This is a genomic window from Nonlabens ulvanivorans (genome assembly GCF_000732625.1).
GTDB lineage: Bacteria > Bacteroidota > Bacteroidia > Flavobacteriales > Flavobacteriaceae > Nonlabens > Nonlabens ulvanivorans.
In genome coordinates this window covers 1,159,864-1,275,206 of sequence record NZ_JPJI01000032.1, presented here as the reverse complement: position 1 = coordinate 1,275,206, position 115,343 = coordinate 1,159,864, and the positions used below count along the sequence as shown (strand labels likewise).

The window sequence follows — 115,343 nt, the reverse complement described above, 5'->3', positions numbered from 1 at the left end:
GTCGTTTATGAAATAATAGAAGACCAACTAAACATCACATATCCTAATGGTGGTGAATCTTTAACACCAGGTAGTACAGAGTTTATTCAATGGGATGCTACTAATACTAGCGGTAATCTCTCATTAGAATATAGCTCTGATAACGGTACGAGTTGGAATGCAATCGCAACTGTAAGTAATACAAGTTTATTATATGAATGGACCGTACCTAATGATGTCTCTGGTCAATGTCTCGTAAGAATAACTGATAGTAATGGTAATACAGACACTAGTGACGCTGCATTTTCTATTGCTCAACGAGTGACAGGTTTAAGCATTACACAAGTATGCCCGACATATATTAATGTATCATGGAACGCGATGCCAGGTGCCACTTCATATGATATTTATACTTTAGGACAACAATTTATGGAAGTAAATGGTAGCAGTACAACTTTAAGCTACAGTATACCTATTACAAACATTAACGATGTACAATGGATAGCCATCAGCGCTTCTGGCGGCAATGGATGGACTAGTCTGCGTAACAATGCTATAGAATATGACGGCAGTGGATTATTAAATTGCTCACTAAGCAACGATTTAACGGTTGTAAGTATTTTGAATACCACAGCAGATTTTCAATTCATTTGTAATCCTGGACCTATCATTGTATCGGCCAGTATAGAGAACCTAGGATCACAAGACCAGTCTAACTTTACAGTATCATATCAAATCGATAATAATGCTATGATACAAGAGACTTATAATGGAACTCTTAATGCAGGTTCTTCCATTTTATATAACTTCAACACACCAGCAACTGTGAACGCAAATGGTGCAGGCACATTACGTGTTTGGGTAAGCACAACTAATGATGAACAATTAGTAAACGATGAAAAAACACTTGATTATTTTGCTACAGCAACAAGTGAATCATTAGACATTGTAGAACCTTTTGATGTAAATGGTGTACTACCTACAGGATGGATACTTGATAATCCAGATGGAAATACGACATGGACTGAAGAGATGAATGTTATAGGAGTTAATGGAAATCCGACAACAGCTGCATTCATTGACGGTGCAAACTATACCTCACGTGGACAAACAGATTCTTTTACTACAAATTATTATGATTTAAATTTTAATGGTACCGCTACACTTACTTTTGATTTAGCAAAAGCACAATGGTCTGCAACCTACAATGATGGACTAAGAGTAGAATTATCTACAGATTGCGGTAGTACATACAATCAAATTTATTTTAAAGATGGCTTAACACTTGCCACGGTACCCTATACTAATAGTACTTGGACACCTAGCAGTGCTTCAGACTGGCGACAAGAAAGTATAGACTTAAGCTCGTTTGTAGGTAATGATATAGTATTAAGGTTTGTTAACCTTAATGATTACAGTAACAGTACATATATTGATAACATATCTCTAAATAGCACATTATCAAATAAAGAAAACAAATTAGCAAGTGCTGTAAATTTATATCCTAACCCAGCAAATACAATAGCATTTATAGAAATAGATAAACTTACCGCAGAAACTGTAGAAATTCAAATTATGAATAGTTTAGGTCAGGTGATTCTACAAGCTGATAAAGTCAAAAGTTCAATGACTACAAAGCTAGATGTGAGTAATTATAAATCAGGATTATATTTTGTTAGAGTTAGCACTGGAGAATTACAAACAACAAAAAAGCTGATTATAAAATAATCAGCTTTCAAATATTATTATAAACAAGTATCTAATTAATGGTCGTTTTTAATAGCGGCCATTTTTATTGCAGCTATAGCCGCCTCAGACCCTTTATTTCCATGTTGTCCACCGCTACGAGCAGCAGATTGCGCATGGGTATCGTCTGTTAAAACACAAAAGATAACAGGAATACGAGTTTTATTTAAATTAAGATCTTTAATTCCTTGAGTAACACCTTGACATACAAAGTCAAAATGAGCGGTTTCTCCTCTAATCACATTACCTATAGCAATTATCGCGTCTAATGGTTTTTTAGTTCTTCTATTAACCACTGGATAAGATCTGTGCTGCATCGTTTTACATCCATAGATCAACTCAAAAGAACCAGGAACGTTCATTCTATGAATATTAAACTGGTCAACACCACAGTCCATTAAAGCCTCTACAGCACCTTTATAAAGGTTTTCTGTAATATCATCATTCCATTCAGAAACAACAATCCCGATACGCATTGCTGCGGCATCGGGTAAATTGTTTTTATCGTAATGTGATAAATCTTTTCCTTGTGTTGCCATGTAACTAGTTACCTGATGCTTGTGCCTGACCTAAAAGTACTTTTGCTGTACTAGCCTCATCTGCATCAGCATACATCGATTCTATTTTTTCTAGAGCCTCGATCGCTGTTGATTTATCACCAGTAGCAAGAGCAGCATTAGCAGCTTTTAATAAATACTTAGGAGAAGTAAAATCGTTAGGATTGGTCTCAGCAGCTTGCATGTAATAAGAAACAGCATCTGCAGTTTGATTAACTTGTACTAGTGCATCACCTATTCCAGCAAGAGAAATAGATTCTAATACAGAATCTCCACCTTTATAAGCAGTTAAATGATCAATTGCTTTTTGATAATTATTTCCACCTAAATTTAGATATGCCATTCCAGCTTGATAATTTGCAAGGTTAGCTGCATCAGTACCAGAGTACTCATCGATGATTCTAGTAAGACCAAATTTACCATTTCCACCTTCTAAAGCTAGAGTGTATAGTGAATCTTGAACATCACCTGTAGCAACGATAGCGTCATTGTAATAAATGTTTGCTTGGGTCATCTCTGCCACAGCCTCTTCAGACTTAGGGCCTAATATGAATTGTGTGTAAGCCCACCATAGTAAAGCTATTACAGCAAGTCCACCTATAATATATAAGATTGTATTTTGATTTCTACTTACCCATTCTTCCGTCTTATTTGCTCCTTCATCTAAGGTGCTAAAAACTTCTGCTGTAGTAGATTCAGATTCTAGAACTTCTTCTACAACTTCTTTCTCTTTCTTAGTTTTAGGTTTGTATCCTCGTTTATTATAGGTTGCCATAGTTTATTTATTGAACGCGCAAAAATATAATATTTATCCATAATTAAAAATGTGTTTAAAGCTTTATTCTTCTTAGTTTCAAACCATACCTTTGCGAGAGGTTGAAAAGTGAGCTTTAAATTACGCTTTCGCGAAAGCGAAACAACCTCAACACACTGCAATTCAAAACATTATCAATCATATATGCATCTCGATTTTTTGAGCTTAGTAAATTATAAAAGTTTCGCATCTGCAGAATTTGAGCTGGATGAGAAGATTAATTGTTTTGTAGGCAACAATGGTGTAGGAAAAACCAACGTTCTAGATGCTATTTACCATCTTGCATTTGCAAAAAGTTACTTTAATCCCATTACAGTTCAAAACATTAAACATGACGAGGACTTTTTTGTCATTAATGGAAATTTTAATAAAAATGACCATGAAGAGAAAGTGGTCGTAAGTGCAAAAAGAGGTCATAAACGTGTCGTAAAGCGCAATGGTAAAGCTTATGAAAAATTAAGTGAACATATAGGACTGATTCCACTGGTCATTATATCACCTGCAGATCGTGATTTAATCATTGAAGGTAGTGATACTAGGCGCCGTTTTATGGACAGCGTTATATCTTTAGATAATCAAAATTACTTAAATCAACTGGTTACTTATAATAAGTTGATTCAACAGCGCAATGCGTTGTTAAAATATTTTCAAGCCAACCGTACTTTTGATAGAGACGGATTAGAAGTATATGATGAACAGCTCATCGTACTTGCTACCTTTATACATAAAACTAGAGTAGACTTTCTAGAATCCTTCACTCCTATTTTTAAGAAATATTATGCCTATATTTCACAGAGTGAAGAAGATGTAAATATTTATTATAAATCTGATCTTAATGAAATCGCTGCCAAAGAAGTGTTTGAAAAAGCACTCCAAAAAGACATGCAATTACAATATAGTAGCGCTGGAACACATAAAGATGATTTATACTTTTTACTTAATGGGCATGCCGTTAAGAAATACGGTAGTCAAGGACAACAAAAAAGTTTTTTAACGGCTTTAAAGCTAGCCCAGTTTGAGTTTATTAAATCTCAAAGTGGTACAGTTCCTATTCTATTGCTCGATGACATTTTTGACAAATTAGATGAAAATCGTGTTTCTCAAATTATCAATATGGTGAATGATGAACAATTCGGTCAATTATTCATAAGTGATACGCATCCTGAACGTACAGAACAAGTCGTAAAAGAGATACACCAATCGTATAAGATTTTTAAATTATGAGAAATTTAATTTTATTATTGATATTAATCAGCGTTACTGCTTGCAGTAATAATAGTAAAGAAATGGTAAATGCCATGGAAGGTTATTGGAATATAGAAACGGTCACCTTACCTGACGGTAGCGAGAGAGAATTTCCTTTTTCAAATCATATGGATCATTTTGAAATTGAAGGATATAATGGTGTTAAAAATAGAGTAAGTCCTACTTATGATGGAGGCTTTATTAATTATGGAAGTCCTGTTTCCTTTACATGGGAAGTTGTTGACCAAGATGTTGTATTAACATTTAAAGATGGAGATAGTCGATACCAACAGACCTTAAAAAAGTGTAATGGATCAACACTTATCTTATTGCATGATAACGGAACAGAATACATTTATAAAGCACACGAGAATGCGCAAGAATAAAAAAGACGACTTCTTAAATATGAGCGAGGCTTTAAATGATTTTAAAGCTCAAAATAAACTTCAAAAAGGGTTTGCTCGTGTTGATGTAGAAACGGCATGGAAAGAAGTTATGGGTAATGGTATCATGACTTACACAACACAGATTAAATATAGTGGCACTACTCTATTTATAAGCCTGTCATCATCTGTTTTAAGAGAAGAGTTACTTTATGGACGTACTAAAATCATGGAAAACCTCAACAAGCATTTAGGTAGTAATATGATTGAAAAGCTAGTATTGAGATAAAGGTTTATAACTATGCTTTTGCGAAAGCGTAACTCAACTGAACCTTAGAATTTTACAGGTCCATTATTTAAAGTTGTTGATGCAGATTGTTTAGGCTGTTGTTTTTCAATTTCTAATTTCTTATTAAAGATTTTTTGATATAACTCTTTTAAAGTATCAAAGTCTACTGACCATGATAAACCTATTCCTTGAGCATATCCACTTATATCACCTATTTGCTGCAGGTTATCTTCACGATTGAATATTTTAAGTCTTAATGATCCATCTTTATTAAGTAAAAATTCAATTTCTACATTACCTATGACAGCACGCTCTGTGGCACTAGTACTACCTACTGGAACTCCTAGTTTACCATTTATCAAAACACGATCTGTGATTTGAGTAGTCACAGTTACACCGAAACGATCTGATCGCTGTAAATCACTATTAGGATTACGCTCTGAAGCTTCATAATTAACACCAAATTGAATATCGCCATCACGATTACCTACCAGATCATTCACTATACCAGATAAGCTTTCTACTAGGTTACCAGTTACAGCATTTTGACCTATACTGTTAGGATTATAAAATGTTCCTCCAGTAATGAGAGACATAGCTTGTAAATAACGTTGTGCTTTATCTTCTAAACGATATTGAAGCTCTGAGCTTACTACAGAGTTGGCATTCGGGAATTTGATTTCAAACTCTGGATCAAAGTAGGATAAATTCCCTTCTAACTTTGTAATAACCTCTACCGGAATTTGTGAATTTATATTAGGATTATCTAATAGAATCGCAGGATTTGCTTGTGTTTTATAAGTTGCACTTACATCTATGTTAGCTTCTGTTGGACTACCATTCCAGTCCACGGTACCACCTGGTTGAATGGTAAATTCTTTATTAACTATACCGGCATATTTAAAATTATAAATACCATCATAGACTATAAAGTCACCATACATATTAAACTTACCTAAGGTGTTAATTTCAAGTAATAAATTACCAGCGCCACTTCCTCTTAAGTAACTTCCATTTTCTTGATCTACGGTAATTTCTACCTCGGCAGCAGGAGTTACTTTAAGATTAAACCTTAATTCTAAACCTGAAATATCTTTTATTTGAATGTCTTCACCTGATACACGAGCTTCTTTCTCTTCTGGACTTAAGAAGTAAATGACCGAATTATCACCTATACTTTCGGCATCATTTAAGGGTACTTTAAATATGGTGTCTTCTCCGGTAGTAGCATTTACGTCGATAAACAATTTATCTGTAGGTCCACTTATACTTGCTGTACCGTCTATAAATGCGGTCCCATAATATAAAGATTCTGGCGTTAATCCTGTGTCTAAAACTAGTAATCTATCAGAGCTAAGGTTGAGCCCTAATTCCCAGAAGCCAAAATTCTTATGCTTTATAACTCCAGATAACGTTCCTTTAGTACCATACTTAGTATCTGTTAGTTCAATAGTATTGAAGTCAAATAAATCAGTACTTACAGTAATTTCACTATTTTGAGCTAAGTCAAAATCTGTATTAAGATATGGTATATTCAATCCACCATCTTTTATCACTAATCCACCACTAAGATTAGGTTCTACTAATAAACCTGTAAGACCTATCTCTCCTGTCGCAAATCCTCTCATATTATCGAGCACCTCACCACCTAATGGACTTAAAGCGACTAAATTGAATTCATTAAAATTAAAATCGACGTTAATCTTAGATTGATCACCGGCAGTATTAACCGTACCATTTGCCCAAAGTGTGCGCTGTACGTCATCTTTCAATTGAGCATTTACTTTATACTGGGTTAAATTCTCATTTCCAGCAATAACTAATTCAAAATCTCCTAATGGAGTATCATTTACTTCAAAATCAGATACCGTAAAATCACTGGTAGGTGCATATTTACCATTACTTTGATTTAGTTCTAAAGATCCATTTATGAGGCCTTTCATTTTTAAACTATCTATAGGCGATGTTAAACTAGAAATACGCACATCTTTAAAATCTAAATGAAGTGCTTTATTATCCTTACCACTTACATCACCTGCTAGAGTAATAAACTCTTTTGAGTGTTTAAATACTAAAGTATCTAGGCTAATTTTTTTAAAATCATGATCAAAGGTGAGTTGTACCTCTTTATCATCATTATTTAAAAACCATTTCTTGCCTTGAAATTTGATATCGCTCTTCCTTATTCCTACCACAGATTGACTACTATCGTTTACCGTGTGATAAAAACTAAGGTTGTATTTATCTGATTCCCTTTTTTCACTGGCAAATTCGGTTCTAAAGAATAAGGTATCCTTATTAGTTACATTAATTAGTTTAAAATCATTAACGTCATAAACACCATTCTTTACGTTATCAATCTTAATATAGGTATTAAATAAAGGGTTTTGATTATTGATTTGCACATTAACCTTGTCTAACTTAATATCGTCAAAAAGCTTAATCTCTGGTGTTCTAAAAGTCATTTTAAACTGAGCTTCATTTGATGCTACTTGACCTTTTAATGTTGTGTTTTCGCCTAGAGCGATATCTGGAAAAACAAGATCTACTATTTTATCATATATCTGAAATTCATAATCTAGATATTGATCTTTAGTCACGGTTTCTGATCTATAATTGGTATATACATTACCAATAGCATTTTTAAAAAGCTCAGGTATTTCTTCTAATTTAAATTTACCAGACAATTCTCCTTCTATGATGTCAGGACTATTAATTGTGATCTTGCGCACGTCTTCATCAAATGAGGATACTACTTTAAAATCTTCAAATACATATTCTTTATTATCGTTTTTATAGCTGGCATCTTTAAACTCAACAAAACCATACGCATCATTGATTGTAGTTCCTTGCATCGCCATTACAATATCACCTTTCAATATAGCCGTAGAATCTCTTTTAAAAATATTTATAGCATTTAGGTCTGCATATTCTATGCTAGCCTTAAAGTCATATTTATTAGTTTCTTGTGAAAGATCTGCTAACCCATCAAAGGTCATTTTAATATTGGGATCGTTAATAGATAAGCTTCCATCAAACAATGGCTTTTTAAGTGTTCCATTTACTTTAATGTTACGATAAACATAACCGTTATACTCTAGGTTAATGACACCACCGTTTATATTCGTATTCAATTGATCTGGATTAAAACCTTTTCCATCCACAATTAAATTAAGGGTTGTTTTACCTAAAGAGGATACTCCGAGTAGAGAACCAATGTCTAGATCTGTTACTTGAACCTTTCCTTTATATCCTGGTTGAGTACTTTGAATATTAGTAAGCACTAAATCGGTATCAAAAGCCCCTTTACGAGAAGTACCTTTTAAACGTGACACTACAGTATTTGCATTTACAGATGCATATCCTTGTGCATTAACGGTACCTAATGCGTCAACTTCTACTGGCAAAGATTTTCCTAATATGTTTGGCAAAAAGGCTTTTAAATCTTTATTACTAACTCTTAATTGATTAAAGTCTCCTTCAATATAAAATTCATCGAGATTATCTACCACATTTACAAAATGCATATCTCCATCAATAGAGATATCATTAAGTGCTCTGGCCTTCATCTGATCTACATTAAAATCATTGAGAATTCCAGTCATATGACCACTAAGTTCTACTGTTTCATTTTTAACAATCTCATTATAAAATAATCGCAACTCATTAGTCGCTATAATAGATTCATCAATTTGAAAGTCCCAATCCACTTTATTTGTAAAATCAGAGAAATTATTATTCTGGTAATTCAGTTTTAAATCTCCTTCTAACTTTGATCCTGCGGTCTCTATATATAAATCGGCAATGTGAATTTGAGAACTTGTATAAGTGAAATTAGATTTTAGGTTTTTGACTATTAAATCAGTCACACCATTTTCTTCTTTCATAACACCTGTATGCATTAAGAAATCAGAGTTTTCAATACTTGCAGTAATCACACCACCATCAATCTTAAAATCACTAGCAACCATGTTCAGATTTCTTGCATTAAAAGATTCTGGATATTTGATAGTTTCATCAAATACTATAATATGAGAATTAGTAACATTCAGTTCACTTGCTTCTAAAATAAATGGAGCGTTACTTGAACTTTCGCTACTTCCAAATTTATCTATGAACAGACTTAAGTTATCTCTTGCATCTTCTTTATATCTATGAATGTTTAAATACAACCCATCTAATTCTACAGACCCCAAATCTGGTTGTCCATTAAATAAATCGCTAAAACTTACAATAGAGGTTTCTAAATTTCTTACAAATATTACTGTGTCTTTTCTGTGATCCAGCGCTAATGCGTTTTCTAAGGAGACATTACCAGAATAACTGACATGGATTTTATCAATAGAGATGTCAGTATCATAACTATCATTAAGATATGTAGTTGTCCATTGTGCTGCTTTAGTTTGCACTGATGGAAAGCTGAATGCGATTACTAGAATAATAAATAGCACCAGTAGCACTAGTAGTATCCTTAGTAATATTTTTAAAATCCTTTTAATAGTAGTAGATGATTTACTTTTGCAAATGTCACCAATTTTTATGCCTTAGTATCATAATGCCCACACAAAATACATACATTCTTGCAATTGAGTCTTCATGTGATGACACTGCTTGTGCAATTCTAGAAAATGACCGCGTTTTATCTAATGTCGTCGCTAACCAAAAAATACACGAACAATATGGTGGTGTAGTGCCAGAGCTCGCTTCTAGAGCACATCAATCTAATATTATTCCTGTTGTTGAGGAAGCTCTTAAACTGGCAAAAATTGACAAAAAACAATTAAGCGCCATTGCATTTACTAAAGGTCCAGGTTTAATGGGCAGTCTATTAGTAGGTACCAGTTTTGCAAAATCATTAGCATTATCGTTAAATATACCATTACTAGATGTACATCACATGCATGGTCATATTCTAGCGCATTTTATAGATGATGGTCAGGAAAAACCTAGTTATCCCTTTTTAGCACTTACTATAAGTGGTGGACACACTCAAATAGTTCAAGTCAATAGCTCTAGTAATCTCGTTGTACTAGGTACAACTCAAGATGATGCGGTTGGTGAAGCTTTTGATAAATCAGGTAAAATTCTGGGACTAGGTTACCCAGCAGGACCACAAATTGATCGATTAGCTAAATTAGGAAATCCAAGAAAATTTGAGTTTCCAGTCCCTAAAGCACCAGATCTTAATTACAGCTTTAGTGGTTTTAAAACTGCCGTTTTATATTTTCTTCAAAGAGAGACTAAAAAAAACGAAGACTTTATAAAAGAAAATCTAGAAGATATTTGTGCCAGTATTCAATATACCTTAATTAAAATTTTATTTAAAAAATTAGAAAAAGCAGTTATTCAAACAGGTATAAAACAAGTTGCTATAGGTGGTGGTGTAAGTGCAAACTCTGGTATCAGAGAACATCTTAAATCTATGGAATCAAAAGGATGGAAAACCTTTATCCCGCCATTTGAGTATACCACAGATAACGCAGCCATGATAGGGATTGCAGGTTATTTCAAATATTTAGAAAATGATTTTGCAGGATTAGACACGACTGCTTCACCTAGAATACATATGTAATGCAATTATTTTATAATTCTCAGTTAGATACAGAATCCACATCTTTCACATTAGATCGAGAAGAAAGCAGACATGTATTTAAAGTTTTACGCAAGAAAATCGGTGATAAAATTAATCTTACTGACGGTAAGGGCAATCTGTATCATGGAACTATAAATCACATCACTAGTAATAGATGTGATTTAGATATCGCTTTCGCGGAAGCGTATCCACCATTACCATATCAATTACACATCGCCATTGCTCCTACTAAAATGAATGATCGCATGGAATGGTTTCTTGAAAAAGCAACAGAAATGGGAATCACTAGAATTACACCTATCTTATGTAAACATAGCGAACGACAAAAAATTAATCTAGATCGTTTTAATCGTATTATCATTAGTGCGATGAAACAATCACTACAATTCCATAAGCCAAAACTAGATGAGCTTACCACTTTTGAAGATTTTATAAACTCAGACCTATCAGGTTCCAAGTTTATAGCACACTGTGAGGATGGTGATAAAAACCACCTCATCAATATGATAAGTAAAGGTAACTCGGCAACAGTACTTATAGGACCAGAAGGTGATTTTACGCCACTAGAAATTGAACTAGCATTAAATAATAATTTTAAGCCAGTAAGTTTGGGTGCAACTAGATTGCGCACAGAAACAGCAGGTGTTTACACCGCAGCAACATTGAATATTATAAACAATTAAGGTCTATTTAAACCTATTGTTCATTTTCAATGAGCAAAACACCATCAAGATCAACTTGTTGTTGAACTTCTATTTGATGAATATTTTCTTTTTGTTCTTTCTTTGAATAATCCTCAATGCTTTGAAAAGCAACAGTTCCTAATGCGAGTAACATAGAACAAGTGGGAATAATGATTCTTAGCGAAGTGTTAATTTGCATGATAATTGATTTAAGGGGATTTAAATATATATAATTAATCGTAACGACTTAACCTTAATTTCACTTTTATCTAACAATTATTTGTTAATAATGTATCCTTGCTTATTAAGATTGTTAGATATTTGAACATATGAAGAATTTTATACTACTCTTTTTTTGCTCTACATACCTTGTTATGGCACAAGATGTCGCTGTACTTAAGTATAATGGTGGTGGTGATTGGTATTCTAACCCTACAGCACTTCCTAACCTAGTTGCCTATTGTAATCAAGAAATAGGAACTACACTTTCTGAAGACATCGCTACTGTTGAAGCAAACAGCATTGATATTTTTCAATATCCCTTCATACACATGACTGGTCACGGTAATGTGGTTTTTAGTGAAGATGATTTATCTAATCTTAAAAATTACTTGTTAAGCGGCGGTTTTCTGCATATTGATGATAATTATGGAATGAAACCATATCTAGAAAAAGAACTACTTAAATTATTTCCAGATAAAGAACTTATTGAATTACCGGCTAGTCACGAGATATTTAATAATCATACTCAATTCCCACAGGGCTTACCTAAAATTCACGAACATGATGGTGAACGTCCACAAGCTTTAGGTATTTTTCATGAGGGAAGATTAGTCCTATTATTTACCTTTGAATCAGATCTAGGAGATGGCTGGGAAAGCCCAGAAGTACATAATGACCCACCAGCTGTGCGCAAGAAAGCGCTAGACATGGGAGCTAATATTATAAAATACGTTTTCACAAACTAATCTATGTCTACACCATTACTTAATTCCAAATCCATAGCATATGGTATTTTAAGAGCCCTACTTATTATAGGTGGTGTCTTTGTATTATTATGGTTTATTTGGAAAATTCAATCGGTATTATTATACATAGGGATTGCAGCTGTTATTTCATTAATCGGTAGACCAATTGTAGTCTTCTTGAGAGATCGATTAAAATTTCATAATACCCTAGCAGTCATAATCACTATATTTTTCATCCTACTTATTCTTGCCGGAGTTACTTATATGATTATACCGATCATGCTAGAACAAGGTGAGAATCTAAGCCGCATTGATATTGAAGAAGTAAAAGGTAACCTCGAGGTTCTTAATATTGAAATAAGTGAATACTTTGGGATTAAACGTGTTAATATTTTTGAGCGCATTCAAGGATTAGAATATGTACAAAACTTTGATGTAGAGTTAATTCCTCAGTTTGTAAATGGAATTTTTGGAACGTTAGGTAATATCATGATTGGACTATTTTCAGTTATTTTTATCGCTTTCTTTTTACTTAAAGATAGTAGACTACTGGTTGAAGGAGTACTCGTTTTCTCAAAAAAAGGAACCGAAGGACAATTCCTAAGAGCGTTCAACAAAATAAAAAAACTGCTTTCTAGATACTTTATAGGGTTGGTTCTTCAAGTATTTGTTCTATTTATTCTCTATAGTATCATTTTACTTATTGTAGGAGTAGAAAATGCTTTAATCATAGCTTTTTTCTGTGCCCTATTAAATCTGATTCCTTACTTGGGTCCAGCAATAGGTTCTATTTTAATGATGGGATTTGTCATTAGTGATAATCTAGGAGCAGATTTTACACATACCATATTACCTAAGCTGGTCATAGTAGCCATAGGATACTCTATTGTTCAATTAATAGATAACTTTATTAATCAACCACTTATATTTGGTAAAAGTGTAAAGTCACATCCTTTAGAGATTTTCATAATTATATTAATCGCTGGATTATTGTTTGGCATTATAGGACTAGTACTTGCTATTCCCACATATACCGCTTTAAAAGTGATTTCTAAAGAATTCTTGAGCGAGTACAAGATTGTTCAAAAATTGACACGCAATCTATAGATGAATTTAAAGCTGTTACAGCCTATAGTGCGAGAATATTTATTGGAACATCTCCATGTAAACGCTGCTTCATTTCTTTTAAAGTCACATCCCTTTGATAGTATTAGTCCGCAAGAACTTACACAACAGCTTGTCGGGTTGCAAAAAGCACGTTTAAAGTTTGAATCACTTTTCAATAATGATCAAGTAATTTTCCCTCCTAAGGTAAACTTAGAGCAAACCAGTTCTTGGTCTACCGCTACTTATAAGGCAAACCTTTTTCAAGGTGAGAAAATGATAGATCTTACCGGTGGATTTGGAATTGATACTTCCGCTTTCGCGAAAGCGTATACCAACACCACACATATAGAACTTAATAAAGACTTACAAAGACTAGCTAAACAATTATTTACTGCACAAGAATTAACCACCAAAAGTTATGCTGGTGACGGACTGCAATATCTTATTGAAAGCACATCTATATATGATTTAATCTATATAGATCCTAGTCGCAAAACCGACACAAAAAGCAAAGCGATACAGTTAGAAGATTATGAGCCTAATGTTATTAAGAATCTAGATCTACTACTTTCTAAAGGAAAGAAAGTGATGATCAAAACATCACCCATGCTAGATATAACAGCTGGATTAAAGCAACTTAAAAACGTTTGTGCAATACATATCATCGCTGTAAAGAATGATGTAAAAGAACTTTTATGGATTCTAGAAAAAGACGTAAATGAGGTGATTATTCATTGCGTGAACTTAGAAAGCCAACAACCTGACCTGATATTAAATCATGGCGATATCGCTAGTATTGAACTCAGTGAACCACTGGATTATCTTTATGAACCTAATGCCGCTATAATGAAATCACAAGCATTCGGTCACCTGTGTGAAACGTATGGAGTTTCAAAAATCGATCAAGACGCACATCTTTTTACTGGTAAAAAAAGCACCGATTTCCCTGGCAGAACCTTTATCATAGAAGAGGTAAAAGCATATAAACCCAAAGATATCAAGCGCACATATGCCAAAAGTCATCGCGCTGTCGTCACCAGAAACTTTCGCGAAAGCGTGCACCAACTACGCACAAAATATCAACTCAAAGAACACGAGACCGATTATCTTTTCTTTACCAGTTCTATGGGAAAACCTATTGTAATACAAGCAAAGAAATTATAACTTGTATGCATGAAAAACTTAGTTGTATTAACAGGCGCTGGAGTAAGTGCAGAAAGTGGTATTTCCACCTTTAGAGATTCTGGTGGATTATGGGAAGGACACGATGTGATGAAAGTAGCGTCACCACAAGGTTTTGCCGCAAATCCTGAGCTTGTTTTAAATTTTTATAACCTGCGTAGAGCACAATTGAAAGAGGTCGAACCCAATCTAGCACACCATTGTATTGCCGGAATGGAACGTAATTTTAATGTGCACGTGATTACACAAAACGTAGATGATTTGCATGAACGCGCAGGATCTAGTAATATAATACACTTGCATGGTGAGTTACGTAAAGTGCGCAGTAGCAAGAATTATCATGACCAGCTACACTGGAAAGATGATTTACATTTAGGCGATCTTTGCGATGCTGGATCACAATTGCGACCACATATCGTTTGGTTTGGTGAGGAAGTTCCTGCTATGGAACAAGCGATAGAAATTACCGCAAAAGCAGACGTGTTACTCATTGTCGGTACATCATTACAAGTTTATCCAGCTGCTGGATTAAAAGATTATGCTCCTGACCACTGCCCTATTTATTTTGTAGATCCACATCCATCTTTAGAGAGTAATGGTAGACTTAAAGTGTTTGCTGAGAATGCGAGTACTGGTGTTCAAAAGGTGGCTGATTTGTTGAATATGGAGTTTTGATTTAAGATTATTTTTATATATTTTCATCAAAATCTTGATTATGAAAAAGTTACCTCTTTTATTATTAACATGCTTATTATTTTTCTCTTGCTCTGAAAATAACTCCATAGATGATTTAACTTCTCAAAAAGTAGAAGATCTTGTGTTTTACAACTATGACGGTGAACCAATAGAACAAAAGGATTTGGTTAGCTCATGGAACAACATGATTAATAATTCAGAAACGCCTTATCTTTTTCAAGCTGGAACTTTTAGCATTAAAAAAATTAAAACTCTTAATAATGATGACTTTGAATATGCACTTATAGCAACCAACACGACAAATAAAATTCAAACTGCAGCATTAATCACAGCATTTAAAGAAGGCTATAAAATTAGTAATCGTTCTGTCTCCTGTTATTATTGTGATGTAAATCTTGAATTACAGAGTAAAGATGGATATTGGTCCTGTAGTGGAACTAATGAAAATTGTGTTAAAACATCCCGACAATTTGAAGTAGATTCGGTTAATGAAACTCCAGATATAAAAATACTCTATAGCGTCCAGTTTACAGATGAACCTTTAGGTGATGTTAAAACCTTAAACAGAACCATATATACTGTTTATTCAAATGCATCTACTAAGGATGAGCTGTGCGATACCAAAAGTATATTAAGCGATAAAGCTTATAAAGAAATATGGGTGATTGATGATAAAAATGATCCTAAACAAAATAGAAGTAGAATTGGTCTTCAAGAGATCGACGCTAAAGACGCTCTTCATTTTATATGCAGTGATATAGAAAATGCTATTTATACTAAAGCGGATATGGAAAAATTCGGTAAATACAAACCAGAATACAAGGCTTTTTTAGATTAATGACCGTTAACCAATTCAAAACAGAACTCCAAAACCTCAAAGCTTATAAAGACGAGCGCGTGAGAATAGGTGTCGCAGCAGTAGAAAGTAATTTACTATCAGAACTAATCGACTTATGTAAACCTGAAAGCGGCGTTTCTCATCAAGCCTGCTGGTCGCTGGAGCAATCATTTTTACTTCACGAAAAATCTTGTTATCCCTATCTCAAAGAAATAGGAGCATTATATGAAATGCCCATCAACTCTTCGGGTATGCGAGCGCTTTGTAAAATATCAAGCATCCTTTCTAAAAAGTACTACTGCAAAAAAGAAAGCATTGTAAAATCCTTATTGACTCAAACTATACGTGAGCAAATGGTAGAAGGTTGTTTTCAGGTATTAATCACTACGGACAAGACCGCAAATATGGCCTATGCCGTGTATTCACTATTTGAATTTGGGAAAGAATTTGACTGGATTTATCCAGAGCTTAAACCTATTTTACTTCAAAAACTAGACGAAAATTACGGCAATGGTTTCAAGTCTAGCGCCAGACGCATCATTGCAAAATTAGATTCCTAATTAGAGATAAATCAGCTTTTAAAATTGTAATTTAGCACGCTTTAAAGATAGAACTTATGCCTACTGCTTTACAAGCTATTTCTCCTATAGACGGTCGTTACCGTTCAAAAGTCGACACACTTGCTCCTTTCTTTTCAGAATCTGCTTTGATACGTTATCGTGTCTTGGTTGAGATTGAATATTTTATCGCTTTAAGCGAAAGCGGAATCCAACAACTCCAACCATTTCCTGAAGATACTCAAGAGCAGTTAAGAAACTTGTACCGCAACTTTACAGATGAAGATGCCCAAGCCATTAAAGACATCGAGAAAGTCACCAACCACGATGTAAAAGCCGTAGAGTATTTTATTAAAGAACAGTTCGACAAACTAGGTTTACAAGCTCATAAAGAATTCATCCATTTTGGACTGACTTCACAAGATATTAATAATACAGCCATACCACTTTCCATAAAAGATGCTGTAGAAGAAATTTACCGACCAGAAATAGAAGCACTAAAAGAAACCTTAGAAAAGCTTTCTGCAGATTGGGCAAATATTCCTATGCTAGCTCGCACACACGGGCAGCCAGCTTCTCCTACTCGATTAGGAAAAGAATTCTATGTATTTGCAGTACGACTAGATGAGCAATTAAACATGCTCGATAAAGTACAACATGCAGCAAAATTTGGCGGTGCGACAGGAAACTACAATGCACATCATGTTGCTTTTCCACAAGTAGATTGGAGAAATTTTGGTGAAGATTTTGTAGAAAGTAGACTTGGTTTAACGCACAGTTTTCCAACTACTCAAATAGAGCACTATGATCACATGGCTTCTCTATTCGATACTTTAAAACGCATCAACACCATTTTAATAGACTTAGACAGAGATATATGGACTTATATCTCCATGGACTACTTCAAGCAAAAAATTAAGAAAGGTGAAGTCGGTTCTAGCGCCATGCCTCACAAAGTAAACCCTATCGACTTTGAAAATAGTGAAGGAAACCTAGGTCTCGCAAATGCTATTTTTGAGCATCTTGCTGCAAAGTTACCTATCTCTAGATTGCAACGTGATTTAACAGATTCAACTGTATTACGTAACGTAGGTGTACCATTTGCACATACCATTATTGCTATTAAGGCAACAATGAAAGGTTTAGGAAAATTACTTCTTAATGAAGCTAAGATTGCTCAAGATTTAGAGAATAATTGGTCAGTAGTTGCAGAAGCGATTCAGACGATATTGAGACGTGAGGCTTATCCAAATCCTTATGAAGCCTTAAAAGAATTAACACGTACTAATGAGAAAATCACAGGTGATAGTATTGCTAGATTTATCGATGGCCTAGACGTAAGTGAAACTATTAAAAGTGAAATGAAAGCCATAACACCAGCTACCTTTACTGGTATATAATTTCAAAAATATCAATCTATAATAAGCACTTCTATATGAGGTGCTTTTTTATTTATAAAGCTTTTGAGTTGCTCTAATTGATCATCATTCCAATTATATTGATAAAGTCGATCTACCTTACCATGTATTGATTTCATACTAATCATTTCTTTACTCAATCGTATTTCTTGAAAATCAGTTTTAGACTCATAGTAAATGACTGAATTCATCACAAATTTTAAATGAGCCCCTTGAAAATATATTTGTATTGATGGTATAGGTGGTGTAAAAACATTGACCGCTATTACTATAAATGGTAATAGATAATAAAGACCTTCAAAAGGGTTAAAATCTTCACTTATCCAGGCTTGAATTGCATTATAAACAAAAAAACCAATAATACATGTTGAAACTGCAATCCAGAAAATATTTTTCGATTTATCATACCAACTCAAAGACACATTATTTATGGGTATAAAGGCATCGATATCACGAGGTTCTTCATAATTCAATTTTTGATAAATCATGAATGAGGATTGAATACCTACCCAAATCAATATGATTTTAAAGAAATCTATAGATTCCCAATCCCAATAAATGAGAATAACTAAACCAATCATTATAATCACACTAGCTAAAAAAAAGTAGCCAGACGATTGCTGTTTCTCTTTCAATAAGAAATAACGTTCCTCAGCAAATAGGTCAAAACTTTTTAAATATTTCAACATGAAATAAGGAGTAAACTATTAATAAAGGGTATGTCAACGCACATAAAAAACTTCTAAAGATAAAATCCTACATTAAAATGCACTATTAAGCGAGTTAATCATACCTCTCAACTTAATAAATTTATTTTATATCAATTTTAACACGTAAGGAAACATGTTCACTATACTTTTGTAGGAAAAAGCAATGAGTACTTTAACCATAATTCTTAACGTTCTAGCTCCACCTGTAAGTGTATTTATGAAAAGAGGAGTTCATAACGATTTTGCAATTAGTATTTTATTGACTTTATTATTCTTTATACCAGGTATTATTCATGCCTTTTATATTACTAGACAAAAAAACCGAGTTTTATAAAAAGTAATGTTTAAATACTTGCTGACCTTGTAATCCACTAATTTTAATAATATAAAATGTTTTAGGTTGCATCGTTAAAATCTCGAGATAGTCTTCTTCCATTCTTCTATTGATTTTCAACACTAAACGACCAGTAAGGTCATACAATTCAATCTCATAAAACTCTTTCTTACTAAAAAGCAATACGTTTTTTACAGCTTTAACACCTAAATCCTTATTGGCAATCTTATTACTTAATGTAGCCGCTTGCCATCCATAATCAGATCCTTTTAAATCTGCGCTTTGTCTAGACAGATCAGTCGTGGCGATAATAAAGTACCAATCATTTACGACAATATTGGCTGGTAAGTTCACCACGTTTAAACTAGGTTCTTCTTGATACATTCTACCAGCCACATCAATTTGTGCAACATATGCATTTAAGGTAGTGTCAAAATTAAAAACCACAAATGTATTGGTATCACTAAAGTCATCGTGATAATCCCATGTTAACGGATCAGCATCTGTTTGAAGTCCTGTATAAAGAAGTAAATTAGGATCTCCCATAGGATCAAATAAGGAATAATCACCTTGTGATCCATAAGTAATGGTAAGAATCCCAGAATTAATATCAACTGGATTGGGATTTATAACTATTTGAGCACTTAAGAATAAGCTTGCATTGAAAAAACAAAAAAGTATAAAATGTTTCATATGTGTAGTTTACAGCAACTAAAATAGAAAAATACAGATATAATCGTTCTATAAAACAACGATAATACATTCAACAAGTCTTATTACGTAAACACATCAAACAAGTTAATATATTATCAATTCAATAATTTTTAAGAAAAAAAGTTAAAAATTGATATAACTTTGAGTAAATCAAAAACATCAATCATGAGTATTCTAACCATTATTTTAAACATTTTTATTCCACCAGTAGGTGTCGCAATGAATAAAGGAATAGGTAAAGATTTTATAATAAATTTAATTCTTACCCTAATATTTTTTGTTCCAGGAGTTATACATGCCTTCTATGTAACTGCCAAATAATGCCACAAAACATATATATATTTAAAAAGCCAACTTATCAAAAGTTGGCTTTTTTTATATTATATCTTCTTAGCTTCATTCCAGTACACATCCATCTCTGCCAGTGTCATATCATTTAGTTGCTTCCCTATTTCTTTGGCCTTGGTTTCTAAATACTGAAAGCGTTTTATAAATTTCTTATTAGTTCTCTCTAAGGCATCTTCGGGATTCACTCCTAGATGTTTTCCGTAATTGACTAAAGAAAATAGTACGTCACCAAATTCGGCTTCAATCTTATCTTGATCTCCTTTATCAACCTCAACTTGCAATTCATCTAGTTCTTCTTCTAGCTTTTCTTTTACCTGTTCTGGTTTTTCCCAGTCAAAACCTACACCTGCTACTTTATCTTGGATACGAGAGCTTTTAACCAGTGCTGGCAAGGATTTAGGCACACCTTCTAGAACACTGCTTTTTCCTTCTTTAAGTTTAAGAGCTTCCCAGTTTTTCTTTACCTCTTCTTCATCTGCTACCTCAACATCTGCATAGATGTGTGGATGTCTAGAAATTAATTTATCACAAATACCATTTGCCACAGTACCTATATCCCACTCATCAGTCTCTGATCCTATTTTAGAGTAAAAGACAATATGCAACAACAAATCGCCCAACTCTTTAGGAATCTCTGCTCTATCATTATCTAAAATTGCATCACCTAACTCATAGGTTTCTTCAATGGTTAAATGACGTAAAGATTCTAGCGTTTGCTTACGGTCCCATGGACAACCTTCTCTCAGTTCATCCATTATAGTTAATAACCTATCCAGTGCTGCGAGTTGCTCTTTTCTATTATTCATGTTTTCTATAACTATGTAAATGGTTTTTCTATTATTAAATTGTGAGGTATAGCAGTTATATTTGTTACGCTTTCGCGAAAGCGTAATTCAATCAATCCTATCGCCACAATAAAGATGGCATAAAATTAGTTCCTATTATATCAAACAATCCGATATGCGACAGATACTTTTAAGCTTTTTTGCACTTGTTATAACCATTCCAACTCTAGCCCAAAACTGGGTCACTGATGAAAGTATGGAAGAAACTGTAATGTTAGAGGACAACCAGCTTAAGGTTTTATACTTTACAGCGTCTTGGTGTGGTCCATGTCGTTATATGAAACCCATCATGCAAGACATTGATGAGGATGAAACCGTGGATACCACAGTATACTTTATGGATACCGACAGTAATATTGCCGACGATATTTTAAAAGTGAATTCGATTCCTGCCTACTTTTTTATTAAAAACGGGCGTGTGCTAGGTCGTACAGGTAGCGCCGTTAAACGTGAAGATATGGTTGATATGATAGAAAGACATGACGACATGACTATTGTAGGAAACCTACTTGCCTACCGTGGCAAACCTTCAAAACATGAACTAATTGCAGGTGCTAACCCTAAACTGACAGTAGAAAATCTAGAGACCATCTGGTATGATGCGCACCAACTCAATGCATTATCTTGGAAAATTTATCAAAAACTTACTGATCCACAAGATATAGCTTGCGCACTTATTTTAATTCAACGCTCAATTGAGCTTGAAGAGTTTACTTCTAACCTAGAAACCTATGCGCACTTACTCGCTAAAAATGGTGAAAATAGAAAAGCTCTTAAAATGGCTAAAAAAGCAAAAAGAAAAGCCGAAAAGAATAATGAGTTTACTGGAATTATTGAGGAGTTGATTACAAAATTAGAAGCTTAAGTTTCAAAAAGCAGGTTTTCTAGTTCAATAAAACATTCTATATATCGTTCTTCATCTTCATTATCCAATCCATCAATAATACATTGATATAATAGTTTACTTTGTCGATTAGGTGAAATGGATTGCATATTTTGAAGCTCTTTCTTATAAGTATCATTATCAACATACTCAGACAATCTTAACCTAGAGGCGGCATATTTTTGAACATTCTTATGTTTATCATCGATGGAGTCCAATAATTGATATGCTTTTTTGAAATCACCTTGATTCATGTACGACTCTGCTTCTAAATAGATATTATTCGCCTCCATTAGGCCATTTAAAAAAATCATAGAATTAGATCCATATCTACTGGCAAATTGATTTACGTTTTGACCTAGACTTAATCCATCATAAACGCTATATATGTTTGCTATTTCAAATTCCTTTTGACTATTAGGAGAAATATAGAAAACTAAATAATTATAGAAAGATTCTTCATTCTCCAGAATGTAAGTAAGCCTTATAACATCATCTTTTTTATGAATGTGTAACAAATTTAATTTTGAAGCATTTACAGCAAGATGTTCAAATAAATTATTATTAAATGTTTCAAACATCTGGTGAATAATGTTCAATACAATTTGAGGTGGTTTTTCACCTGGTCGCAATTCAGGTATTCTTACCCTTTTTGAGAATTCAATAGCATCAAAATAATCAGATAAAACAGCTGCCTTGTCATGGTTATAAGCATCTTGAATAATATTAGCTAGTTCTTCTGCCTTAAGTCGCTCTTTTTCTGTCATTTCTTGAAGTTGCACTTTATCAGCACAACTCCACAGAAATAACGGTATAATGAATAATAGTAATCTTTTCAAAAGTTATTATTTTAAATCCCTTTGATAAAACTACTGTATAAATCATTAAATTGATATCCTTCAGTAAATCGTTTTTTACTTAATTTATCAAACTCTACTAAAGACCATAAAATAAATTCTTTCAAGAAATAACGATCTTCCATAGGGAATTCTGGCTGGTATTTTTCAACTAGGTCTGTTAATGGCGTTACCTGATCTAATAATGCTTTATAATCTGCATCATTGAGTTCATCAAGTAATTCTAAGCCATCATTATTAAAGAACCATTCTAGTAGCTTGTCATAAGGCGTTTCTTCATCCGGTTTTTGAAGTTTCTTAATTTCAGGAAAATATTCTGGGAACAATTTCTTTGTCGCATCTCCTATTAATTCATTTGCAACAAAGGCAGCACCTTCTTGCTCTCCTTCATAGACCAACTCTATTTTACCAGTAATAGAAGGAATGACACCAGTGAAGTCTGAGAAGCGTAATGTGGTGGAATCGTCTCCATTCATCAGTGCACGACGCTCTGCAGTACTCAATAAGTTTTCATAAGCAGTGATGCTCATACGTGCACTTACACCACTCTTTTCATCTACATATTCACTATCACGTGCACAAAAACTAATTTGTTCTAACAAGTCTTTTGCTAATTCTGGAACAATTACGGTGTTTTCAGTACGTTCATCCTTACGAGCTTCTTGTTGTGTAATCGTTTTGGCGATTTCTATGGTTTCTGGATAGTGCGTTAAAATTTGTGAACCTATACGATCTTTAAGCGGTGTAACGATACTACCTCGATTGGTATAATCCTCAGGATTTGCCGTGAATAGAAATTGCATATCAAGCTCTAACCTCAACTTAAAACCGCGTATTTGAATATCGCCTTCTTGCAGAATATTGAATAATGCTACTTGAATACGTGCTTGTAGATCTGGTAATTCATTGATAACAAAAATGCATCGATTGGCACGTGGTATCATTCCATAGTGGATCACTCGGTCGTCTGCATAGCTTAGTTTAAGGTTTGCCGCTTTTATAGGATCTATATCACCTATTAAATCTGCCACGGTAACATCTGGTGTGGCAAGTTTTTCATAGAAACGTTCATCTCTATGCAACCACGAGATGGGTGTTTTGTCACCATGTTTTTCTATCAACTCAATGGCAGTCCTGGATAATGGTGCTAATGGATCGTCATGTATCTCACTATCTGATATATATGGAATATACTCATCCAGCAAACCTGTCATTAATCGTGCGAGTCGGGTTTTTGCCTGACCACGCAATCCAAGTAAGTTGATATTATGCCTGGATAAAATAGCACGTTCTAATTCTGGAATTACGGTATTTTCATAACCATGAATCCCTGTAAAAGAATCGACTCCTTTTTTTATATTTTCTCTTAGGTTATCTCTTAGTTCATCTTTTATAGATCTCGATTTCCATCCTGACTTTTTAAGTTGACCTAAGGTATTTATTTTTTCTATGTTCATGTTTTTGTCTCCGTTTACAGTAGGCAGTTTACAGTTTGTATTAACATTTATGGTTAGTTAAAACATAGCCTTCGACAAGCTCTGACTGACATTGTATATTATTTTATGATACTTCTGTTTAATTTTACTTCAATCTCTTCTTTCTATTTGCTTCATAGTCTGTAAAGATCATTTCACCTAGACCTTGCAGTCCGGTAAAAAAGGCTTTTCCTTGATTAGCTTCGGTGAATTCATCTACAAATCGTTGTAGATAAGGATCGTTGGCTATCATAAATGTGGTTATAGGAATATGTAATCTACGTGCTTGTGCCGCCATGGTATAACACTTCTCTACGATGTACTCATCGAGTCCATTACTGTTTTTATAATATCGACCATCTTTTAATCGCAAACAACTCGGTTTCCCATCTGTGATCATAAAGATTTGCTTATTGGTATTACGCTTGCGACGCAGTATATCCATGGCTAATTGTAATCCAGCTACCGTGTTGGTATGATAAGGACCTACTTTGAGGTAAGGCAAATCGGCAATTTTTATGGGCCACGCATCATTCCCAAAAACGATAATATCTAAAGTGTCTTTAGGATAACGAGTCGTTATTAACTCTGCCAGTGCCATCGCTACTTTTTTTGCAGGTGTGATGCGATCTTCTCCATACAAAATCATGGAGTGTGAGATATCGATCATCAAAACGGTAGACATTTGCGCTTTAAACTGTGTGTCTTCTACCACTAGATCATCTTCAGTCAGGTTAAAGTTTCCCATACCATGATTGATATGCGCATTGCGCAAACTCTCAGTCATAGAAATACGGTCCAATCCATCACCAAAACGATAAGCTCTATAATCTCCACTGTGTTCATCACCTTGGCCTAGTTTACCTGTTTTATGATTCCCGCTATTCCCTTTACGCATGTTACCAAAGATTTGTTCTAGGGCATGCTTGCGTAATAGTTGTTCTGTCTTTGCAGTGATTGTAAAACCGGCTGGGTTTTCATCATCACCACTTCCATCACCGCCGGCGTTGGGATCAATTTCTTGCTTTATAAATCCACGTTCTAATAGATCATTAATAAAATCATCAACAGTGTAATCTGGTGTGGTAAGTTTATATTCTTTATCAAGCTCACGCAGCCAGTCAATGGCCTCATCAAAATCACCTGAAGTGTGTGTAATAAGTTCTTTAAAAATCCCAAATAGTTTATCAAAAGGATCAACATCTTTAGGGTTAAAAAGTTCAAATTTAAATCCTGCTCTTTCTTGCATCATAGGTTAAAGATAGTCGTGAAAAATGGCATTTCCTTCCTTGAAGATTCAATTTAACATGGGTTTAAAGTTTAGAAATGGGTAAAAAAATCTGTTTTAGGTGTAAACTGACCACTTTTATCGATAAGTTAATCAGAAAATGCTTTCGCGAAAGCGTAAACCATACTACTTTTGCTGCCTTGAAAAACAGAGAACTATGAGACAACATCCATGGCATGATGTAAGTTATGGCGAAGATGCGCCAGAAAAAGTAATGGGAATTATTGAAATCCCTAAGAATACAAGAGCAAAATATGAATTAGATAAAGATTCTGGTATGTTGATACTGGATAGAGTTATCTATTCTTCTATGTATTATCCAACCAACTATGGTTTTATCCCACAAACCTATTGTGATGATGAAGATCCACTAGATATTCTAGTACTTTCTCAAATAGAGATTGTACCTATGTGTTTGGTAGAGGCTAAAGTAATAGGTGTCATGCAAATGTTAGATGGTGGCGAGATGGACGATAAAATTATCGCTGTTGCTGCAAACGACATGTCTGTTGCTCACTTTAATGATGTAAGTGAATTACCAGAATTCTGGAAAAAAGAAATGCGTAATTTCTTCCAAGATTATAAAAAATTAGAAAATAAAACTGTAGAGGTTGAAGAGTTTCAAGGTCGTGATAAGGCGATGGAAATCGTTAAACAATCTATTGAAGATTATAAAAAGAAGTTTCCTAACAATCAATAGGCCTTCTACTTACCTACTTTAAGTAGTGATGTAAAAAAAATCCAGCTCTAAGAGCTGGATTTTTTTTTGAAAATATTTTACCGCAGTATTCATCAGCTCAAAGTTGAAGATGCCATTCCTTAAACTACTTACCACTACCTTTAAACTGCTGTTCTTTACTAGCAAATAATACGTTAAATGTCGTTAAGCTACCATATATCCTTGTAATGTACTGTTGTAAATCAACTTTAGCCTGATCATCTAGATCTGAGCTATTGATCTTTTGCTCCATAACACGTAGTCTATCTCGCAGCATGACAATTTTATGCCAGAAAGTGTTAATAGGTATTTCTTTTACAGACAGGTTAGAATCTGCTGGTTTGAGCACCATAGTACCATTCTTATACTTATCTGCAAGAGGAACGATTTGCGTCACATCAGAGAATCGTTCTAATATCTCTCTTAAGCTTTTCTCTACTTCATAAAAACTTACCGTATCCACGTCATCCTCACAGGCCTCTATAACCTCAAATTCTTCATCCAGATCTAATGTCTCTAATCCGTCTTTTTGAAAAGTAACCCAATAATGTTTTGCAGTAACATTAGTAACAACACCAAAACCATATGTGTCATGATTAATTCTTGAGCCTATTCCTAGTAATTTCATTTGTTATATTATTATGTCCATTATCTTTGACCCGAAATTGCACAAAAACATTCAGCTTTGAAAAAAATCGGAAGAATTTTATTAAAAATCGTTCTAGGGATACTTGCGTTACTTTTAGTCGTTTTTATCGTTTTAAAAATAGTTTTTAATGACGATGTACCGCAAGGAGAAAAAGGTGCTGCGGCAGATGAGCTAGGATATGCTATCCTTGAGTCGATTAACAATAAAGAATTTACGCAAGTAAAAGAAATTCATTGGACTTTTAGAGGTGTCAATAAATATGTATGGAAAGTCCAGCAAAACGCGGTGGATGTTTACTGGGAAGACTATAAAGTTGCTTACGCAACTCAATATCCACAAATAAGTTTTGCATGGAAAGGTGATCAAAAACTGAGTGGTAAAGAATTAGAAGATGCCATTGCCTATGCTTCAAAAAACTTTAATAATGATAGTTTTTGGGTTGTTGCGCCTTATAAAATTTTTGATATTGGCACAGAGCGCGAGCTCATTGAAGAGGATGGGAAAAGAAAACTACTAGTACGTTATAAATCTGGCGGCACTACTCCAGGTGATGTTTATGTATGGGAAGTTGATGAAGATAATAAACCTGTTGCTTTTAAAATGTGGGTAAGTATTATTCCTTTTGATGGTATCGAGGCAAAATGGAGCGATTGGAAAATGACGGATGGTGGTTTTCCTTTACCAACTACACGTAGCCTGTATGGTATAGAAATTCCCGTTACTGATGTGAAAGTGATGAAATAATCACTCATCACTTTCTTCAAGAATAAAAATATCTTCAACAGGTACTTTAAAAAGTCTAGCCATTTTGAGAGCTAGTACGGTTGATGGTACATATCTATTTTTCTCAATAGAACTTATCGTTTGTCTAGATACACCAATAGCTTGAGCTAATTCTGTTTGATTCATCTGATGGATCGCACGTTGTACATGAACTGTATTCTTCATTACAACTGCTTTTTAAAAATCTGAAAGTACATTAGATAATAAAACAGATATGAAGAGATAATAAAGAAAAAACTCTGATTATATTCCCATTCCTGTGGTAACTCATCTTTGATACTATTAATTGTAACGACTACTATTCTCATCATCAATAGTGTAAATGTCCCTAATACAAATGCAAATGCAAACGCTCGATACCTTAATCTTTTAATGCGTTCATCTTCATTTTTATCTTTAGCTAGTGTCATCATAAAAAGACCAACTAAAATAAAATGCATACACAATTCCTTAAAAAAAAGAACATGATCACCTGCCTGTAAGGCTACTATTGTCATTGTAAGAATAGAAAGAACACATACTCCTATACCTATCCATAAAAATGAAGCTGGTAATAATGGAAATGCACCACCTTTTTTTTCTAACTCGCAAAATCTTTTTAAAACAGAATTTTTCATATTGTAAAGTTATTTTATAATAATGACAAATATACTTTACATTATGGAAAGAATACTATATTTTACAAATTATTATTTTTTATTTACTCAATAGTCTCATATTTGATGTACTCTTCTACATCTTCAGATTCTGTCTCATTATATATTTGCCAAAGTTGATAATAGTCTACAGATAATCTATTGTAATATAGATTACTGACTAATATAACTTTAGCGACAATTAAGTAGGTATGCCATAGCGCCGCTTGATAATCTCCACTTATATGAAGAAAAATAGTTACTAGAATCCCTAAAATAATAGACCAACGCAAACATACTGACGTATATAAACCGGTTAAGATAAGGACACCTATAAACAGCTCAACAAATGGTAGAAATGGGGATACTATTCCTAGTAAACTTTGAAAACCGGTCTTATTAGAATAATTAATACTATCTAGGTAAAAAGCATCAAAATCAAAAAGATTTAAACTAGCATGATAGATTAAATATGCACCTAGAATTGTTCTTAAAAGGAAATAAGCGACAGAGAATTGGTCATTTTGGGTTTGGTATAAATGCTTCATAAAAGCGTATTTTAAAGATTAATAGATATTATAGACGTGTTTAATTCTCCTTTGGTTTTTAAAAAGTTGTTTTTTAGACCATTTTCCATTTTGTCTGTTTAACCGTATAAATCAATTAATACAAAAAGGATGAACAGTACGTTAAACAAGTTAATCAACGTAACAATCCTATGAACAATATCACATAACTTTAAGTAGACTTTAAACTCTATATTAAAGCGCTTTAAGTAACTTCGCAAGATTGCAAAAAACTATGGCGAGACCTCAAGAATTTATTGAAGTAAAAGGTGCAAGAGCACATAATCTTAAGAATATCGATATTGATATACCACGTGAGCAATTAGTGGTGATCACTGGTTTATCTGGTTCAGGTAAATCATCGCTAGCATTTGATACTATATATGCTGAAGGTCAGCGCCGTTATATAGAAACATTCAGTGCCTATGCACGCCAGTTTTTAGGTGGATTAGAACGTCCAGATGTAGATAAAATAGATGGCCTTTCTCCAGTAATCGCTATCGAACAAAAAACGACCAGTAAAAGTCCGCGTAGTACAGTAGGAACGATTACAGAGATTTATGACTTTTTAAGACTGCTTTTTGCAAGAGCCAGTGATGCTTATTCTTATAACACAGGTAAGAAGATGGTAAGCTATAGCGACGAGCAAATAAGGGACCTTATTATTGATGAATATAAAGGAGACCGCATCAACATTCTTGCGCCAGTCATTAATTCAAGAAAAGGACATTATCGCGAGCTGTTTGAATCTATTGCAAAACAAGGTTTTGTAAAAGTACGTGTAGATGGTGTCATTCTAGACATTCAAAAAGGGATGAAGCTAGACCGTTATAAAACACACGATATTGAAATAGTTATAGATCGTATTGTACCTGGCGATAGTGAAGAAGATATTAAAAGATTAGATGCTTCCATAAATACAGCAATGTATCACGGGAACGATATTCTTATGCTGGTTAAAGCTGGCGATAAAGAAGGACGTTATTTCTCTAGAACATTAATGTGTCCAGAAACAGGCATCTCTTATCCAGAACCTGAACCTAATAACTTCTCATTTAACTCACCTAAAGGTGCCTGTCCAAAGTGTAATGGTATCGGGAAATTATACCAGGTAAATCCAGATAAAATATTACCAGACCACAGCATTTCAATCTCTAAAGGTGGTCTCGCGCCTTATCCTACCATGAAGAAGGATTGGATTTTTAAGCAGCTGGATCTAATCGCTCAAAAGTTTAATTTTAAACTTACTGATCCCATAAATAAAATTCCAGAAGAGGCTATTCAAATGATTCTTTATGGTGGTAATGAGTCTTTGGAAGTTAATTCTAAAGACCTAGGTGTAAAACGTAAGTACAAAATAGATTTTGAAGGTATTGCAAACTTTATAGATCAGACTTTTACAAATAATGATAGTACCTCTCTACAACGTTGGGCAAAAGAGTTTATGGATCATATAGACTGTCCATCTTGTGAAGGAGCACGATTGCGCAAAGAATCGCTCTATTTCAAGGTTAATGAAATGAACATCGCGCAGTTAGCAAATATGGACATCGCAGAACTGGTAGAATGGTTCGATGGTTTGGGAAGCACGCTTTCGCGAAAGCAAGAACAGATAGCCACAGAGCTCTTAAAAGAAATACGTGTTAGATTGCAATTTCTGCTAGATGTAGGACTGGACTATCTATCGCTAAATCGTAGTGCCAAATCACTTTCAGGTGGCGAGGCACAAAGAATAAGACTTGCTACTCAAATAGGCTCACAATTAGTAGGTGTTTTATATATACTTGATGAACCTAGTATTGGACTACATCAACGAGATAATGAGAAATTAATTAATTCCCTAGAGTCTTTAAGGGACACTGGTAACAGTGTGGTAGTTGTAGAACATGATAAAGATATGATTGAGCGTGCAGACTATGTTATAGACATAGGTCCACGGGCAGGAAAATATGGTGGAGAAATCATTTCAAAAGGTACACCGGCAGAAATACTTAATCATGATACACTTACCGCTCAGTATATGAATGGTAAGCTAGAAATTGATGTCCCTAAAACAAGACGTAAAGGAAACGGTGAGAAAATATCGCTTAAAGGTTGCACCGGTAATAACCTTAAGAATGTTTCCATCGATTTGCCACTAGGTAAAATGATTGTCGTGACTGGAGTATCTGGTAGCGGTAAATCAACCATGATTAATGAGACGCTCTACCCTATCATGAATGCTCATTTTTTTAATGGAGTAAAAATACCTAAACCTTATAAAAGCATTAAAAATCTAGATGCAGTAGATAAAGTAATTGACATTAACCAAAGTCCTATAGGAAGAACACCACGTTCCAATCCAGCAACTTATACTAAAACCTTTGACGAGATAAGAAGTCTATTTGCTAAAACTCCAGAAGCATTGATACGTGGTTATAAGCCAGGTAGATTTAGCTTTAATGTAGTGGGCGGACGTTGTGAGACCTGTAAAGGTGGTGGATTGCGTGTGATAGAAATGAATTTTTTACCTGATGTTTATGTCACTTGTGAGACCTGTCAGGGAAAACGATTCAATAGGGAAACACTAGAAATACGTTATAAAGGAAAATCAATAAGTGATGTTCTTAATATGACTATTAATGAAGCAACAGACTTCTTTGAACCTATTCCTAAAATTTATCGCAAATTAAAAACGATAAAAGATGTAGGTCTAGGGTATATCACGCTAGGACAGCAATCCACTACTCTATCTGGTGGAGAAGCGCAACGTATTAAACTTGCCAGTGAATTATCTAAAAGAGATACTGGTAATACTTTTTATATACTAGATGAACCTACTACAGGATTGCATTTTGAAGATATTAGAGTATTATTGCTAGTTCTTAATAAATTAGTCGATAAAGGAAATACAGTACTAATTATTGAGCATAATATGGATGTGATTAAAATTGCTGATCATATTATAGATGTAGGTCCAGAAGGTGGACGTGGTGGTGGAGAAATTCTCGCTACCGGAACACCAGAAAAGGTCGCAAAACATAAAACGAGTCACACTGCACGATTCTTGAAGAAAGAATTAGGCATGTGATGCACTTTCAATAAAACAATTATTGCTATTAATCATGAATAGCAATAAAACACAACGATTAAGTGGTAAAGCGCCAGTTTAATTAAGAAATTAAAAATATTATGAGAAAAGAAGCTAGAGAAAAAGGATGGAATGAAAAGAAGACTAACGACAGTTGGGCTACTTTTAAAATATTATCTGAATTTGTAATGGGATTTGAGCGCATGAGTCGTATCGGTCCATGTGTGTCTATTTTTGGTAGCGCACGATTAAAACCAGATAATAAATACTATCAACTAGCGACAGAAATTGCTGGTAAAATTGTAGATAATGGCTATGGTGTTATCACCGGTGGTGGACCTGGTATTATGGAAGCAGGTAATAAAGGTGCGCACCTTAATGGTGGTACATCTGTAGGTTTAAATATAGCATTGCCTTTTGAACAGCATGATAACCCATATATCGATCACGATAAGAGTCTAGATTTTGACTACTTTTTTGCAAGAAAAGTAATGTTTGTAAAATATTCTCAAGGTTTTGTAGTAATGCCAGGAGGATTCGGTACGTTAGATGAGTTGTTTGAAGCAATTACCTTAATTCAAACTAATAAGATTGGTAAGTTCCCTATCATTCTAGTAGGAACTGAATTCTGGAGTGGATTACTAGATTGGATTAAAGGCACACTAGATAAGAAGTTCTTTACTATTAGTCCTGAAGACATCGATTTACTACATATTGTGGACACATCAGATGAGGCTGTTGCTATTATCAATGAGTTTTATCAGAAGTATGATTTAAGTCCTAACTTCTAAAACTTAAAACTAATCTCGTATTTTATTCGTTAATATTCTGTACACTGCTAACCTACCAAAGCAAATACCATAACGATTTGAGAAAACTTACGTTTATTTTGCTTTTGATGTTGTCTTGTATTTCACAAGCACAGCACTCACATCATATGATCGCTACTTTAGAATCAGAGTCTGATGTTTTGCATATCAAAGACTCTATGATTGTAAAAAACGACAGCGATGTGAGTTGGGATAAAATAGTAATGCTGGATTGGGCACATGCTTTCAGTTCTAAAGATACACCGCTAGCCAATCGATTTGCCGAGGATTTTAAAAATAAATTTCAATTTGCTCCAGAAGATGATCGTGGTAAAACGGTCTTTAAATCTTCCACAGCAAATTTAGACTTTACAATAAAAAGGCTACCTCATCAAGTTGATATTATCGAGTTAATACTTAATGAGCCTTTATTACCAGGCGCATCTAAAACAATTGTTTGGCAATATGATATAGTAATACCAGAAGATGACTTTACAGGTTATGGTAAAAGTAGTACAGGCAATTATGCATTGCGTTACTGGTATATCACGCCAGCAGTATTTGATCAAGGTGAATGGCAATATTTCTCGCATAAAGGAATTAACGACTACTATCCAGCTTTAGCAAATTACTCTTTATCCTTGCACCTGCCTACTTCTCATCAAGTAGTGACTAATGCACCTATTATAACTTCTGGATTAACAGATTACAAAAACAGTTATTTATTAAAGGGCAACCACCTAGCCCATGTAGAGCTTTACCTTGAACAAAATCTTCAACGTTATAAAAACTTTGGTGTTCCTGATTTAAATGTTACCACAGATATTGAAGATGGTGATGTACCACCAGAATTAAAAGCTTTATTCATTGACCGTATTTCTGGATTTTTGAATGAAAAATTAGGGGCATATGCATATCCTAATATGCTCATTACAGATCGATATTATAGAGAAGATCCTGTTTATGGTTTAAGTTCACTACCTAGCTTTATCAATCCTTTTCCTGCTGGCTTTACTTATGAAATAAAAGTCATTAAAGCCATGACCAGAAAATGGTTAGAAAGTGGTGCCAGATTACATCCCAGAGATGAAAACTGGCTACAAGATGGTATGATGGTCTATTTATTACAACAATATAACCAGACCTATTATCCAAATTTAAAAATAGCAGGTAAGCTTAGTAATATTTGGGGAATAAGAGGATTCAATATCACACAATTAGATTTTAATGATCAGTATAACTTTTTATACTTAAACACCGCTCGATTGAATCTAGATCAAAGTATCACAACTAGATCAGACTCACTGGTAAAGTACAATCAACAATTAGGAATCATCAATAAAGCTGCTATAGGCTTAAAATATCTTCAAGATTATTCTGGCAATAATTCTGTAGACCAGACGATTAAAGAGTTTTATCAAAAAAATAAGTTGAAATTATCTCACGTCAGTGATTTTAAAACTATTCTAGAAAGTAAGAACACTAAAGACATCGACTGGTTCTTTAAAGATTATATTACAAAATACACTCGCATGGATTGGAAAATCAAGCGAGTAAAAAAAATAGGTGATTCCGTAAAAGTATTTCTTAAAAACAAATCAGATCGAGATCTTCCTATAGCACTCTACAGTCTCGATAAAGATAGTATCGTTGAAAAAATATGGATTGATCATGTTGTAGAAGATACTGTGATTACGCTTTCGCGAAAGCGTGCCAATAGAATTTCTCTCAATTATGAAAAACTCATACCAGAGTTTACCATGCATGATAACTATAAAACTTTAAAAGGATTTGCTCAAAATAGACCTATTGAATTCAGACTTTTTAAAGACATTGAAGATCCAGAAAGAGCACAAGTTTTCTTAATGCCTGACTTAGGATTTAATGTGTATGATGGAGTCACTGTAGGAGCACGATTTTCAAATGGGACATTATTACCTAAGCCATTCAGATATACTATAAAACCTATTTATGGTCTAAACTCTAACAAAGTAATTGGATCTGTCGGTTTATCTTATACACATAATTTAGAAAAACATGATGAGAGCATTTATTTTGTGCGCTATGGCGTGTCTGCAAATCGTTTTTCTTATGCAGATGATTTACTGTACCGTCGTGCGAGTGCCTGGCTTAATTTAGGTTTCAGACCTAAAGATTTGCGTAGCAATAAAAGATCATTTCTTACCTTCAGAAACGTATTAGTAGATAGGGATAGAGATCCTGCAAATCCAGTTAATGAGCCCGATTATAACGTTTTCTCAATCAACTATAATAATCAAGATCGTAACTTTAAGAGATATTTTAGCTATAACGCAGGCGTTGAAGTCTCTAGCAGATTTAGTAAGGCGACATTCAGAACACAGTGGAGAAAACTGTTTAAAGACAATAGACAATTAAACATCAGATTTTTTAGCGGTGCATTTTTACATAACGAGACTCAAAATGATGGAAACTTTTTCTCATTTGCACTAGACCGACCTACAGATTACCTATTTGATTATAATTATTATGGTCGCTCAGATGAAAGTGGTTTCTTCTCACAACAACTTATCATTGCCGAAGGTGGCTTTAAATCACAACTAGAAACACCATACGCAAACCAATTTATAAGCACGGTTAATACATCATACAGTATCTGGAAATATGTATTTGCATATGCAGATGTAGGTGTGGTTAAAAACCGTAACACTCCACTTGCTGGCGTTTATGATTCTGGTTTAAGGTTAAATTTATTACAAGATTATTTTGAAGTCTACTTACCTATTTATAGTAGTAATGGCTGGGAAGTAGGTCAAGGCGATTATGACCAGCGAGTAAGATTTATACTCACACTAGATTTAAATACTCTTACTGGTTTGTTTACGAGGCGTTGGTATTAGAAAGGCTATTGCATCTCGACTGCTTAATCATTACCTTTGCAATTATAGAAAAAGCGCTATGCAAACAGAAGAAATCCAAGAACAAAAACTAGTAAAATCTGACTTCAAACAAGAAGTGATTAAAGATTACAAGATTGCGGTAACTAGCCGTGAATGTAGCCTTTTAGGACGTCGTGAAGTACTTACCGGTAAAGCAAAATTTGGAATTTTTGGTGACGGAAAAGAAATTCCTCAATTAGCATGGGCACGTGCTTTTGAAAATGGTGATTTCCGTAGTGGATATTATCGTGATCAAACTTTTATGATGGCAATAGGCGAATTAACTATAGAACAGTTTTTTGCCGGTCTTTATGCAAATACAGATATTAAAGAAGAACCTATGAGCGCTGGTCGTCAAATGGGTGGACACTTTGCAACGCATAGTTTAAATGAAGATGGAAGCTGGAAAAGGTTGATCGATCAGAAAAACTCAAGTGCAGATATCTCTCCTACTGCTGGACAGATGCCTAGACTTCTGGGGCTTGCTCAAGCATCTAAGGTTTACAGACATAATGACTTAATTCCTGAAGATAACGGCTTTTCAAATAAAGGTAATGAAGTAGCTTGGGGAACGATAGGTAACGCAAGTACGAGTGAAGGACATTTCTGGGAAAGCTTTAATGCCGCAGGTGTCTTACAAGTACCTATGGTTATAAGTGTATGGGATGATGAATATGGTATCTCTGTACATGCTAGACATCAGACAACAAAAGAAAGCATTTCTAAAATACAAGCTGGTTTCCAGCGTGATCATGAAGATGCTGGTTTTGAAATCATGACCGTTAAAGGTTGGGATTATGTAGAACTGGTAGAAACCTATGAAAAGGCAAGCAAAATTGCTCGCGAAGAACATGTACCAGTACTGATCCATGTTCAAGAATTAACTCAGCCACAAGGACATAGTACTAGTGGTTCTCACGAACGATATAAGAATGAAGAACGTCTTGAATGGGAACGCACTTATGATTGTAACGTACAGTTCCGTAAATGGTTATTAGATAATGAATTTGCGACTGATGACGAGTTATCAGCTATTGAAAAGGATATTAAAAAGCAAGTACGAGATGGAAAGAAAGCTGCATGGTCTGCTTTTATCAATCCTATTGTACAAGAGCGTGATGCCGTACTTCCTTTATTAGAAAATGTAGCTAACCAGTCTGCAGATGGTGTTTTTATCAAACCAATGATAGAAAACCTTAAATCTACTAAAGAGCCCATCCGTAAAGAAATTCTTGAAACAGTGCGTAAAACATTGCGCTATACGTTAAAAGAAAATAGTGAAGCTATCACTGCTCTTAACCAATGGTTGAATGGTTATAGTCAAGAAATTCAAAATAAATACAGCAGTCATTTATATAGTGAATCTGCCCAGGCAGCTACTAAAATTGAAGCTGTTGTACCAGAATATAATGATGACTCTGAAGAAGTAGATGCTCGCTTAATCATGAGAGATAACTTTGATGCTATTTTTGCCTCTCGTCCAGATACTATGATTTTTGGTGAAGATGCTGGAGAGATAGGTGATGTAAATCAAGGGCTGGAAGGCATGCAAGAAAAATATGGTGAGCTGCGCGTGTCTGACACAGGCATACGTGAAGCGACGATATTAGGTCAAGGAATAGGTCTCGCAATGCGTGGCTTACGACCTATTGCAGAGATTCAATATTTAGACTACCTACTCTATTGTTTACAAATAATGAGTGATGATCTTGCTACTGTTCAATATAGAACGGCAGGAAGACAAAAAGCTCCACTTATCATAAGAACACGTGGTCACCGACTAGAAGGAATATGGCACAGTGGTTCACCTATGGGAGGAATTATCAACTCTGTAAGAGGTATTCACGTCTTAGTGCCACGTAACATGACGCAAGCCGCTGGTTTTTACAATACCATGTTAGAGAGTGATGAGCCTGCGCTAATTGTAGAGTGTCTTAACGGTTATAGACTTAAAGAAAAACTTCCTGTCAATTTAGGTGAGTTTAAAACACCTATTGGGCAAATAGAAATTCTTAAGGAAGGGAAAGATATTACCGTAGTATCTTATGGGTCAACCTTAAGGCTTATAGAAGAAGCTGCAGTTGAATTAGAAAGAGCTGGAATTGACATAGAGATTATCGATGTACAATCTTTACTACCTTTTGATATAAATCAAGAAATTAAGGATAGCGTTGAAAAAACAAATCGTCTATTAGTCATCGATGAGGATGTACCTGGCGGCGCTAGTGCATTTATTTTACAAAAAATTGTTGATCAACAAAATGCATGGAGATACCTAGACAGTAAACCTCAAGCTCTAGCTGCAAAAGCACATAGACCAGCATATAGTACAGATGGTGATTATTTCTCTAAACCTAGTGTAGATGATATATTTGATAAAGTATATGCTATCATGAATGAAGCTCAACCTGCAAAATATCCTAAAAATTATTAATGCATAATACGACATCTGCACCTGCCTGGAAACGTAAGATTCATGAAATAATTTATGAAGCAGACACGCCTGCTGGAAAGTGGTTTGATGTTATATTGTTAGTTCTTATTGTCATAAGTCTAATACTGGTAATGCTAGAGAGCATACCTGGATTAGGTGAAAAATATGCTATTCCGTTTATCACTGCAGAGTGGATAGTAACCATCTTTTTCACTATCGAGTATATTTTGAGAGTCATCTCAATTAATAAACCGACTAAGTATATTTTTAGCTTTTACGGGATTATCGATTTCTTATCGACCATACCTTTGTATCTTACTTTTTTCTTTGGCGGTTTCAGTGCGCTACTGGCTGTAAGATCTTTGAGACTTTTAAGAGTTTTTAGAATTTTAAAAGTAACTAGATATATAGGTGAAGCAGATAAATTAAGTAAAGCCATAAAATCTAGTGGCCCCAAGATTGCGGTCTTTCTATTTGCAGTCATGGTAGTTTCAATCATCTTTGGAACCTTAATGTACCTTGTTGAAGGACCAGAACATGGTTTTGACAGTATCCCTAAATCAATTTATTGGTGTATCGTTACATTGACTACCGTAGGCTTTGGTGATATCGCTCCAGAGACACCTTTAGGTCAATTTCTAGCTACCTTGATTATGATTATGGGTTACGGAATTATTGCAGTACCCACAGGAATTGTAAGTGCTGAATATGCTCAAGATTTAAAAAGCAAAAGTGACAACCTTGGATCTGAAAGCCCTAATTATAGACATGTGAATACTCAAGTCTGTCAAAATTGTCTAGCCAAAAAGCATCAAGATGCTGCTCAATTCTGTCACAAATGTGGCTATCCATTACATGACTAAAAAAAATCTTATTGTTATTGTAGGGCCTACCGCAGTTGGAAAGACTGCTTTAAGTATTGCTTTCGCGAAAGCGTATAAAACAGAAATTATTTCCTGCGACTCTAGGCAATTTTTTAAAGAAATGACGATAGGTACCGCTGTTCCATCTAAGGAAGAACTCGCAAAAGCTAATCATCATTTTATTCAAAACTTAAGTATTCATGATTCCTATTCAGTTGGAGATTTTGAAAGAGATGCTGTTAAATTGCTAGAAAACTTATTCAAATCACGTGACACAGTAATCATGGTAGGCGGCAGTGCATTATATGAAAAAGCGGTGACACACGGTCTCGATCAATTACCAGAAGTTCCTGATACAATAAATGATGCGATCGAATCACTTTATAAGGAAGATGGCATTGAAGCTTTACAAGAGGAACTAAAAATGAAAGATCCTGAATACTATAATCAGGTTGATTTACAAAACCCGAGAAGGTTAATACGCGCCTTAGGAATTTGTAGAGCTACGGGAAATACATTTACTCAATATCGATCTGGTGTTAAGCAGCAACGAGATTTTAATATCATTAAAATCGGTCTAGAAGCTCCAAGAGATGAATTGTATGATCTTATCAATGCTAGAGTTGATATCATGATCAACAATGGTCTTGTTAGTGAGGCTAAATCACTATTACCCTTTAAAGATCTTACCTCTTTAAAAACTGTTGGTTATCAAGAATTGATGGGTGTTTTTGAAAACAGTTACAATTTAGAAGAAGGAATACGGTTAATTAAAAGAAATTCACGCCGGTTTGCAAAGAGACAAATGACCTGGTATCGTAAGGACCAAGACGTGATGTGGTTTCACTACAAAACTCGCCACACAGATATTGTGCAGCGAGTAAGTGAAAAACTTATGGACTTTAATAATTAAAAATCTACTTGATCTTTTACTAGTAAACGGAATCCTTCACCGTGAATATTCACGATTTCTACGTTCTCGTCAGATTTTAAATACTTACGTAGTTTTGCAATATATACATCCATACTACGAGAGGTAAAGTAATTATCATCTCTCCATATTTTAGTAAGTGCAAGTTCACGAGGCATTAGATCATTAAGATGTAATGCGAGTAAACGCAATAACTCATTCTCTTTAGGAGATAATTTAATAGGCTCTTTATCATTAAGCGTTAAGAATCTAAGTTTTGAATTTAAATGGAAGTTACCAATCTGAAATTCAAATTCTTTAGAATCTGCTAGACTATCTGCTCCTTTACGTTGAATGATTGCTTTGATTTTCATAAGCAATACTTCACTGTCAAATGGCTTATTTAAATAGTCGTCTGCTCCTACCTTATAACCTCTAAGAACATCTTCTTTCATTGCTTTTGCAGTTAAGAAAATGATAGGCACTTCTTCATTTTTTTCTCTTATTTCTTTGGCTAGTGTAAAACCATCTTTATATGGCATCATTACGTCTAGGATACAAAGATCATAGTTATCTTTTTTAAATTTTTCAAACCCTTCCATTCCATTCTTTGCGTGCACCACGTCAAAGTCGTTCATCATCAGGTAATCTTTTAATACTGTCCCAAAGTTGGGATCGTCTTCAACAAGAAGAATCTTTTTGTTTACAGTTTCCATAAGTTTAAGTTATTAAAGGTAAATTAATTATAAATGTGCTTCCTTGGCCTTTTTCACTCTCCACATAAATATCGCCATGATGGTCATCAACAATGCGTTGAGCATATGCTAGACCTAAACCATGTCCTTTTACGTTGTGAATATTACCAGTATGTTCTCTAAAGAATTTTTGGAATACTTTGCGTTGAGCTGTCTTACTCATCCCTATTCCTTGATCTCTTACTTTAATGACAATCTTATCTCTGACATTTTCTGTATAAATATCTATGACAGGAGCTTCAGATTCATCAGTATATTTAATTGCGTTTTCTAAAACATTAACAAATACGTTACTCAAATGACTTTCATTTGCAAGCACAGTCGTGCGCAATGCACCAAAGTGACGGTGTAGAGAGCCACCTCTTTGCTCTAGAATTAAGGCTATGTGTGAAATACTATCTTCTAAGACATCGTTGAGATCTAAATTCTCTTTTTGAATATCTAAATCGTTCTTTTCTAATTTAGAAATACGCAAAACATTCTCTACTTGTGAATGCATTCTTTTATTTTCTTCTCTAATCATTCTAAGATAATTAGCAACCTTTTCAGGATCTGAACTTATCTTGGGATGTTTTAAGGAGTCTAATGCCAGGTTAATGGTCGCAATGGGTGTTTTAAACTCATGCGTCATATTATTTATAAAATCCGTTTTAATCTGTGATATCTGACGTTGTTGAAACAACTGGGATATAGCACTAGAGTAAGCAATTACAATAATAAGAGTAAATACTAATGAAAGACCAGCCATACCTAAAACAGATGACAAAATAAACTTTTGTCTTCCTGGTAGATTGATTAATAGTTTATAGGACTGGTTATTTGCGCTATCAGAATTAAAAACCGGAATTCCCCATGTAAAATAATCATCGACATCAAAATTAGCAGATTGAATTCTGGTAGGAAAATTATCCTGATGTATAGCAAATTCAAAACTAGAATTTATCTGACGTTCTTTTAATTCTTTACTTAGTAATTCCTCAACCTGTTTATTAGTTACACGCTGGGTTATAGGAAGACTCGCAGATTGATCTGCAATGGATTCCATGAACATTTTTTTACTTAACATGTCCCATTGATTTAATTTCTCATAGGACTCTTCAGAATTAACAGGTGCACCGTCTAATGAAGTATTGCGCTTAATAGTTTTAACACGACGATTTAACAACTTAGTAAACATCACGCTATCCATTTCTATATCTAATATAGGAGCATTAAGCTTGTAACTCTCACCTTGAATACTATTAGAATATGTAATTGCCTCATCAACATTTGCATCCCTTATACGCATCAAAAGAGAACTCATGTTCATTGAGTTGGGAGCTATATCTAAACTATCTATAGCTCGATTTACAGCTCTGTAATAATATTCAACTTCTTGGTCTTCTATTTCTTTAGCTACATTTACTAATGATTGTCTTACCGCAAAGGAGAATTGTTCATTTCTTCCATTGATACTATCCACAATCCAGTAAATCTGGACCGCAATAATACCTGCTAATGAAAGGCTCATCAGAGCGATTAATGTATAAAGTAATTTCTGTTGCACGCACAAATTTAACACTATCGTAAAGTGTTAAAAAGCGTTTAACCAAATGTTAACATCTATAATAAAAATAACAATCCTTAACTATTTAACATAAAACGATGAATTAAATACACTTTACTAGTTAATAAATCGATATTATCATTAATTATTACAAAATCAGCTAACTCTAGTTTTTCTTTTTGGGACCATTGATTTTTCATTCTAGCTAGAACCTCTTCTTTAGTCACTAAATCTCTATCCATCACTCTTTTCAATCGTTCTTGCAGTGTTGCAGTTACTAAAATAGTTGCTTCACACCTTTTATCTCCATTAGTTTCAAATAGAATCGCAGCTTCATATAAGATATAAGCAGCATTATTATGTTTCACACAAAATTTATCAAAATCCAGATGTACTGCAGGATGCAATATTTCATTAAGCCCTTCCAACAAACTCTTATTATTGAACACCTTACTAGCAATAAAAGGTCTATTAGCCTCTAGTTTACCATTAAGTTCAACATAAGCCTTTTCACCTAGTAAAGATTTAACTTTTTCAATAACCTCAGCATCATTAGATAAAATATACTTTGACCTCTCATCGGCTATATAAATAGGCACATTCAACTTTTCAAATTCCTTAGCAACGGTAGTTTTACCACTACCTATTCCTCCTGTAAGACCTATGACTATCATCGCATTACTAATATTTGAATTTGTTGAGGAGAAAACCTTATAGAAGAAACTTTATCACTAAGTATCTTCACATCTGTCGTTATTAGATTATAATCTTCACTCAGGTCATTATAATCAACAATCGCTTTAAAATCAGACACATCAATCATTTCATACTCCTGTAACTTACAATTAAAAACAACCTCTACTTCTGAAGGTATAATTTTAACAGCAACATTATCCTTATTATTAATCACGTCTACTGGTACCATAAACGCGCCTTCAGTCATTACTGCACTTTTAATTACATAGTCAACATTAGAAGGCTCAACTTTAATATCGGGATACAGTTCAACGAGATCAATATGTTTAATCACCAAAGTATCTTTAATCGCAACATCTATATGACTCACTTCTAGCATATCTAAATCTTTAATCAACAAATCATTTCCAGTTATAACCACAGAATCTGGGATAAAGTATGGGCTCACAACTGGTAAATAATTATCCTCATAGACCGTTTTAATTTTTGATTTCAAACCCACTTTTTTGGAAATAAACTCATCGACCTTAATAATTATAAGCTCTTCTGAGACGTACCCAATTTTATAATTATTGGATAGTTGAGTTTTTAAACTACCCATGACTGATTTAGGATCAAAAAAATAATCTCCATTCTTATAGACATATTTCTGAAAATCAAGTTCTACAATTGGAGCAACATAACTAGCCTTAAGTAAATTAAAACCGTTACCCGTTAATTCAACATCTAACTGGTAAGATAAACCATCTTTAATCTTCACATTACTAGGTACATTCACCCACAAAACATCCACAGCAACATGCTGTGTATAAACTTCTTTATACTTAAAAAAAAACCACAATAAACCTGCTATTAAAACAAACGTAGAAAAAGTCAACCATTTTCTGTACTCTAGGCTCATAGGATGTTATTTAAAGAACAATTGCGGAAATTGATTTTTTTCTTCTTTTTTTAAAAAATTCAAGTAATAATATGACTTTAAAAAACCAAGACCATAACCGGTGAATTGAACAATTACAGCAAAAACAGAATACAATCCGATTATAGCACCGTTTTTAATAGAACTATCTATAAAGATAAGCAGGAAGTAAAATAAAGCTAAAAATAAAAACCATATATAACCTAATAAAAAAGAGATGAAAGAAAAAAGCAAACCTATTAAAAATAAACTAGGCAACCAGTAAATAAGCTTTGATGTATCTGGATACCATTTATTTAAAATAACCCTAACCATACCAAATTTATGAACCTGTTTATAAAATAACTTCCATGATATACGTCTTTCATGATATACATATGCCTCTTTAATTAACCTGGTGCGATAACCTGCTTTCCACAACCTTATACTCAGATCAGGATCTTCGCCGGGATGAATTTTCCCAAAACCATCAGTAGCTTGAAAAGCTACTTTACTTAAGCCCATATTAAAACTACGTGGTTGAAACTTATCAAGTTGCTCACCACCACCTCTAATTCCTCCAGTTGTAAAAAAAGAAGTCATACTATAATTAATAGCTTTCTGTAATGATGTAAAGCTATCATGTGCAGCATCTGGACCACCATAACAATCCACATAATCAGATATTAACGCATTTTCAGCGGCTAATAAATAATTTTTAGGAAGAATACAATCACTATCTAAGATAATAAAGTAATTACCTTTTGCTTTTTGCATTCCATAATTACGAGATTCTCCTGGACCAGAATTAGATTTAAAAAAATAAGAAATATTCACGCTTTCGCGAAAGCGAGAACAGACAGACTCACAGGTTATAGCAGAACCATCTTCTACTATGACCACTTCAAAACTTTTATGATAATCTAACTGAGAAATACTCAAAAGCAATTTCTCAACCTCATCAGGACGATTATAAACAGGTATTACAAAGGAAAAATTAAGTTCTATCACGTTGTAAAAATAGGGAATAAAAAAAGGCTGTTCAATTAAGAACAGCCTTTCTAAAAAAGTTATATAAAAATTACTCTTTCACTACTCGAATCGTCGAAGTACGACTGTCAGTAGTTACTTGAACTAGATAAACTCCAGCACTTAGAGTAGTCATATCAATTTGAGCATTAGTTACACCAGGTGATACATTCATAACCTGTTGCCCTAACATATTCATAACAGATGCACTATCAATATTTTGCAATCCATTAATATTCAATACATCTTTAACAGGATTTGGATAGAAAGTAAATCCTAACTCCTCGATAGACACATTACTTTGTGTTGCATCTATAGTGAAGTTATCTACGAAGAACTCTGAGTCAGTACCGGCTCCAGTAACACCATTAGTACCCCAGAATGCTAATTGCACTATTCCCGTATAACTGCTAAGGCTTACGGTTTCTAATTGACCTGTGTTTGAAATAGCAGGTGATGTAGCATCCCAAGTTTGAATAGCTGTCCAAGTTAAACCTGCATCATCAGTAATTAACAATTGTATTTGTTGATCACCAGTAAAGGCAGTTGCACCAGTTGCAGCAAATGTAGTATGGGCTATATCAAAAATCGCTTCAAAATTACCAGATGTTCCCAAATCAAATTCAGGTGTTACTAACCAGTCATTGATTGCAGCAGTATTCCAAATATTAATCTTAGCTGCCTGACCATTAGAACTTGTCGCATCGTTAGCAAAGTCATCAGATGCCCAAGCACCATCTACACCATTAGGACCAACTGTTGTAGCTGTATCATCACCTTCTGACCAGCAAACTCCTGGATATGCAGTAAAGTCATTTCCTGGAGCACCAGTAGCTGTACCGTAAGGCGCTACTATAGGAGCACAATCAGTTGCAAAGTTAATAGGACCAACCCATGAACTAAAGTTACCCATTCCACAATCAGCTCTTACATAAACTTCAAAGCTTGAAGAAGAAGCTAAACCAGAAACAGATTCCATAGTATTCATAGTTGAAGTACCAGCTCCAGTTGGAGCTCCAGAACCACTAGGCAATACTGCATATTCCCATACCGTTTCAGAACCACCAGCAGACCAAGAAATATCAACAGAAGTTGCAGTGATGTTAGCCGCTGCAACATTTGTTGGAGTTAAACAACCATTAAAGTCATCAACCACAACATCATCTATAGAAATATCACCTCCGAAAGAAGCTCCACGAGTACCTCTAAATCTAATTTGAACAGTTGCTCCAGTATAAGCTCCAAGACCTACAATAGCAGTTTGCCATGCATCAGCTTGATTTGCTTGTTGTTGACCTACAAGAGTAAATACGTCCGGTGTCCATCCTGTACCATCATTTACATCAATATGTAAAGTATCGAAATCTGGTCCCCACATATGATAAGCAAATGAAAGTGCTGGATTTGTCAATGCAGACATATCTATTAATGGAGATAAAAGCTCTGCCTCATCACCTGCTGATCCAGAAGATGCTTCAGTGAAGAAATAATTAGATCCTGTAGCCGCTGAAGTTGGTCCCGTATTAGTTGAAGTAGTACCATTAGTACTCACATCCCATGTATAACCAGAAGTTTGAGGTGTACTCCAACAATTCTCATCAGTGAAAGCTGTTGAGACTGTAAATGTTTCAAACCCTTCAGTATAAGGAGCTACAACTGCAGCACACTCTGTTGTGAATGTTGCTGGACCAGCTGTTCCACTTAATGTACCCATTCCACAATCTGCTGTAACATAAAACTCATAACAAGTCTCTGAAGTTAAACCAGATATTAGAAAACCAGTATTAGAAGTAGCTACAACACTTGTACCTGTTCCAGGTGTAAATCCACAAGGTCCATATTCTACATTCCATGAGGTGGCAGAACCATTCTCATTCCAAGAAATTTCTGCGTCCACATCAGAAACATTAGCTGATGAAAGAATCGATGGTTGTGCACAAGCAGGTAATTCATCAAATACTACATTATCAAGAGCAATATCACTAGTCCCAGTAAAACCAGAATCTGTACGCTCAGCTCTAAATCTAACTTGTACAACAGAACCTGTAAAGGTACTTAAGTCAATTACACCTAATTCCCATGGCGCATTACCATCAGCTTGCTGCTGACCTGATATTAACACCACATCATTAACAAAACCAGAACCATCATTTACATCAACATGTAATACACCAGTAACTGCACCAAACATGTGATAGTTAAACTGTACTGATGGAGCTGTTAATGTAGACACATCTACTAAAGGAGATAATAATGTCGCTTCATTACCAGCAGCACCTCCATTACCTTCAATATAGAAGTAAGATGAGCCATTAAAAGCCAAGTTAGGTCCTGTATTAGTTGTAGGTGTACCACCAGCATCATCTAGATTCCAATCCCAAGCTGTAAAACTTGTAGAATCGAAACTTCCTTTCCAGCAATTTTCTTCAGCGAAGTCAAGATTAGCAGTAAAGGTTTCAAAATCCTCAATATAAGGAGCTGTTAATGGCGCACATTCAGTTTTAAATGAGAATGGCCCTACAGTATTACTAAATGCACCAGCACCACAATCTGAAGTTACATAGAAATCATAAAGTGTATCTGGCATAAGACCAGATGCAGTTTCCGCATTAGTAGCTGCAGCATTTAAATATGCAGCTGGCATAGTTCCTTGAGCAACACCTTGAGGCTGTACTTCAACTGTCCAAACGGTTGAACCACCATTCTCTGTCCAAGATAAATCAGCTGTAGTATCTGTCAAGTTAGACACACTTAAGAAACTAGGGTTAGGACAAGCAGGTAGCTCATCTACTCTAAAATCATCTAGACTTATATCTCCTTCAAAAGTACCTGCACTTGTAGCAACAAATCTAAATTGAACTGTTGAACTTGCATAAGCAGATAAATCACTGATTTGCGATGCCCAAGGATCAGCTTGCGCTGTTTGAATTTGTCCAGGACCTATTGTTATGACATTAACCCAACCTGAACCATCATTTATTTCAAGATCTAAAGTCCCTATTTGACCACCAAACATATGGTAGAAGAACTCTACAGAAGGAGTTGTCAAAGGACTAAGGTCTACTAATGGAGAGACTAGAGTAGCAACACTAGTACCTGATGTACCAGAACTAGCTTCAGTATAGAAGTAATTCACACCACTATTTGCATTTGCAGGACCAGTTCCAGTTGAAGGCGTACTACCTACTCCGTCAACATTCCAATCATAAGCATCTACTGAAGATGCTGTCCAACACAATTCTTCTACAAATGAAGTATTTGGAGCAAATGTTTCAAAGTCTTCAAAGTATGGCGCAGCAATAGCATCACATAACGTTTGAAAGCTAACTGGACCAACCCATACCGATGTATCAGTTGCCCCACAAATAGCTCTAACATAGAAATCATATTGTGTACTTCCTTGTAAACCTGTAACAGTATAAGGCTTAGTTACTCCAGTTGCTGTTCCTCCAAGAGGCGCAGCAGGTGGCATACCTTGAGTGTAACCTATTGGTCCCCATTCTACATCATATGTTGTAGCTGTTCCATTTTCAGTCCAATCTATGGTTGCATCAGTAATAGTAATTGACGTATCATCAACCATTAACGCAGAAGGTGCTGGACAAGTAGGTATTTCATCAACTCTAAAATCGTCAATTGAAATATCACCTGCAAAAGTACCATTAGACTCAGCTCTTAATCGTACTGACAACTCTGTTCCTGTTAAACCAGTTATAGCACTAATATCAACGATTCTTTGAATCCAATCATCAGCTTGCGCTGTTTGTTGTGCACCAACAATCATATCTACATCATTAATCCATCCTGTACCATCATTAACATCAACATGAAGAGTACCTATTTGTGCACCGAACATGTGATAATAGAATTGAATAGAAGGCGTAGTTAAAGTTGAATAATCTATAATAGGAGAAACTAAACGAGCCTCAGCACCGGTAGATGAAGCCTCTGTATAGAAATAATTGGTACCACTAAAGGCCATTAAAGGACCTGTACCAGTACTTGGCGTTGACCCGTTATTATCTACATTCCAATCATAAGTACCGTCTGCATCAGCTGACCAACAATTCTCTTCTAAGAAATTTGTTGTAGCAGTGAACGTCTCAAAGTTCTCAGAGTAAGGTGCTGTAAAAACAGCACAAGCAGTTTGGAAAGAAATTGGCCCAGACCAAACAGAGAATCCTGCAGCACCCATACAATCAGTTCTAACATAAACATCATAATTAGTGAAAGCTGTTAAACCTGTCCAGTTATAAGGATTAGCTGTTGCAGTTTGTTGAATCCCAGTTGTAGTAGCATCTGGAGCAGGATCGCCTGCCGGTTGTACTAAAACTTCATAACTAGTTGCAGCCGTAGCATTAGTATCTGCAAAATCTACATCAACCGTAGTATCTGTAATATTCAAAGCAGCTAACATACTAGGTGGTGAACAAAAAGCACCACAAGTCTCTACTCTCAACAGATCAATCGCAATATCTGCGGTAAATCCATTTGTCGCACTTTCTTTACCAGTTATTTGCAGGTAAATAACTTGACCTACGTAAGCATCCAAGTTGACACCTACTGGTGCCCAAGGATCACTACCAGCGGTTTGAAGTTGACCAATAGCTGTGAATTCATTTGTCCAAGGACCTGTAGGAGAAGTACCTACATTTACTGTAAATTCATCAATTTCTGCACCGTATGCAAAATAATAGAAACTTAATTCTGCGCCATCCGTTGCAAAACTTAAATCAATTGCTGGAGAAACAATTTCAGCAGGTGTTGTTACCGTACCCGATGTCTCTAAATAAGCAAATCCACCACCACTAAATGGTGCGTCCGGACCTGTATTTGTAGAACCTGGCGATATAGCTCTATTAAAATTCCACAAAGCAGCTGTTGTAGTACCTACACCAATATCTCCTGTCCACCCATTATCATTAGTTTCAAATTCTTCTTGGAACACGAAGACATTATCCATACCAGGACAACTTACACCTGACGGTGGTAAGAATGCTGTAGTAAAAGTATCTGGTCCTGTTTGAGTACTTAATGTACTCATACCACAATCTGCAGTTACATAAAAATCATATGTCGTAGTATCATCTAATCCTGTAATAGTGTATGGATTGGTTGTTACTGAAACCTCAAATACATCTGGATCAGTTGCCGAAGTACCAGGAACAAAACCTGTTGGACCATATTCAACAATCCAAGTTGTTTCAGAACCTTGACTTTGCCATGTAATTTCGGCATCATTTGCGTTAAGGACACCTGTATTTAATAAAGAAACAGGAGCACAAGCTGGTGCTTCTTCAACACTAAAATCATCAATAGCCATATCACCAGAGGTAAAACCAACTCTAGTGGAAACAAAACGTACTTGAATATCACCTGTATAACCAGCTAAATTAATAATCGCTTGTTCAAAAGGATCATTACCCGCCGTTTGAACTTGACCAGAACTTGTAAACAAGCCAGTTTGCCAAGTTGTACCATCATACACATCAACACTTAAGTCTCCCATGTTAGGACCAAATAAGTGGTAATAGAATTGTACCGAAGGCTCTGTTAAACCATCAACATTAATAATTGGAGAAAACAAAGTTGCTGTGTCACCATTATTACCTAATGTTTCTATATACATGTATCCTGTACCAGAATTTGCAGCATCAGGACCTGTACCTCCAGATGGAGTTACACCAGTTGTAGTTACATTCCAGTCATACTCACTGAAGTTATTAGTCCCCATAAATGTTGCAGACCAGCAATTTTCTCTTTCAAAGTCTGTGTTTGCAGTAAAAGTCTCAAAATCCTCAGAATAAGGCATAGCTGTCGTTGCAGCTAATGGCAGACATTGTGTCGCAATCGAAATATTTTGAACAGAGCTATAATCTGGAGCTACAGGATCACAAACTGCTCTTACATAAATATCATAAGCAGTATCATCTGTTAAACCTGTAAGTTGTGTAGATGGATTAGTCATCACATTTACTACTGTACCTTGAGAAGGTGTAGAGAAAGGTGTAGTAATTGTTCCTGCTAACGCCCACTCAAGTTCCCATTCTGTTTCCGTTTGACCTGCTAACCAAGAAATGTCAGCTAAATCAGAACCTACAAAATCAGCTTGTAAAGCACTAACTGGAAAACAAGATATAAGAGTTTGAGCCGTATAAGGACCTACCCATAAACTAAAGTCACCCATTCCACAGTCTATGCGGATATAAAAATCATAACTAGTATCTGAAGCTAACCCAGTAACATCTGCAAAAGGTGCCGTAAATTGTTGAACTGTAGTTCCACCAGAGCCTTGAGTATAAGGAGAAGGTCCATACTCTACTTCAAAAGTAGGATTTGGATTTCCATTTGCATCCCATACAAATGAAATACTATTAGAAGTCTGTGTTACTGGCGCAAAATTAGATGGGCTTGGACAAGATTCAGTCGTTGTTAACTGAATTGGACCTTGACAAGCACTTTGATCCATTGCTCCACAAACAGCTATAACATATACATCATATGTAGTTATAGAACTTAAACCTGTAATTGTGAATGGATTTGAACTTGCTGTAACCTGAGTACCACCAGAACCACAAGTATATGGTGCAACACCATACTCAATAATCCATTGTGTTTCAGTACCACCATTAACCCAAGCAATCTCAGCAGAATCTGCAACTACATTGTTTGAGGTTATATTAGTAACTGCTGGACATGAAGGACATGATGCAGCACCACTAAAAAAGTTACCAGTTGCTGGTGAAAAGCCTGAAGTTGCCACAACAATTCCTTCAGAATCATAAAGTGTAAATTCATTATCACCAGGTGTCACTGAGTCAGCGACATAATCTAATGATATCGTATCACCATCATTTACAGTAATAGATACTGTGTTAATGTTTCCTGGAGGATTAGGAACTGTATACACCTGAGGTGTACCACCATTAATAGTCACAGAAATCTGTGAACCATTACCCCAACCATCACCGAAGTTATCCAGCATTTCTAATGAATAGTTACACTGGGCAACCATCATAGAAACAGTGAATAAAGCTAAAAGAGTAGCATAAAAATGTTTCATAGTAAAATTTAAAGGTTATTTAACGCTCAAAATAACACTTAATATTATCATAAAATAATAGAAAAGCTTTTAATCGATAAACTGATAAATATCTAGACAAAAAAAGAGCTGCCTTTCGGCAGCTCTTTAACAAAAATGAATTTATTAATTTATTTCTTAACTACTCTTCTAGTAGCACTACTCGAACCTGATTGAATTTCAAATAGATACAATCCAGTCGCTAAATCAGAAATGTCAATTACTGCATTCTCATTATTAACAAAAATTGTTTTCAATTGTTGTCCTAATAAGTTTGTTACGGTAACACTATCGATGACTACAGTTCCATTAATATTCACAATACCTGTTGAAGGGTTAGGGAATAATTTAAGACCTGCTTTCGCGAAAGCGTCTCCATTACTAGCTGTTGCATCAATAGTAAAATTGTCTACAAAGAAATCATTATCTTCTGAATCAGGTGTAACACCGTTAGTTCCCCAGAACGCTAATCTTACTACACCAGAATAGGCTGAAAGATCGATTTCAATATTTTGACCTGTAGGCGCTATCACAGAAGAATTGTTCCATACTTGAAGTGCTGTCCAAGTAAGCCCAGCATCATCAGAAATTAAGAACTGAACTTCATCATCACTTCCTAAACTAGCCTGAATCCCTGTATCGTCACCAAATTCTGTTAGAGCGATATCAAACAACGCACTCATATTATGACCTGTAGCTCCTAAATCAAAATCAGGAGTTACTAACCAATCGTTAATTGCGCCAGTAGCCCATATATTAATTTTTGCAGCAGATCCATTAGCACCACCAAAAACATTTGCATAATCATCTGTTTGCCATGCTCCATCACTTCCATTTGGCCCTAAAGCTACAGCAGTATCATCACCTTCTTCCCAACATGTTCCAGGGAAAGTAGTAAAGTCATTTCCAGCAGCACCTGATATTGCACCATACGGAGTTGGTAAAACATCACAAGGAGTAGTAAAGTTTAGTGGTCCAACCCAATCACTTAGATTACCCATTCCACAATCAGCTCTTACATAAACTTCATACGAAGTTATTGCTGTTAAACCTGCTTCTACTGCACCAGTAACAGTTACAGGCGTCCCTACTGCTGTTGGCACACCAGTACCTGCAGCTTGAACTACATATTCCCACGCTGTTTCTGTACCACCAGCATTCCATCCAAAATCAACTCCAGTTGCTGTAACCGAATTTAATACTAATGAATTAGGCGATAGACATCCTGTAAATTCTTCAATAATAAAATTATCAATGGCTATATCTGATTCAAAACCAGCTCCACGCTCACCTCTAAATCTAATTTGAACCGTTCCTCCACCAAAAGGAGTTAATCCTAATGTTGAATTTAAATAAGCATCACCTTCTGCTGTTTGCTGTTGTCCATTAATAACTAGTACATCATTAACGAAACCTGTACCGTCATTTACATCTACATGTAAATTACCCATATTAACACCAAACATGTGGTAAGAGAATGTCAATGCTGGATTCGTCAAACTAGATATATCTACGATAGGAGAATATAATTCTGCTATTTCACCTGGTACACCACTCGACGTTTCAACATACATATAATTTCCTGTATTGATTGCAGGTGCAGGACCTGTTCCTCCAGAGGCTGTTAAAGTTGATGGCGCAGCAACCCAACCTAAACTAGCTGTATTTACAGCAGACCAGCAGTTCTCTATATTAAAGAAATCTGCAGCACCAGGGAAACCACTAGTAGTCGTTGTAAAAGTTTCAAAATCTTCTGTATATGGCGCCGTTAAAGGATTACATACTGTCGTAAATGTTCTAACATCAGAAGCAACACTAGGAGCACCAGAACAATCAAATGTTACATAAACATCATAACAAGTATTATCTGTTAAACCTGTAATTGTATATGGATTTCCAGTTGCTACAACAGTAGTTCCTGTACCTTGTGTAAATCCACAAGGTCCATATTCAATATTTACTGCCGTTGCAAGTGGCTCTGCAGTCCAAGAAACAGTAGCCGAATCATTAGTGAATGAATCAATTGCGACCATCAAAGGATCTGGACATGTAGGTTGATCTTCAACTACCACGTCATCAATAAACATTCTCCATCCATCAGTTGTTGATGGCGGAATTCTAAATGCAATATAAACTGGCCCAGTATAAGCAGATAAGTCAATAATCTCTTCTACATAAGTCACGTTACTAAATAAAGTAGCGGGAAGTAAAGTGTTTGTAAAATCTGCAGCATTTGAACCTGTTGTAGAAAGTAACACTTCCATATTGTTAGGCTCACCTGCACTTTGTACTCTATACTGATATTTCAAACGCTGCGCACCTGTTAAGTTTAATTGTGGAGAAATTAAATAATCATCATCTGCTCCACCATTAAAGTCTGTCGTTATTGCAGCTACTTGATCACCTTCAAATGGATTAGTGCTATAATCAATATTCCATTGATCACCATCACCATTTGCATCTAATACAGTCCAGCATTGCTCTGTTGTACTCGCAGTATTAAACCCTTCTTGGAATGGCACGTTAAACGCGACACATGCCGTACAGAAAGTACCAGTTGAAGACCACGGACTAAAACCAGTAGTACTACATACTGACCTTACATAGTAATCAAAACATTGATTAGGAGATAATCCAGTTAATGTAAAAGGGTTAGTAGTTGCAGAAACTATTGTTCCAACACCAGTACCTGGTAAAAAACCAACAGCTCCATATTCAATTTCCCATGCTGTAGACGCTCCTTGCTCTGTCCATGCGATATCAACATCTGTAGTTGTTATGTTTGAAGTGGATAACATCAACGGTTCATCACAATTAGGTATTGTTTCAAACCTAACATTATCAATATACATTCTCCATCCGTCAGTTGTTCCCGGCGGTATTCTCCAAGCAATATATACATCACCAGTATAAGCTGATAAGTCGATAGACTCTGTCATGTAAGTAACATTTGCAAAGTTAGTTACCGGTAACAATTGAGTAGTAAAATCTGCTGGGGCATTTGTCGCTGTTGATATTAGAACTTCCATATCATTAGGTTCACCTGCACTTTGTACTCTGTAATCATAACGAACTCTTTCATTACCCGTTAATGTAATCGCTGGAGAGATCAAATAATCATCGTCAGCTCCACCATTAAAGTCAGTAGATATAGCTGCTACTTCATCACCTTCACTAGGGTTTGATGCATAATCCATATCCCACGCATCTCCATCACCATTAGCATCAACTACAGTCCAGCAATCTTGAGTTGAACTTGAAGAGTTGAACCCTTCAGAGAATGGTACTGTAAACGCAAGACAAGTAGTACGACCTGCTAATGGACCAACCTGTGCACTTACATTAGTCGCACTACAATTACCTGTGATATAGAAATCATATTCTGTATTTTCTGTAAGACCAGAAACTGCATATGGATTAGTTGTTACTGTGACCACAGTTCCAGTACCAGGCACGAAACCTACTGGACCATATTCTATATCCCATTCGGTCTCTGTCGATCCTACCGTCCATGATAAGTTAATAGTATCGCTAGTTGAAGAATCAACTGCAAAGGCACTAGGCACTGGACAAGCTGGCGGAGCCGCACAAGTAACAGCTGCTTCCCATCCAGATTCTTGAACAGAACCATCAGATGTAAATACAAACGTAATACATCCAGAAGGAAGAGCACCAATTAACATAACTTGCGTTAAATCACCAGTACCTTGGAACGCCGCTGTACTAGCAGGATCCCAACACCATACATCTCCAACTCCATTAGGAGGACTGATTACTGGGAAGGTGTCATCTGGACCTGCGTAAATAGTCAATCCGTCATAACAATCATTAGAAAACCCACGTTCCTCAGTATCAAATGCTGTAAAATCTACATAAACTACATCTCCAGCGTTATCTGGACAAATTGTATATGTTGTATTCTCGCTAGCATTATAGCCAGCAGTTGTTCCACCAGCATCAGTAAAAGCATCTCCTGCACAATAATCCTTTGTAGTAGAACCAGTTAATGAAACCGGGATAGATTCATCACCAGGCCCACATAAAGCCGTTATATAAAATTCGTAAGCAGTATCACTCGTTAAACCTGTTATTGACGTACTAGCCATTGTTGGGTTAGGTGTTACTAGTGTTCCAGACCCAATTGCGAATCCAGGAGCACCATATTCAACTCTCCACTCGGTTTCTGTACCACCAGCAGTCCAAGAAAGATCTAAAGATGTTGCAGAAGAAAGATCAATCATTTGACCAAATACTACTGGACATGTAGGCGGAGCCGCACAAGTAACTGCAGCTTCAAATCCAGCTCGTTGTCCACCACCATCAGATTCAAAAACAAATGTCAAACAACCAGAAGGTAATTTACCTATTAATAATTCCTGAACTAAATCTCCAGTTCCAGAACCTGCGTCCCAACACCATTCTGTTCCACCACCAGGAGGATTAATGGTAGGAGACAATGTATCTGGTCCGTCGTATACCGTTAAACTATCCCAACAACCAGCAAAGGAAGTTTCCAATTCAAAAGCAGTAAAATCTACATAAACAACATCGCCAGCGTTATCTGGACAAACAGTGTATGTAAAGTTTTCACTTGCGCCATAGTCGCCTGCTACTCCACCAGAATCTACTAGTAAATCACCTGCACAATAATCTGCCGGCGTTAAAACACTTGCGCAAACAGGTGTAGATAAATCCATAGGACCACAAACAGCAGTTACACAAACGTCATAATTCACACCAGATGACAACCCAGTAAGAGTAAATGGATTATTAGTCATTGAAGTAACGGTAGTTCCAGTTCCAGCAACAAATCCTGCAGGACCATATTCTATACTCCATTCTGTCTCTGTTCCACCTGCAGTCCAGGCAACATCAACAGATGTTTGACTAACGTTAGAAAATGTAATACCAGAAATATCTGGACATGATTGTGCTGTAGTAGCAGTATAAGGACCAGCCCAAAGACTTAAATCACCCATCCCGCAATCAATACGCACATAAAAATCATAAGTAGTATTTGCCGCAAGACCTGTTACATCTGCAAAAGGCGCTGTGAATTGCTGTACCATTGTACCTGAACCTTGAGTAAAACCAGCAGGCCCATATTCAATATCTGCAATAGTACTAGGGTTTCCATTTGCGTCCCATATAAATGATACACTCGTAGCTGTTTGAGTTACAGGAGCAAAATTAGAAGGCGTAGGACAAGACTCTGTAGTAGTAAAACTTGCAGGTCCTTGAGAATTACTTAAATCTGTAGCAGAACATTTAGCTCTTACATAAACATCATAATTCGTAATTGCACTTAAGCCGTTAACGGTTGCAGGATTCGTAGTTGCTGTAGTAACCACACCTGAACCTACTGTAAAACCTGCTGGTCCTACTTCTATTTCCCATTCAACTTCGGTTCCTACTTGGGTCCAACCGATTTCAGCTGCATCAGCAACCACATTATTTACAGTTATAGTAGTTACCGCAGGACATGTAGGACATGAGGCTGATCCATTGAAGTAATTACCTGTTGCCGGTGAAAATCCAGAATCAATTACAATTATTCCTTCAGAATCAAAAAGGGTAAATTCATTATCTCCAGGTGTTACCGCATCTGCGATATAGTCTAGAACTAATGTATCTCCATCATTAACAGTTAGGGAAACAGTATTTTGATTACCAGGAGGATTAGGGACTGTATACACAGCAGGAGTACCATTAATGGTAACTGTAATTTGTGCACCATTTCCCCATCCGTCACCGAAAGCGTCTCTCATTTCAAGAGAGTAATTACATTGTGCTGAAGCTAATGCTACAGTAAACAACAATGCAATTGAAAGTAGTTTTTTTAACATGAGTTAGTAGTTTGATTTAATAATGTCGAATATAATATTTTAGAATCAATTAACACTGTTAAATTTCAAATGTTGTAAGGAAGCATAGCAACACAATATTAAATTAATTACGCTTTCGCGAAAGCGTAAAAAAAAAGCCCCTGTAAATACAGAGGCTTATTAACGATAACTAAAGTAGATACTTAGAACTTTTCAATAACTTCTTGACTTACTCCTGTATTTGAGAATCCACCATCATGAAAGAGGTTTTGCATCGTAACTTTTTTAGTGTAGTCCGAGAATAACGTTATGGAATACTCTGCACATTCTTGCGCCGTAGCATTACCTAAAGGACTCATTTTTTCAGCATAACTTATGAAACCATCAAACCCTTTAACTCCTTGTCCAGCTGTGGTAGGTGTAGGAGATTGTGAAATGGTGTTAACACGTACCTTTTTATCTTTACCAAAGAAATAACCAAAGCTTCTAGCAATAGATTCTAGATAAGCTTTATTATCTGCCATGTCATTGTAATCTGGAAATGTTCTTTGTGCAGCCATATAAGTTAAAGCTAGGATACTACCCCATTCACTCATAGCATCTTGCTTATACAAGGTTTGCATTACCTTATGAAAAGATACAGCACTAACGTCCCAACCTTTTTGAGTCCAATCATAATTTTGATCTGTGTAGGCTTTTCCTTTTCTCACGTTTACAGACATTCCTATAGAGTGTAAAACAAAGTCAAGCTTCCCACCTAGAATCTCTACTGATTGAGACACTAAGTTTTGAAGATCTTCGAGACTAGTAGCATCGGCCGGTATAATTTGACTACCTGTTTTCTCTGCTAGCTCATTAATGGTCCCCATACGCATTGCGATTGGTGCATTGGTAAGCACAAAGGTTGCACCTTCGGCATGAGCAAGCTCAGCTGTTTTCCAGGCAATAGAGTTCTCATCTAGTGCGCCAAATATAATTCCTCTTTTTCCTTTTAGTAAGTTGTATGACATATCTTAAATATAAGTGACAAATATAAAATTCTTATTGAAGTAATACACGTGCATTTTCCCTTGCGGCATCAGATATTTTTCCACCGCTTAACATTTGCGCTATTTCTTCTACTCTTTCTTCTATATTTAATCTGTAAATGTTTGAAATTGTTTGTTCGTCTTTAACTGCTTTTTTAACAACTAGATGATCATTACCTGCACTTGCAATTTGAGGTAAATGTGTGATAGTAATCACCTGTAAGCTAGTACTCATTTGTTGCATTATAATCGCCATTTTCTCTGCAATAGCACCACTTACACCTGTATCTATCTCGTCAAAAATGATCGTTGGTAAATTCTTATAATTAGATAGCAATGCCTTTATAGCAAGCATCAATCTAGACAATTCACCACCAGAGGCTGCTTTATTTAATGGTAACAGCGCAGTTCCTTTATTTGCGGTAAATCTAAATTCTACTTCATCCATACCGTAAGAATTAAAGCTGTCTTTTTTTTCGATGTTGACTTTAAAAGACGCTTCCGGCATCCCTAGCTGCTTGATAATAACAAGAACCTCTTCTTCTAATAAGGTTGATTGTTGAACACGTTGTTGATGTATCTTATCTCCTAGTTTCTCTAAAGATTTATGAGCTGAATCTAGTTGAACTCTTGCCTGTTTAATCTTTTTAGAGATGTTTTGAGTGGTAAAAACCTTATCTGCTAACTCATCTCTCAATACGATAAGTCCATTAACATCCTCTTGATGATGCTTCTTCAGCAGTTGCTCAATTAAGACTAGGCGCTGATTAATGATTTCTAATCTAGCTGGATCAGCCTCGACACTATCCGCTTTACGGGACATTTCTTCACTGAGGTCTTCTAATTCTAAAAAAGTGGTATGAAGCCGTTGATTAGCATTCTCAAAATCAGAATCATATTTTGAAATTTGGGTAAATCTGTTTTTAAGTAACCTTAACTGATCCAACAATCCATTATCATCCTGATCCATCATAGATTGAAATTCCTGTAATACAAGTTGAATCTCCTCTACATTACTTAACTGTTCATTTTCTTGCTCTAGCGCTGTAATATCAAGCTGATCTAGTTGAGCATTATCTAATTCTTCTAATAAAAAATTATTATAATCTGCTTCTTTAGATAACAATTGCTCTTCTTCAACCCATTTATTGAGTTGTGTTTTAAGAGCCTTGTACTGACTCCATTCAATTCTAAAAGAGTCTAATAGAAATGAGGCTGGTTCTTTAGCCTTCTCAGTTAGTTTATTGACAAATGATTGTAAAACATCTATTTGAAAATCATCAGAAGCTAGTTGTAAAGTTTGATGTTGAGAATGAATATCAATTAAACGATTACCAACTTCACTCATTGTAGCAAGTGTAACTGGTGTATCATTAATAAAAGCACGGCTTTTACCTGATGGTAAAATTTCGCGTCTTAAAAAACAAACCGGCTCAACATCTAGGTCATATGATTCTAATAATTCATCTAATGCTAAACTAGACATCTCCACGTGAGCCTCCACAACACATTTACGTGTTGTATCTCTCACAGCGCTTAAATCCGCCCTTTTACCTTGAACTAACCCAAGCGCACCTAATAAAATAGATTTACCAGCACCAGTCTCACCAGTAATCATGGTAAGCCCATTCTTTAAGTTCAAATCGAGGCTGTCGATCAGAGCAAAATTCTCAATGTGAATATGTTTAAGCAATTGATTTTAAGACATTAAGAAGTACAAAAACTGTACTACGTTACAATGTTTAAATCTAGATAATTTAAAACATCTTACCAAAGCTCTAGACCTTAATATTACGCCATTTTGAGGACTGATTAGGCGCTAATTGTTGTAAAGTAGTTTTGAGCTCTCTAATATCGACAGCTGGTCCTCCAGAAAATATACTTAAAATCTCATCTGCCTTAGCATCAAAGAATAACCTCTGTATTAAACTATTGGGCCTTCGGCTGTTAAGAGCTTTTAATTTTAAAATCTCAGCACTGATGAGTAACTTAGCCTTCTTTTGATCCTCTGCAAAAGTATCCATACCCTTACTGTGATATCCATACAACACTTCACGATATTCTTTAAAAGTTTGAGAAAGCATATCATCGTTTAATTGAAAACGAGTTCCCTGCCCATCTGTGGCCTTCCATCCTACAGAATTACTTTGCTGTGCCAGACTAACAATACGTTGCGCTTCAATATGATACTGTTGACCACCGTTAAGAGCAAACGTATCCCCATCAATCCCCAACATAGTATAAATATAGAATGAGATCAATGATGTTAAGTTATTTTCATACTGATTTGCATTATAAAAAAACGGTGCATACTCTAGATATTCAAATTCAATATTTGAATCTTTAAAATTAAATATAGGAGATGAATAAGAAGAGTTAAAAACAGGTCTAGAAAGGGATATTTGAACATTCCCTTTGAACCGATCATTGTCATAATCAGTAATTACAAAAACAATAGAACAATTAATCTTTTCTTCATCTCTATAATCTTGATCAGTCCACTCCGTATTATTAATAAACTCCTGCATAGAAGTCTCTAAGGTTCTAAAAATAGTCTGATTAGGTTGCGCAACATTCTGCGCATTAACCTGTACCACTGCGTTGAACTCTTGCGCATGAGAAGTCCCCATAACTAGCAAGAAGAATAAGGGCAATACTTTAAAGAGTTCTTTTAATAATTTCATTAACGATGTCTTTTGCCACTTCTGTTTTAGGTTTCGTATCAAAAACAAATGTTTTTTGATTCCTATCAATCAGTGTAATTTTATTTGTGTCTTTACCAAATCCTGCACCTTTATCACGAGTAGAGTTTAATACAAGTAAGTCTGTATTTTTCTTTTCCGCTTTCGCGAAAGCGTGCTCCAGCTCATTTTCCGTCTCTAGAGCAAAACCGACTAGATAAGGGCGATTTTTCATAGCACCAACACTAGCTAATATGTCAGGATTTTTAACCAACTGAATTGTTAACGTTTCCGACTTCTTTTTTATTTTCTGATCAGCAGGATTTATAGGTTTATAATCAGCCACTGCAGCACTAAATATAGCATAATCTGCTTCATTGATATTTTCATGCACATGATCGTACATTTCTTGAGCAGTCTTAACGTTAATTCTATGAATTAAATGGTGGTCAGTTAATACGTGGCTAGGTCCCATGATTAGAATGACCTGCGCACCTTTAGAAGCCATCTCCATAGCCAGTGCAGCTCCCATCTTACCACTACTATGATTTCCTATAAATCTTACTGGATCAATTGCTTCATAGGTAGGGCCAGCCGTAATAAGACATATTTTTCCCACTAACGGCAATTGTGATTCGATATCTTTTTCAATAAAAGCTACGATATCTTCTGGTTCAGCCATACGACCTTCACCAGTCAAACCACTAGCAAGCTCTCCAGTGCCCGCAGGCACCATTTTATTGCCATAACTAGATAGCTGCTCAAAATTATATTGTGTAGAAGGATGCTTATACATATCAAGGTCCATCGCCGGAGCGAAGTAAACCGGACATTTTGCACTACAATAAACAGCTAACAGGAAATTATCAATATTTCCCGAAACCATTTTACTCATGGTATTTGCAGTTGCTGGTGCGATGATCATATAATCTGCCCATAAACCTAACTCAACATGATTATTCCATGTATCATTTTCATCATCTTCATTAGTAAAAGATGATAAAACAGGATTTTTAGATAATGTAGAAAGTGTTAATGGCGTGACAAATTCTCTAGAAGATGGAGTCATCACCACCTTAACAGTGGCGCCCGCTTTTATAAGCAGGCGCACAAGGTAAGTTGTTTTATAAGCAGCAATACCACCGGTTATACCTAGCAATATATTTTTACCACTTAGAACCGAAATCATTAGATTACTCTTCTGATTTAGAAGTATCTCTAAAATATATTTTACCGTCTAACCATTCTTGAACAGCAATCTGGTGAGGCTTAGGTAGACGCTCATAAAATTTAGAAACTTCAATTTGCTCTTTGTTCTCAAAAACTTCTTCAAGAGAATCATTATAGGTAGCAAATTCTTCTAACTTTTCAATTAGCTCTTCCTTTACATCGGTATTAATTTGTTCAGCACGCTTAGCTATGATTGAAATAGCCTCATACATATTACCTGTAGGATTAGTTAAATTATCCCTATTATAAGTAATAGTACTTGCTGGCGCTTTTATGTTTTTAGTATCCATAACTGAAATTAGATGTTATTCTTTATTTTATAATCGTTGATGTTTTCCATGATCTCATCTGCATCCTCACGATACTCACTGGTTGGAAAACGAGAGACAAAGGTATTATAATATTTTGTAGCAAGCTCTAATCTTTCTGGAACTAGCTCATTTCTACTCTTTAAAGCATATAAATATTGTGAATCTATCAGATAAAATTGTGCATCATCCATAAATTCAGAACCAGGATGTTGTACAATGAAGTTTTCAAAACTCTTGATCGCTGGTATATATCTATTACGGTGATGATAATTCTTTGCAATCTCATAAGCCTTTCGATCTAATTTAAATCTCAATTCAGATACTAAACCGTTTGCCTGTTCTGCATACTCTCCATCTGGATATAAATTGATATAGTCTTGCAATTTTGCCAAAGCCCGATCCGTATTCACCTGACTTTTTGAATAAACAGCAGACATATGATAATGACTTTTTGCTCCCATAAAAGCGGCGTATTCCCTATTATCACTCGCAGGATGTGATTGCACAAATCGCTCGTATTGATATGCACTATTAGGGTAATCTCTAGTTTCATAGAGAGCCTTTGCATATTTAATAGACAACGCTTCAGCTTTATCTGTTCCTCGATACTGCGGTATGATTTGATCAAAAAGATTAACAGCCTTGCTATACTTCTCTCTTTTAAGAAGTGTATCAATCATAGCTAGCTTCACCTCATTATCGGTAGACTTTAAAGCAGTCTGATAAGGTCCACAGCTTACTGCCATAATCGCTAAAAGAAGTAAAACAATATAGTTTTTCATACTCAATTTTAAATGGTTTGCAAAAGTACAATTTTTATACATATTTTCTTAGTTGTCTATGCAACTAACGCATATAATTGAAATGAAGTATAATGCTTAAGATTAATTAATCTACCTTAAGCCTCATACTGCTTTAAGAATGTATCTATTCTAGACTTTAAGTTTTCATTTACAGGCACCAATGGCAACCTAAGATACTCTTCGATCAACCCTAGAGAAGCTAGCAAAGATTTAATTCCGCCAGGATTACCTTGCTCAAAAATCATATCGATACTTGCAGCAATTTTATAATGCAATTCAAACGCCTCTTCAACATCACCATTAAGACCGTAACGTACCATATCACTAAAACCTTGAGGCAATCCTTGACCTATCACTGATATAACTCCAGCTCCACCAGCAAGCACCATGGACAATGTAATCATATCATCACCAGATATCACTAGAAAATCTTTAGGAGTATATTGAATTAATTTCATGGCTTGTACAATATCTCCAGCTGCTTCCTTGATTCCCAATATATTATCAAAATCATGTGCAAGTCTAACAACTGTTTCAACCGCCATGTTAGACGCCGTTCTACCAGGCACGTTATACAAAATAATTGCTTTTTCTGTAGCTGTTGCCACAGCTTTAAAATGCTGGTAAATACCTTCTTGCGTAGGCTTATTGTAAGCTGGCGAAACAGACAAGATGGCTATATAATCGTTTAAATCTGTGTTTTTAACTTCTTCAACTACAGCAGCCGTATTACTACCACCTATACCCAATACCATAGGCAATCTTCCAGCATTTGCTCTAGTTATCGTTGATTTTACAGCCTCTTTTTCTTCAAGAGTTAAAGTTGCACTCTCTCCGGTAGTACCTAATACTACTAAATAATCAATTCCATTATCAATTTGATAATTCACCACTTGCTCTAATGCGCTGTGATCTACCTCACCAGCGGCAGTAAAAGGTGTAATCAATGCTACACCAGTTCCTATTAAATCTTGCATTTTATTGAGTTAATATTTTTAAATACTTTTTTAATTCTATTATTAATCCTTTATAATCCTTAAGATCAACACTTATGGAAAGATCAAAAAGAGATTCATTATCACTACCATAAGCCACCTTTAAACCAGACGGCAACGCCAGACTCACATAGTCTATCAAATCATTTTCAGTATTAAAATGATTGATCTGTAAATCAAACGTTTTACTTAATAATTCCTTTGTTTCAGAATCAGTAATACCACCAGACCATTTGATTAATTTTCGATCAATTAAATGAGCGTCGGTTATAGTAGATTTCTTTTTATCATTTACGTAAGCTATACATGTTACCGCATCTTCTTTTATCCCTAACTCTTCTGCCCATTTTAAAAAAGGACTTATGTCAGAAACCTGCTGACCGTCATATATCACCACAAGCGATTGAGGCCATTTAATAGACGGCCTAACTTGCTCCTTTTGCAATTTCTGCAGTTCTTTGCGCAACCAGCGGCGCTTAATTCCGTTAAAAATCATGTACTTTTACTAACTGTACAAATGTAGCACAATAGGACATGAAAACATCTATTTATAAGCGACTGGGAAAGGCTTTTTTCTATCTCGCTTTCGCGAAAGCGTTATTAATCACAACCTCTTGCAAATCAGACCATTTACAACTTACTAAAATATCGAGCTCGCAGACTCATATCGACAGCACGCTACAAAGCGTCGTACAAATAGATGAGTACATCGCACCGTTCAAAAAATCGTTAGACGCTCAAATGGATGAACAATTAAGCTTCAATCCTGCTTCCATGAATAAAAACGATTATAAGTACAACACTCCTATCGGTAACATGCTCGCAGCAATCGTACGTGAACAAGGAGCTCCTATTTATAAATCTCGTACGGGAAAAGACATAGATGTAGTTTTACTAAATCATGGTGGTATTAGAGCAGGAATGCCTGCCGGACCAGTAACAATGAGAAGGGCTTATGAAATCATGCCATTTGACAATGAAATAACCATCGTTGAACTTACTGGCGAAAAGATGAATGAATTAATCAATTACATCATCGATCGTAAAAAAGCCCATCCATTTGACGGAATGCAAATTATTTTAAACGCAGACAACAGCGTTAATATGGTTACTATACAAAACAAGCCGCTAGATAAAGATAAAATATATACCGTAGCAACTAGCGATTACTTGTATAGCGGTGGTGATGATATGAGCTTTTTTAAAGATGCGCCTATGGTGAAAATAGATTACAAAATACGTAATGCAACTATAGATTACTTCAAGAAAGTGGACACAATTAAATTTGAACATGACAACCGATTTGAGGTTCTCGATTAATAAGCAAGAAAATGGAAAGAAGAAAATTTATACGCAATACAAGTGCTGGAATGGTAGCTGGTGCGGCTCTATGGTCTAACTACGCTCTTGCAAATGGTATTCTTACAGGACCAGAATTAGAGCCTGGAACTAAGAAAATCACCATTTTACATACTAACGATACACACTCACACATTGAACCTATTTCTGGTGGTCGCAATGACGGTCGTGGTGGCGTTGCTCGCAGGGCTGCTGTGATTAATAAAGTACGGACAGAAAACCCCAATACTTTATTGCTGGACTGCGGTGACATATTTCAAGGTACTCCATATTTCAATTTCTATGGCGGTGAGCTTGAGATTAAATTGATGTCTATGATGGGATATGATGCTGCCACCATAGGGAATCACGATTTTGATAACAGTATAGAAGGCCTGTATAAGCAATTACCTAATGCAGATTTTGACTTTGTGATCTCCAATTACGACTTCTCAAACACCATCATGGATGGACACACTAAACCCTATAAAGTAATGGTCAAAGATGGTGTGCGCATCGGGCTATTCGGTGTAGGAATAAAACTAGACGGATTAGTAGACCCAAAAATGTATAAGGAAACCGTTTACAATGACCCTATAGAAGTCGCAAAAGACCAAATTAAAACACTGCGTGAAACAGAGAAATGTGATCTAGTAATCTGCATGTCGCATTTAGGTTATTCATATAGAGGTGACAGAGTATCTGACCTATCACTTGCAGCAGCAACATCAGGCATAGATCTTATCATAGGTGGTCACACTCATACTTTTCTCGATGCCCCAGAAATCGTAAAAAATGCTACTGGAAAAGATGTTATGGTGAACCAAGTAGGTTGTTATGGGATCAATCTCGGTCGTATTGACTTTTACTTAAAAGAAGGAAAGATCGATAAAGGCGTTGATGTAGTTTATGAGATTTAATTCAATCAAATTATAAAATAATTATGACCAAATCAACCATCACTAAAGGATTCATACTTTCAGGAATTATAAACACCTTAGGAATTCTATTCTTCTCTAAAGGCTTTACCAATGATGTTATTCCAGAAACAGATCCAGTAGTGATGTCCTATTTTGGACTACTTATGATTATGGTTTGGGGTCTCGCTTTTATTGCCGTAGCTAAAGTTTTTGAAAAAGTGAAATGGCTTGTTGCTGTATTTGCAATTGAAAAATTGTGCTATGTCATTGCTTATGGATATTGGTTCGCTAATAATAGCGTTCAAGAGGTTTATGATAAAGATAAAATTGCTGGAATTTTTTACTCTATCTATGGTTTAAATGACTTTCTCTTCATGGTATTTTTTGGTTATGTTTTCATCAAACTCATGAAATCCAAATAAAACCACCGAAAAACCAAAGTGTAATTTATACCTCAACACCCCAAAAATATTGCCGAAACAACATCAATTATTACATTTTAAAAACCATAAGCCCCTAATTTTATAGGGTTAAACTATAAATTTTATATAATTCTAAAACACATACCCTATATTTGAAAAATAATTTAAAATTTTTCCAATGGGCAAAAAGGTCAATTTTATAGTTTTAGCTGTTTTAGTACTTATCAGTTTAACGTTTAGTAATCCCTATACCGAAAATGGTGATATGAGCGCCATTGATAGTGGCGATACTGCATGGATGTTGATAGCATCGGCATTTGTATTACTAATGACGCCAGGACTTGCCTTTTTCTATGGTGGTATGGTGAATAAAAAATCCATGATTTCCACGATGCTGCAAAGCTTTGTAGCTTTAGGAGTAGTAAGTATAATATGGGTAATTGTAGGTTTCTCACTTGCCTTTGGAGAAAGCTATTATGGAATCATAGGAAACCCAATGACTTATTTTAATTTTAAAGATGTAGGTCTTGCTCCTAACCCAGATTTTGCAGGAACTGTACCTTTTTTAGTATTTGCTTTATTCCAGCTCAAGTTTGCCATTATCACACCTGCCTTAATCACAGGTAGCTTTGCAGAACGTGTCCGTTTTAGAAGCTATATCTTATTTATGGTATTGTTTACTATTTTCATCTACACGCCTTTAGCACACATGACTTGGCATCCAGATGGACTATTGCGCAATCTAGGAGTGCTAGACTTTGCCGGTGGAACAGTAGTTCACATGAGTGCAGGATTTGCAGCACTTGCAGGAGCAGTTTATTTAGGAAAACGCAAAAAAATCACCCATGATCCAGCAAATGTGCCGTACATTATTTTAGGAACTGGATTGCTATGGTTTGGATGGTTCGGTTTTAACGCTGGTAGTGCGCTAGCCGCAAATGCAGATGCCGCCATAGCCTTTGCCAATACGAATATCGCTAGTGCCACCGCCATGATCACCTGGATGTTTTATGAACGTTTCTCAAATCGCAAAATGAGTGCTGTAGGCGCATGTATCGGTGCTATTGTCGGACTGGTTGCCATTACTCCAGCAGCTGGGTTTGTTACTATTTCACAAAGTATATTTATAGGATTTGCTACTGCGATTACTAGTAATATCGCTATTTCATTATTTTCTAAAACCGGTATTGACGATACACTAGACGTTTTCCCTAGTCATGGAGTTGGCGGAATAGTAGGTATGATTCTGACTGCTGTTTTTGCAAAAGATGTTGGACTTGTGCATGGCGAAACAGAAACCTTTATGTGGCATATCATAGCACTTATAGGAGTTTCTGTATTTACCTTCGGTGGTAGTTTGCTATTCTACAAACTGGTTGATATATTGATACCTATAAGAGTAAGAGACGATCAAGAAGAGCGCGGACTAGATGCCAGTCAACACGGTGAAGAAGTTAGTTAGATCTAGTGATACCTTTTTCGGGAAAAGCTGCATCATAGATGAATGCAGATTCATCTATTTCTGTAAAACAGCTTATCACCTTGGCTTGATCACTATAAATCAACTTATCATTCTCATCAAGTCTGATGTATAAAATGTAAATTTCCTCGCCACCACCGCACATTCCTCGGCCATTGCCACCAGGTTTAGACGGTACCGAAATATCTAATAGTAGATGATTGACATCGTCTACTACTTTATGACCTATAACATCAACAGCATAAGCATAGGAGAAATCTAAAGCATCTAGATCTAAAACAATTTGTTCATCTCTAGTTAGATAAACCTCTTGACTTCCTAGTTCCCAAAATTGCTCTTGTGGATTATCTTCAAACCAAGTTTTTAATATCGTATTAGAATTGCTTTTATGCCATTTTAAATCATTGAAAATACCGTTCACTGCAGTAGTTTCAAAGACCTCATCATAATTTAATACTTGACAAGCATACTCTTCATCAACTTCAGTTTCAAAATCACCATCATATTTGGCATAAATTTTAAAAGAATCTTCTTCAGGATATGTTGAGTAATAAAAAAGGATAGGAATAGACTCTGTACTATTATCATATTTATACCAGCCTGAGAATTCTTGCTCATATTCACAATAACCGTTGCTTTCCACATACATAGTTATGGGATATTCATCGATAAACCCATGTAATAACATAGTATTATTAGGGATGATTTTTGAAGAATAAGTTTGCGCTTTCGCGAAAGCGAAACTTAACAACACCACAAATACCAATACCTTTTTCATATTTTAAATCATTGCCAGAAACTCTTGCTCGCTAATCATCGTTATACTCAATTTCTCTGCTTTTTCAAGTTTAGACGGTCCCATTTTATCACCACGGATCAAATAGTCAGTTTTACTAGAAATTGAACTAGAGTTCTTACCACCGTTATCCTCTACCAGTTTCTTTAAATCATTTCTAGACATTTTAAAAACACCTGAAATCACAAAACTTTTACCAGATAACTTGTCAGTCTGGCCTTCTAATTGCTCTTCACTCAATGCAAATTGTAGACCAGCTTTTTTTAAGCGTTCTACTATCGCCATTTGATCTTCATTCTGAATGAATTCCACTAGAGATTGAGCAATACTTTCTCCTATTTCTGGAACAGCGGTTAATTCTTCTATTTTCTTATCTGCGGCGCTCGACACATCAGCAAATAAATCGATAGAAGTCTTTTCTGGTTCTGCTGGCATATTAAATAACGAGTCAATATTTTTATAATGTTTAGCTAGTTTTTTAGCTATTGTTTCGCCTACATATCTAATCCCTAGCCCGAACAGCACACGCTCAAAAGGCACTTGCTTACTAGCCTCTATTCCATTAATCATATTCTCGGCACTTTTTTGTGCCATGCGTTCTAGCGGTAAAACCTGCTCCACCGTTAGATCGTACAAATCTGCATAGTTGTTGATGAAACCTGCGTCGACTAATTGACCTACAGTCTCTGCTCCTATACCATCAATATCCATCGCTTTGCGAGAAATAAAATGTTCAATCCTACCTTTCACTTGTGGTGGACAGGCCATGTCGTTAGGACAGTAATGCTTTGCATCTCCTTCGTTACGAACTAACTCTGTATTACATTCTGGGCAGTGCGTGGCATAAACCGTAGGAGTGGAATTCTCTGGTCGTTTAGTTAAATCTACAGCAACTATTTTAGGAATGATCTCGCCACCTTTTTCTACATATACCTCATCGCCTACTCTTATATCTAGTTTTTCTATCTGATCTGCATTGTGAAGGCTTGCACGTCTTACAGTAGTTCCAGATATTTCTACAGCTTCTAGATTGGCAACTGGTGTGATAGAGCCAGTACGACCTACTTGATAGGTAATTTCCTCTAGTCTCGTCGATACTTGCTCAGCCGCAAACTTATAAGCCATCGCCCATTTAGGAGCTTTGGCAGTAAAGCCTAACTCATCTTGTTGATCAAGCGAATTCACTTTTATCACAACACCATCGGTTTCATATGGTAGCTCTTTGCGAGCTACATCCCAGTGATTGATGTACTCAAATACTTCTTCTATGGAGTTGACTAATTTACTTTCTTGAGGTGCTTTAAAACCCCATTTTCGCGCAAGCATTAAAGAATCAAACTGACTTTTTACTGGTAGATTTTCACCAGCAAGTTGATATAGCAAACAATCTAATGGTCTTTTTGCCACCTCAGCACTATCCTGTAGTTTCAAGCTACCACTAGCCGTATTACGTGGATTGCGATATAAATCCAGTCCTTGCTCTGCACGTTCTTCATTCATTTTATGAAATCCATCCCAAGGCAATACAATCTCACCACGTATTTCAAATTTGGCTGGCACATCATCGCCTTTTAATTGCAATGGCACTGATTTAATCGTACGCACATTGGCCGTGACTTCATCACCTTGATTTCCATCACCACGAGTTACTGCTTGAACAAACTTTCCGTTTTCATAATGCAAACTTATGCTAGCACCATCATATTTGAGCTCGCAAGTATACTGGATATCACCATCTACTATTTTCTTAATGCGCCTTTCCCAATCGCGCAAATCCTCTATGGAATAAGAATTATCCAGCGAGTACATACGGTTGATATGCTTAACGGTATTGAAATTTTTAGTAACCTCACCACCTACACGTACAGATGGACTGGTCGAGTCATAGAACTCTGGATGAGCAGCTTCAAGCGTTTTTAATTGCTCCAGTTTCTTATCAAACTCAAAGTCTGAAATAGTAGGATTATCGTTAACGTAGTAATTATAATTGTGCTCACGCAACTCATCACGCAAGGATTGTATTTGTTCTTTTGGACTCATAGAAAATGTGCTATCTTCTGCTCAAATTTTAAGATTCTAAAATACAATAATGAGCGCTAGATTTCTAATTCTTTGTAGTTTGATATTAACACTGTTTTCATGTGCTGAACCTCAGGTAAAATTATTAAGTCCGTCCATTATTCCTGCACCTCAATCCTTACAAGTAAATGCTGGGCACTTCACTATTAATGAAGAAACTACACTGAGTAATAATGATGACTTTACAGCTTCCTATAACTTCCTGAACAACTTTCTAGAACACGCATCAGGTCGCACTTGGAAAACAAAATACAGCGAGACTAACTCAATAATTCTGGAATACGATGACAGTATTTCATCAAAAGAAGGATATTCGATTGAAAGTAACGAGCATAATATAACTATTAAAGCCAGTACCGATGCAGGTGCGTTCTACGCAGTACAATCTCTCCTACAATTAATGCCGGTAGATCTAAATAACACAACCGAAATTCATATTCCAGCAATCACGATAAAAGATGAACCACGTTTTAAATATCGTGGTATGCACCTCGATGTGTCACGACATATGTACGATGTAGAATTTATCAAAAAATACATCAACGCGATGGCCATGCTCAAGATGAATAACTTTCACTGGCACTTTACAGATGATCAAGGCTGGCGCATTGAGATTAAGAAATATCCGCGATTACAAGAAGTAGCCGCTTATCGTGACAGCACTTTATTGGGTCATTACAACGACACACCACATCAATATGACGGTAAAAAGTACGGTGGTTTTTATACACAAGAAGAAGTTCACGAGGTGATCGCTTTCGCGAAAGCGAGACACATCAACGTCATTCCAGAAATAGAAATGCCTGGTCATGCACAAGCCGCTATCGCTGCCTATCCAGAATTGGGTTGTACTGGAGAAAATGTCCAAGTTGCTATGAAATGGGGCGTTTTTGAAGACATCTACTGCCCTAGCGAAGAAACTTTTACATTCCTAGAAAATGTACTAGACGAAGTGATGGAATTATTCCCGTCAAAATACATTCACATAGGTGGCGATGAAGCACCGAAAACCCAATGGAAAACAAGCGATGTCGCTCAACAAGTGATTAAAGAAAATGGATTAAAAGACGAGCATGAATTGCAATCCTATTTTATCCAGCGCATGGAAAAATATTTGAACTCAAAAGGTCGACAAATCATAGGATGGGACGAGATTTTAGAAGGTGGACTCGCACCTAATGCTACAGTAATGAGCTGGCGTGGCACCAATGGAGCTGTCGAAGCTGCAAAAGCTAGGCATGACGTGATCATGACGCCGACATCGCACGCTTATTTTGACTATTATCAAAGTGAAAATGATGATGAACCACTAGCGATAGGCGGATTTTTACCACTAGAAAAAGTCTATAACTTTAATCCTATTCCTCAAGAACTAAACGATGAAGAAGCTATTCGTGTTTTAGGAGTTCAAGGAAATGTATGGACAGAATATATGACGACCAGTGAGCAAGTAGAATACATGGCTTTTCCACGCATGCTGGCGATGAGCGAAGTTGCATGGAGTGCAGACGAAAATAAAAACTATGACAGTTTTATAAATCGCGTGGAATATTTTCATAAACGATTAGATGAGATGGATATCAACTATGCCAACCATTTATATGAAATTGAAGGAACCTTAAATGAAAATCAAGCATATGAGTTAAGCACCAAAACTATCGGAAAAGAAATAAGATTTACAACTGATGGATCTGAACCTGACTCATCTTCTACGGTTTATGAAGCTCCTATTCCTTTTACGGCAGATATGACTTTAAAAGCTCAAGTTTTTGATGATGATGAACCACTCGGTCGTTTATTTACTCAAGAATTCCTTTACCATAAAGGTGTAGGAGCGACAATTAGTATCAATAAAGAGCCACATAAATCTTATCCTGGAAGTGGCGCTAATGGATTGGTTAACGGAATTAAAGGAAGTGACTCTCGATATGGCGATAGTGAATGGTTAGGATTTTGGGGAGAAGACTTAAAAATTAGAGTTGATTTTGAGCAAGAATTTGGAGTAAATGAAATTGAATTACGATTTTATCATGCACCTGGTCAATGGATCTATGCGCCAAATGATTTAAAAATTAGTTCAGATCCACATGCTCCCTTTAGTAAGATTAAACCAGTAAGCAAATCTGGTAATTTTTATAATTACAAAATAGATTTAAAAGTTGCTAGCAGTGCTTTCATTTTACTCGTCCCAAACTACGGTACAATTCCAGACGGCCATCAAGGCGCTGGAAATAAAGCTTGGACATTCATCGACGAAATCATCATCAAATAGTATGCTTCTAGAAATCTGCGCATCCAATTATCAAAGTGCTCTCAACGCTCAAAAAGCTGGTGCGCACCGCATAGAATTATGCAGTGAGTTAGGTACTGGTGGCATTACACCTAGTTATGGATTGCTTAAAAAAGTAATGGAAGAATTGACTATTCCAGTCATGGTATTGATACGTCCACGTTCTGGGAATTTTGTGTATAGTGATGCCGATTTTGATATCATGAAACGTGATATAGAGCTATCTAAAGAATTAGGTTGCGCAGGAATTGTTTCTGGTGTATTGACTGCAGATTTCAAAATAGACATCAGACGTACGAGTGAATTGATAGAACTCGCCAGACCATTACCGTTTACCTTTCACAGAGCTTTTGATCATATCACAAATCCAGAACAAGCCGTTGTGGATTTAGTGAATTTAGGCGCAAAACGTATCCTTACTTCTGGACAGTATTCTAAAGCCATAGACGGAATTGAAAACTTAAAGCGTTATCAAGAAATTGCAGGTAATGATTTAATCGTCATGCCTGGTGGTGGGATTAATGGTGGTAATAGTTCCGCTTTCGCGAAAGCGAATTTCAAAGAAGTTCACGCCAGCGCCACAGAAATCATTGAGCAAGCAAACGAAGAAAAAGTTCCTATGAATTCGCCTAAATTTCTTCAAGAAAACATAGAAGTGATTTCTAATTCAGAGAATATAACGGCTATCTTTAAAAACCTTGAAAATGAGGATTAGTTTATTATTAGTTTTAGTGATATTCATAAGCTCTTGTAAAGAAGAACGTCCTAATGTAGAACGCCAGTATTTAGAGAGCAACTGGTCGCTATTAAAAGAAGCCGACTATAGTTTGATATCAGATTCGGTTCAAGTGCCTTCTACCGTTCATAAAGAGTTACTGCCTTTGATCAAACATCCTTTTCAAGGCAATAACGAAGACAGTTTGCAATGGATTACTGAAGAAAATTGGGTTTATAAAACTTACTTTGAACTGGACCAACAAACCTTGCAAAAAGAGAATATCGAGTTGCATTTTGAAGGTATAGACACTTATGCCAGTATAGAATTGAATGGTCATGAAATTCTTGAAACAGACAATGCTTTTCTCAACTGGCAAGTAGATGTAAAAGCATTTCTTGAAGAAGAAAATGAGCTTTACATTACTATAAAATCACCTATAGAAATTGAAGAACAAAAAGCCGCTGCAAATCCATATACCTTACCAGAAGGTAACCGAGTTTACACGCGTAAAGCACAATATCAATACGGCTGGGATTGGGGACCAAAACTCAACACCATGGGAATATGGAAACCGGTTTATCTTGAGGCTTATGATGATTTTAAAATAGATGATGTTTACATCAAACAGAATTTTGTACAAGATTCTATAGCAAATCTTACCGCACAAATCAAGCTCTCAGACAAGCGCACAGAATTACTGCATTATAAAATTAAAGTCAACGATAGCCTTTACTGGGAACAAGATTACCAGCCCAAGGCTCAAGAAGATGAGTTTGAAATCCATTTTGAAATTCCGCAAGTGCAACTGTGGTGGCCGCACAACATCGGTGAACCTTATTTATACGATATAGAAGTTTTAGTTTCTAAAGAAGGAAAACTTATCGATTCTCAAAAGTTAAAAACTGGAATACGTACTATTGAACTTGTTAACGAGCTCGACGAACATGGAACTAGTTTCTTTTTTAAGGTAAACGACGTTCCTGTTTATATGAAAGGTGCTAATTACATTCCGCAAAACTCGATGCAAGATCTGGTTACTGATAATCATTATGAAAAATTGCTGAGTGATGTCAAGGAAGCTAACATGAACATGCTACGCGTTTGGGGCGGCGGCATTTATGAGAAAGATATTTTTTATGAGAAATGTGATGAGAAAGGCATCCTTATTTGGCAAGACTTTATGTTTGCCTGTGCGATGTATCCCGGTGATGCACGCTTTCGCGAAAGCGTAACCAATGAAATTACTCAACAAATCACTAGGTTGAGAAATCACAGTAGTATTGCGCTGTGGTGTGGTAATAATGAAACTAGTGAGGCGTGGCACAATTGGGGCTGGCAAGAAGGAAGATCTCAAGCCGAACGCGATAGTATTTGGGAAGATTATCGAGCCATATTTCAAATCGCAATGCCTAAATACGTGAGCGAACTCACCAACGAACCTTACTGGGAAAGCTCGCCAGAATACGGTCGTGGAAATCCTAAATATGAATTTGAAGGCGACGCGCACGACTGGCGTGTGTGGCATGACGCATACCCATTTGAACATTTTGAAGAACACATACCGCGATTTATGAGTGAGTTTGGTTTTCAATCGCATCCATCTTATGAGGCGATACGATATATCAATAATGACGGAACTATTAATATCAAGTCAGAAGATTATTCCTCACATCAAAAACACGCTCGTGGAAATGAATTGATAAGAGAATATATGGAACGTGATTTCCCAGTTCCTACAAATGACGAAGATTACGTTTATGTAAGCCAACTTTTACAAGCTTATGGAATCTCAAAAGGTATCCAAGCGCACCGTCGAGCTAAACCTTATAATATGGGAACGCTTTACTGGCAACTCAACGATTGCTGGCCTGCAGTAAGCTGGTCCAGTATCGATTATTTCGGTAACTGGAAAGCCTTGCATTATCAAGTGAAACGTGATTTTGAAAATGTAATGATTAGTAATGTCGTAGAGAATGATACGTTGAAAACTTATGTGGTGAATGATGGAATGGAGGATATTACAAGCGGCTTTACGATAGCGATAAGTGATTTTTATGGTAAAGAATTGTATAATGAATCTTTCGTAGGAACTGCCGGAATGAATTCAAGTAATGAGTTTCATCAACTCAATTTAGAAAAATTAGATTTTGATCTTAGTAGTGTTTATGTATTTGTAGAATTTCATACTAGCCAAATTACAGATGTTTTAGTAAGACCCAAGGAATTGAATTTACCCAATGAAAACCTAGAATGGATTAGTGAAAAGACAGATCAAGGTTACCAATTAACTATAACATCTGATGCGTTTACTAAAGATGTGTTTTTCTATTCCAATGTAGATGGCCATTTTTCAGATAACTTTTTTGATTTACAACCTCAAAAAGATAAGGTTATCCTATTTAAAACAGAGAGCAAGGAAGAAGCTGCATTTAATTTTAAAATGTTGAATGGATTAATAACCCAATAAATTTCAGTCTGAGCTTGTCGAAGACGATTTAAAAAGCACTACGATTGTTAAAGCAGCTTCCGGATCGAGTGCGGAATTTCAAATTCAAGTTGAAGTTCATTCTCTCCAACACTTCATCATTCTATAATTTCCATTCAAATCTTTATAAACTTCAGATTCAAAACCTAACTCTGTGGCGAGTGCTTTCATTTCTTCTGGTAAGTATTGATTGATTTCAAAGTATAGTATTCCGTTAGGTTGTAAAGCGTTTTTAGATAGCTCCATGATTTTACGATAGAAAATTAATGCATTATCATCTTCTACAAAAAGCGCTAGATGTGGTTCATTTTCTAACACATTATCATGTATCTCTTTCTTCTCTAAATTCCTCACATACGGAGGATTGCTCACGATGATATCATATTTCTCAGGCAATTCATCTAAAGCCAAGACATCTTGCAGAATCGTTTTTACTGGAGTTTTTAAATGATTTGCATTTGATTGAGCAATAACGAGTGCTTCTTCAGAAACATCCATCAATGTGATTATACAATCAGGCTTTGCTGCTTTAAGTGATAATCCTATACATCCAGTTCCTGTTCCTATGTCTATAATATTCAAATAAGTTTCTGCTTTATGATCTTTGATGATCATATCAACCAGTTCTTCTGTTTCCTGACGCGGAATCAAGGTATGTTCATTAACAGCAAACTCGTGTCCGTAGAAATGGGCTTTTCCTGTGATGTATTGTACTGGTTTTGAAGTACGCAGTTCTCTTAAAGACTTTTGTAATATTTCTTCTTGAAGATGACTCAGTTCTTCTCGATCCTTTATCATGAAATCAGAGCGTGACCAGTTCAATAGGTCTTCACAAACGATTTGTAGAATGCTATGAATCTCATTTTCTGGATAAAGAGGTTTGAGTTGTTCTTGGTAAAGGAGCTTGAATTGGTTAAGCGTCATGCTTCGAATTTGAATTTGAATTTGAACTCGAATTCGAACTCGAATTCATTTGGTAAAGATAGGAATGTCATTAACAAAAACATTGTGATGAAAAAAGCAGATTCCGCATCAAGTGCGGAATATCAGGATTTTAAAAGCATTTGCACCGGACAAGAGAAATGACCTGTATCACCCAGTGGTCCATCGAGTAATTTAAAACCTACGTGTTTATATAAGCCTTGCGCATCGTACATATTATCCATAGTCTCTAGGTAAACGCTTTCAAATTTGAATTCTTTGGCGCGTTCTAGGCAAGTCATCATCAGTTTTTTACCGTAACCTTTACCACGAGCTTGTGGTTTAAAGTACATTTTTTGAAGTTCGCTCACATTACCGTTGTAATTATCTAGTGGTGCGATTCCTGCGCCACCTACCACTACTCCATCAATTTCTACTACATAATAAGTTCTGCGAGGTTTTTGGTATTGTTCATACATCGCTTGCGTTGCCGCATCGCTGTATGCAGTTCCTATTTTAGGTGCACCATGTTCTAAAATAGAGGTTTGGATAATCTCTTTTATAGCTTGATTATCTTCAGGAAGAATTTTGCGAATTTTCATAAAGCGAAGTTAGAAATATGAGTTTCAATTTTATTTAATAATTTCTAAAAGATTTTAGCCCTAGAAATTAATTAGACAAGTTTGCCCTGAATTTATGAAAGTGCTAGGTGTAATTAATCGTATTTATTTAAATTTTGAAAACTGAACTTTGACTACACATGGACATGCTCAATGTGACAGCACTCTACTCAATCTAAATGTTTAATACTGAGCTTTAAATTTAAGTTTAACTATAAGTTTATATTTTTATTAGTCACTTACCTTTGCTATAGATGACTACAGAAGAAAAATACATGCAACGCTGCTTGCAACTGGCGCAAAATGGATTGGGAACGACGTATCCTAATCCGCTAGTAGGAAGCGTGATTGTTTCAGAAAATGATGAGATTATAGGTGAAGGATGGCATCTCAAATCTGGAGAACCGCATGCTGAGGTAAACGCTGTAAGCGATGCAGAAAAAAAGGGCTATGATGGAGACGCTTTCGCGAAAGCGACAATATACGTCAATCTAGAACCATGCTCACATACTGGTAAAACACCACCTTGTGCATCAATGATTGTGCAAAAAGGCTTTAAAAAAGTAGTCGTAGGAACGCTAGATCCGCACGATAAGGTAGCGGGAAAAGGTGTTGCCTTATTAAAAGAAGCTGGAATTGAAGTTGTAGTAGGCGTCTTAGAAAATGAATGTAACGAACTCAATAAACGATTCTTCACGTTTCACAGAAAACAACGTCCCTACATCATCTTAAAATGGGCTGAAACCTCTGATGGATTTATTGCACCAGTAACTAAGAACGAGCAGAAACCAGTATGGATTACTAATCCATATTCTAGACAAGTATCGCATCAACTGAGAGCCCAAGAAAATGCCATTTTAGTAGGCGCTAAAACAGTTATCGATGACAACCCATCGCTTACCTGTCGAGACTGGAATGGAGAAAACCCTTTGCGAGTTGTTCTAGATTCTAGAAATAACATCACACCTGACTATCAGGTTATGGATGATGCTGCGGTCACTTTAAAACTTGAACTCAGTTCTTCTGACACGCTAGAGATTCTCAATAGTCTTTATCAAAATGACATTCAATCTATTATTATAGAAGGAGGAACTACTACCATTCAATCATTTATTGATGCTGGTTTATGGGATGAAGCGTATCAATTTATGGGAACTGATGTTCTTTTTCATCAAGGTTTACAAGCTCCTGTTTTAAGTGGTGATTACTCTATGCTTTCTAGAAAAGTATTAGCAAACGATGTGCTTAAAATATATAGAAAAAAATGATTTGGCTCGTTTTAAGTATTACCACATCTAGTTTTCTATATGTGATTTTTAAATACTTTGAAGTATTTAAAATCAACACACTACATGCTATAATCATTAATTATATAGTGGCTTGTATTACTGGTTTTGTTGCTTATGGTAGTGTACCAAATTTTGAGCAAATTATAAATGCAGACTGGTTGTATTATGCCCTATTTTTAGGAGCTCTGTTTATCTTCATCTTCAATATTATGGCACTTACCAGTCAAAAAAATGGACTGTCGGTAGCTGCCGTCGCAGGTAAAATGTCACTGGTTATACCGGTTATTGCAGGCATATGGCTCTATGACGAGTCCATAGGCTGGATGAAAATAATCGGAATCTTACTTGCTCTAATCTCTGTTTACTTGACCTCTGTTAAAACAAAAGATGGCATACAGCTAGATAAACGATTACTTATATTTCCAATCATATTATTCCTAGGTAGCGGTATAATAGACACCACACTTAAGTATGCCGAAAAGATGCATGTGCCAGATGGCGAAGAACCTCTTTTTAGTGCGATGTGTTTTGCAATGGCTTTTATAATAGGAATTATAGTTCTTATTTATGAAGCTTCTCAAAAACGTTTATTGACTATGCGCAGTATAATTGGCGGAATTGCTTTAGGAATACCTAACTATTTTTCTATTTATTTTATCATTAAAACTCTTAAAAACGGAATGGAAAGTAGCGTGGTTTATCCTATAAATCACGTGGGAACAGTACTCTTCACATCTTTGTTAGGTATTGTCATTTTTAAGGAAAAACTGATTCCTAAAAATTATATAGGAATAGTGGTAGCCATTGTAGCTATTGTGATGATTGCTTTCGCGAAAGCGTAAAAAAAAAGCTTCCCTGTTAAGAAAAGCTTTTAATATAATAAAGTTGGTATTGCTTATTGTCTTTCAAAATCTGCAAACCCATCAATTAAAATCTCTATGGAAGCACCACCAGTAGTTTGCGTAGATAACCCATTGATATCAATTGATAAATCTGTGGTATTTAAAGTGGTAATAGTTAGTGTTGTAGTATCATCAAAAGGAGTCACATTACTAGGTGATGCGCTATTGAATCTTAATATGTCACCTGTAACGGTATAGGTTCCTAAGTCGTTAAAAGTATTAGTTTGATTACCTTGAGAAACACCTTGATTAATCACTTCAAACTCTAGATCACCCGTTATAGCGTATGTTCCGTCTGCATTAAAAGTCATTATAGCGTTTGAACTTACATATTCTACCGATCCTGTTATCGATACTGGTGTCCCAGAAACAGTAGTAGTCGTTGTTGTATTAGTTTCTACATCTGTATATAACCAGTTACCTACTAACAATGCAGTATCTACATTACCACCACCAGTACCACCAGCAACAGGATTTAATCCTGGATCAAGAGCCTCTGTTTCACAACTAGTTAAGGCTACAACTGAAATTAAGATGATAAATAACTTTTTCATTTTTTGGTTTTTAGGTTACATTGCAAATGAAATAGATTCTCTTGATAAAACTTACATTCACTAATTCTTTACCAAAACTTTAACATTGGCAGATTCTTACAAAACTATTATAAAACCTACCGAGGAAATTCTTTTTAAAGAAAAGGGAAGTAAGTTTTATGGCTATGCTTTTCCCTTAAAGAGTGATCACGAGGTTAATGAGTTAATCGCACCATTGCGCAATAGACATCCCAAAGCTGGACATCATTGTTATGCATGGAAACTAGGTGCCGATGATCACAATTATAGAGCAAATGATGATGGAGAACCTAGTCATAGTGCAGGTGATCCTATATTAGGACAAATCAACTCTTATGACTTGAGCGACATATTAGTGGTGGTTTCAAGAATCTTTGGAGGTACAAAGCTAGGTGTAGGCGGATTGATTAGTGCTTATAGAGAAACTGCCAAATTAACATTAGATACTGCAGATATAAGGTTAAGAACCATTACGGCTGCTGTAGAAATTAGCTTTGAATATCCACAAATGAGTCAAGTCATGCGATTTATTGATGAAGGTAAATACAATATAATCTCTCAAAACTTAACTGTTAGTTGTATTATAACGATTGCAGTACCACAATCACAGCAAGAATCTATTACCGAAGTTATAAATAAAATGTATCCTATTAAGGCTAAAGCACTAGACTAAGGTACTAACCATTGACCTTTCCAATCGTTATCCTTATCAAAAATAGCTCTTAAATGATGAGGCCTTTTAAGCTTCAATGCTTCCCACTGGTCTGGAACAAATTTTAGTGCCAGAAAATGATTTTCATTGCGCTCTCTATAATCAACATGGTCTGGATTTAAGATAGATGTACCAGGAGCTTGTATAGTGGTATAGTCTTTAATGGCTTTTTCACCAACTTTTTGAAATAGCCTTTTAGTTTCAATGGAATCTTCAATCGGATACAGTTTACCATTGAGTTTAAGTTGCAATAATTTTTTAGGATGATAAGCTAGAAGACAAGCTTGTGCATTATCATTTAACTGTTTTACTTTATCAGTGCGTGAGTCTGTAAATATGATGCAATCTAAATTATCATGTATCTCTCTCAAAACAACCGTTCTCGATTGCGGTTTTAAATCACCATCTATTGTTGATAACGTTATGTATTTGAAAGGATGATTGCGTTTTGAGAGAGCACTTTTAAATTCGGCTTTCAATTCTTCAAAAAAATTATTTAACATCACAATAGCTTAAATAGTAAAGAGTAATAAATTGTGTTTTTTTAGAGCACCTATCTCCCATCGAACAATAATTCACATGCTTTAAGAAAATCAGGAAGAGGTTTCATTGGTCTAAAATTTAATGCATTTGTAAACACCAGAGTTAAATCTGCTGTAGCACAGATTACACCATCTTGATTTACAATTTCGTACTCAAATTCCACTCTAGTTGTAGGAGGTTTCTTAAGGGTGGTTTTGACGGTAATTTCTTCTCCAAACTTCATCGGATTTTTATACTTGATATCGATTTGATAAACCGGTAAAAGGACTTTATTTTCCTCCATTCGTTTATAGGAGAAACCTAGAGTGTCCAACCATTCGAGTCTTGCTTGCTCCATGTAAATCAAATAGTTAGAATGATGAATAATTCCCATTTGATCTGTTTCTACATATCTGGTAGTAATTTTTGTAAGTGTACTCTTCATTCTATTAATAATAATTATTGTATATTCAGTAAGAAGAAAAAAGGCCGATTTACTTGCAACAATATTTTAGATAAATCAAACACTTTTCTAGTTTTTTTTAAGGTTTTTTATTCACATATTTGTCATCGATTAGAAAGAAGCATTTTGTCCTCATTTTCCACTTTTTTAATCCCAACAATCTTAATTTTTAAAAGTAATTTATTTTATGGCATCGACGGCAGCATCGGTATGGGAAAATTGCCTACTATTTATAAAAGATAATATAAATCCTCAAGCCTACAAAACGTGGTTTGAACCTATTAAACCTGTTAAATTAACTGAGACTGCATTAAGTATACAGGTTCCTAGTCGTTTTTTCTATGAATGGTTAGAAGAACATTATATTAAATTATTAAAAACAGCTCTTACACGAGAGCTAGGTGAAGGCGCAAAATTAATTTATGCCATAAAAATGGAAAATACTTTAAAAGGTATGGAACCATTTACTGAAAAAATACCTAGTAGTAATCGCTCTATACAGTCTTCCCAATCTGTAGATGCGCCAGTAAGAAGCAAAAGCCCTGAATTAAAGAATCCATTTATTATTCCTGGAATAAGAAATGTGAAAATAGAGTCTCAATTAAATCCATCGTATAACTTTGATAGTTTCCTAGAAGGTGATTCTAACAGATTAGCACGTAGTGCTGGTATGGCTGTTGCAAATAAACCTGGTGGAACCTCTTTCAATCCTTTACTAATTTTTGGTGGTGTAGGATTAGGTAAAACTCACCTTGCTCATGCAATTGGTGTAGGAATTAAAGAAAATTATCCGGACAAAACAGCTCTTTATATCAGTGCTGAAAAGTTTACACAACAATATATTGAGTCTGTCCGTAAGAATAATAGAAACGATTTTATACACTTCTATCAGATTGTAGATGTGCTTATCGTTGACGACATACAGTTCTTTGCTGGAAAAGCGAGTACACAAGATGTTTTCTTCCATATTTTCAACCATTTACATCAAAATGGTAAACAGGTTATTCTTACTAGTGATAAGAAACCTGTGGACATGCAGGATATTGAGCAGCGTTTGCTTTCTCGTTTCAAATGGGGACTTAGCGCAGAGCTTAATCATCCAGATTATGAAACTAGAGTTTCTATTATCAAGAACAAACTATATCGCGATGGTGTAGAAATGGATGATGATATTATACATTACCTAGCTGACAACATAAAAACCAATATACGTGAATTAGAAGGTGCTATTATTTCATTAATTGCTCATTCTTCTTTTAACCGTAAAGACATTACTATTGATCTTGCCCGTAAGATTGTAGAAAACTATGTTAAGAATACTAAACGTGAGATTTCTATAGATCAAATACAGCAAGTCGTAAGTGATTATTTCCAGATGGATGTTGAAACTTTACAGTCTAAAACACGTAAGCGCCATATTGTTCAAGCTAGACAGTTGGCTATGTACTTCTCTAAGAAAATGACTAAAGCTTCACTAGCAAGCATAGGTTCTCAAATAGGAAAACGTGATCATGCCACAGTTTTACATGCTTGTAAAACAGTAGACAACCTTGCTTCAACAGATAAGCAATTCAACAAGTATGTTGAAGACTTAAGTAAAAAGCTGACCAACTAAGAACTAGTAATGAGTAAGACGTCCATTTTAATGGTATGCTTGGGTAACATTTGTAGGTCTCCACTTGCAGAAGGTATCATGCGTTCTAAACTTAATTTTACTAAGTTCAGTATTGATAGCGCCGGAACTAGTGGCAGCCATCGTGGACAAGCTCCAGATAAAAGATCTATAGCCGTTGCAAAAAAGAATGGCCTAGATATTTCTAGCCAAGCTAGTCGCAAGTTAGTTGCTGAAGATTTAGTTAAATTTGATTACATCTTTGTAATGGATAATTCTAACTACAGAGATGTAATAGCTCTTGCACAAAACGACGAGCAACGGGCTAAAGTTCATAAAATAATGGATTGGGCTTTTCCTAATGAAGATTTAGACGTACCAGATCCATATTATGGAGGAGATAGCGGTTTTGAAAACGTTTATCGCATGCTCGATCATGTGAGTAATGTTATTGCTAAGAAGTTAGATTCTTTAACAAACCTCTAAAGAACAATATTTCGCAATTGCGTTAAAAGATTTTGCATAGCTTCCTTGGCATCATTTTCTCTTTGTGTTTTTTCTTCGATTCTTCTATTTTTACTAATAACACTTAGTGATTTTATTGGAATCATAAGTTGTCTTGGCTTTTCAATATTTGAAGAAATTCCACATTCATTAACCTCAAATATTTGAGAATGATTTCCAAATAAAAGCCACGATCCACCTCTATCTATATAAGGGTAACATGATCTTAAATTTTTACCTAAAATTATTTGTCCAGACTTCAAATCTCCCTTGAAAACTTCACATACTTCAATAGTAAATTTGTTTTTATCATTAGAAAACGATTTCACGTCACCAACAAATACTACTTCTGAATATTCATATTCAATAGAAGCTGCTTTTTCCCAATGTCTTGGAGGTGGACAAGTACAATAATCTGACTCAAAAGGCAAAACAAGAAATAACAGTATTAGTTTGTAATAATTCATTCCTAGATAATTGCAAAAATTTACTTCCTAAACAAACGCTCTAACGTAGATCGTTTATCCACTTTTTTAGTGTGTGTTTCTTCAAAAGAATTGATGAAATAGACCTCTTTAGGTATTTCATATTTATCTAGTGCCGTAAAAGCCTGTTGTACATCAGACTCCTTACCTTCTACTATCAAAATGACTTTTTCACCTAGGTCTTCATCATTCATTCCAGTGATAAAAAAGCGTTGAGCGATGTGTGCTGCAAGCTTCTGCTCCACCATATCTGGATGAATTTTAATTCCACCAGTATTGATGACATCATCAATACGGCCTAGTATTTTAAATTTATGCTCATCAATCAATTCAACAATATCATTAGTAACCAAATTATTAGTTCCTAACGACGGTGCATTAATGACTAAACAATCTCTATTATCTTGTAAAAAACTAATATCACCGACTGCGGTATATTCGTTCTCAAATTTTGGATACAACTGTTTAATCGCTACATGAGAAGCTGTCTCTGTCATTCCATAAGAGTGAAATGCTTTAGTATGTTTGTGTTGTAAGTCATCAATAAGTTGAGACCTTATTGCAGCTCCACCTATTAATACCATTTTAGTTTTATGGATATTCTTTAATGATTTTTTCACCTGCATAGGTGTCATTGCTGTAAAATCATAACGTTTTTCTGCCTTTTTCAGTGGATTTGAATTAGGTTTCACTAAGTCTATTTCCCATCCCAACATTAACGCACGTACCATCATCATTTTACCAGCGATATAACTTAATGGTAGACAACATAAAGCCTCTGTTCCTGGACCTAGATCAAAATGTTCACCAGTCATTATTGCACTATTAATCATGTGCTGTTTGTTCAACTTATATTGTCTAGGTGAACCTGTAGAACCACTTGTGAAAACAGTCATCACATCAAAATCATCCAACCAGTTTAATAGAAAATCGCCTACTTCTTTCTCCCATTCTGTGCCTTCTTTTACATAAGAATAAGCGACAATCATAACTCCTTGATGATCAAGATGACGACCATTAAGCTTAAACGTTGGATGTATTTTAGGAATCATTTATGATGCGTTTAAATTATCAAATTCTTCTTTAGAAAGCACTTTGCCAAAAAGCTTTTCTTTCCAATTAGACCATTTATAAATCTTAGCTAAAATCAACAAAATTATTGGATAACCTATAACGATAGGTAACATATCTGCAAGACCAAAACTAGGTTGTGAAACATCTAAGAAAACAGAGTCTGTTTGTATAGCTGTCCAAGTTGATGTTACCATAAGTGCAGCAATAATGTTATTTGCCGCATGGAAACCTAAAGCAAGCTCAAGACCTTCATCCATTAAAGTCATGGCACCTAGTAATAAACCTGTACCTATATAAAACACCATTACCTCCATACCTAGTTTTTCTACCTCTGGATTTGCAGCATGCATAACACCAAATAATACAGAAGTAAGTATAAATGGAACCCATCTCGTTTTAGTTAGTATCCCTAGGCCTTGTAAAAGCTGACCACGAAATAAATACTCTTCAAAACTAGTTTGAAATGGAAACAATAAAAACGACACTACAACTAGTGGTATAAACTTTGACCAATTTAAATTATATTCAAAATTCTCTGGCGCACTATAAACGCTCAATAACATGGTTGCGACAGAGATAGTTGCCCAAAAGAGAAACATAAAGCCAATACGCTTCCAATCTATTTTTTTTCTGCTCGTTGTTAACGATGTTATTGATTGTTGATGTATATACTTAACCCAAACAAATATGGAGACTAAACCAACTACAAAAGTCAATAGGTTCACAATAAGAAAAGGCATTTTCCCCATCATTTCTATCATTTGCGCCATAATCTCTTCTACAGATTGACCTTGCTCTTCCACAAGCATTTGAGTAGAAAAATAATTAAACACCATAAACAGCATGAAGCCTACCGGAATTAAAAAGAAATTCCACACGCCTAGATTGCCTTTGTATCCTTGTTCTATATACATTCTTATAATTTTAAACTCTTAGTATCCCATATTGAGATATCGTTACATTTTAAAGTGCCATTTTTTATTTCTAATGGCGCTTCAATATTATTAGTAAACAATCCACCAGTCCCTAATCCTTGCGGCATCAAATTACCTAAAGTATAAGTAAATTGAGCGATGGCATTAAGCCCTACATTAGATTCTAGTGCACTGGTCATCCACCAGCCAGCATTATTATTTCCAGCAATGTTAATCCATTCTCTACAACTTTGAAATCCACCTACTAGCGCTGGTTTTAAAATGATATACTGTGGTTTTATGGTTTCTAAACAACGTTGTTTTTCTTCGGTATGATATAAACCTATAAGCTCTTCATCTAGGGCAATATCTATAGGTGATTGTTGACAAAGTGACGCCATCTCTTGCCATTGTCCTTGCTTTATAGGCTGTTCAATACTATGCACTTGATACTTAGCAAGTGCATCTAATTTCCCCATGGCATTTTCAGGTGTAAAGGCTCCATTTGCATCTACTCTTATAGTTATCTCGCTTTCGCGAAAGCGAGACCGTACAGCATCCAGCAATTCTAATTCTTTATTAAAATCTATGGCTCCTATCTTAAATTTTATACAGTTAAAACCACTAGCTAACTTTTCTTCAAGCTGTCGCATCATAAAATCTTGATCGCCCATCCATACTAATCCATTAATATTAATGGTATCCATACCTTCTGTAAATAGCGATGGAAAAAGTGTAAATACATCTGATGATTGCAGGGATTTGAGCGCCATTTCATAGCCAAATAAAATAGATGGCCATTCCATTAAGCTATGATATAAATCTGCCGGATTTAGATGAATGTTATCACATAACCATTGTAACTTACCTTCATAGCCAGGTCGATCATCTATAGATAATCCTTTAAATAAATTACATTCTCCGATGCCATATTTATCGCCATTTGATAGATACAAAAAATAGGTTTCTTTAATGCGTAAAACACCTCGAGAGGTACCAGCCGGACGCTTAAATTCTAAAGTATACTTTTTAAATTGAGCTTGCATTCCTGCAATATAAACATCATAATATGGAGTTACCTATTGCTTTAATAAAATTTAATACTGTGATTTAAAATTTTCATCACGCAACCTATCGAGTAGTTATGCATCTATTTGATAACCAATCAAAAAAGCCATGATCAAAAAAATACTCGTCATTTTAATAGGATGTATTGCTACCGTTGCAATGGCTCAATGTCCACCTGGCAATATCATATTAGAAACCCAAGCAGATGTAGATGCATTTCAATCTAACTATCCCAATTGCACTCAAATATTAGGTGATTTATACATAGGTAGTTATTCTACATCCTCATTTAGCAACATTAATAATTTAAATGCTCTTAACGGGATTACCTCTATAGCAGGTAGACTACAAATTTCTCAAGTAGATCAACTTATTGATTTAAGTGATTTAATTAACTTAAACAGTTTAGATTCATTATGGATCTCACAGAGTTACTTATCGAGTTTAAATGGCTTACAAAACCTAACCGCATTAGAAAATTTAAGGCTTTTCAATAATCATACGAGTGATTTTAGTGCTTTAAATCATCTGACGTCTCTTAATCAATTGAGAATTGCATTTGATGAAGTATTAGTTGATCTCAGTGGTTTTGATCATTTTACAAACATCAATTTTATTGATATAAACAATAACCGTCAACTCACAAGTATTAACGCTTTTCAAAATTTAACAGGTGTCCCACCATTTACAACACCTAGTATACAAATAGATGATAATCTCGTATTAGCCAGCTTAAATGCATTTCAAAATGTGCAAGTACTCTCAAATTTAGAAATCAATGGCAATCCCATGCTATCTTCTATAAATGACTTTAGTAATTTAATACAGGTCAATAGAATTAGAATATACGATAATGGCTTGATAAGCATGAATAATGCGTTCTCTAGCCTGACTACCATCAATAGTTTACTTACAATCGGTAATAATTTTAGCATGACTTCTTTTGATGATTTCAATGCACTAACTAGTATACAAAGCATCACTTTCATTAACAATAATAGTCTTCAAAGTTTGACTGGGTTTAATAATCTAATCGACATAAACTCAGTAAACGTTTCGTCAAACTTAGCTTTGACGCAATTCAATACTTTTCAAAATATACGACCTCTTCAATATTTAAATATATCTAACCATCCTGTTCTAAATGATATCAACGCGATAACAAATGCAGACTTCACGTTGCTGAATAGTTTGAGAATTGTAGATAATGATCTTATCTCAACTTGTAACCTAACGAGTATATGTCAATATATCAATTCTAATAATGCAAATGCTGAGATAAGAGATAACGCTCCAGGATGTAATTCTCCTTTAGAAGTCGCTACTGGATGTAACTTAAATATAATTAGTGGTACCGCATATTATGATTTAAATGGTAATAACATCTTTGACTCAAGCGATCTTCCTGTTCAAAATATTAAAATTACTAGCGATAATGGAACAGATACTTTTACTACTTACACACGTCAGAATGGCTCTTATGATAATTTCACTGATGATGGCGCTATAAACACCACTATAGATGGTATTTCCAACTTTTCTTTTGCGCCAGCCAGTCACAGTTCAAACTTTAGTGGTGTAGGAAATCAAGATGTAAATAAAAATTTTGAAGGCTCTATTAGTAATGCTTTTAATGATGTGTCTGTTCAAATTATTCCTACTAATGCAGCAAGACCTGGATTTGATGCTCGCTATAGATTAATTTTAAAAAATGAAGGAACACAAAATTCATCTGGAGTAGTAACCGTTAACTATGACGCTTCTAAATTAACTTTTAACAGCAGTAGTGTGACAGCGATTAATCAAACTGCTGGGTTAATAACCTTTAACTATAACAACCTCAACCTATTTGAAACTAGAATCATACAGCTACAATATGATGTAGCCTTACCACCTACCTTAATAGGTGGCGAAATTCTAGATTTCAATGCACAAATAACACCTTCAATTACAGATGTAGATGCTACTAATAACAATGACGTCCTTTCTCAAACTGTAGTAAATTCTTATGATCCAAATGATAAAACTGTTTTTGAAGGCAATGAGATACTACCTAATCAGTTAAATGAATATCTACATTACCTCATTCGTTTTCAAAATACTGGAACAGCAAGTGCTTTTCATGTAAAAGTTACCGATACACTTTCTAACAACTTGGACTGGGACACTTTTGAACCTATAAATATGAGTCACGATGTAGGTGAGGTTCATATTAGAAACAAAAGATTTATAGACTTTGACTTTCCTAATATCAACTTACCAGATAGTACTGCAAATGAAGCGTTAAGTCATGGATACATTTATTACCGCATTAAACCAAAGCAAAACATAGTGATAGGCGACCAAATGGAAAATACGGCTCACATATTTTTTGACTTTAATGAAGCTATTGTTACAAACACTACTGTTACCACATTAGTACAAACTCTTTCTGGAAATGATGAAGAACCTTTAGGAATAAGCATTTATCCTAATCCAGTTAAAGAAACCCTAGTTTTAAAAACTGATAAAGAGATTGATTCAATTTCAATTTATAATCTTCAAGGACAGGAATTGATAAAGACCAATTCCAAAAACATTAATGTTAACAATTTAAATTCCGGTATTTACCTTATAACCATTCATTCAAATAGTCAATCTCAGTCACTAAAGTTCATAAAAAACTAACCAAAGAAACTACTTAAGTCATGAAATACATTTACTCCATATTACTATTCTTTACCATTTCTTTATGCAGCCATGCACAATGTCCTACCAGTATTATCGTACTAGAAACACAAGCAGATGTGGATGCCTTTCAATCAACATATCCTAACTGTACTCAAATATTAAATGGGTTACAAATAGGTCCTGCTACTGGAAGTTCAGATATTAATAATCTTAATAATTTACAAGGATTAGTGCAACTAGATGGTGGATTAAACATCCTTAACAATCCGCTACTGAATGATCTCACCGCTTTTTCAACACTTACACAATTAGAAGATATCTATCTATTTAATAATCCAGGCATCACCAATTTCAATGGATTTCAAGGGATAACGAGTATTAATGATATTAAACTAGAACAATCTTTTGTAACAGATTTTAGTGGTTTATCAAATATTGATGACGTTCATAAACTATGGATTGTAGATGATACAGTTCTCAATGATTTATCAGGATTAAATCAATTAGTCATTCTTAATTTTTTAGAATTAGACAATACTCGTTTAACAAGTATCAACTCCTTTGACCTTGTGGATCAAGTAGAATGGATGATTATTAAAGATAATGACTTCCTGACTTCTATAGACGGTTTTGGTACGATGACAATGATTGATAATCTATCTATTTTACGTAATTCGCAACTATCAACGATATCGCAATCGTTTCAATCATTGAGATTCATACAAAATAACCTTATTATAAAAGGAAACATCAACTTGAGTGACATTAGTGGCTTTAGTTCTATACAAACTGTTGACACAATTCAATTAGATCAAATGATAGGATCTCAAGATTTATCTTTTTTCAACACTATCTTACAGTTAAGAATATTGCGTGTAACACGAGTAGATTCTATAACTAGTTTAAATGGATTGCAAAATGCTCTCACTTTAACTTATATCAGTATTGAAAACAATCCATTATTAACAGATATTAATGCCATAGGTGGAAGTAATGCTAATTTTTTAACAGGCATGCGTATTGTAGGAAATCCATTGCTAGCCATTTGTGATGTGCCAGTTGTTTGTAATTACCTGAGTGGCACCACTTCTACAGCTACTATTAATGGAAATGCAACCGGATGTGCTTCAGAACAAGAAATAGCAAATGAATGTGAACTTAATGTAATAAGTGGTACTATCTACTATGACACTAATGGTAGTGGTGATTATTCACCAGCTACAGATGCAGTAGTTCCATACTATAAAGTATTTAGCACACACAGTACGGGAACTAGTACAACCTTTTCTAAAGCCTATGGCGATTATTCAAATTATGTAGGAACTGGTAATATCAATACAGATGTAGAAGACTTATCCATGTTTGCATTTACACCAGCAAATGGTTTTAATAACAACTTTACAGGATACGGTAATGTGGCTAGTGGTGATTTTGAAGCACAGACTACCAATACGGTTCAAGATGTCTCTATAGATCTTATAGCAACTATTGCTACCAGACCTGGATTTACAGCAGGCTATAAACTCATAGCCATTAACAAAGGATCTGTACCGGTATCTGGAACCATTGAATTACCATACAACAGTAATCTTTTCACTTATCAAACTAGTGTACCAGCAGCCAGTACAGTATCCACGGGTATGTTGAACTGGTCATATAATTTAGGCCCGTTTGAAAGATTACGTATTGATGTAGAATTCCTAGTAGCTCAACCACCTGTTTTAATAGGTGGAGAAACAGAAGCATGGACAGCGACGATTAACCCAATACCTGGTGACGCAAATCCACAAGACAATGTTTTCTATTATAACAACAATATTGTTAACTCTTATGATCCTAATGATAAAACCGTTTTTGAAGGCGCAGAAATACTACCTACAGAGTTAGATGAATACTTACATTACAGAATACGGTTTCAAAACACAGGTACTGCTAGCGCGATAAATGTTACCGTTAAAGATACCTTGTCTGATAATCTAGACTGGGATACCTTTGAACCTATAGACATGAGTCATAATGTAGGAGAGATTCATATTGAGAACAAGAGATTCATCGACTTTGACTTTCCTAATATCAACTTACCAGATAGTACTACTAATGAGCCATTAAGTCATGGATATATTTATTACCGCATTAAACCTAAACAAAATTTAGTCATTGGTGATTTTATAGATAACACTGCTCATATATATTTTGATTTTAATGAAGCTATTATAACCAATACCGCTACAACTACTATTGTACAAACACTTTCTAATAGCGATCAAGAATTTCTAAATATAAGTCTCTACCCTAATCCTGTAGCAGACATAGTACAATTACAAACGTCAGAAAAAATTGATTTTGCTGTAATTATGAATCTTCAAGGACAGTTGTTAATAGAAACAACTGATAAAGATATTAACGTAAGCAACTTAGATACTGGAGTATATTTTATTAGAGTTACTTCTGGTAATAAATCTCAAGTTTTAAAATTCATTAAAAAGTAATTACTCTTTTAATTTAACTATTTTAAACCTGTCTTACCATTTAATAAGATTAGAATATCTAACTTAAATAATGTGAGACAGGTTTAATTATGCCTTCTTTTTAACGGTCCATTCAAATCTGAACTGGCTTACCTCTACTCCATCCTGGTTCACACCACGAGATTCCATCCATACGGTTTGACCTTCACCAGTGGCTACCGTTTTTTCTATGGCTTGTTGAATAGCTTTACCATCATTACAAGTAAATGTGATGATGCCCGTTGCTTTTTTAGTAAAAGTAGCCTCATTACGGGCTACTAACATAGAAACTCTTGCATCGCTTTTTTGAATAAATGACATCACTAATGCTCCTGTAGAAAGTTCAGCAGCCATTGCTTGAGTAGCAAAATACATACTCTTGAATGGATTCTGGTTGAACCACTTGTGACGCACTTTTACCGTACAAGATTCCTCACTTATGGTCTTACATCGCACACCTGCCCACCATGCACTAGGCAGTTTTAAGAAGGTAAAAGCATTTATTTTCTTAGGAGTTATCATTTTTAACATTTTGTACAAATGTAATCAAAAGGCGCGTTGTTGTTACGCTTTCGCGAAAGCGAAATAAAAAATATCTCAAAAAAATAAAAATATATGGTACTTTGTATTGCATAATACTATCTTTTAGATATATATTTGCATAAGAAAATAATATGCCATGGAGAATACTTTACAAAATAATCATCGAAACTTAGCGACATGTTTGCACTTGTTGAGCTTTGGGAAATGGTTATTTCCTTTAGGGAATTTCATTTTACCCATTTTATTATGGATGGTGAATTCAAAAAAATCTGACTTTGTAGATCATCACGGAAAACAGGTCATCAACTTTCAATTAAGCATGACGCTTTACTCAATAGCTCTAGCTGTTATCGCAGCTATTATTCTGGTAGTTGCATTTGCATCTGGTGGAATTGAATTTTTAGAAGGACTAGATAGAATGGATGGCGATGAATGGATGCATGGTGAACATATGGGAATTTTTGCTACCATGATAGGTGTAGGGATTCTTTTTGGCGGTGCGCTTTTACTCATCGGTATTGTAGATTTAGTCTATACTATTAGAGGAGCGATGCAAGCAAATGATGGGGTGCTTTTTAAATACCCTTTAACGATCCCGTTTTTAAGCACAAAAACAGAATCTAATAACACAACAACATGAAGATAGAAAACACAAAAGCGCAAATGCGTAAAGGAGTACTCGAGTACTGCATTCTATCCATCCTCAAAGAAGAAGATGCTTATGTAGCAGAGATTCTCGATACTCTTAAGGATGCAAAGTTACTAGTGGTAGAAGGAACAATCTATCCATTATTAACCCGATTAAAAAATGCAGGTTTACTTAATTATAGATGGGAAGAAAGCACCAGTGGTCCACCACGTAAATATTATGGACTGACAGAAACTGGAAAGATTTTCCTTAAAGAATTATCCAGTACCTGGGATGATCTTAAAAACGCCGTTAACCTGGTAACCACCACAAAAACTAAGAAATCATGAACAAGACCATAAATATAAACCTCGCAGGGCTGTTCTTCCACATCGATGAAGATGCCTATAATAAATTACAAAAATATCTAGCCGCTGTGCGCCGCTCATTTAGCGGTATGCAAGGATCTGAAGAGATCATGGCAGACATAGAATCTCGTGTTGCTGAACTTTTTTTAGAAAAAAGAGCTAACGACCAACAAGTCATTTCCATCACTCATGTCGAAGATGTGATTTCCATAATGGGACAGCCAGAAGACTATGAGGTAGATGAAGAAATCTTTGAAGGTGAGAGAAGATCAACTGCTCAAGAGATGAAATCACGTTTCAGCAGACCGTTGTTTAGAGATACATTAAACGGTTATATAGGTGGTGTTTGTGCTGGTCTAGGTCATTTTCTAGGTATAGATGCCATATGGGTACGAATCTTTTTTGTAGTCATATCATTTATATCATTCCCGTTTAATGTACTGACTTACATCATCTTCTGGATCGTTGCTAAAGATGCTGTCACTACAAACCAACGTCTAGCGATGATGGGTAAAGAAGTAAATATCTCAAACATAGGTGAAAACTTTAAGTCGGGTTTTGATGATGTAGTCGATGGGCAGACCGACGCCGACTACCGAATTGTAGGTCAAAAGGGAAAGCGTGGAACAGTACGTTTCTTTAGTTTTTTAGGACGTTTTATTAAAGGTATTTTTAAAGCTATAGCTAAGATCATAGGGCTGTTTATGTTCCTACTAGGTGCTACAGGTTTAATTGCATTATTCTTTAGCTTGATAGGTATAGGTACAGCACAATTACAAAGTGATGATTTTATGTTACTTATGAATATGAGCATACCTTCTAACCTATCTACATGGTGGATTTATTTAACAGCCTTTTTCTTAATAGGGATTCCATTCTTTATTATTGCTGTTTTAGGTTTGCGATTGTTAGTATCTAATCTAGCTTCCATAGGTCGTACGGCTAAAGTTATTATAGGATTACTTTGGGTAGCATCTGTAATTGGACTGTGTGTGATTATCGCAACTATAGGAACATCACAAGCTTTTGATGGGAACGTAAACAGTTTAGAAAAATTCCCTGTGAATAAAGAGAAAGTGTTTCAACTTAATATGGAAGATAGCACTCTAGAAGGCTATGATAATATCTATGTAAATGGTTCTCATTTTAGTATAGGAGAATTTGATGGTGCTAAAGAAATACGTTTAATGGGAATTAAAACGGCGATTGCTGCTACTACTGATAGCGTTGCTTCTATAAACGTTAGGCTCAAGGCAAAAGGATCATCTATTCAAGAGGCTAAAGAAAAAGCTTCTCAAATAGAATATAATTATGTGATTACAGATTCTATCATCACACTAGATGATTTCTTTAAAATTAATAGTGGTAGCCTTAATAACCACAAAATTGAGATTATTGTAAATCTTCCCGAAGGAACAAAAGCTAGAATGAATGATGAGTTTGCAAACCATTATAGAGATTACATTAGTAATGATGCATTCTCTCTAGGTAGCAATGACTCTTATACTTATCAAGTAAAAGATGGCAAAGCAGTATGCCTAGACTGTCCTGTTGTAGAAGAAAGTAAAGATGACATTGAAAAAGATGAAATCAATTCACCTTCTAGATCAACAGATGATAATGAGTGGAAATATGAAGATGACGAAGACGAGGAAAATCAAACATCTGAAACTACAACTATTAAAACATCGATAGACTTAGGACCTATAGAAATAGAAACAGAAGAAAGTTTCTAGAATAAAGATTCATGTGATGTCAACTGTATTTTAAGAGATTCTTGTTGACTAGAAAACCGCTTCATTCATTTGGAGCGGTTTTTGTTTTACCTTTGTTAAACAAATTATCTCTCAAATGAAAAAATTATTACTAGCAATCTTGATTCTTACCGCTGCAGTTTCTCAAGCACAAGAAAAGGTAAAAGGAAATCGCGAACCTAGCACCGTTATTACAGACGTTGATCCATTTACGGTTATTGAAATAGGTGGTGATTATGAAGTAGCAATCGTAGAAGGTGTGATTCCTCAAGTTGAAATTACCACAGATTCAAATCTACATCAGTTTTTAGAAGTTGCTGTAGTTGATGGCAATTTAAGTATTAGCTCTACCGCAAACATACGTTCTAAAAAAGAGATGACGATACGCTTAATTTATCCTGCTGGACTAACTAAAATCGTTGCTAAAGAAAAGGCAGAGATAAGCGCTATCACTGAACTAAAAATGGACAAGTTAGAAATTGAAGTACGTGATGATGCAAAATTATTTCTAACCGCAAACATTAGTAATTTAACTCTCAATCTAAAAGGAGACTCTAGATCTGAGTTGAATTTAAGAGGTAATGATGCTAAGATTAATTTTGACGATAAGGCTAATGTAAAGGCATTGCTAAAATTTCAAGATTTAAACCTAACAATGAAAGGTCGTACAGTTGCAAAATTAGAAGGAGATGTAAAATCAGGTACTTTATTACTTGAAAATAAAGCCAGCTTTCAAGGCGATAACCTAGTATTTAACAACTTAAATATGAAAGCGTCTCAAAATACCGATTGCGAGGTAAATGTAAAAGATGAATTAACTCTAGCTGCCAGCGATAGTTCTAAAGTAGAACTATTCAATTCACCTAAAGTCATCTTAGAAAAATTTACAGGAAAAACGCAATTGATAAAAAAATAAACGTTGATTGCATTTGTTGAACTGAATAATCAACAACTCAATTTTAATTAAATAAAAAAAGCCTCGCGATGCGAGGCTTTTTTATTTCGAGTCTAGAGAGTGACTAGTAATTTCCTCCTATCACTTCTTCCACTATACCTACCTCAGCTAGATAGCGCTCAGCATCAAGAGCCGCCATACAACCTGTTCCTGCAGCGGTAATTGCCTGTCTATATATTTTATCTTGTACATCTCCACTAGCATACACACCTGGCATGTTAGTGTAAGTAGATCCAGCTTTAGTTATTAAATAACCAGCATCATCCATATCAAGTTGTCCTTTAAAGATATCAGTATTTGGCTTATGCCCTATCGCAATAAACAATCCAGTGATGGCAATCTCATGCTTTTCATTAGTTTGATTATTTACAATACGTAAACCTTCCACTACCTGATCACCTAGTACTTCATCAACCTCTGAGTTAAATAAAACTTCTATATTTTCTGTTTGAGCAACACGATGTTGCATCGCTTTAGAAGCACGCATTTCTCCTTTACGTACTAACATGGTCACCTTAGAACAAATATTTGCTAGATAAGTAGCCTCTTCAGCAGCTGTATCTCCAGCACCTACAATAGCGACATCTTGACCTCTATAAAAGAATCCATCACAAACGGCGCAGGCACTAACTCCACCACCGCGTAGTCGTTGTTCACTAGGCAAACCTAAATACTTTGCCGTGGCACCAGTAGAAATGATAACGGTATGCGCCTCAATTTTAGTTTTCCCGTCTACAATTGCTGTGTGAATACCGCCTTTTTCACTGGCAAAATTTACTTCAGTAACCATTCCTATACGTACCTCAGTGCCGAAACGCTCTGCTTGTTTCTGCAAATCAACCATCATTGATGGTCCATCAATACCTTCTGGATATCCTGGGAAGTTATCAACCTCAGTAGTGGTCGTTAACTGTCCACCTGGTTCCATACCTGTATAAAGTAATGGTTTCATATCTGCACGTGCAGCATATATCGCTGCAGTATATCCTGCTGGTCCTGATCCTATGATCAAACACTTAACTCTTTCAATTTGTTCTGACATTGTATAAACTTTGGAATGTAAAAATAATCAAACTATAAGCTTTTTTTCAAAAGCATCTATCACTATTTATTATCACTTTATTAAGGAAAACCATATCAACCTGTTCTATTTTTACTCCATGGGCCATACCTATATCAATCCTATTACAAAAGAACGCGCTACTATACTTAAGACTAGCGCACAAACTGATGGAGCATTTACCTATATAGAGGTAGAGTTACAGCCTGGTGGTGGTAATCCTATCCACTATCATCAATATTTCACAGAACAGTTTGAACCTATTGAAGGTATTTTAGGTGTTCATCATTTAGGTAAAGAAATACGCTTAAAACCTGGTCAAATATTTAAAGTTCCCGTAATAGATAATCATCGTTTTTATAATCCAGGTGATCGACCTATCGTTTTTAGAGCAAAATTAGAACCTGGCCAGCCTGGATTTGAAAATTTCATGGCAGCACTTTTTGGACTGGTTAGTGATGGTAAAACTTTTGGAACGAACCAGATTCCGTTCAATCCATTCTATGCTATTATTTTACTTAAATGGGGCGATACTCAGGTAGATAGCTTATTCTTTAAGTTATTTAAACCTGTTTTGATGATGTTATATACGCTTTCGCGAAAGCTGGGATACGAAAAAAAATTGCTACACAAATATGTCATAGGTTAAGGCAGTACTTGCAAACGCGTTTTCAAAATCGTAACATTACACTCAATAATCCCGATACATGGAAAGTCAAAATATCAACCACGAGGACGAAAAAATCATCATTAATCAAGAATTAAACATTTGGGAAGCGCTAATTCCAGTAATAGCATTAGTTGGACTACTAGCATATAATGTATTCGTTTTTGGTGATAGCGCTTTAGGTGGTTCTAACCAATTTATATTAATTATAGGTGCAGCTATTGCAGCTATCGTAGGCTTTAAAAACAAAGTTTCTTATAAATCCATGGTTGAGGAAGTTGCTCAAAATTTAAAATCTACTACTGGCGCTATTCTTATCCTTTTAATGGTAGGTGCGCTTGCTGGGACCTGGCTGGTCAGTGGCATTATACCTACCATGATTTATTATGGACTAGATATCTTAAACCCAACTATTTTTCTGGCTGCATGTGTTATTATTTGTGCTGTGATTTCTGTTGCAACAGGTAGTAGCTGGACTACTAGTGCAACAGTAGGTATCGCACTTATAGGTATTGCAGGCGCATTAGGGATAAGTCCTGGAATGACTGCTGGTGCCGTATTGAGTGGTGCCTATTTTGGTGATAAATTAAGTCCTTTAAGTGACACCACTAACCTTGCTCCTGCTATGGCTGGTACTGATTTATTTACTCATATCAGATATATGACTTACACGACAGTGCCTACTATTATTGTAACTCTATTATTCTTTATTATACTAGGATTTACTAACGATACAACCGGTGCTGCCGATGTTTCTCAATATCAAGGTGCGATAGATGCTACCTTTAATACCACACCATGGCTATTTATAGTACCTATTGCTGTAATTGCCATGATAGTTAAAAAGATATCGCCTTTAATCGCTTTACTGGCTGGTACGTTACTAGCAGCGGTTTTTGCATTGATTTTTCAACCCGATCTTGTACTAGCTGTTTCTGGAATGAAAGAATGGAGTTTTGAAGCTGGTTATAAAGGAATCATGAATGCCATCACTGTAAAGACCACTGTTAACCCGATATCTGACAATCCTAAAATTGTTGAAGAACTAGCAGGACTATTTGAAGGAAAAGGAATGGAATCGATGCTAGGTACTATATGGTTGATTATTTGCGCTATGGTCTTTGGTGGTGTCATGGATGCTATAGGTGCATTGAGCAGGATTTCAAAAAGTCTACTGAATCTATTTAGTAGTGTTTTTGGATTATTCTTTAGTACGGTAGCTAGTTGTATAGCGATTAATTTTACTGCAAGTGATCAATATCTAGCACTGGTTGTACCTGGTAAAATGTATGAGAAAGCTTATCGTGAAAAAGGACTCGCACCAGAGAATTTATCGAGAACACTAGAAGACTCGGGAACAGTTACATCTGTTTTAATACCTTGGAATACCTGTGGTGCTTACCACAGTGGTACTTTAGGTGTAAGTGTATTGGATTATGCTATCTATGCTATGTTTAGCTGGTTATCTCCTATCATGACGCTTATTTTTGCAGCGTTTAGCATTAAGATTAAACAATTAGTTACTAAAACACCTACCCTAGATACTATAGGTGAAGAATAATATCAACACATTAACAATGAAAAATTTATTATCTGTATTTGCACTTTTAAGTATTTTTAATGCTGGTGCACAAGACCGATTTGCAAAAGTTCAAATTACATCTACTGAGGTAAGCGAAAACACTTTTATGCTTACTGGAGCTGGCGGTAATATCATGATTGCCATAGACAAAGAGAAAGTGGTAATGATAGATGATCAATTTGCACCACTTAGTGATAAAATTAAAGATGCAATTGAAGGTATTACAGAATATCCAATCACTTACTTAATTAACACTCATCATCATGGCGATCATACAGGTGGCAATGGAAATTTTAATTCTAAAGAAACCACAATCGTTGCTCACGTGAACGTAAAAGAACGCTTAATTGCTGAAGGTAAAGAAGAGAACTTTATACCAGAAATGACTTTAGAGGAAGAGTTAGAATTACAATTACCTACTCAAACCTGTTTATTAATTCATGTGCACAACGCCCATACTGACGGTGATACATTTATCTTTTTTGTTCAAGAAAATGTGGTACATATGGGTGATGTATTTTTTAATGCAAAATATCCATATATCGATTTAAAATCCGGCGGCTCTATCGATGGTTATATCGCTGCTCAAGAAAGAGTCTTGTCTACTATTAATGAGGAGACTAAGATCGTACCAGGACATGGCACATTAGCTAGTTATGAAGATTTAAGAAATAACATTGAAATGTTAGCGGATATCAAAGAAAACATTGCTTCAAAAATTAAGAAAGGTGTTTCTAAAGAAGATATCATTGCAGACACGACTATAACAGCAGCATATGATGCAAAAGGTTATGGAGATGGCTTTATTAATGCAGAGCGTTTTAGGACTACCGTTTACGAGAGCATCACAGGTCTATAATTAGTTTTATAATTTAAATAATGAGAGCATTAGTCATATCTGGCGGTGGTAGTAAAGGTGCATTTGCCGGTGGCGTTGCTCAATACCTCATTGAAGAAAAAAAACTAGACTATGATATTTATATAGGAACATCTACAGGCAGTCTTCTTATTTCTCATCTAGCACTTCATAAAATAGAAAAGATTAAAGAGGTCTATACTAATGTAAATCAAAAGTCAATTTTCAGCAATTGCCCATTCATAATTAAGAGAAGTAAATATGGTGTTGAGGAAATAAAAATCAATCACTGGAATGTTCTACGCAATTTTTTAAATGGTAATCAAACCTTTGGTGAAAGCAAAAACCTCAGAAAACTAATCAAAAAGATTTTTACCATTGATGAATTTAACGAGTTGAAGGCGACGCAAAAAGAAGTCATCGTTACCGTATCTAATCTTTCACTTAATGAAACCGAATATAAATCGATTCAAGAAGTGAGTTATGAGGACTTTTGTGATTGGATATGGATTTCTTGTAACTATATTCCTTTTATGAGCATGGTTAAGAAAGATAATTGCGAGTATGCAGATGGTGGCTATGGTAGTATGGTACCTATTAAAGAAGCTATAGAACGTGGCGCTACAACAGTCGATGTTATTGTACTAGAAACAGAAGCTACTTACTATAATAGCTTGCCATCGACTAATGTCTTTTCACTACTTACAAGCCTTCATGGTTTTATGATGGATCGTATTGAAAAACAGAATATAGCGATAGGAAAGTTTACAGCAAACCATCACGATGCTATTCTTAATTTCTATTACACACCTACGGTATTAACGACGAATTCGCTCATTTTTAATAAATCAAAAATGACTAACTGGTGGAATAGCGGATTTAAATATGCCGCAAGCACCACAGAAAAAACGAGCGAAATCAAACCTCAAGAAGAATAAAGCAAATTACTTCCTTACTCTACTACTCCATCTTTTATAAAAGAAAAACGCTGCAATAAAAAGCAATAGTAATGGCCAGATATTTACTAGAATTAAGAGTAAAGTTGTTACTATAGACCATCCATTTTTAAAACCGCTCAAAGCTTTGTCTTTAAAGGTAACCTCATAAACTACAGGATCCTCTCTAAACTGTACTGTTTGATATAATTGTAATTCAATATTACTATAACCTACTTTATGGTTTAGTAATTTTAATCTTCCTTCCGCGCTCTCTATTTCTTCTTGTAGAATCCTTAATTTCTCTTCAGTTTTAAGTACCTCTTCTACTGTTTTTGCTTTACCTCTTAAGATTTCGTCATATCTTAATTTGACTTCTTTTTTAGTTTTAAGTCTGGTTTGTAAATCGACATATTCATCACTCACGTCAGTAGTAGATATATTTTTGAAGTCGATAAAATCGGCTAGCGCAGTAAGTTGTGTGATGGTAGATTCAAAATGTGTTGCAGGAACTTTAAAGATGATACGATTTTCTAATTTGTAATCATTTTGAGTGTATTTCATATCTGCTACATATCCTTTTTGAGCAGTAATTATATTTTGTGCTGCAGTACTTGCACTATCTAAATCAGTCACTTTAAAACGACAATTAGCATTTTTAATAATCTTGAGATTTTCTAAAGTTTCGGTATTACTTTCTACTGTTTGGGAAGGAGACTCGATATTTAATTCTTGAGAAGATGCTATAACATCTTCTTTATAACCAGCTCGATTTTCATAAGCCTCTGCACATGATGATAGATTAAGAATTACCGCTATTGCAGTTACATAAATTACATTTTTCATAAGATGATTTTTTAATTCCTAACAAACCTATTGAGCCATGTAAAAATCTATTTGTAATACTCTTGTAAAACCTTTGTAAACTATATTACAAGAGCTATTTTAGTGCTGTACAACCTATGAATAGTATAACAGACCTCTTATTATTTAATCTGCTCTTAGAACAGGTTTCTCTTAAATTCAGAGAGACTTATTCCCCTCAACAGTCTATTATGAAAGATTGGAAAGGTCAAGACATCATCAATTTTCAAGATGATTTGAGGTCTAAAACAGGAAGCAGCGTCAGCGAAAAATGGTTCTACACTTATATAAAAAACGAGCCGAAAAAGTTACCTAGAATAGATATTCTCAATATGCTATCTGTATATGCAGGATGTGATCATTGGTCCGCTTTCGCGAAAGCGAATGAAGACTACCTCATGCCCGATTATAGTACAGCTTTAAAGAATGACACAAGCAGCTCCATTGAAAATGTTTTAAAGATTCTATTAAAAGTAATAATCACAATCGCAGGAATGGCTATCACTTATATAGTCCTAAGTAATAAAGAATATGATTACAACTTTTGCTTAAAGGATTTTTATAGAAAAGAGGCTATAAAAAATGTCCCATTTACGATTTACAGAATTAACACGAATCAAAAAGAACGAATTGAGGTTAATGAGGATGGTTGTTTTTCTGGGAAAAGTGATTCTAAAAACAACACATTTATTATTGAATCTCCATATTATAAAAATGATACATTAAGCCTTAATCTAGAACGTCTGGTAAGTAGAGATATTTATTTAAAACCCGATGATTATGCTTTAATGCTTGATTATTATTCTAATGGCGACATCAGAAGTTTAAAAAACCGAAGAAGACAACTTAACCAACTATTACATAATGACGTTATTGTTATGGAATTATTACCTTATGAAATAGGTGTAACTATTTATGACAAACAACAATTTATTGATAAACTCACCACTCCTACACAAAGCTTGAAAAAGCTATTAATAGTCGATACTGAATATGCTGGGGAACAAATCAAGAAAATAAAATACCGCATTAAGTCATGAGAAATTGGACCTTAATATTTATTTTAATATTATTTTCTTCCTGTAAGAATAACAATAATTCATCAGAAGGTGAAATTGATGATTCTGATTTTATTAATGAAGTAAAAACAAACGCTCCTATAAACGAAGCAGATTTAACAATGCGTAAAGTATTATTTTATGAGGAAATGATACGTACCGAATTTAAAGATGTTATTGAGGCCCATAAAATCAGGTCTAAAGCCGATAGCATTAATATGATTTTCAAGGAAAATGCTCCTTTTAAAATCCCTCATGGTTCAGTGTTCAAATACATAGAACTACACTCCATTGAAAAACCTGATCAAGAATATCCAGCAGATCAAATGAATTATGAATTTTATTACCATTATACTAAAGTTTTTAGGGATACAGTAAATCTGAAAGATATTAAAACTAATGGGTTTATCGCTATTGATGAACAACCACAAGTAATTGATAATGACACGATCAACTCTGTAAAAATCATTTGGTAAAATAACCTTAGACTATTACAGGTTTCACCTACTATAATCATAACCTATAACACTATTATGTTATAAGATTGTAAAACACATTAAAAAACCGTCGCTCTGAACTACTTTTGCAGCCTGAAAAACAACACAATTTAAAACTAACAACAATGGCAATAGTAGGAAGACAGTTTCCAAGTATCGATGTAGACGCAATGAACGAAATGGGAGATACGTTTAAATTAAACGTTCTTGAAGAAGCAAAAAATAAGAATAAGAAAGTATTACTTTTTTGGTATCCTAAAGATTTCACTTTCGTATGCCCTACTGAATTACATGCTTTTCAAACTGCATTAGGTGAATTTGAAAAAAGAAACACTATCGTAATTGGTGCTTCATGTGATACTCCAGAAGTACACTTTGCATGGTTGAATACTGCAAAAGATGATGGTGGAATTGAAGGTGTAACTTACCCAATTCTTGCAGACTCTAACCGTAACCTTGCAAACATGCTAGATATCCTAGATGTAGAAGAAGAGTACAATGATGACTTAGAAGGTTATATCCTTAAAGGAGATAACGTAACTTTCCGTGCGACATATCTTATTGATGAAGAAGGTACCGTATTTCATGAAGGTGTGAACCACATGCCAGTAGGTCGTAACGTAAATGAATTCTTAAGAATGATTGATGCTTACACTCACGTTCAAAAGAATGGTGAAGTATGTCCTGCAAACTGGGAAGAAGGAAAAGACGCAATGAGTGCAGATCGTAAAGGAACTGCCGCTTACCTTTCTCAAAACTAATTATTAAATTAATTAAGAAACACAACAGGTCGTTTCTTTAAAAGAGATCTGTTGTGTTTTTATAATATAGTATCATATGCAAACTTTAGATCAAGATAACCTACAGGAAATCGTTGCAAACAACGATACTGTAGTTGTACAATATATGGCTAGCTGGTGTGGTAACTGCCGCTTAATGAAGCCTAAATTTAAAAAACTTGCTGCCGAAAATGAGAATACTAGATTCTTATTAGTAGATGCAGAAAAATTCCCAGAATCACGTAAAATGGCAACTGTAGATAACCTACCTACGTTTGCAACTTTCAAAGGCGGTTCTTTTGTAAATCAAGTACAAACTAACAAATTTGAAAATCTTAAAGACTTAGTACATGAAGTTACCAATAATTAGACATTTACAAAAAGGTACTACTCCAGAACAATTAGAAGCAACTCTAGAGGTTCTAGAACATTTTTCAGAACACAGGTCTGTAACTGAAGAGGAAATGGATGTAGTAGGTGAATTAATTACCAATATATGTGGTGCTCTAGAAGTACACGCTAATGTTGCACAAGGTATGAGCGGAATAGAAGCCGCAAATGCTTTCGCACAAAAAGTTATGGGATCTATAGATCAATAACGTTTAAAATTATTATTAAAAAACCTCAAAACCCTTAACGTTTTGAGGTTTTTTTGTTTATAAAATTATTAATTAAGCAAAAAATTGATAATAAAAATGAGTTTTTCGTTATTTCTAGTTACTGTTTTAATATTTTTGATTTTAACATATCCCTATTTATATGAAAAATCAATTAACTTTTATTATTGCTCTTCTAGGATTAAGCATTGCAACGGCACAGAACTATTTGGACATTGCACGTATTAATATCTCTAATACTACCCTAGAAGATTTAGAACAAACTCACGAGACTAACATTACTAATGTCAATCTTGAATTTCTTCTTCCGACTCCGATTAATGATAAGACTATTTTAATTACAGGTCTTACAGCCGAGAATTCGAGCCTTGTTTTAAGCAATGGACTATCAAGAGAAAATTTAATAATGACTCGAATTAATTTAGGCGCAAAAGTTTATCATTCTAAAAAATGGACTGGAACCTATCTGTTATTACCTAAAATAGCTTCTAATCTTAATGAAGTTGCAAGTCAAGATTTTCAAATAGGCGCTATCGCATTACTGGAATACAGGCATAAAAATAGATTCAGAACAAAGTATGGTTTGTATAGCTCTTCAGAAGAGTTTGGTACAATCATTACTCCATTGCTTGGAGTGTATTATAGAACGCCTAATAATAAATTTTACATAGATGCTGCCTTCCCTATACGTATGGAGGCAAACTATAACGTGACTAAAAAATTCAGCTTAGGAGCTGATTTACGTACATCTGTTAAATCATACAATCTAGGATTAACTGATCGCTATGTACAAGAAGAATCCATACGCGGTGGTTTATATGCCTCTTACTCTTTAATGGATGATAAATTCATATTAAGAGCCAAGGCAGGTCTAGATACTACAGATTATGGTCTTTATAATTCTGGTGACAGGATAGGTGCACAAATCTTAACGATTCAAGTTAATGGAGATGATCGAGCACGACTAAATAATGAATTTGATAGCAGTGTATATTTTGGTTTTGATGCGATATATAGACTTAATTTGTAATTTGACACATACCAAATAATTTAAACACCTTAAACTTAAAAACTTAAGGTGTTTTTATTTTAACACCTTTCTATCAGGTCTTTGCTCACTTCTTCTTAAGTAAACTGCTGTGAAAATCTCTGCGTCATCTATGGCTTCATCTTCCATCAGCATGGTTTTGTGTGAATGACCTTGCGCTACTAATAAATCTGCATTTGCATCATTACCTAAAATCGTTTTTTTGCTTTGGATTGAAGTCAAAAAAATCAAAGAAAAGAAATGGCTTCCTTTTCTTATGGTAAAAAATTTATCCTTGGGCTTACCTGGTAATGTCATGGTGTCTATTAAAAATTCCCCTTGGTACAGCTCGGCTGTGATTTCATTTCCTTTAGTATATGATAGAAAGACTTGATTTCCTTCAGCTATATTTTGCTTTTTATCTTTATTATGAAGACATAAGTCGTTCCACAGACTATTCTCATCATCTCCTTCAATTCTATTCTCATACAATCCAGTTAGTGCAGTAGGTGTGAGTACCATTGGATTTTCATTAATTCTTTTAGCTAGACTATTTGAGGTATAACAACTAGAAATAAAAAAAGTCATTAATAGAAGTGTGAAAAATTGTTTCATAACATTAATTTTTGGTTGTTCATCTGTTATCAAAAAGCATGCTAAACTAATAACGATTAAAAAAACACGATACAGAACATATATTTTATCTTTGTGAAAAATATTATAAATGAAAAAGATCATAATCCTTTTAACCATCGCTATTAGTTTTAACAGTTGCGGTAGTCTCAATGAAATTGTTAATAGTATACCATCAGGTAGTGGCGGTGTTTTATCTCAAGCAGATATAGGTAATGGACTTAGACAAGCTCTTGATCAAGGAATTGACAAGGAAGTTTCTAAACTCATGGCTACAGATGGTTTCTATAGAAATGAACTGGTTAAAATTCTATTACCAGAAGAATTACAAAAAGTAGATGATGGTTTACGTAAAATAGGTTTATCTAGTGTTGCAGATGAAGGTCTCAAACTTCTTAATCGTGCTGCCGAGGATGCTACAAAAGAAGCTCTTCCTATATTTGTTGATGCTGTAAAAGGAATATCTTTTAATGATGCAAAACAGATTTTATTAGGTGATCAGCGTGCTGCGACCTCTTATCTTGAAAATGCAACACAACAGGCGTTGTATGCAAAATTCAGTCCTATTATTAATAATAAATTAGGTGAAGTAGGCGCAACAGAACTATGGTCTGGTGCTATAAATAAATACAATTCTTTACCATTAACTAGTGATGTAAATCCAGACCTTACAGATTATGTTACTCAAAAGGCACTTGAAGGAGTTTATAAAATGATTGCTCAAGAAGAAATAGAAATACGTAGCAAAGTATCTTCCAGAGGTACAGATTTATTACAACGTGTATTTGCTCTACAAGATTAAATGTAACAGACTTTTTACAATCAGTTAACTCGTCTAATAAGAAATTTATTGAAATTTGCCCTGCTATTGGAGCGTTATTATGGGTTAGTTGAAAGGAGAAACCATCTATTTTGATGGTTTCTTTTTTTTATTTAAAATCTCACGCAACCTTTTAAGAAGATTAACGTCTAGTAAATGTATGTTTCGACATCATTAAGGGGATTTTAAAAAGGCTGTTTCTACTGAAGCAGCCTTTTTTTTTATGAAATATTATTTGTGAACAAACTCACAATTGATATTTTGTTAACCGTTATTAACTTTAAATGGGGAAATAAATAGACAGACTAAATTTAATTTTGTTTTCTAAATTAAAAAATAAAATGAGTGACCGCACTTTAGATTTGTACAAGAAAGAGCGTTTGTATTGTTCTATGATAAGAAAATCGTTTCAAGTAGCCTTAAAAGATAGAGATCGCAGCCAGGTTATTCTTAAAAAAGCAGAACAGCTTAAAGCAGAAATTATTCAGCTCAAACAAACACTATTTAATTAGAATTCAATTGTTTGAAATAGTTAGGTGTGTCTTTTAAACGGCTGCCATACCATGAGAAATACGTCCCATCTACGGTTAACAATCTGGGACTTTTTAATTCCGCTTTCGCGAAAGCGTCTTCAATTTCCTTCTTATCTAAATCATTAAAAGCATAAGGTTCTGATGAGAACAGAATCACTTCAGGATTTAAATTAATTATGTTTTGTAACGTCAATTCTGGATAACGACTAGCTCCATCCATGATGTTTTTATAACCACCACGCTCCATGATATCATGAATAAAGGTATCGCTACCAACTGTCATGTAAGGATTTTTCCATATTAAATATAGTGCGTTGACTGCACTGTGTGATTCTTTATCAAAATGATTGAAGTTTATTTTGATTCTATTCACTAACGATTTAGCTTTAAAACTAGTCCCAGTCATTTTTCCTATGTCTGCAATCATTTCAATAGCATCATCTAGATGAGCTATATCTGACACGTATGTAGGTGCGATTTCTTGACAAGCTAGAACAATCTCTTGTGTGTTCTCTTCTTTATTACAAATGATAAGATCTGGCTGAACTTCCCAAATACGTGAAGCAATCACCTTTTTTGTACCACCTACCACTTTTATTTTATCAATTAATCCAGTTGGATATTCACAAAATCTAGTAATACCTACTAGGTATTCTTCAAGTCCTAATTCTACAAGAAGCTCTGTTTGTGAAGGTACTAAGGAAACAATACGCAAAGGGCGCTGTGGTAAATCAACAGTACGGTAACATTGGTCAGTGATTGATATAAACATTAGTCAAGTGCGTTTTTAGTTACCCATAATTTATAACCGAAGATCATCATTTGCCATTTACTGGCCTTGCTTAAATCTAATCGACGTTTTGTAAAGCTGGGTAAAACGGCTTTATTAACTCGGGCTAATATTTTAAAGAGCTTTTTTCTCATGATGCAAAGGTATCTTATTATCGATAAGTTCAATTCTCTAAATATAAAAAAGCCTGTCTTAATTAAAGACAGGCTTTTTAGGCCTAATTAATTTTTAAATCTAGTTAGTTACTTACGGATGTCATTTTAGGACTTAACCCATCCTTGAAATAGTCAAAAGTGAGTTTATTTATTCCTTTATTAGTAGCAATGGCATAATCAGTGCCTGCAAATTCTATTTTTAATTTTACAACTTTACCATTGCGTTCTTTAAAGGTTTTGATATTGAAAGAGTATCCTTTGGCTCTTACTTTTTCTCCATACTTTTCCAGCATCCCTTCACTAAAGTTCATAAGCGTATCTGAGGTTATAATTTCACTAAGTGTAGATTCACCATTACGAGAGTTAGCAATAATATGTTCTCTCCTTTTATTTATTTCATCCTTTTTCCTTTCTCTTTCTTGTAGTATAGCTGTACGTCTTTCTTCTATCCTCATGTTTCTATCTATTCTTATAGAATCTATAGAAACTCTTCTTTTTAAGCTATCTCTTTCAATGAGAGCTTGTTGTCTCTTTTCATCTCTGCGTTGTAATAGTTCTTGCCTTCTAGATTCCATTTGATCTCTTCTCATCGCTCTTAAAGAATCCATTTCAAATCGTCTTTGATCCATCAGTGCTCTTCTATCAACACTACTTGGCAATTCTTTAAGTCCTTCACCATCTTTAGTAGCAATAATCACAACTCCATCTTTTCCTTTCTCACCATATAAATCAGTTGCATCTTCACCTTTTAATATATTCATTGAAGCAACATTACTCATGTCCATATTCCCGCTTAAAACAGACCCATTAAATTCTTTACCATCCACTATAACTAACTGTTTCTCACTATCAGAGTTATTCATAACGATGTAGTTACCAGAGCTTAAATTACTATTAGGCATTTCAAACCGCGAGTAATTAATATCATCTAAGTCATTTAAATCTGGTAACTCTTGATAATAATTACCTATTGAATCTGAATTGATATAAATTAAGGATTTTTGAATGTGTGATTCAATAGAGTCAAAATTGATATTCATAAGCTGCAAATCAATTTGATTCTGTAATGAGTCCATATTTATAGTACTCAATTTTATTGTTTGCATAATACTATCTACATTCATTTGCGTCAGTTGATGATATTCATCAGGTGATAAGTTCATATACTTAACATCACCTAATTGATAGGTAGTTTGAGGTGCATCCTCGCAATTGTTGAGCTTCCAGTTTTTGTGATCTCCTTTTATAGAACCGTTAATACATATATTAGGTATTGCGGTGTCATTCTTATAGGTCTGTGCTATTTTTGCTCCATCATTATCATCCAGTTCTATTTTAATAGACACCAGCTTTCCTTCTTTATATCTAAGCTTACTGTATTTGAAATCAACGTTATGAGATTCTTTTAAAAACTTTTTATGTTCTTCTAAAGACTCTTTAGTAGATGTAGGTGTGATTTTAATGTAAATCTTCACATCTTTAGAGTTTACCTCACTCCATTGAAAATTTTCATCTTGCTCTATATTTAAATCTCCATAGGTCCAATCGTCTCCCATTTCTACATGAACTCCATCTTTAGTGATGTATAATGTCTCACTTGAATTATCATCATTCACCCATAGCTTTTCTTTACTAGCTTTAATAAGTAATAACTTAAAAGGCTCAGTCCCAATAGTCATGTTCTTGTCCCATTTTGTTTCAGGAAACTTTGTAGAGATACTAAGACGTTTTAATCTATTTCTTTCATCACGTTCTTGATCACTAAATTTCACTTGATAATTTGCATAGTCATTGATTTGTGATGCATACCTATCTAAATCTTCATCAGTTGTCTGTGCTGTGATATCATAGATAAGCTCTTCAGAGGTTTTAAGAATAGAATCTGCTTTAGAAACCTTAACAGCATTGATCATATTTAGATCATTGCTCTCTTTTAATGAATTTTGAATATCTAGAGTTGGATCATTTTCTAATTCTAGATACTCAACTTCAGTAACTACATTAAAACTGTAGAGAAAAACAACAATTACTGGTAATATTAATGCATACTTATATGCGTTCCAGCGTGCACTGGCTTCTTTTTGTAACATCATAATACGTTTTTTAATAAATGGTGTGAAAAAATTATTAGCTAGTGAAGGTTGTAGATGAAATGCAGCGCTACTCAATAAAGTACGCTCGTAACTAACACCAGATTTAGTTTGCGTTTTTGCTTCGGCATCTGCGATAAACTCTAGGTTCTCTCCTATTTGCTTTTTTAACCACCACGCCAGCGGATTGATCCAGAAGATGGCTCTATATAAATGACTCAGCAATACATCAATACTATGCCATTGTCTGGCGTGTACCTTCTCATGATCTAATATGACATCTAGCGCAGCACTGGGCTCTTCTGATTCACTAATACATATATAATTAAAGAAACTAAAAGGAGTCAGCTTTCGCGAAAGCGTAACCGTCACAAAATTCCCGCTCTTAACGGTCTTACCTGAACGTATTAAACGATACAGTGAGCTAAGCTCTACTATCATTTTACCTATAAAGAAAACCATAACAGTTACATATAAAAAGCCGAAAAGCTGCCAGTAATCAAAAGCTGTATCTACTGGAATTGCAGGCTGTTCTAGCATTATTGCCATGGGCGTTGCTACTTGCTGTGGTACATATGTATATTGTTGAATGGGTTGTTCCACATAAACAGTCTGTGTAATTTCTATCAATGGGAAGGCAATGGATGCAATAATACCTAAAAATAGAAAACACCGATTTGCTTGAAAAAAAGTCAACCGTCGCAATAAAAAATGATATGTAAGGACAAAGTTGCTTAGTACACCAGCACTTTTAAGTAAATATTCTATAACTGCTTCCATCTTATTTTTCTTTAGATTCTATCATTTCTAGAATTTCTCTCAAATCTGCTGCGCTTATTTTTTCTTCTTTTGCAAAAAACGAAACCATATTTTTATAACTATCGTTAAAATATCTGGTCATCGCATTATTGACAAAGGTGTTGCGGTAAACTTCTTTATCTACTATAGGATAATATCGGTGTGTTTTACCAAAAGCCTCATAAGCCACATATCCTTTCTCTTCTAACTTGCGTACAATAGTAGAAACGGTATTGTAATGATTAGTACCTGATAATTGTGGTACAATCTCTTTTACAAATGCTTTCTCTAATTGCCAAAGCACTTGCATGATTTCTTCTTCCTTTTGTGTGAGCTTCTCCATATTTAATATTTTTTACTACCATCACTAATCGATGTTCAAACATATAACTATTTTTATAGTTATCAAACTAAAAACGTAGTTGATTAACTATTATTATAGTTTTTGAATAAAAAAAATCCCGTACTTGTAATAAGTACGGGATTTATAAGAGATTAATTTTAAGACTAATAAGCGGTTTGAACTCTTGCCCTATGGTGAATTTCATCTAATTGAATTAATAAAACAGGTATTCCATCTTCACCATCAAAGCTGTAAATCTTATCATCAATTTTAAAAGATATGTTAGTAATGACATTGTTAGTATTACTTATGTTTTCAATAATACTACAATTGAATTTCTTTTTCTCTATCTCAGAAACAAGTTTTTGAACATCCAGAGATTTTGAGTTTTTTGTAATTACAAACTCTTCAGTCAATTGAAAGGTCGCTATGGCAACTTCATTATCAAATGATGCCGATGGGTTGAGTAGATTACCTTCTTTATTAATGAGCATTCCATTACTATTTTTCAAAACCAGCGATAAGCCATCAAACTCAAAACTATAAGTGTCACCTTTAAGCATTGTGGTTCCATTCTCAGGTTCATTTGCTAACGGTTTATCTAAGATCATAATGGTCTTATCTGACGAATCATAAATAAAAGTCTTATCAGAATAGACCTTGTAAGTACACTGTTCGCCTGAAAAGAATACTGTATTAGACTCTATTGCAGCATCGACACCTGCCGTATTTTGCTTTATTGCATTTAGTACATCAGCAGTGTTTTGTTCATCTTCAATTCTATTCCTTTCTTGAATACTTGAGATAGACTGAACTTCTGATCCGGCATTATCAACTTGATCCTCTACAGATTCTGATACAATGATGACAACAGGCTTTTTAACAC

103 protein-coding genes (2 of these 103 only partly in view) are annotated in these 115,343 nt (G+C 35.0%); 54 read left to right on the top strand and 49 right to left on the bottom strand.

Features of this window, described 5'->3' with window-relative positions; genetic code table 11:
- On the top strand, positions 1 to 1,707 hold the 3' end of the coding sequence (locus IL45_RS12825; protein ID WP_051788728.1) for a S8 family serine peptidase. The gene continues 1,896 nt to the left of window position 1, outside the view; 1,707 of the gene's 3,603 nt are visible here — the last part of the coding sequence; its start codon lies beyond the left edge, outside the window; its stop codon occupies positions 1,705 to 1,707.
- Positions 1,708 to 1,742: 35 nt separating this feature from the next.
- Here IL45_RS12825 and ribH read toward each other — a convergent pair whose 3' ends face one another.
- Together ribH and IL45_RS12815 are read right to left on the bottom strand one after the other, a co-directional pair.
- Positions 1,743 to 2,264 (bottom strand): 6,7-dimethyl-8-ribityllumazine synthase, encoded by a 522-nt coding sequence (ribH, locus tag IL45_RS12820; protein WP_036584618.1) that lies wholly within the window; start codon positions 2,262 to 2,264, stop codon positions 1,743 to 1,745.
- Between the two features lie 4 nt (positions 2,265 to 2,268).
- Complete coding sequence (locus IL45_RS12815) at positions 2,269 to 3,057, bottom strand: tetratricopeptide repeat protein (RefSeq protein WP_036584615.1); 789 nt, start codon at positions 3,055 to 3,057, stop codon at positions 2,269 to 2,271.
- A gap of 183 nt (positions 3,058 to 3,240) precedes the next feature.
- On the opposite strand from IL45_RS12815, the gene recF reads away from it, so the two are divergent.
- The 3 genes from recF to IL45_RS12800 are packed head-to-tail and all read left to right on the top strand — an operon-like array spanning position 3,241 to position 5,013.
- The gene (gene recF / locus IL45_RS12810) at positions 3,241 to 4,320 is read left to right on the top strand and encodes a DNA replication/repair protein RecF (RefSeq protein ID WP_036584613.1); all 1,080 of its coding nucleotides are present in this window, start codon (positions 3,241 to 3,243) and stop codon (positions 4,318 to 4,320) included.
- Positions 4,317 to 4,727: a lipocalin-like domain-containing protein gene (locus IL45_RS12805; protein ID WP_036584610.1), complete on the top strand. Its 411-nt coding sequence runs from the start codon at positions 4,317 to 4,319 to the stop codon at positions 4,725 to 4,727. Before recF ends, IL45_RS12805 begins: the two co-directional genes overlap by 4 nt.
- Complete coding sequence (locus IL45_RS12800; RefSeq protein ID WP_036584608.1) at positions 4,714 to 5,013, top strand: DUF721 domain-containing protein; 300 nt, start codon at positions 4,714 to 4,716, stop codon at positions 5,011 to 5,013. Before IL45_RS12805 ends, IL45_RS12800 begins: the two co-directional genes overlap by 14 nt.
- 44 nt (positions 5,014 to 5,057) lie before the next feature.
- Here IL45_RS12800 and IL45_RS12795 read toward each other — a convergent pair whose 3' ends face one another.
- On the bottom strand, positions 5,058 to 9,422 hold the full coding sequence (locus IL45_RS12795) for a translocation/assembly module TamB domain-containing protein (RefSeq protein WP_235183353.1): 4,365 nt from the start codon (positions 9,420 to 9,422) through the stop codon (positions 5,058 to 5,060).
- 146 nt (positions 9,423 to 9,568) lie between these two features.
- On the opposite strand from IL45_RS12795, the gene tsaD reads away from it, so the two are divergent.
- Both tsaD and IL45_RS12785 read left to right on the top strand, forming a co-directional pair.
- Entirely contained in the window at positions 9,569 to 10,585 is a 1,017-nt protein-coding gene (gene tsaD, locus IL45_RS12790) for a tRNA (adenosine(37)-N6)-threonylcarbamoyltransferase complex transferase subunit TsaD (protein ID WP_036584604.1), read from the top strand.
- Positions 10,585 to 11,289, top strand: a complete 705-nt coding sequence (locus IL45_RS12785; protein ID WP_036584602.1) for a 16S rRNA (uracil(1498)-N(3))-methyltransferase — start codon at positions 10,585 to 10,587, stop codon at positions 11,287 to 11,289. The genes tsaD and IL45_RS12785 overlap by 1 nt, the downstream gene beginning before the upstream one ends.
- 13 nt (positions 11,290 to 11,302) lie before the next feature.
- Here IL45_RS12785 and IL45_RS12780 read toward each other — a convergent pair whose 3' ends face one another.
- Positions 11,303 to 11,488: a hypothetical protein gene (locus tag IL45_RS12780; RefSeq protein WP_036584600.1), complete on the bottom strand. Its 186-nt coding sequence runs from the start codon at positions 11,486 to 11,488 to the stop codon at positions 11,303 to 11,305.
- Positions 11,489 to 11,618: 130 nt separating this feature from the next.
- Between IL45_RS12780 and IL45_RS12775 the strand changes: the two genes are divergently transcribed.
- The 7 genes from IL45_RS12775 to purB are packed head-to-tail and all read left to right on the top strand — an operon-like array spanning position 11,619 to position 18,037.
- Entirely contained in the window at positions 11,619 to 12,257 is a 639-nt protein-coding gene (locus IL45_RS12775; RefSeq protein WP_036584599.1) for a DUF4159 domain-containing protein, read from the top strand.
- A gap of 3 nt (positions 12,258 to 12,260) precedes the next feature.
- Positions 12,261 to 13,364 carry an AI-2E family transporter gene (locus IL45_RS12770; protein ID WP_036584598.1) on the top strand — a complete coding sequence of 368 codons (1,104 nt, stop codon included), beginning with the start codon at positions 12,261 to 12,263 and terminating at the stop codon, positions 13,362 to 13,364.
- Complete coding sequence (locus IL45_RS12765) at positions 13,365 to 14,528, top strand: THUMP-like domain-containing protein (RefSeq protein WP_036584596.1); 1,164 nt, start codon at positions 13,365 to 13,367, stop codon at positions 14,526 to 14,528.
- 9 nt (positions 14,529 to 14,537) lie between these two features.
- Positions 14,538 to 15,221: an SIR2 family NAD-dependent protein deacylase gene (locus tag IL45_RS12760; RefSeq protein ID WP_036584594.1), complete on the top strand. Its 684-nt coding sequence runs from the start codon at positions 14,538 to 14,540 to the stop codon at positions 15,219 to 15,221.
- 40 nt (positions 15,222 to 15,261) lie between these two features.
- Positions 15,262 to 16,080: a hypothetical protein gene (locus IL45_RS12755; protein WP_036584592.1), complete on the top strand. Its 819-nt coding sequence runs from the start codon at positions 15,262 to 15,264 to the stop codon at positions 16,078 to 16,080.
- Positions 16,080 to 16,640 (top strand): adenylosuccinate lyase, encoded by a 561-nt coding sequence (locus IL45_RS12750; protein ID WP_036584590.1) that lies wholly within the window; start codon positions 16,080 to 16,082, stop codon positions 16,638 to 16,640. Before IL45_RS12755 ends, IL45_RS12750 begins: the two co-directional genes overlap by 1 nt.
- Before the next feature lie 56 nt (positions 16,641 to 16,696).
- Entirely contained in the window at positions 16,697 to 18,037 is a 1,341-nt protein-coding gene (gene purB, locus IL45_RS12745) for an adenylosuccinate lyase (RefSeq protein WP_036584587.1), read from the top strand.
- 11 nt (positions 18,038 to 18,048) lie between these two features.
- On the opposite strand, the gene IL45_RS12740 is transcribed toward purB, so the two are convergent.
- Positions 18,049 to 18,744 (bottom strand): hypothetical protein, encoded by a 696-nt coding sequence (locus IL45_RS12740; RefSeq protein ID WP_036584585.1) that lies wholly within the window; start codon positions 18,742 to 18,744, stop codon positions 18,049 to 18,051.
- 184 nt (positions 18,745 to 18,928) lie between these two features.
- On the opposite strand from IL45_RS12740, the gene IL45_RS12735 reads away from it, so the two are divergent.
- Positions 18,929 to 19,099: a YqaE/Pmp3 family membrane protein gene (locus IL45_RS12735; RefSeq protein WP_036584583.1), complete on the top strand. Its 171-nt coding sequence runs from the start codon at positions 18,929 to 18,931 to the stop codon at positions 19,097 to 19,099.
- Here IL45_RS12735 and IL45_RS12730 read toward each other — a convergent pair.
- Entirely contained in the window at positions 19,094 to 19,792 is a 699-nt protein-coding gene (locus IL45_RS12730; RefSeq protein ID WP_036584580.1) for a hypothetical protein, read from the bottom strand. The two genes, IL45_RS12735 and IL45_RS12730, sit on opposite strands and share 6 nt — an antisense overlap.
- A gap of 186 nt (positions 19,793 to 19,978) precedes the next feature.
- Here IL45_RS12730 and IL45_RS12725 point away from each other — a divergent pair, with 186 nt between their 5' ends.
- Positions 19,979 to 20,134 carry a YqaE/Pmp3 family membrane protein gene (locus IL45_RS12725; protein WP_036584577.1) on the top strand — a complete coding sequence of 52 codons (156 nt, stop codon included), beginning with the start codon at positions 19,979 to 19,981 and terminating at the stop codon, positions 20,132 to 20,134.
- Positions 20,135 to 20,193: 59 nt separating this feature from the next.
- On the opposite strand, the gene mazG is transcribed toward IL45_RS12725, so the two are convergent.
- The gene (gene mazG / locus IL45_RS12720; protein WP_036584575.1) at positions 20,194 to 20,967 is read right to left on the bottom strand and encodes a nucleoside triphosphate pyrophosphohydrolase; all 774 of its coding nucleotides are present in this window, start codon (positions 20,965 to 20,967) and stop codon (positions 20,194 to 20,196) included.
- A 154-nt stretch (positions 20,968 to 21,121) separates the two neighbouring features.
- On the opposite strand from mazG, the gene IL45_RS12715 reads away from it, so the two are divergent.
- Positions 21,122 to 21,871 (top strand): thioredoxin family protein, encoded by a 750-nt coding sequence (locus IL45_RS12715; protein WP_036584572.1) that lies wholly within the window; start codon positions 21,122 to 21,124, stop codon positions 21,869 to 21,871.
- Here the strand turns inward: IL45_RS12715 and IL45_RS12710 are convergent.
- The 3 genes from IL45_RS12710 to IL45_RS12700 all read right to left on the bottom strand — a co-directional run bounded on the left by IL45_RS12710 (position 21,868) and on the right by IL45_RS12700 (position 25,473).
- A complete protein-coding gene (locus IL45_RS12710; RefSeq protein ID WP_036584570.1) occupies positions 21,868 to 22,728 on the bottom strand; it encodes a hypothetical protein in 861 nt (286 codons plus the stop codon). The genes IL45_RS12715 and IL45_RS12710 overlap by 4 nt on opposite strands.
- 11 nt (positions 22,729 to 22,739) lie before the next feature.
- On the bottom strand, positions 22,740 to 24,203 hold the full coding sequence (locus IL45_RS12705) for a hypothetical protein (RefSeq protein WP_036584568.1): 1,464 nt from the start codon (positions 24,201 to 24,203) through the stop codon (positions 22,740 to 22,742).
- Positions 24,204 to 24,327: 124 nt separating this feature from the next.
- Positions 24,328 to 25,473 (bottom strand): vWA domain-containing protein, encoded by a 1,146-nt coding sequence (locus tag IL45_RS12700; RefSeq protein ID WP_081866614.1) that lies wholly within the window; start codon positions 25,471 to 25,473, stop codon positions 24,328 to 24,330.
- 193 nt (positions 25,474 to 25,666) lie between these two features.
- Between IL45_RS12700 and IL45_RS12695 the strand changes: the two genes are divergently transcribed.
- Positions 25,667 to 26,209, top strand: coding sequence for an inorganic diphosphatase (locus IL45_RS12695; protein ID WP_036584563.1), 543 nt, complete (start codon positions 25,667 to 25,669; stop codon positions 26,207 to 26,209).
- A gap of 124 nt (positions 26,210 to 26,333) precedes the next feature.
- On the opposite strand, the gene IL45_RS12690 is transcribed toward IL45_RS12695, so the two are convergent.
- Positions 26,334 to 26,855 (bottom strand): hypothetical protein, encoded by a 522-nt coding sequence (locus IL45_RS12690; RefSeq protein WP_036584562.1) that lies wholly within the window; start codon positions 26,853 to 26,855, stop codon positions 26,334 to 26,336.
- Positions 26,856 to 26,912: 57 nt separating this feature from the next.
- Here IL45_RS12690 and IL45_RS12685 point away from each other — a divergent pair, with 57 nt between their 5' ends.
- Positions 26,913 to 27,620, top strand: a complete 708-nt coding sequence (locus IL45_RS12685) for a hypothetical protein (protein WP_036584561.1) — start codon at positions 26,913 to 26,915, stop codon at positions 27,618 to 27,620.
- Here the strand turns inward: IL45_RS12685 and IL45_RS12680 are convergent, their stop codons facing one another.
- From IL45_RS12680 to IL45_RS12670, 3 genes are all read right to left on the bottom strand, one after another.
- Positions 27,621 to 27,824: a helix-turn-helix transcriptional regulator gene (locus IL45_RS12680; RefSeq protein ID WP_036584559.1), complete on the bottom strand. Its 204-nt coding sequence runs from the start codon at positions 27,822 to 27,824 to the stop codon at positions 27,621 to 27,623. It abuts the gene before it with no gap.
- The gene (locus tag IL45_RS12675; RefSeq protein WP_036584558.1) at positions 27,824 to 28,276 is read right to left on the bottom strand and encodes a hypothetical protein; all 453 of its coding nucleotides are present in this window, start codon (positions 28,274 to 28,276) and stop codon (positions 27,824 to 27,826) included. The genes IL45_RS12680 and IL45_RS12675 overlap by 1 nt, the downstream gene beginning before the upstream one ends.
- Positions 28,277 to 28,359: 83 nt before the next feature.
- Positions 28,360 to 28,842, bottom strand: coding sequence for a hypothetical protein (locus IL45_RS12670; protein ID WP_036584555.1), 483 nt, complete (start codon positions 28,840 to 28,842; stop codon positions 28,360 to 28,362).
- A gap of 253 nt (positions 28,843 to 29,095) precedes the next feature.
- Here IL45_RS12670 and uvrA point away from each other — a divergent pair, with 253 nt between their 5' ends.
- The 6 genes from uvrA (at position 29,096) to miaA (ending at position 39,867) form a co-directional block, all read left to right on the top strand.
- Entirely contained in the window at positions 29,096 to 31,930 is a 2,835-nt protein-coding gene (uvrA, locus tag IL45_RS12665; RefSeq protein WP_036584553.1) for an excinuclease ABC subunit UvrA, read from the top strand.
- 101 nt (positions 31,931 to 32,031) lie between these two features.
- The gene (locus IL45_RS12660) at positions 32,032 to 32,721 is read left to right on the top strand and encodes an LOG family protein (protein WP_036584550.1); all 690 of its coding nucleotides are present in this window, start codon (positions 32,032 to 32,034) and stop codon (positions 32,719 to 32,721) included.
- Between the two features lie 107 nt (positions 32,722 to 32,828).
- A complete protein-coding gene (locus IL45_RS12655) occupies positions 32,829 to 35,618 on the top strand; it encodes a gluzincin family metallopeptidase (protein ID WP_200875745.1) in 2,790 nt (929 codons plus the stop codon).
- Positions 35,619 to 35,676: 58 nt separating this feature from the next.
- Positions 35,677 to 38,091, top strand: a complete 2,415-nt coding sequence (locus IL45_RS12650; RefSeq protein WP_036584546.1) for an alpha-ketoacid dehydrogenase subunit alpha/beta — start codon at positions 35,677 to 35,679, stop codon at positions 38,089 to 38,091.
- Positions 38,091 to 38,954: an ion transporter gene (locus IL45_RS12645; RefSeq protein WP_036584543.1), complete on the top strand. Its 864-nt coding sequence runs from the start codon at positions 38,091 to 38,093 to the stop codon at positions 38,952 to 38,954. Before IL45_RS12650 ends, IL45_RS12645 begins: the two co-directional genes overlap by 1 nt.
- Positions 38,908 to 39,867, top strand: a complete 960-nt coding sequence (gene miaA / locus IL45_RS12640; RefSeq protein WP_235183351.1) for a tRNA (adenosine(37)-N6)-dimethylallyltransferase MiaA — start codon at positions 38,908 to 38,910, stop codon at positions 39,865 to 39,867. The genes IL45_RS12645 and miaA overlap by 47 nt, the downstream gene beginning before the upstream one ends.
- On the opposite strand, the gene IL45_RS12635 is transcribed toward miaA, so the two are convergent.
- The 15 genes from IL45_RS12635 to IL45_RS12565 all read right to left on the bottom strand — a co-directional run bounded on the left by IL45_RS12635 (position 39,864) and on the right by IL45_RS12565 (position 65,238).
- On the bottom strand, positions 39,864 to 40,580 hold the full coding sequence (locus IL45_RS12635) for a response regulator transcription factor (protein WP_036584538.1): 717 nt from the start codon (positions 40,578 to 40,580) through the stop codon (positions 39,864 to 39,866). The two genes, miaA and IL45_RS12635, sit on opposite strands and share 4 nt — an antisense overlap.
- Before the next feature lie 4 nt (positions 40,581 to 40,584).
- Positions 40,585 to 42,129, bottom strand: a complete 1,545-nt coding sequence (locus IL45_RS12630; protein ID WP_051788726.1) for a sensor histidine kinase — start codon at positions 42,127 to 42,129, stop codon at positions 40,585 to 40,587.
- 113 nt (positions 42,130 to 42,242) lie between these two features.
- The gene (gene coaE, locus IL45_RS12625; RefSeq protein WP_036584532.1) at positions 42,243 to 42,839 is read right to left on the bottom strand and encodes a dephospho-CoA kinase; all 597 of its coding nucleotides are present in this window, start codon (positions 42,837 to 42,839) and stop codon (positions 42,243 to 42,245) included.
- Entirely contained in the window at positions 42,836 to 43,762 is a 927-nt protein-coding gene (locus IL45_RS12620; RefSeq protein WP_036584530.1) for a YbbR-like domain-containing protein, read from the bottom strand. The genes coaE and IL45_RS12620 overlap by 4 nt, the downstream gene beginning before the upstream one ends.
- Before the next feature lie 6 nt (positions 43,763 to 43,768).
- Positions 43,769 to 44,767, bottom strand: coding sequence for a glycosyltransferase family 2 protein (locus tag IL45_RS12615; protein WP_036585368.1), 999 nt, complete (start codon positions 44,765 to 44,767; stop codon positions 43,769 to 43,771).
- A 73-nt stretch (positions 44,768 to 44,840) separates the two neighbouring features.
- Positions 44,841 to 51,851 (bottom strand): fibronectin type III domain-containing protein, encoded by a 7,011-nt coding sequence (locus IL45_RS12610; protein WP_036584528.1) that lies wholly within the window; start codon positions 51,849 to 51,851, stop codon positions 44,841 to 44,843.
- A 149-nt stretch (positions 51,852 to 52,000) separates the two neighbouring features.
- Positions 52,001 to 57,715 (bottom strand): T9SS-dependent choice-of-anchor J family protein, encoded by a 5,715-nt coding sequence (locus IL45_RS12605; RefSeq protein WP_036584525.1) that lies wholly within the window; start codon positions 57,713 to 57,715, stop codon positions 52,001 to 52,003.
- A 182-nt stretch (positions 57,716 to 57,897) separates the two neighbouring features.
- Positions 57,898 to 58,704, bottom strand: coding sequence for an enoyl-ACP reductase FabI (locus IL45_RS12600; protein ID WP_036584523.1), 807 nt, complete (start codon positions 58,702 to 58,704; stop codon positions 57,898 to 57,900).
- 31 nt (positions 58,705 to 58,735) lie between these two features.
- A complete protein-coding gene (recN, locus tag IL45_RS12595; protein ID WP_036584520.1) occupies positions 58,736 to 60,415 on the bottom strand; it encodes a DNA repair protein RecN in 1,680 nt (559 codons plus the stop codon).
- 85 nt (positions 60,416 to 60,500) lie between these two features.
- Positions 60,501 to 61,406, bottom strand: a complete 906-nt coding sequence (porD, locus tag IL45_RS12590; RefSeq protein WP_036584518.1) for a type IX secretion system protein PorD — start codon at positions 61,404 to 61,406, stop codon at positions 60,501 to 60,503.
- Positions 61,381 to 62,589 carry a bifunctional phosphopantothenoylcysteine decarboxylase/phosphopantothenate--cysteine ligase CoaBC gene (gene coaBC / locus IL45_RS12585; RefSeq protein ID WP_036585365.1) on the bottom strand — a complete coding sequence of 403 codons (1,209 nt, stop codon included), beginning with the start codon at positions 62,587 to 62,589 and terminating at the stop codon, positions 61,381 to 61,383. The genes porD and coaBC overlap by 26 nt, the downstream gene beginning before the upstream one ends.
- A gap of 7 nt (positions 62,590 to 62,596) precedes the next feature.
- A complete protein-coding gene (locus tag IL45_RS12580) occupies positions 62,597 to 62,923 on the bottom strand; it encodes a DNA-directed RNA polymerase subunit omega (RefSeq protein WP_006795545.1) in 327 nt (108 codons plus the stop codon).
- A gap of 8 nt (positions 62,924 to 62,931) precedes the next feature.
- Positions 62,932 to 63,726: an outer membrane protein assembly factor BamD gene (locus IL45_RS12575; RefSeq protein WP_036584515.1), complete on the bottom strand. Its 795-nt coding sequence runs from the start codon at positions 63,724 to 63,726 to the stop codon at positions 62,932 to 62,934.
- Between the two features lie 116 nt (positions 63,727 to 63,842).
- Positions 63,843 to 64,724 (bottom strand): 4-hydroxy-tetrahydrodipicolinate synthase, encoded by an 882-nt coding sequence (gene dapA, locus IL45_RS12570; protein ID WP_036584512.1) that lies wholly within the window; start codon positions 64,722 to 64,724, stop codon positions 63,843 to 63,845.
- A gap of 1 nt (position 64,725) precedes the next feature.
- Positions 64,726 to 65,238, bottom strand: a complete 513-nt coding sequence (locus IL45_RS12565; protein WP_036584510.1) for a DUF6913 domain-containing protein — start codon at positions 65,236 to 65,238, stop codon at positions 64,726 to 64,728.
- A gap of 38 nt (positions 65,239 to 65,276) precedes the next feature.
- Between IL45_RS12565 and IL45_RS12560 the strand changes: the two genes are divergently transcribed.
- The 4 genes from IL45_RS12560 (at position 65,277) to IL45_RS12545 (ending at position 68,884) form a co-directional block, all read left to right on the top strand.
- On the top strand, positions 65,277 to 66,062 hold the full coding sequence (locus tag IL45_RS12560; protein WP_036584508.1) for a 5'-nucleotidase C-terminal domain-containing protein: 786 nt from the start codon (positions 65,277 to 65,279) through the stop codon (positions 66,060 to 66,062).
- Positions 66,063 to 66,073: 11 nt separating this feature from the next.
- Positions 66,074 to 67,000 carry a bifunctional metallophosphatase/5'-nucleotidase gene (locus tag IL45_RS12555; protein WP_036584506.1) on the top strand — a complete coding sequence of 309 codons (927 nt, stop codon included), beginning with the start codon at positions 66,074 to 66,076 and terminating at the stop codon, positions 66,998 to 67,000.
- 23 nt (positions 67,001 to 67,023) lie between these two features.
- Positions 67,024 to 67,422, top strand: coding sequence for a hypothetical protein (locus IL45_RS12550; protein ID WP_036584503.1), 399 nt, complete (start codon positions 67,024 to 67,026; stop codon positions 67,420 to 67,422).
- 178 nt (positions 67,423 to 67,600) lie between these two features.
- A complete protein-coding gene (locus IL45_RS12545; RefSeq protein ID WP_036584501.1) occupies positions 67,601 to 68,884 on the top strand; it encodes an ammonium transporter in 1,284 nt (427 codons plus the stop codon).
- Here IL45_RS12545 and IL45_RS12540 read toward each other — a convergent pair.
- Both IL45_RS12540 and ligA read right to left on the bottom strand, forming a co-directional pair.
- Positions 68,877 to 69,680, bottom strand: coding sequence for a hypothetical protein (locus IL45_RS12540; protein WP_036584499.1), 804 nt, complete (start codon positions 69,678 to 69,680; stop codon positions 68,877 to 68,879). The two genes, IL45_RS12545 and IL45_RS12540, sit on opposite strands and share 8 nt — an antisense overlap.
- A 3-nt stretch (positions 69,681 to 69,683) precedes the next feature.
- Complete coding sequence (ligA, locus tag IL45_RS12535) at positions 69,684 to 71,738, bottom strand: NAD-dependent DNA ligase LigA (RefSeq protein ID WP_036584496.1); 2,055 nt, start codon at positions 71,736 to 71,738, stop codon at positions 69,684 to 69,686.
- 49 nt (positions 71,739 to 71,787) lie between these two features.
- On the opposite strand from ligA, the gene IL45_RS12530 reads away from it, so the two are divergent.
- From IL45_RS12530 to IL45_RS12520, 3 genes are read left to right on the top strand one after another with little or no spacing between them, the layout of a single operon-like run.
- Positions 71,788 to 74,049 (top strand): beta-N-acetylhexosaminidase, encoded by a 2,262-nt coding sequence (locus tag IL45_RS12530; RefSeq protein ID WP_036584494.1) that lies wholly within the window; start codon positions 71,788 to 71,790, stop codon positions 74,047 to 74,049.
- Between the two features lies 1 nt (position 74,050).
- The gene (locus IL45_RS12525) at positions 74,051 to 74,782 is read left to right on the top strand and encodes a copper homeostasis protein CutC (RefSeq protein ID WP_036584491.1); all 732 of its coding nucleotides are present in this window, start codon (positions 74,051 to 74,053) and stop codon (positions 74,780 to 74,782) included.
- The gene (locus IL45_RS12520) at positions 74,772 to 77,252 is read left to right on the top strand and encodes a beta-mannosidase (protein WP_036584488.1); all 2,481 of its coding nucleotides are present in this window, start codon (positions 74,772 to 74,774) and stop codon (positions 77,250 to 77,252) included. Before IL45_RS12525 ends, IL45_RS12520 begins: the two co-directional genes overlap by 11 nt.
- A 96-nt stretch (positions 77,253 to 77,348) precedes the next feature.
- Here the strand turns inward: IL45_RS12520 and prmC are convergent, their stop codons facing one another.
- Both prmC and IL45_RS12510 read right to left on the bottom strand, forming a co-directional pair.
- Positions 77,349 to 78,194 carry a peptide chain release factor N(5)-glutamine methyltransferase gene (gene prmC / locus IL45_RS12515; protein WP_036584485.1) on the bottom strand — a complete coding sequence of 282 codons (846 nt, stop codon included), beginning with the start codon at positions 78,192 to 78,194 and terminating at the stop codon, positions 77,349 to 77,351.
- Positions 78,195 to 78,316: 122 nt separating this feature from the next.
- On the bottom strand, positions 78,317 to 78,793 hold the full coding sequence (locus IL45_RS12510) for a GNAT family N-acetyltransferase (RefSeq protein ID WP_036584482.1): 477 nt from the start codon (positions 78,791 to 78,793) through the stop codon (positions 78,317 to 78,319).
- Positions 78,794 to 79,065: 272 nt separating this feature from the next.
- Here IL45_RS12510 and ribD point away from each other — a divergent pair, with 272 nt between their 5' ends.
- Together ribD and IL45_RS12500 are read left to right on the top strand one after the other, a co-directional pair.
- Positions 79,066 to 80,079, top strand: coding sequence for a bifunctional diaminohydroxyphosphoribosylaminopyrimidine deaminase/5-amino-6-(5-phosphoribosylamino)uracil reductase RibD (gene ribD, locus IL45_RS12505; RefSeq protein WP_036584480.1), 1,014 nt, complete (start codon positions 79,066 to 79,068; stop codon positions 80,077 to 80,079).
- The gene (locus IL45_RS12500; RefSeq protein WP_036584478.1) at positions 80,076 to 80,942 is read left to right on the top strand and encodes an EamA family transporter; all 867 of its coding nucleotides are present in this window, start codon (positions 80,076 to 80,078) and stop codon (positions 80,940 to 80,942) included. The genes ribD and IL45_RS12500 overlap by 4 nt, the downstream gene beginning before the upstream one ends.
- A gap of 53 nt (positions 80,943 to 80,995) precedes the next feature.
- Here IL45_RS12500 and IL45_RS12495 read toward each other — a convergent pair whose 3' ends face one another.
- Positions 80,996 to 81,556 carry a hypothetical protein gene (locus IL45_RS12495; RefSeq protein ID WP_036584475.1) on the bottom strand — a complete coding sequence of 187 codons (561 nt, stop codon included), beginning with the start codon at positions 81,554 to 81,556 and terminating at the stop codon, positions 80,996 to 80,998.
- Between the two features lie 85 nt (positions 81,557 to 81,641).
- Here IL45_RS12495 and IL45_RS12490 point away from each other — a divergent pair, with 85 nt between their 5' ends.
- The gene (locus IL45_RS12490; protein ID WP_036584473.1) at positions 81,642 to 82,247 is read left to right on the top strand and encodes an IMPACT family protein; all 606 of its coding nucleotides are present in this window, start codon (positions 81,642 to 81,644) and stop codon (positions 82,245 to 82,247) included.
- On the opposite strand, the gene IL45_RS12485 is transcribed toward IL45_RS12490, so the two are convergent.
- Complete coding sequence (locus IL45_RS12485; protein ID WP_036584469.1) at positions 82,244 to 82,789, bottom strand: pyridoxamine 5'-phosphate oxidase family protein; 546 nt, start codon at positions 82,787 to 82,789, stop codon at positions 82,244 to 82,246. The two genes, IL45_RS12490 and IL45_RS12485, sit on opposite strands and share 4 nt — an antisense overlap.
- Positions 82,790 to 82,839: 50 nt before the next feature.
- Positions 82,840 to 83,253, bottom strand: a complete 414-nt coding sequence (locus IL45_RS12480; RefSeq protein ID WP_036584467.1) for an acyl-CoA thioesterase — start codon at positions 83,251 to 83,253, stop codon at positions 82,840 to 82,842.
- Positions 83,254 to 83,458: 205 nt separating this feature from the next.
- Here IL45_RS12480 and dnaA point away from each other — a divergent pair, with 205 nt between their 5' ends.
- Together dnaA and IL45_RS12470 are read left to right on the top strand one after the other, a co-directional pair.
- Positions 83,459 to 84,886 carry a chromosomal replication initiator protein DnaA gene (gene dnaA / locus IL45_RS12475; RefSeq protein ID WP_006795565.1) on the top strand — a complete coding sequence of 476 codons (1,428 nt, stop codon included), beginning with the start codon at positions 83,459 to 83,461 and terminating at the stop codon, positions 84,884 to 84,886.
- Between the two features lie 9 nt (positions 84,887 to 84,895).
- A complete protein-coding gene (locus tag IL45_RS12470) occupies positions 84,896 to 85,369 on the top strand; it encodes a low molecular weight protein-tyrosine-phosphatase (RefSeq protein WP_036584464.1) in 474 nt (157 codons plus the stop codon).
- Here the strand turns inward: IL45_RS12470 and IL45_RS12465 are convergent.
- The 4 genes from IL45_RS12465 to IL45_RS12450 are packed head-to-tail and all read right to left on the bottom strand — an operon-like array spanning position 85,366 to position 88,906.
- Positions 85,366 to 85,854 carry a hypothetical protein gene (locus IL45_RS12465; RefSeq protein WP_036584460.1) on the bottom strand — a complete coding sequence of 163 codons (489 nt, stop codon included), beginning with the start codon at positions 85,852 to 85,854 and terminating at the stop codon, positions 85,366 to 85,368. The two genes, IL45_RS12470 and IL45_RS12465, sit on opposite strands and share 4 nt — an antisense overlap.
- 20 nt (positions 85,855 to 85,874) lie before the next feature.
- Positions 85,875 to 86,924, bottom strand: a complete 1,050-nt coding sequence (locus tag IL45_RS12460; protein WP_036584458.1) for an AMP-binding protein — start codon at positions 86,922 to 86,924, stop codon at positions 85,875 to 85,877.
- Positions 86,925 to 87,860, bottom strand: a complete 936-nt coding sequence (locus IL45_RS12455) for a CPBP family intramembrane glutamic endopeptidase (protein ID WP_036584455.1) — start codon at positions 87,858 to 87,860, stop codon at positions 86,925 to 86,927.
- Positions 87,861 to 87,862: 2 nt separating this feature from the next.
- The gene (locus IL45_RS12450; protein WP_036584452.1) at positions 87,863 to 88,906 is read right to left on the bottom strand and encodes an o-succinylbenzoate synthase; all 1,044 of its coding nucleotides are present in this window, start codon (positions 88,904 to 88,906) and stop codon (positions 87,863 to 87,865) included.
- A 130-nt stretch (positions 88,907 to 89,036) separates the two neighbouring features.
- On the opposite strand from IL45_RS12450, the gene IL45_RS12445 reads away from it, so the two are divergent.
- Positions 89,037 to 91,595 carry a DUF7619 domain-containing protein gene (locus IL45_RS12445; RefSeq protein WP_036584450.1) on the top strand — a complete coding sequence of 853 codons (2,559 nt, stop codon included), beginning with the start codon at positions 89,037 to 89,039 and terminating at the stop codon, positions 91,593 to 91,595.
- 20 nt (positions 91,596 to 91,615) lie between these two features.
- The gene (locus IL45_RS12440) at positions 91,616 to 94,087 is read left to right on the top strand and encodes a T9SS type A sorting domain-containing protein (RefSeq protein WP_036584447.1); all 2,472 of its coding nucleotides are present in this window, start codon (positions 91,616 to 91,618) and stop codon (positions 94,085 to 94,087) included.
- An 87-nt stretch (positions 94,088 to 94,174) separates the two neighbouring features.
- Here IL45_RS12440 and IL45_RS12435 read toward each other — a convergent pair whose 3' ends face one another.
- Positions 94,175 to 94,627, bottom strand: coding sequence for a DUF4442 domain-containing protein (locus IL45_RS12435; protein WP_036585362.1), 453 nt, complete (start codon positions 94,625 to 94,627; stop codon positions 94,175 to 94,177).
- Between the two features lie 157 nt (positions 94,628 to 94,784).
- On the opposite strand from IL45_RS12435, the gene IL45_RS12430 reads away from it, so the two are divergent.
- The 4 genes from IL45_RS12430 to IL45_RS12415 all read left to right on the top strand — a co-directional run bounded on the left by IL45_RS12430 (position 94,785) and on the right by IL45_RS12415 (position 98,314).
- Positions 94,785 to 95,288 carry a DUF4870 domain-containing protein gene (locus tag IL45_RS12430; RefSeq protein WP_036584445.1) on the top strand — a complete coding sequence of 168 codons (504 nt, stop codon included), beginning with the start codon at positions 94,785 to 94,787 and terminating at the stop codon, positions 95,286 to 95,288.
- Positions 95,285 to 95,626 carry a PadR family transcriptional regulator gene (locus tag IL45_RS12425; RefSeq protein WP_006795574.1) on the top strand — a complete coding sequence of 114 codons (342 nt, stop codon included), beginning with the start codon at positions 95,285 to 95,287 and terminating at the stop codon, positions 95,624 to 95,626. Before IL45_RS12430 ends, IL45_RS12425 begins: the two co-directional genes overlap by 4 nt.
- Positions 95,623 to 97,380: a PspC domain-containing protein gene (locus IL45_RS12420; RefSeq protein ID WP_036584442.1), complete on the top strand. Its 1,758-nt coding sequence runs from the start codon at positions 95,623 to 95,625 to the stop codon at positions 97,378 to 97,380. The genes IL45_RS12425 and IL45_RS12420 overlap by 4 nt, the downstream gene beginning before the upstream one ends.
- Before the next feature lie 115 nt (positions 97,381 to 97,495).
- Complete coding sequence (locus tag IL45_RS12415; protein WP_036584440.1) at positions 97,496 to 98,314, top strand: GIN domain-containing protein; 819 nt, start codon at positions 97,496 to 97,498, stop codon at positions 98,312 to 98,314.
- Between the two features lie 103 nt (positions 98,315 to 98,417).
- On the opposite strand, the gene trxB is transcribed toward IL45_RS12415, so the two are convergent.
- Positions 98,418 to 99,395 (bottom strand): thioredoxin-disulfide reductase, encoded by a 978-nt coding sequence (gene trxB / locus IL45_RS12410; RefSeq protein ID WP_036584438.1) that lies wholly within the window; start codon positions 99,393 to 99,395, stop codon positions 98,418 to 98,420.
- Positions 99,396 to 99,513: 118 nt separating this feature from the next.
- Here trxB and IL45_RS12405 point away from each other — a divergent pair, with 118 nt between their 5' ends.
- From IL45_RS12405 to IL45_RS12390, 4 genes are read left to right on the top strand one after another with little or no spacing between them, the layout of a single operon-like run.
- Positions 99,514 to 100,062, top strand: coding sequence for a cupin domain-containing protein (locus tag IL45_RS12405; RefSeq protein ID WP_036584435.1), 549 nt, complete (start codon positions 99,514 to 99,516; stop codon positions 100,060 to 100,062).
- Between the two features lie 58 nt (positions 100,063 to 100,120).
- Positions 100,121 to 101,641: a Na+/H+ antiporter NhaC gene (nhaC, locus tag IL45_RS12400; protein WP_036584433.1), complete on the top strand. Its 1,521-nt coding sequence runs from the start codon at positions 100,121 to 100,123 to the stop codon at positions 101,639 to 101,641.
- 16 nt (positions 101,642 to 101,657) lie between these two features.
- Positions 101,658 to 102,521 (top strand): MBL fold metallo-hydrolase, encoded by an 864-nt coding sequence (locus IL45_RS12395; protein ID WP_036584431.1) that lies wholly within the window; start codon positions 101,658 to 101,660, stop codon positions 102,519 to 102,521.
- Positions 102,522 to 102,541: 20 nt separating this feature from the next.
- Positions 102,542 to 103,456 (top strand): patatin-like phospholipase family protein, encoded by a 915-nt coding sequence (locus tag IL45_RS12390; protein WP_036584428.1) that lies wholly within the window; start codon positions 102,542 to 102,544, stop codon positions 103,454 to 103,456.
- A 6-nt stretch (positions 103,457 to 103,462) separates the two neighbouring features.
- On the opposite strand, the gene IL45_RS12385 is transcribed toward IL45_RS12390, so the two are convergent.
- Complete coding sequence (locus tag IL45_RS12385) at positions 103,463 to 104,299, bottom strand: DUF4349 domain-containing protein (protein ID WP_036584425.1); 837 nt, start codon at positions 104,297 to 104,299, stop codon at positions 103,463 to 103,465.
- Positions 104,300 to 104,508: 209 nt separating this feature from the next.
- Between IL45_RS12385 and IL45_RS12380 the strand changes: the two genes are divergently transcribed.
- The 6 genes from IL45_RS12380 to IL45_RS12355 all read left to right on the top strand — a co-directional run bounded on the left by IL45_RS12380 (position 104,509) and on the right by IL45_RS12355 (position 108,298).
- The gene (locus IL45_RS12380; RefSeq protein WP_146128690.1) at positions 104,509 to 105,357 is read left to right on the top strand and encodes a hypothetical protein; all 849 of its coding nucleotides are present in this window, start codon (positions 104,509 to 104,511) and stop codon (positions 105,355 to 105,357) included.
- A complete protein-coding gene (locus IL45_RS12375; RefSeq protein ID WP_036584421.1) occupies positions 105,354 to 105,851 on the top strand; it encodes a hypothetical protein in 498 nt (165 codons plus the stop codon). Before IL45_RS12380 ends, IL45_RS12375 begins: the two co-directional genes overlap by 4 nt.
- Before the next feature lie 146 nt (positions 105,852 to 105,997).
- Positions 105,998 to 106,633, top strand: coding sequence for a peroxiredoxin (locus IL45_RS12370; protein WP_036584418.1), 636 nt, complete (start codon positions 105,998 to 106,000; stop codon positions 106,631 to 106,633).
- A 76-nt stretch (positions 106,634 to 106,709) separates the two neighbouring features.
- The gene (locus tag IL45_RS12365; RefSeq protein WP_036584416.1) at positions 106,710 to 107,021 is read left to right on the top strand and encodes a thioredoxin family protein; all 312 of its coding nucleotides are present in this window, start codon (positions 106,710 to 106,712) and stop codon (positions 107,019 to 107,021) included.
- Positions 107,002 to 107,250 (top strand): DUF6952 family protein, encoded by a 249-nt coding sequence (locus IL45_RS12360; RefSeq protein ID WP_036584414.1) that lies wholly within the window; start codon positions 107,002 to 107,004, stop codon positions 107,248 to 107,250. Before IL45_RS12365 ends, IL45_RS12360 begins: the two co-directional genes overlap by 20 nt.
- A gap of 160 nt (positions 107,251 to 107,410) precedes the next feature.
- A complete protein-coding gene (locus IL45_RS12355) occupies positions 107,411 to 108,298 on the top strand; it encodes a DUF6268 family outer membrane beta-barrel protein (protein ID WP_036584412.1) in 888 nt (295 codons plus the stop codon).
- 54 nt (positions 108,299 to 108,352) lie between these two features.
- Here the strand turns inward: IL45_RS12355 and IL45_RS14955 are convergent, their stop codons facing one another.
- Entirely contained in the window at positions 108,353 to 108,910 is a 558-nt protein-coding gene (locus IL45_RS14955; RefSeq protein ID WP_235183350.1) for a hypothetical protein, read from the bottom strand.
- 109 nt (positions 108,911 to 109,019) lie between these two features.
- Between IL45_RS14955 and IL45_RS12345 the strand changes: the two genes are divergently transcribed.
- Both IL45_RS12345 and IL45_RS15160 read left to right on the top strand, forming a co-directional pair.
- Positions 109,020 to 109,730, top strand: a complete 711-nt coding sequence (locus IL45_RS12345) for a DUF4197 domain-containing protein (protein ID WP_036584407.1) — start codon at positions 109,020 to 109,022, stop codon at positions 109,728 to 109,730.
- Between the two features lie 359 nt (positions 109,731 to 110,089).
- The gene (locus tag IL45_RS15160; protein WP_160165403.1) at positions 110,090 to 110,260 is read left to right on the top strand and encodes a hypothetical protein; all 171 of its coding nucleotides are present in this window, start codon (positions 110,090 to 110,092) and stop codon (positions 110,258 to 110,260) included.
- Here the strand turns inward: IL45_RS15160 and IL45_RS12340 are convergent.
- From IL45_RS12340 to IL45_RS12320, 5 genes are all read right to left on the bottom strand, one after another.
- A complete protein-coding gene (locus IL45_RS12340) occupies positions 110,253 to 111,053 on the bottom strand; it encodes an ABC transporter substrate-binding protein (RefSeq protein WP_036584405.1) in 801 nt (266 codons plus the stop codon). The two genes, IL45_RS15160 and IL45_RS12340, sit on opposite strands and share 8 nt — an antisense overlap.
- Positions 111,053 to 111,205 carry a hypothetical protein gene (locus IL45_RS12335; protein ID WP_036584403.1) on the bottom strand — a complete coding sequence of 51 codons (153 nt, stop codon included), beginning with the start codon at positions 111,203 to 111,205 and terminating at the stop codon, positions 111,053 to 111,055. The genes IL45_RS12340 and IL45_RS12335 overlap by 1 nt, the downstream gene beginning before the upstream one ends.
- A 104-nt stretch (positions 111,206 to 111,309) precedes the next feature.
- Positions 111,310 to 114,096, bottom strand: coding sequence for a M56 family metallopeptidase (locus tag IL45_RS12330; RefSeq protein ID WP_036584400.1), 2,787 nt, complete (start codon positions 114,094 to 114,096; stop codon positions 111,310 to 111,312).
- A 1-nt stretch (position 114,097) separates the two neighbouring features.
- Complete coding sequence (locus IL45_RS12325) at positions 114,098 to 114,457, bottom strand: BlaI/MecI/CopY family transcriptional regulator (protein WP_036584397.1); 360 nt, start codon at positions 114,455 to 114,457, stop codon at positions 114,098 to 114,100.
- Positions 114,458 to 114,621: 164 nt separating this feature from the next.
- Positions 114,622 to 115,343, bottom strand: partial view of a hypothetical protein gene (locus IL45_RS12320; protein WP_036584395.1) — the 3' end only. Its footprint extends 778 nt past the window's final position; only the last 722 of its 1,500 coding nucleotides appear in the window; its start codon lies off the right edge, out of view; the stop codon is at positions 114,622 to 114,624.

Excerpts from the sequence above, each read along its gene's own strand:
- ribH (WP_036584618.1), bottom strand. The coding sequence starts at position 2,264 with ATGGCAACACAAGGAAAAGATTTATCACATTACGATAAAAACAATTTA.
- IL45_RS12815 (WP_036584615.1), bottom strand. The coding sequence starts at position 3,057 with ATGGCAACCTATAATAAACGAGGATACAAACCTAAAACTAAGAAAGAG.
- recF (WP_036584613.1), top strand. The coding sequence starts at position 3,241 with ATGCATCTCGATTTTTTGAGCTTAGTAAATTATAAAAGTTTCGCATCT.
- IL45_RS12805 (WP_036584610.1), top strand. The coding sequence starts at position 4,317 with ATGAGAAATTTAATTTTATTATTGATATTAATCAGCGTTACTGCTTGC.
- IL45_RS12800 (WP_036584608.1), top strand. The coding sequence starts at position 4,714 with ATGCGCAAGAATAAAAAAGACGACTTCTTAAATATGAGCGAGGCTTTA.
- tsaD (WP_036584604.1), top strand. The coding sequence starts at position 9,569 with ATGCCCACACAAAATACATACATTCTTGCAATTGAGTCTTCATGTGAT.
- IL45_RS12785 (WP_036584602.1), top strand. The coding sequence starts at position 10,585 with ATGCAATTATTTTATAATTCTCAGTTAGATACAGAATCCACATCTTTC.
- IL45_RS12780 (WP_036584600.1), bottom strand. The coding sequence starts at position 11,488 with ATGCAAATTAACACTTCGCTAAGAATCATTATTCCCACTTGTTCTATG.
- IL45_RS12775 (WP_036584599.1), top strand. The coding sequence starts at position 11,619 with ATGAAGAATTTTATACTACTCTTTTTTTGCTCTACATACCTTGTTATG.
- IL45_RS12770 (WP_036584598.1), top strand. The coding sequence starts at position 12,261 with ATGTCTACACCATTACTTAATTCCAAATCCATAGCATATGGTATTTTA.
- IL45_RS12765 (WP_036584596.1), top strand. The coding sequence starts at position 13,365 with ATGAATTTAAAGCTGTTACAGCCTATAGTGCGAGAATATTTATTGGAA.
- IL45_RS12760 (WP_036584594.1), top strand. The coding sequence starts at position 14,538 with ATGAAAAACTTAGTTGTATTAACAGGCGCTGGAGTAAGTGCAGAAAGT.
- IL45_RS12755 (WP_036584592.1), top strand. The coding sequence starts at position 15,262 with ATGAAAAAGTTACCTCTTTTATTATTAACATGCTTATTATTTTTCTCT.
- IL45_RS12750 (WP_036584590.1), top strand. The coding sequence starts at position 16,080 with ATGACCGTTAACCAATTCAAAACAGAACTCCAAAACCTCAAAGCTTAT.
- purB (WP_036584587.1), top strand. The coding sequence starts at position 16,697 with ATGCCTACTGCTTTACAAGCTATTTCTCCTATAGACGGTCGTTACCGT.
- IL45_RS12740 (WP_036584585.1), bottom strand. The coding sequence starts at position 18,744 with ATGTTGAAATATTTAAAAAGTTTTGACCTATTTGCTGAGGAACGTTAT.
- IL45_RS12735 (WP_036584583.1), top strand. The coding sequence starts at position 18,929 with ATGAGTACTTTAACCATAATTCTTAACGTTCTAGCTCCACCTGTAAGT.
- IL45_RS12730 (WP_036584580.1), bottom strand. The coding sequence starts at position 19,792 with ATGAAACATTTTATACTTTTTTGTTTTTTCAATGCAAGCTTATTCTTA.
- IL45_RS12725 (WP_036584577.1), top strand. The coding sequence starts at position 19,979 with ATGAGTATTCTAACCATTATTTTAAACATTTTTATTCCACCAGTAGGT.
- mazG (WP_036584575.1), bottom strand. The coding sequence starts at position 20,967 with ATGAATAATAGAAAAGAGCAACTCGCAGCACTGGATAGGTTATTAACT.
- IL45_RS12715 (WP_036584572.1), top strand. The coding sequence starts at position 21,122 with ATGCGACAGATACTTTTAAGCTTTTTTGCACTTGTTATAACCATTCCA.
- IL45_RS12705 (WP_036584568.1), bottom strand. The coding sequence starts at position 24,203 with ATGAACATAGAAAAAATAAATACCTTAGGTCAACTTAAAAAGTCAGGA.
- IL45_RS12700 (WP_081866614.1), bottom strand. The coding sequence starts at position 25,473 with ATGATGCAAGAAAGAGCAGGATTTAAATTTGAACTTTTTAACCCTAAA.
- IL45_RS12695 (WP_036584563.1), top strand. The coding sequence starts at position 25,667 with ATGAGACAACATCCATGGCATGATGTAAGTTATGGCGAAGATGCGCCA.
- IL45_RS12690 (WP_036584562.1), bottom strand. The coding sequence starts at position 26,855 with ATGAAATTACTAGGAATAGGCTCAAGAATTAATCATGACACATATGGT.
- IL45_RS12680 (WP_036584559.1), bottom strand. The coding sequence starts at position 27,824 with ATGAAGAATACAGTTCATGTACAACGTGCGATCCATCAGATGAATCAA.
- IL45_RS12675 (WP_036584558.1), bottom strand. The coding sequence starts at position 28,276 with ATGAAAAATTCTGTTTTAAAAAGATTTTGCGAGTTAGAAAAAAAAGGT.
- IL45_RS12670 (WP_036584555.1), bottom strand. The coding sequence starts at position 28,842 with ATGAAGCATTTATACCAAACCCAAAATGACCAATTCTCTGTCGCTTAT.
- uvrA (WP_036584553.1), top strand. The coding sequence starts at position 29,096 with ATGGCGAGACCTCAAGAATTTATTGAAGTAAAAGGTGCAAGAGCACAT.
- IL45_RS12660 (WP_036584550.1), top strand. The coding sequence starts at position 32,032 with ATGAGAAAAGAAGCTAGAGAAAAAGGATGGAATGAAAAGAAGACTAAC.
- IL45_RS12655 (WP_200875745.1), top strand. The coding sequence starts at position 32,829 with ATGTTGTCTTGTATTTCACAAGCACAGCACTCACATCATATGATCGCT.
- IL45_RS12650 (WP_036584546.1), top strand. The coding sequence starts at position 35,677 with ATGCAAACAGAAGAAATCCAAGAACAAAAACTAGTAAAATCTGACTTC.
- IL45_RS12645 (WP_036584543.1), top strand. The coding sequence starts at position 38,091 with ATGCATAATACGACATCTGCACCTGCCTGGAAACGTAAGATTCATGAA.
- miaA (WP_235183351.1), top strand. The coding sequence starts at position 38,908 with ATGCTGCTCAATTCTGTCACAAATGTGGCTATCCATTACATGACTAAA.
- IL45_RS12635 (WP_036584538.1), bottom strand. The coding sequence starts at position 40,580 with ATGGAAACTGTAAACAAAAAGATTCTTCTTGTTGAAGACGATCCCAAC.
- IL45_RS12630 (WP_051788726.1), bottom strand. The coding sequence starts at position 42,129 with ATGAGCCTTTCATTAGCAGGTATTATTGCGGTCCAGATTTACTGGATT.
- coaE (WP_036584532.1), bottom strand. The coding sequence starts at position 42,839 with ATGATAGTCATAGGTCTTACAGGAGGAATAGGTAGTGGTAAAACTACC.
- IL45_RS12620 (WP_036584530.1), bottom strand. The coding sequence starts at position 43,762 with ATGAGCCTAGAGTACAGAAAATGGTTGACTTTTTCTACGTTTGTTTTA.
- IL45_RS12610 (WP_036584528.1), bottom strand. The coding sequence starts at position 51,851 with ATGAAACATTTTTATGCTACTCTTTTAGCTTTATTCACTGTTTCTATG.
- IL45_RS12605 (WP_036584525.1), bottom strand. The coding sequence starts at position 57,715 with ATGTTAAAAAAACTACTTTCAATTGCATTGTTGTTTACTGTAGCATTA.
- IL45_RS12600 (WP_036584523.1), bottom strand. The coding sequence starts at position 58,704 with ATGTCATACAACTTACTAAAAGGAAAAAGAGGAATTATATTTGGCGCA.
- porD (WP_036584518.1), bottom strand. The coding sequence starts at position 61,406 with ATGAAATTATTAAAAGAACTCTTTAAAGTATTGCCCTTATTCTTCTTG.
- IL45_RS12580 (WP_006795545.1), bottom strand. The coding sequence starts at position 62,923 with ATGGATACTAAAAACATAAAAGCGCCAGCAAGTACTATTACTTATAAT.
- IL45_RS12575 (WP_036584515.1), bottom strand. The coding sequence starts at position 63,726 with ATGAAAAACTATATTGTTTTACTTCTTTTAGCGATTATGGCAGTAAGC.
- dapA (WP_036584512.1), bottom strand. The coding sequence starts at position 64,724 with ATGCAAGATTTAATAGGAACTGGTGTAGCATTGATTACACCTTTTACT.
- IL45_RS12565 (WP_036584510.1), bottom strand. The coding sequence starts at position 65,238 with ATGATTTTTAACGGAATTAAGCGCCGCTGGTTGCGCAAAGAACTGCAG.
- IL45_RS12560 (WP_036584508.1), top strand. The coding sequence starts at position 65,277 with ATGAAAACATCTATTTATAAGCGACTGGGAAAGGCTTTTTTCTATCTC.
- IL45_RS12555 (WP_036584506.1), top strand. The coding sequence starts at position 66,074 with ATGGAAAGAAGAAAATTTATACGCAATACAAGTGCTGGAATGGTAGCT.
- IL45_RS12550 (WP_036584503.1), top strand. The coding sequence starts at position 67,024 with ATGACCAAATCAACCATCACTAAAGGATTCATACTTTCAGGAATTATA.
- IL45_RS12545 (WP_036584501.1), top strand. The coding sequence starts at position 67,601 with ATGGGCAAAAAGGTCAATTTTATAGTTTTAGCTGTTTTAGTACTTATC.
- IL45_RS12540 (WP_036584499.1), bottom strand. The coding sequence starts at position 69,680 with ATGAAAAAGGTATTGGTATTTGTGGTGTTGTTAAGTTTCGCTTTCGCG.
- ligA (WP_036584496.1), bottom strand. The coding sequence starts at position 71,738 with ATGAGTCCAAAAGAACAAATACAATCCTTGCGTGATGAGTTGCGTGAG.
- IL45_RS12530 (WP_036584494.1), top strand. The coding sequence starts at position 71,788 with ATGAGCGCTAGATTTCTAATTCTTTGTAGTTTGATATTAACACTGTTT.
- IL45_RS12525 (WP_036584491.1), top strand. The coding sequence starts at position 74,051 with ATGCTTCTAGAAATCTGCGCATCCAATTATCAAAGTGCTCTCAACGCT.
- IL45_RS12520 (WP_036584488.1), top strand. The coding sequence starts at position 74,772 with ATGAGGATTAGTTTATTATTAGTTTTAGTGATATTCATAAGCTCTTGT.
- prmC (WP_036584485.1), bottom strand. The coding sequence starts at position 78,194 with ATGACGCTTAACCAATTCAAGCTCCTTTACCAAGAACAACTCAAACCT.
- IL45_RS12510 (WP_036584482.1), bottom strand. The coding sequence starts at position 78,793 with ATGAAAATTCGCAAAATTCTTCCTGAAGATAATCAAGCTATAAAAGAG.
- ribD (WP_036584480.1), top strand. The coding sequence starts at position 79,066 with ATGACTACAGAAGAAAAATACATGCAACGCTGCTTGCAACTGGCGCAA.
- IL45_RS12500 (WP_036584478.1), top strand. The coding sequence starts at position 80,076 with ATGATTTGGCTCGTTTTAAGTATTACCACATCTAGTTTTCTATATGTG.
- IL45_RS12495 (WP_036584475.1), bottom strand. The coding sequence starts at position 81,556 with ATGAAAAAGTTATTTATCATCTTAATTTCAGTTGTAGCCTTAACTAGT.
- IL45_RS12485 (WP_036584469.1), bottom strand. The coding sequence starts at position 82,789 with ATGTTAAATAATTTTTTTGAAGAATTGAAAGCCGAATTTAAAAGTGCT.
- IL45_RS12480 (WP_036584467.1), bottom strand. The coding sequence starts at position 83,253 with ATGAAGAGTACACTTACAAAAATTACTACCAGATATGTAGAAACAGAT.
- dnaA (WP_006795565.1), top strand. The coding sequence starts at position 83,459 with ATGGCATCGACGGCAGCATCGGTATGGGAAAATTGCCTACTATTTATA.
- IL45_RS12470 (WP_036584464.1), top strand. The coding sequence starts at position 84,896 with ATGAGTAAGACGTCCATTTTAATGGTATGCTTGGGTAACATTTGTAGG.
- IL45_RS12465 (WP_036584460.1), bottom strand. The coding sequence starts at position 85,854 with ATGAATTATTACAAACTAATACTGTTATTTCTTGTTTTGCCTTTTGAG.
- IL45_RS12460 (WP_036584458.1), bottom strand. The coding sequence starts at position 86,924 with ATGATTCCTAAAATACATCCAACGTTTAAGCTTAATGGTCGTCATCTT.
- IL45_RS12455 (WP_036584455.1), bottom strand. The coding sequence starts at position 87,860 with ATGTATATAGAACAAGGATACAAAGGCAATCTAGGCGTGTGGAATTTC.
- IL45_RS12450 (WP_036584452.1), bottom strand. The coding sequence starts at position 88,906 with ATGCAAGCTCAATTTAAAAAGTATACTTTAGAATTTAAGCGTCCGGCT.
- IL45_RS12445 (WP_036584450.1), top strand. The coding sequence starts at position 89,037 with ATGATCAAAAAAATACTCGTCATTTTAATAGGATGTATTGCTACCGTT.
- IL45_RS12440 (WP_036584447.1), top strand. The coding sequence starts at position 91,616 with ATGAAATACATTTACTCCATATTACTATTCTTTACCATTTCTTTATGC.
- IL45_RS12435 (WP_036585362.1), bottom strand. The coding sequence starts at position 94,627 with ATGATAACTCCTAAGAAAATAAATGCTTTTACCTTCTTAAAACTGCCT.
- IL45_RS12430 (WP_036584445.1), top strand. The coding sequence starts at position 94,785 with ATGGAGAATACTTTACAAAATAATCATCGAAACTTAGCGACATGTTTG.
- IL45_RS12425 (WP_006795574.1), top strand. The coding sequence starts at position 95,285 with ATGAAGATAGAAAACACAAAAGCGCAAATGCGTAAAGGAGTACTCGAG.
- IL45_RS12420 (WP_036584442.1), top strand. The coding sequence starts at position 95,623 with ATGAACAAGACCATAAATATAAACCTCGCAGGGCTGTTCTTCCACATC.
- IL45_RS12415 (WP_036584440.1), top strand. The coding sequence starts at position 97,496 with ATGAAAAAATTATTACTAGCAATCTTGATTCTTACCGCTGCAGTTTCT.
- trxB (WP_036584438.1), bottom strand. The coding sequence starts at position 99,395 with ATGTCAGAACAAATTGAAAGAGTTAAGTGTTTGATCATAGGATCAGGA.
- IL45_RS12405 (WP_036584435.1), top strand. The coding sequence starts at position 99,514 with ATGGGCCATACCTATATCAATCCTATTACAAAAGAACGCGCTACTATA.
- nhaC (WP_036584433.1), top strand. The coding sequence starts at position 100,121 with ATGGAAAGTCAAAATATCAACCACGAGGACGAAAAAATCATCATTAAT.
- IL45_RS12395 (WP_036584431.1), top strand. The coding sequence starts at position 101,658 with ATGAAAAATTTATTATCTGTATTTGCACTTTTAAGTATTTTTAATGCT.
- IL45_RS12390 (WP_036584428.1), top strand. The coding sequence starts at position 102,542 with ATGAGAGCATTAGTCATATCTGGCGGTGGTAGTAAAGGTGCATTTGCC.
- IL45_RS12385 (WP_036584425.1), bottom strand. The coding sequence starts at position 104,299 with ATGAAAAATGTAATTTATGTAACTGCAATAGCGGTAATTCTTAATCTA.
- IL45_RS12380 (WP_146128690.1), top strand. The coding sequence starts at position 104,509 with ATGAAAGATTGGAAAGGTCAAGACATCATCAATTTTCAAGATGATTTG.
- IL45_RS12375 (WP_036584421.1), top strand. The coding sequence starts at position 105,354 with ATGAGAAATTGGACCTTAATATTTATTTTAATATTATTTTCTTCCTGT.
- IL45_RS12370 (WP_036584418.1), top strand. The coding sequence starts at position 105,998 with ATGGCAATAGTAGGAAGACAGTTTCCAAGTATCGATGTAGACGCAATG.
- IL45_RS12365 (WP_036584416.1), top strand. The coding sequence starts at position 106,710 with ATGCAAACTTTAGATCAAGATAACCTACAGGAAATCGTTGCAAACAAC.
- IL45_RS12360 (WP_036584414.1), top strand. The coding sequence starts at position 107,002 with ATGAAGTTACCAATAATTAGACATTTACAAAAAGGTACTACTCCAGAA.
- IL45_RS12355 (WP_036584412.1), top strand. The coding sequence starts at position 107,411 with ATGAAAAATCAATTAACTTTTATTATTGCTCTTCTAGGATTAAGCATT.
- IL45_RS14955 (WP_235183350.1), bottom strand. The coding sequence starts at position 108,910 with ATGAAACAATTTTTCACACTTCTATTAATGACTTTTTTTATTTCTAGT.
- IL45_RS12345 (WP_036584407.1), top strand. The coding sequence starts at position 109,020 with ATGAAAAAGATCATAATCCTTTTAACCATCGCTATTAGTTTTAACAGT.
- IL45_RS15160 (WP_160165403.1), top strand. The coding sequence starts at position 110,090 with ATGAGTGACCGCACTTTAGATTTGTACAAGAAAGAGCGTTTGTATTGT.
- IL45_RS12340 (WP_036584405.1), bottom strand. The coding sequence starts at position 111,053 with ATGTTTATATCAATCACTGACCAATGTTACCGTACTGTTGATTTACCA.
- IL45_RS12335 (WP_036584403.1), bottom strand. The coding sequence starts at position 111,205 with ATGAGAAAAAAGCTCTTTAAAATATTAGCCCGAGTTAATAAAGCCGTT.
- IL45_RS12330 (WP_036584400.1), bottom strand. The coding sequence starts at position 114,096 with ATGGAAGCAGTTATAGAATATTTACTTAAAAGTGCTGGTGTACTAAGC.
- IL45_RS12325 (WP_036584397.1), bottom strand. The coding sequence starts at position 114,457 with ATGGAGAAGCTCACACAAAAGGAAGAAGAAATCATGCAAGTGCTTTGG.